General features: G+C 64.9%; 112 protein-coding genes, 1 tRNA gene and 4 pseudogenes (1 of these 117 cut by a window edge). 75 read left to right on the top strand and 42 right to left on the bottom strand.

Going from position 1 to position 110247, the window contains the following annotated elements; all coding sequences use genetic code 11:
- Nucleotides 1–574, top strand: partial view of a response regulator gene (locus tag QSJ95_RS15570; RefSeq protein WP_070065487.1) — the 3' portion only. Its footprint begins 239 nt before the window's first position; only the last 574 of its 813 coding nucleotides appear in the window; the start codon falls outside the window, past its left edge; its stop codon occupies nt 572–574.
- 18 nt (nt 575–592) lie between these two features.
- On the opposite strand, the gene QSJ95_RS15565 is transcribed toward QSJ95_RS15570, so the two are convergent.
- From QSJ95_RS15565 to QSJ95_RS15555, 3 genes are all read right to left on the bottom strand, one after another.
- Nucleotides 593–1405 (bottom strand): response regulator transcription factor, encoded by an 813-nt coding sequence (locus QSJ95_RS15565; RefSeq protein ID WP_285643504.1) that lies wholly within the window; start codon nt 1403–1405, stop codon nt 593–595.
- A gap of 74 nt (nt 1406–1479) precedes the next feature.
- On the bottom strand, nt 1480–4155 hold the full coding sequence (locus QSJ95_RS15560) for a hybrid sensor histidine kinase/response regulator (protein ID WP_285643502.1): 2676 nt from the start codon (nt 4153–4155) through the stop codon (nt 1480–1482).
- Nucleotides 4145–4936 (bottom strand): response regulator transcription factor, encoded by a 792-nt coding sequence (locus tag QSJ95_RS15555; RefSeq protein ID WP_285643500.1) that lies wholly within the window; start codon nt 4934–4936, stop codon nt 4145–4147. The genes QSJ95_RS15560 and QSJ95_RS15555 overlap by 11 nt, the downstream gene beginning before the upstream one ends.
- Nucleotides 4937–5222: 286 nt before the next feature.
- Here QSJ95_RS15555 and QSJ95_RS15550 point away from each other — a divergent pair, with 286 nt between their 5' ends.
- Entirely contained in the window at nt 5223–6497 is a 1275-nt protein-coding gene (locus tag QSJ95_RS15550; protein ID WP_069861700.1) for an HD-GYP domain-containing protein, read from the top strand.
- Nucleotides 6498–6529: 32 nt separating this feature from the next.
- Here QSJ95_RS15550 and QSJ95_RS33005 read toward each other — a convergent pair whose 3' ends face one another.
- From QSJ95_RS33005 to QSJ95_RS15525, 6 genes and pseudogenes are all read right to left on the bottom strand, one after another.
- The gene (locus QSJ95_RS33005) at nt 6530–7393 is read right to left on the bottom strand and encodes a methyl-accepting chemotaxis protein (protein ID WP_502945275.1); all 864 of its coding nucleotides are present in this window, start codon (nt 7391–7393) and stop codon (nt 6530–6532) included.
- Nucleotides 7388–8458 (bottom strand): annotated as a pseudogene (locus QSJ95_RS33000) (methyl-accepting chemotaxis protein); the annotation flags it as partial. The gene QSJ95_RS33005 and the pseudogene QSJ95_RS33000, both read right to left, overlap by 6 nt.
- Before the next feature lie 116 nt (nt 8459–8574).
- Nucleotides 8575–10143, bottom strand: coding sequence for an FAD-binding oxidoreductase (locus QSJ95_RS15540; protein WP_285643496.1), 1569 nt, complete (start codon nt 10141–10143; stop codon nt 8575–8577).
- A gap of 13 nt (nt 10144–10156) precedes the next feature.
- Nucleotides 10157–10843 (bottom strand): hypothetical protein, encoded by a 687-nt coding sequence (locus tag QSJ95_RS15535; RefSeq protein ID WP_285643495.1) that lies wholly within the window; start codon nt 10841–10843, stop codon nt 10157–10159.
- A gap of 10 nt (nt 10844–10853) precedes the next feature.
- The gene (locus QSJ95_RS15530; RefSeq protein WP_009618272.1) at nt 10854–11189 is read right to left on the bottom strand and encodes a c-type cytochrome; all 336 of its coding nucleotides are present in this window, start codon (nt 11187–11189) and stop codon (nt 10854–10856) included.
- A gap of 44 nt (nt 11190–11233) precedes the next feature.
- Entirely contained in the window at nt 11234–12709 is a 1476-nt protein-coding gene (locus tag QSJ95_RS15525; RefSeq protein WP_285643491.1) for an aldehyde dehydrogenase family protein, read from the bottom strand.
- A 529-nt stretch (nt 12710–13238) separates the two neighbouring features.
- Between QSJ95_RS15525 and QSJ95_RS15520 the strand changes: the two genes are divergently transcribed.
- A complete protein-coding gene (locus QSJ95_RS15520) occupies nt 13239–15089 on the top strand; it encodes a sigma-54-dependent Fis family transcriptional regulator (protein ID WP_285643489.1) in 1851 nt (616 codons plus the stop codon).
- A 758-nt stretch (nt 15090–15847) separates the two neighbouring features.
- Here the strand turns inward: QSJ95_RS15520 and QSJ95_RS15515 are convergent.
- Complete coding sequence (locus QSJ95_RS15515) at nt 15848–16753, bottom strand: SphA family protein (protein ID WP_285643487.1); 906 nt, start codon at nt 16751–16753, stop codon at nt 15848–15850.
- A 331-nt stretch (nt 16754–17084) separates the two neighbouring features.
- Between QSJ95_RS15515 and tatA the strand changes: the two genes are divergently transcribed.
- A complete protein-coding gene (gene tatA / locus QSJ95_RS15510) occupies nt 17085–17312 on the top strand; it encodes a twin-arginine translocase TatA/TatE family subunit (RefSeq protein WP_285643485.1) in 228 nt (75 codons plus the stop codon).
- Nucleotides 17313–17705: 393 nt separating this feature from the next.
- On the opposite strand, the gene QSJ95_RS15505 is transcribed toward tatA, so the two are convergent.
- From QSJ95_RS15505 to QSJ95_RS15490, 4 genes are all read right to left on the bottom strand, one after another.
- Complete coding sequence (locus QSJ95_RS15505; RefSeq protein WP_285643483.1) at nt 17706–18947, bottom strand: aspartate aminotransferase family protein; 1242 nt, start codon at nt 18945–18947, stop codon at nt 17706–17708.
- A 62-nt stretch (nt 18948–19009) separates the two neighbouring features.
- Complete coding sequence (locus QSJ95_RS15500; protein ID WP_285643481.1) at nt 19010–19915, bottom strand: LysR family transcriptional regulator; 906 nt, start codon at nt 19913–19915, stop codon at nt 19010–19012.
- Nucleotides 19916–19971: 56 nt separating this feature from the next.
- Entirely contained in the window at nt 19972–20508 is a 537-nt protein-coding gene (locus tag QSJ95_RS15495; RefSeq protein ID WP_249917684.1) for a 2,4'-dihydroxyacetophenone dioxygenase family protein, read from the bottom strand.
- 125 nt (nt 20509–20633) lie between these two features.
- Complete coding sequence (locus tag QSJ95_RS15490) at nt 20634–22049, bottom strand: amino acid permease (RefSeq protein WP_285643478.1); 1416 nt, start codon at nt 22047–22049, stop codon at nt 20634–20636.
- A 453-nt stretch (nt 22050–22502) separates the two neighbouring features.
- On the opposite strand from QSJ95_RS15490, the gene QSJ95_RS15485 reads away from it, so the two are divergent.
- Complete coding sequence (locus QSJ95_RS15485) at nt 22503–22754, top strand: type II toxin-antitoxin system Phd/YefM family antitoxin (protein ID WP_081884705.1); 252 nt, start codon at nt 22503–22505, stop codon at nt 22752–22754.
- Nucleotides 22755–22763: 9 nt separating this feature from the next.
- Nucleotides 22764–23111, top strand: a complete 348-nt coding sequence (locus QSJ95_RS15480; protein WP_043272446.1) for a type II toxin-antitoxin system RelE/ParE family toxin — start codon at nt 22764–22766, stop codon at nt 23109–23111.
- Nucleotides 23112–23458: 347 nt separating this feature from the next.
- Here the strand turns inward: QSJ95_RS15480 and QSJ95_RS15475 are convergent, their stop codons facing one another.
- From QSJ95_RS15475 to QSJ95_RS15460, 4 genes are all read right to left on the bottom strand, one after another.
- Entirely contained in the window at nt 23459–24313 is an 855-nt protein-coding gene (locus QSJ95_RS15475) for a hypothetical protein (RefSeq protein WP_285643474.1), read from the bottom strand.
- A 15-nt stretch (nt 24314–24328) separates the two neighbouring features.
- Nucleotides 24329–24973, bottom strand: a complete 645-nt coding sequence (locus QSJ95_RS15470) for an XRE family transcriptional regulator (protein ID WP_285643472.1) — start codon at nt 24971–24973, stop codon at nt 24329–24331.
- A 14-nt stretch (nt 24974–24987) separates the two neighbouring features.
- The gene (locus QSJ95_RS15465; protein WP_285643470.1) at nt 24988–25788 is read right to left on the bottom strand and encodes a TIGR04255 family protein; all 801 of its coding nucleotides are present in this window, start codon (nt 25786–25788) and stop codon (nt 24988–24990) included.
- A 122-nt stretch (nt 25789–25910) separates the two neighbouring features.
- Nucleotides 25911–26330, bottom strand: a complete 420-nt coding sequence (locus QSJ95_RS15460) for a helix-turn-helix domain-containing protein (protein ID WP_285643469.1) — start codon at nt 26328–26330, stop codon at nt 25911–25913.
- Nucleotides 26331–27070: 740 nt separating this feature from the next.
- Between QSJ95_RS15460 and QSJ95_RS15455 the strand changes: the two genes are divergently transcribed.
- From QSJ95_RS15455 to QSJ95_RS15395, 13 genes are all read left to right on the top strand, one after another.
- Nucleotides 27071–27832, top strand: a complete 762-nt coding sequence (locus QSJ95_RS15455; RefSeq protein WP_285643468.1) for a hypothetical protein — start codon at nt 27071–27073, stop codon at nt 27830–27832.
- A gap of 110 nt (nt 27833–27942) precedes the next feature.
- Nucleotides 27943–28161 (top strand): AlpA family transcriptional regulator, encoded by a 219-nt coding sequence (locus QSJ95_RS15450; RefSeq protein ID WP_009461157.1) that lies wholly within the window; start codon nt 27943–27945, stop codon nt 28159–28161.
- A gap of 41 nt (nt 28162–28202) precedes the next feature.
- Nucleotides 28203–29069 carry a ParA family protein gene (locus tag QSJ95_RS15445; RefSeq protein ID WP_285643460.1) on the top strand — a complete coding sequence of 289 codons (867 nt, stop codon included), beginning with the start codon at nt 28203–28205 and terminating at the stop codon, nt 29067–29069.
- Nucleotides 29053–29301: a type II toxin-antitoxin system HicA family toxin gene (locus QSJ95_RS15440; protein ID WP_285643459.1), complete on the top strand. Its 249-nt coding sequence runs from the start codon at nt 29053–29055 to the stop codon at nt 29299–29301. The genes QSJ95_RS15445 and QSJ95_RS15440 overlap by 17 nt, the downstream gene beginning before the upstream one ends.
- A complete protein-coding gene (locus QSJ95_RS15435) occupies nt 29294–30952 on the top strand; it encodes a ParB family protein (protein ID WP_285643458.1) in 1659 nt (552 codons plus the stop codon). Before QSJ95_RS15440 ends, QSJ95_RS15435 begins: the two co-directional genes overlap by 8 nt.
- Nucleotides 30953–30969: 17 nt before the next feature.
- On the top strand, nt 30970–31530 hold the full coding sequence (locus tag QSJ95_RS15430; RefSeq protein ID WP_004255086.1) for a DUF2857 domain-containing protein: 561 nt from the start codon (nt 30970–30972) through the stop codon (nt 31528–31530).
- 2 nt (nt 31531–31532) lie between these two features.
- Complete coding sequence (locus QSJ95_RS15425) at nt 31533–32726, top strand: STY4528 family pathogenicity island replication protein (RefSeq protein WP_285643448.1); 1194 nt, start codon at nt 31533–31535, stop codon at nt 32724–32726.
- Between the two features lie 127 nt (nt 32727–32853).
- Nucleotides 32854–33153, top strand: a complete 300-nt coding sequence (gene relB / locus QSJ95_RS15420) for a type II toxin-antitoxin system RelB family antitoxin (protein ID WP_032972652.1) — start codon at nt 32854–32856, stop codon at nt 33151–33153.
- Nucleotides 33140–33427 carry a type II toxin-antitoxin system RelE/ParE family toxin gene (locus tag QSJ95_RS15415; protein WP_032972650.1) on the top strand — a complete coding sequence of 96 codons (288 nt, stop codon included), beginning with the start codon at nt 33140–33142 and terminating at the stop codon, nt 33425–33427. Before relB ends, QSJ95_RS15415 begins: the two co-directional genes overlap by 14 nt.
- A gap of 28 nt (nt 33428–33455) precedes the next feature.
- Complete coding sequence (locus tag QSJ95_RS15410) at nt 33456–33647, top strand: hypothetical protein (RefSeq protein ID WP_009618207.1); 192 nt, start codon at nt 33456–33458, stop codon at nt 33645–33647.
- Between the two features lie 123 nt (nt 33648–33770).
- Nucleotides 33771–34547 carry a PFL_4669 family integrating conjugative element protein gene (locus tag QSJ95_RS15405; protein WP_032972648.1) on the top strand — a complete coding sequence of 259 codons (777 nt, stop codon included), beginning with the start codon at nt 33771–33773 and terminating at the stop codon, nt 34545–34547.
- Nucleotides 34544–35083 (top strand): DUF3158 family protein, encoded by a 540-nt coding sequence (locus QSJ95_RS15400; protein WP_032972646.1) that lies wholly within the window; start codon nt 34544–34546, stop codon nt 35081–35083. The genes QSJ95_RS15405 and QSJ95_RS15400 overlap by 4 nt, the downstream gene beginning before the upstream one ends.
- Nucleotides 35080–35481 carry a single-stranded DNA-binding protein gene (locus QSJ95_RS15395; RefSeq protein ID WP_032972645.1) on the top strand — a complete coding sequence of 134 codons (402 nt, stop codon included), beginning with the start codon at nt 35080–35082 and terminating at the stop codon, nt 35479–35481. Before QSJ95_RS15400 ends, QSJ95_RS15395 begins: the two co-directional genes overlap by 4 nt.
- A gap of 99 nt (nt 35482–35580) precedes the next feature.
- On the opposite strand, the gene QSJ95_RS15390 is transcribed toward QSJ95_RS15395, so the two are convergent.
- The 3 genes from QSJ95_RS15390 to QSJ95_RS15380 form a co-directional block, all read right to left on the bottom strand.
- Nucleotides 35581–37287, bottom strand: coding sequence for a UvrD-helicase domain-containing protein (locus QSJ95_RS15390; RefSeq protein WP_032972643.1), 1707 nt, complete (start codon nt 37285–37287; stop codon nt 35581–35583).
- The gene (locus QSJ95_RS15385) at nt 37287–39131 is read right to left on the bottom strand and encodes an ATP-dependent nuclease (RefSeq protein WP_032972641.1); all 1845 of its coding nucleotides are present in this window, start codon (nt 39129–39131) and stop codon (nt 37287–37289) included. The genes QSJ95_RS15390 and QSJ95_RS15385 overlap by 1 nt, the downstream gene beginning before the upstream one ends.
- Before the next feature lie 336 nt (nt 39132–39467).
- Nucleotides 39468–40199: a hypothetical protein gene (locus tag QSJ95_RS15380; RefSeq protein ID WP_051621580.1), complete on the bottom strand. Its 732-nt coding sequence runs from the start codon at nt 40197–40199 to the stop codon at nt 39468–39470.
- 398 nt (nt 40200–40597) lie between these two features.
- On the opposite strand from QSJ95_RS15380, the gene QSJ95_RS15375 reads away from it, so the two are divergent.
- The 31 genes and pseudogenes from QSJ95_RS15375 (at nt 40598) to QSJ95_RS15225 (ending at nt 69168) form a co-directional block, all read left to right on the top strand.
- Nucleotides 40598–42613 (top strand): DNA topoisomerase III, encoded by a 2016-nt coding sequence (locus QSJ95_RS15375; protein WP_285643440.1) that lies wholly within the window; start codon nt 40598–40600, stop codon nt 42611–42613.
- Nucleotides 42614–43395: 782 nt separating this feature from the next.
- Nucleotides 43396–43632: a hypothetical protein gene (locus tag QSJ95_RS15370; protein ID WP_080700298.1), complete on the top strand. Its 237-nt coding sequence runs from the start codon at nt 43396–43398 to the stop codon at nt 43630–43632.
- A gap of 25 nt (nt 43633–43657) precedes the next feature.
- Entirely contained in the window at nt 43658–44050 is a 393-nt protein-coding gene (locus QSJ95_RS15365) for a hypothetical protein (protein ID WP_011829941.1), read from the top strand.
- 250 nt (nt 44051–44300) lie between these two features.
- The gene (locus QSJ95_RS15360) at nt 44301–45017 is read left to right on the top strand and encodes a DUF5983 family protein (RefSeq protein ID WP_032972633.1); all 717 of its coding nucleotides are present in this window, start codon (nt 44301–44303) and stop codon (nt 45015–45017) included.
- A 343-nt stretch (nt 45018–45360) separates the two neighbouring features.
- Nucleotides 45361–45912 carry an STY4534 family ICE replication protein gene (locus QSJ95_RS15355; protein ID WP_032972631.1) on the top strand — a complete coding sequence of 184 codons (552 nt, stop codon included), beginning with the start codon at nt 45361–45363 and terminating at the stop codon, nt 45910–45912.
- A 55-nt stretch (nt 45913–45967) separates the two neighbouring features.
- Nucleotides 45968–46579 carry a DUF3275 family protein gene (locus QSJ95_RS15350; protein ID WP_032972629.1) on the top strand — a complete coding sequence of 204 codons (612 nt, stop codon included), beginning with the start codon at nt 45968–45970 and terminating at the stop codon, nt 46577–46579.
- Nucleotides 46580–46668: 89 nt separating this feature from the next.
- Nucleotides 46669–47034 carry a hypothetical protein gene (locus QSJ95_RS15345; RefSeq protein ID WP_285643430.1) on the top strand — a complete coding sequence of 122 codons (366 nt, stop codon included), beginning with the start codon at nt 46669–46671 and terminating at the stop codon, nt 47032–47034.
- Between the two features lie 84 nt (nt 47035–47118).
- Nucleotides 47119–47769 (top strand): hypothetical protein, encoded by a 651-nt coding sequence (locus QSJ95_RS15340; protein ID WP_026353029.1) that lies wholly within the window; start codon nt 47119–47121, stop codon nt 47767–47769.
- Between the two features lie 65 nt (nt 47770–47834).
- Nucleotides 47835–48944 (top strand): DUF6094 domain-containing protein, encoded by a 1110-nt coding sequence (locus QSJ95_RS15335; RefSeq protein WP_285643424.1) that lies wholly within the window; start codon nt 47835–47837, stop codon nt 48942–48944.
- A 102-nt stretch (nt 48945–49046) separates the two neighbouring features.
- Entirely contained in the window at nt 49047–49352 is a 306-nt protein-coding gene (locus QSJ95_RS15330) for a hypothetical protein (protein WP_032972617.1), read from the top strand.
- 99 nt (nt 49353–49451) lie between these two features.
- Nucleotides 49452–50645, top strand: a pseudogene (locus QSJ95_RS15325) (DEAD/DEAH box helicase); the annotation flags it as partial.
- 617 nt (nt 50646–51262) lie between these two features.
- Nucleotides 51263–52966 carry a group II intron reverse transcriptase/maturase gene (ltrA, locus tag QSJ95_RS15320; protein WP_031684031.1) on the top strand — a complete coding sequence of 568 codons (1704 nt, stop codon included), beginning with the start codon at nt 51263–51265 and terminating at the stop codon, nt 52964–52966.
- Nucleotides 52967–53048: 82 nt separating this feature from the next.
- A pseudogene (locus QSJ95_RS15315) lies at nt 53049–54128 on the top strand (helicase-related protein); the annotation flags it as partial.
- A gap of 139 nt (nt 54129–54267) precedes the next feature.
- Nucleotides 54268–54852, top strand: coding sequence for a PFGI-1 class ICE element type IV pilus protein PilL2 (gene pilL2 / locus QSJ95_RS15310; protein WP_051621578.1), 585 nt, complete (start codon nt 54268–54270; stop codon nt 54850–54852).
- Nucleotides 54849–55496, top strand: coding sequence for a hypothetical protein (locus tag QSJ95_RS15305; RefSeq protein WP_032972614.1), 648 nt, complete (start codon nt 54849–54851; stop codon nt 55494–55496). The genes pilL2 and QSJ95_RS15305 overlap by 4 nt, the downstream gene beginning before the upstream one ends.
- A gap of 14 nt (nt 55497–55510) precedes the next feature.
- Nucleotides 55511–56257, top strand: coding sequence for a TIGR03759 family integrating conjugative element protein (locus QSJ95_RS15300; RefSeq protein ID WP_032972612.1), 747 nt, complete (start codon nt 55511–55513; stop codon nt 56255–56257).
- Nucleotides 56242–56820 (top strand): lysozyme family protein, encoded by a 579-nt coding sequence (locus QSJ95_RS15295; RefSeq protein ID WP_032972610.1) that lies wholly within the window; start codon nt 56242–56244, stop codon nt 56818–56820. Before QSJ95_RS15300 ends, QSJ95_RS15295 begins: the two co-directional genes overlap by 16 nt.
- Nucleotides 56817–57368, top strand: coding sequence for an integrating conjugative element protein (locus tag QSJ95_RS15290; protein WP_032972608.1), 552 nt, complete (start codon nt 56817–56819; stop codon nt 57366–57368). Before QSJ95_RS15295 ends, QSJ95_RS15290 begins: the two co-directional genes overlap by 4 nt.
- 10 nt (nt 57369–57378) lie before the next feature.
- Nucleotides 57379–59175 (top strand): type IV conjugative transfer system coupling protein TraD, encoded by a 1797-nt coding sequence (gene traD / locus QSJ95_RS15285; protein WP_285643420.1) that lies wholly within the window; start codon nt 57379–57381, stop codon nt 59173–59175.
- Entirely contained in the window at nt 59172–59666 is a 495-nt protein-coding gene (locus QSJ95_RS15280) for a patatin-like phospholipase domain-containing protein (RefSeq protein WP_285643419.1), read from the top strand. The genes traD and QSJ95_RS15280 overlap by 4 nt, the downstream gene beginning before the upstream one ends.
- A 13-nt stretch (nt 59667–59679) precedes the next feature.
- Entirely contained in the window at nt 59680–60573 is an 894-nt protein-coding gene (locus tag QSJ95_RS15275) for an anti-phage nucleotidyltransferase (RefSeq protein ID WP_032972576.1), read from the top strand.
- A gap of 129 nt (nt 60574–60702) precedes the next feature.
- The gene (locus tag QSJ95_RS15270) at nt 60703–61065 is read left to right on the top strand and encodes an integrative conjugative element protein, RAQPRD family (RefSeq protein WP_032972574.1); all 363 of its coding nucleotides are present in this window, start codon (nt 60703–60705) and stop codon (nt 61063–61065) included.
- Nucleotides 61062–61295, top strand: coding sequence for a TIGR03758 family integrating conjugative element protein (locus QSJ95_RS15265; RefSeq protein WP_009463356.1), 234 nt, complete (start codon nt 61062–61064; stop codon nt 61293–61295). The genes QSJ95_RS15270 and QSJ95_RS15265 overlap by 4 nt, the downstream gene beginning before the upstream one ends.
- A 23-nt stretch (nt 61296–61318) precedes the next feature.
- Nucleotides 61319–61678, top strand: a complete 360-nt coding sequence (locus QSJ95_RS15260; RefSeq protein WP_032972573.1) for a TIGR03745 family integrating conjugative element membrane protein — start codon at nt 61319–61321, stop codon at nt 61676–61678.
- Nucleotides 61679–61684: 6 nt separating this feature from the next.
- Complete coding sequence (locus QSJ95_RS15255; RefSeq protein WP_020649417.1) at nt 61685–62095, top strand: TIGR03750 family conjugal transfer protein; 411 nt, start codon at nt 61685–61687, stop codon at nt 62093–62095.
- Nucleotides 62092–62781 (top strand): PFL_4703 family integrating conjugative element protein, encoded by a 690-nt coding sequence (locus tag QSJ95_RS15250; RefSeq protein ID WP_024889599.1) that lies wholly within the window; start codon nt 62092–62094, stop codon nt 62779–62781. The genes QSJ95_RS15255 and QSJ95_RS15250 overlap by 4 nt, the downstream gene beginning before the upstream one ends.
- A complete protein-coding gene (locus QSJ95_RS15245) occupies nt 62778–63665 on the top strand; it encodes a TIGR03749 family integrating conjugative element protein (protein WP_285643414.1) in 888 nt (295 codons plus the stop codon). Before QSJ95_RS15250 ends, QSJ95_RS15245 begins: the two co-directional genes overlap by 4 nt.
- Nucleotides 63655–65073 (top strand): TIGR03752 family integrating conjugative element protein, encoded by a 1419-nt coding sequence (locus QSJ95_RS15240; protein ID WP_285643412.1) that lies wholly within the window; start codon nt 63655–63657, stop codon nt 65071–65073. The genes QSJ95_RS15245 and QSJ95_RS15240 overlap by 11 nt, the downstream gene beginning before the upstream one ends.
- Nucleotides 65054–65485 (top strand): TIGR03751 family conjugal transfer lipoprotein, encoded by a 432-nt coding sequence (locus QSJ95_RS15235; protein WP_285643410.1) that lies wholly within the window; start codon nt 65054–65056, stop codon nt 65483–65485. The genes QSJ95_RS15240 and QSJ95_RS15235 overlap by 20 nt, the downstream gene beginning before the upstream one ends.
- Nucleotides 65485–68364 carry a conjugative transfer ATPase gene (locus tag QSJ95_RS15230; protein WP_032972562.1) on the top strand — a complete coding sequence of 960 codons (2880 nt, stop codon included), beginning with the start codon at nt 65485–65487 and terminating at the stop codon, nt 68362–68364. The genes QSJ95_RS15235 and QSJ95_RS15230 overlap by 1 nt, the downstream gene beginning before the upstream one ends.
- Nucleotides 68365–68376: 12 nt before the next feature.
- Entirely contained in the window at nt 68377–69168 is a 792-nt protein-coding gene (locus tag QSJ95_RS15225) for a DsbA family protein (RefSeq protein WP_285643408.1), read from the top strand.
- Nucleotides 69169–69735: 567 nt separating this feature from the next.
- On the opposite strand, the gene QSJ95_RS15220 is transcribed toward QSJ95_RS15225, so the two are convergent.
- The 3 genes from QSJ95_RS15220 to QSJ95_RS15210 all read right to left on the bottom strand — a co-directional run bounded on the left by QSJ95_RS15220 (nt 69736) and on the right by QSJ95_RS15210 (nt 71527).
- Nucleotides 69736–70638 carry a LysR family transcriptional regulator gene (locus QSJ95_RS15220; RefSeq protein ID WP_032972560.1) on the bottom strand — a complete coding sequence of 301 codons (903 nt, stop codon included), beginning with the start codon at nt 70636–70638 and terminating at the stop codon, nt 69736–69738.
- A gap of 95 nt (nt 70639–70733) precedes the next feature.
- Nucleotides 70734–71159, bottom strand: a complete 426-nt coding sequence (locus QSJ95_RS15215; protein WP_201267685.1) for a CopD family protein — start codon at nt 71157–71159, stop codon at nt 70734–70736.
- Nucleotides 71159–71527, bottom strand: coding sequence for a DUF3817 domain-containing protein (locus QSJ95_RS15210; protein WP_285643400.1), 369 nt, complete (start codon nt 71525–71527; stop codon nt 71159–71161). Before QSJ95_RS15210 ends, QSJ95_RS15215 begins: the two co-directional genes overlap by 1 nt.
- 202 nt (nt 71528–71729) lie before the next feature.
- On the opposite strand from QSJ95_RS15210, the gene QSJ95_RS15205 reads away from it, so the two are divergent.
- Both QSJ95_RS15205 and QSJ95_RS15200 read left to right on the top strand, forming a co-directional pair.
- A complete protein-coding gene (locus QSJ95_RS15205; protein WP_285643398.1) occupies nt 71730–72686 on the top strand; it encodes a GlxA family transcriptional regulator in 957 nt (318 codons plus the stop codon).
- A 387-nt stretch (nt 72687–73073) separates the two neighbouring features.
- Nucleotides 73074–73255, top strand: a pseudogene (locus QSJ95_RS15200) (IS5/IS1182 family transposase); the annotation flags it as partial.
- A gap of 105 nt (nt 73256–73360) precedes the next feature.
- Here the strand turns inward: QSJ95_RS15200 and QSJ95_RS15195 are convergent.
- Entirely contained in the window at nt 73361–73726 is a 366-nt protein-coding gene (locus QSJ95_RS15195) for a MerR family transcriptional regulator (protein ID WP_251865995.1), read from the bottom strand.
- A gap of 89 nt (nt 73727–73815) precedes the next feature.
- Here QSJ95_RS15195 and QSJ95_RS15190 point away from each other — a divergent pair, with 89 nt between their 5' ends.
- Together QSJ95_RS15190 and QSJ95_RS15185 are read left to right on the top strand one after the other, a co-directional pair.
- Nucleotides 73816–74724 carry an alpha/beta fold hydrolase gene (locus QSJ95_RS15190; RefSeq protein ID WP_285643393.1) on the top strand — a complete coding sequence of 303 codons (909 nt, stop codon included), beginning with the start codon at nt 73816–73818 and terminating at the stop codon, nt 74722–74724.
- 146 nt (nt 74725–74870) lie between these two features.
- A complete protein-coding gene (locus QSJ95_RS15185; protein ID WP_285643391.1) occupies nt 74871–75689 on the top strand; it encodes an alpha/beta fold hydrolase in 819 nt (272 codons plus the stop codon).
- Between the two features lie 306 nt (nt 75690–75995).
- Here QSJ95_RS15185 and QSJ95_RS15180 read toward each other — a convergent pair whose 3' ends face one another.
- Nucleotides 75996–76895: a LysR family transcriptional regulator gene (locus QSJ95_RS15180; protein WP_285643389.1), complete on the bottom strand. Its 900-nt coding sequence runs from the start codon at nt 76893–76895 to the stop codon at nt 75996–75998.
- A 99-nt stretch (nt 76896–76994) separates the two neighbouring features.
- Here QSJ95_RS15180 and QSJ95_RS15175 point away from each other — a divergent pair, with 99 nt between their 5' ends.
- The 3 genes from QSJ95_RS15175 to map all read left to right on the top strand — a co-directional run bounded on the left by QSJ95_RS15175 (nt 76995) and on the right by map (nt 78606).
- Complete coding sequence (locus tag QSJ95_RS15175) at nt 76995–77387, top strand: nuclear transport factor 2 family protein (RefSeq protein ID WP_001554375.1); 393 nt, start codon at nt 76995–76997, stop codon at nt 77385–77387.
- 242 nt (nt 77388–77629) lie between these two features.
- Complete coding sequence (locus QSJ95_RS15170; RefSeq protein WP_001554376.1) at nt 77630–77842, top strand: ParD-like family protein; 213 nt, start codon at nt 77630–77632, stop codon at nt 77840–77842.
- The gene (map, locus tag QSJ95_RS15165) at nt 77839–78606 is read left to right on the top strand and encodes a type I methionyl aminopeptidase (protein WP_006486504.1); all 768 of its coding nucleotides are present in this window, start codon (nt 77839–77841) and stop codon (nt 78604–78606) included. The genes QSJ95_RS15170 and map overlap by 4 nt, the downstream gene beginning before the upstream one ends.
- A 472-nt stretch (nt 78607–79078) precedes the next feature.
- Here map and QSJ95_RS15155 read toward each other — a convergent pair whose 3' ends face one another.
- Nucleotides 79079–79867 carry an alpha/beta fold hydrolase gene (locus QSJ95_RS15155; RefSeq protein WP_006486497.1) on the bottom strand — a complete coding sequence of 263 codons (789 nt, stop codon included), beginning with the start codon at nt 79865–79867 and terminating at the stop codon, nt 79079–79081.
- A 129-nt stretch (nt 79868–79996) separates the two neighbouring features.
- Here QSJ95_RS15155 and QSJ95_RS15150 point away from each other — a divergent pair, with 129 nt between their 5' ends.
- Nucleotides 79997–80923 carry a LysR family transcriptional regulator gene (locus QSJ95_RS15150; protein ID WP_006489014.1) on the top strand — a complete coding sequence of 309 codons (927 nt, stop codon included), beginning with the start codon at nt 79997–79999 and terminating at the stop codon, nt 80921–80923.
- 141 nt (nt 80924–81064) lie between these two features.
- Here QSJ95_RS15150 and QSJ95_RS15145 read toward each other — a convergent pair whose 3' ends face one another.
- The 3 genes from QSJ95_RS15145 to QSJ95_RS15135 form a co-directional block, all read right to left on the bottom strand.
- A complete protein-coding gene (locus tag QSJ95_RS15145; RefSeq protein WP_254209403.1) occupies nt 81065–81601 on the bottom strand; it encodes a TetR/AcrR family transcriptional regulator in 537 nt (178 codons plus the stop codon).
- Nucleotides 81602–81725: 124 nt separating this feature from the next.
- Nucleotides 81726–82370 carry a glutathione S-transferase gene (locus QSJ95_RS15140; protein WP_085964374.1) on the bottom strand — a complete coding sequence of 215 codons (645 nt, stop codon included), beginning with the start codon at nt 82368–82370 and terminating at the stop codon, nt 81726–81728.
- Nucleotides 82371–82940: 570 nt separating this feature from the next.
- Nucleotides 82941–83834, bottom strand: a complete 894-nt coding sequence (locus tag QSJ95_RS15135; protein ID WP_285643374.1) for a LysR family transcriptional regulator — start codon at nt 83832–83834, stop codon at nt 82941–82943.
- Between the two features lie 103 nt (nt 83835–83937).
- On the opposite strand from QSJ95_RS15135, the gene QSJ95_RS15130 reads away from it, so the two are divergent.
- Genes QSJ95_RS15130 through leuD form a run of 3 tightly spaced genes read left to right on the top strand, consistent with a single transcriptional unit; the run spans nt 83938 to nt 86951 of the window.
- Nucleotides 83938–84816 (top strand): alpha/beta fold hydrolase, encoded by an 879-nt coding sequence (locus QSJ95_RS15130; protein ID WP_012492794.1) that lies wholly within the window; start codon nt 83938–83940, stop codon nt 84814–84816.
- Nucleotides 84817–84834: 18 nt separating this feature from the next.
- Nucleotides 84835–86253, top strand: a complete 1419-nt coding sequence (gene leuC, locus QSJ95_RS15125; protein WP_285643373.1) for a 3-isopropylmalate dehydratase large subunit — start codon at nt 84835–84837, stop codon at nt 86251–86253.
- Nucleotides 86250–86951, top strand: coding sequence for a 3-isopropylmalate dehydratase small subunit (gene leuD, locus QSJ95_RS15120; RefSeq protein WP_227675704.1), 702 nt, complete (start codon nt 86250–86252; stop codon nt 86949–86951). Before leuC ends, leuD begins: the two co-directional genes overlap by 4 nt.
- A 102-nt stretch (nt 86952–87053) precedes the next feature.
- Here leuD and QSJ95_RS15115 read toward each other — a convergent pair whose 3' ends face one another.
- Nucleotides 87054–87839, bottom strand: coding sequence for an AraC family transcriptional regulator (locus tag QSJ95_RS15115; RefSeq protein WP_285643372.1), 786 nt, complete (start codon nt 87837–87839; stop codon nt 87054–87056).
- Between the two features lie 106 nt (nt 87840–87945).
- Between QSJ95_RS15115 and QSJ95_RS15110 the strand changes: the two genes are divergently transcribed.
- The 7 genes from QSJ95_RS15110 to QSJ95_RS15080 all read left to right on the top strand — a co-directional run bounded on the left by QSJ95_RS15110 (nt 87946) and on the right by QSJ95_RS15080 (nt 94024).
- Entirely contained in the window at nt 87946–88749 is an 804-nt protein-coding gene (locus QSJ95_RS15110; RefSeq protein WP_027350552.1) for a sulfite exporter TauE/SafE family protein, read from the top strand.
- Nucleotides 88750–88885: 136 nt separating this feature from the next.
- On the top strand, nt 88886–89038 hold the full coding sequence (locus QSJ95_RS15105; protein ID WP_285643371.1) for a hypothetical protein: 153 nt from the start codon (nt 88886–88888) through the stop codon (nt 89036–89038).
- A 311-nt stretch (nt 89039–89349) separates the two neighbouring features.
- Complete coding sequence (locus QSJ95_RS15100; RefSeq protein WP_285643369.1) at nt 89350–89787, top strand: TIGR03757 family integrating conjugative element protein; 438 nt, start codon at nt 89350–89352, stop codon at nt 89785–89787.
- A complete protein-coding gene (locus QSJ95_RS15095; protein ID WP_285643367.1) occupies nt 89784–90734 on the top strand; it encodes a TIGR03756 family integrating conjugative element protein in 951 nt (316 codons plus the stop codon). The genes QSJ95_RS15100 and QSJ95_RS15095 overlap by 4 nt, the downstream gene beginning before the upstream one ends.
- Before the next feature lie 11 nt (nt 90735–90745).
- Nucleotides 90746–92140 carry an integrating conjugative element protein gene (locus QSJ95_RS15090; RefSeq protein WP_502945274.1) on the top strand — a complete coding sequence of 465 codons (1395 nt, stop codon included), beginning with the start codon at nt 90746–90748 and terminating at the stop codon, nt 92138–92140.
- The gene (locus tag QSJ95_RS15085) at nt 92137–92487 is read left to right on the top strand and encodes a hypothetical protein (protein ID WP_285643363.1); all 351 of its coding nucleotides are present in this window, start codon (nt 92137–92139) and stop codon (nt 92485–92487) included. The genes QSJ95_RS15090 and QSJ95_RS15085 overlap by 4 nt, the downstream gene beginning before the upstream one ends.
- A gap of 13 nt (nt 92488–92500) precedes the next feature.
- Nucleotides 92501–94024: a conjugal transfer protein TraG N-terminal domain-containing protein gene (locus QSJ95_RS15080; RefSeq protein ID WP_285643361.1), complete on the top strand. Its 1524-nt coding sequence runs from the start codon at nt 92501–92503 to the stop codon at nt 94022–94024.
- Between the two features lie 14 nt (nt 94025–94038).
- On the opposite strand, the gene QSJ95_RS15075 is transcribed toward QSJ95_RS15080, so the two are convergent.
- From QSJ95_RS15075 to QSJ95_RS15065, 3 genes are read right to left on the bottom strand one after another with little or no spacing between them, the layout of a single operon-like run.
- Nucleotides 94039–94410, bottom strand: a complete 372-nt coding sequence (locus QSJ95_RS15075; protein WP_285643359.1) for a DUF3742 family protein — start codon at nt 94408–94410, stop codon at nt 94039–94041.
- A 56-nt stretch (nt 94411–94466) separates the two neighbouring features.
- Complete coding sequence (locus QSJ95_RS15070; RefSeq protein ID WP_285643357.1) at nt 94467–94880, bottom strand: putative toxin-antitoxin system toxin component, PIN family; 414 nt, start codon at nt 94878–94880, stop codon at nt 94467–94469.
- The gene (locus QSJ95_RS15065; RefSeq protein WP_009618101.1) at nt 94880–95098 is read right to left on the bottom strand and encodes an AbrB/MazE/SpoVT family DNA-binding domain-containing protein; all 219 of its coding nucleotides are present in this window, start codon (nt 95096–95098) and stop codon (nt 94880–94882) included. The genes QSJ95_RS15070 and QSJ95_RS15065 overlap by 1 nt, the downstream gene beginning before the upstream one ends.
- Nucleotides 95099–95431: 333 nt before the next feature.
- Here QSJ95_RS15065 and mobH point away from each other — a divergent pair, with 333 nt between their 5' ends.
- Nucleotides 95432–97228 (top strand): MobH family relaxase, encoded by a 1797-nt coding sequence (gene mobH / locus QSJ95_RS15060; RefSeq protein ID WP_285643350.1) that lies wholly within the window; start codon nt 95432–95434, stop codon nt 97226–97228.
- Between the two features lie 64 nt (nt 97229–97292).
- Here the strand turns inward: mobH and QSJ95_RS15055 are convergent, their stop codons facing one another.
- The 4 genes from QSJ95_RS15055 to QSJ95_RS15040 all read right to left on the bottom strand — a co-directional run bounded on the left by QSJ95_RS15055 (nt 97293) and on the right by QSJ95_RS15040 (nt 99597).
- Nucleotides 97293–97811 carry a class I SAM-dependent methyltransferase gene (locus QSJ95_RS15055; RefSeq protein WP_006489022.1) on the bottom strand — a complete coding sequence of 173 codons (519 nt, stop codon included), beginning with the start codon at nt 97809–97811 and terminating at the stop codon, nt 97293–97295.
- Entirely contained in the window at nt 97808–98731 is a 924-nt protein-coding gene (locus QSJ95_RS15050) for an NAD(P)/FAD-dependent oxidoreductase (RefSeq protein WP_285643347.1), read from the bottom strand. The genes QSJ95_RS15055 and QSJ95_RS15050 overlap by 4 nt, the downstream gene beginning before the upstream one ends.
- Nucleotides 98728–99177: an Rrf2 family transcriptional regulator gene (locus tag QSJ95_RS15045; protein ID WP_009618094.1), complete on the bottom strand. Its 450-nt coding sequence runs from the start codon at nt 99175–99177 to the stop codon at nt 98728–98730. Before QSJ95_RS15045 ends, QSJ95_RS15050 begins: the two co-directional genes overlap by 4 nt.
- A gap of 120 nt (nt 99178–99297) precedes the next feature.
- A complete protein-coding gene (locus tag QSJ95_RS15040; RefSeq protein ID WP_009618091.1) occupies nt 99298–99597 on the bottom strand; it encodes a helix-turn-helix domain-containing protein in 300 nt (99 codons plus the stop codon).
- A gap of 104 nt (nt 99598–99701) precedes the next feature.
- On the opposite strand from QSJ95_RS15040, the gene QSJ95_RS15035 reads away from it, so the two are divergent.
- On the top strand, nt 99702–100325 hold the full coding sequence (locus tag QSJ95_RS15035) for a LysR family substrate-binding domain-containing protein (RefSeq protein WP_006489045.1): 624 nt from the start codon (nt 99702–99704) through the stop codon (nt 100323–100325).
- A 27-nt stretch (nt 100326–100352) separates the two neighbouring features.
- On the opposite strand, the gene QSJ95_RS15030 is transcribed toward QSJ95_RS15035, so the two are convergent.
- Together QSJ95_RS15030 and QSJ95_RS15025 are read right to left on the bottom strand one after the other, a co-directional pair.
- Nucleotides 100353–102281 carry an integrase arm-type DNA-binding domain-containing protein gene (locus QSJ95_RS15030; RefSeq protein WP_024128183.1) on the bottom strand — a complete coding sequence of 643 codons (1929 nt, stop codon included), beginning with the start codon at nt 102279–102281 and terminating at the stop codon, nt 100353–100355.
- A gap of 236 nt (nt 102282–102517) precedes the next feature.
- Nucleotides 102518–102591: transfer RNA gene (locus QSJ95_RS15025), tRNA-Gly, on the bottom strand.
- Between the two features lie 162 nt (nt 102592–102753).
- Here QSJ95_RS15025 and QSJ95_RS15020 point away from each other — a divergent pair.
- The 4 genes from QSJ95_RS15020 (at nt 102754) to QSJ95_RS15005 (ending at nt 107371) form a co-directional block, all read left to right on the top strand.
- Nucleotides 102754–103317: a COG3904 family protein gene (locus QSJ95_RS15020; RefSeq protein WP_285643333.1), complete on the top strand. Its 564-nt coding sequence runs from the start codon at nt 102754–102756 to the stop codon at nt 103315–103317.
- A 214-nt stretch (nt 103318–103531) separates the two neighbouring features.
- Complete coding sequence (locus QSJ95_RS15015) at nt 103532–104632, top strand: polyamine ABC transporter substrate-binding protein (protein WP_009618079.1); 1101 nt, start codon at nt 103532–103534, stop codon at nt 104630–104632.
- A 314-nt stretch (nt 104633–104946) separates the two neighbouring features.
- Nucleotides 104947–106164, top strand: a complete 1218-nt coding sequence (locus QSJ95_RS15010) for a GGDEF domain-containing protein (protein ID WP_009618077.1) — start codon at nt 104947–104949, stop codon at nt 106162–106164.
- Nucleotides 106165–106561: 397 nt separating this feature from the next.
- Nucleotides 106562–107371 carry a gamma-glutamyl-gamma-aminobutyrate hydrolase family protein gene (locus QSJ95_RS15005; RefSeq protein ID WP_285643329.1) on the top strand — a complete coding sequence of 270 codons (810 nt, stop codon included), beginning with the start codon at nt 106562–106564 and terminating at the stop codon, nt 107369–107371.
- Nucleotides 107372–108172: 801 nt separating this feature from the next.
- Here the strand turns inward: QSJ95_RS15005 and QSJ95_RS15000 are convergent.
- Together QSJ95_RS15000 and QSJ95_RS14995 are read right to left on the bottom strand one after the other, a co-directional pair.
- On the bottom strand, nt 108173–108574 hold the full coding sequence (locus tag QSJ95_RS15000) for a hypothetical protein (RefSeq protein ID WP_009618073.1): 402 nt from the start codon (nt 108572–108574) through the stop codon (nt 108173–108175).
- A 60-nt stretch (nt 108575–108634) separates the two neighbouring features.
- Nucleotides 108635–109555, bottom strand: coding sequence for a DMT family transporter (locus tag QSJ95_RS14995; protein ID WP_061560826.1), 921 nt, complete (start codon nt 109553–109555; stop codon nt 108635–108637).
- Between the two features lie 134 nt (nt 109556–109689).
- Between QSJ95_RS14995 and QSJ95_RS14990 the strand changes: the two genes are divergently transcribed.
- The gene (locus QSJ95_RS14990; RefSeq protein WP_009618069.1) at nt 109690–110127 is read left to right on the top strand and encodes an Lrp/AsnC family transcriptional regulator; all 438 of its coding nucleotides are present in this window, start codon (nt 109690–109692) and stop codon (nt 110125–110127) included.
- The last annotated feature ends 120 nt before the right edge of the window (nt 110128–110247 follow it).

Raw genomic sequence — 110247 nt, 5'->3', positions numbered from 1 at the left:
GCTGGCCGGCAGCGAGCGGCTGTTCGAGGCCATCACCATCAGCGGGCGGGCCGGCAAGGACGAACTGATCGACGTGCTGCGCAGCGGCTTCTGCGACTTCCTCGCCAAGCCGCTGAACCCCGAGCACCTGCTGGCCGCGCTGGAGAAGCTGGCCGAAAAGCTGGAGGAACGGGCCCGCGACCGGCAGCGGGTCATCCGCGCGGAGTCGCGCCTGGACGTGCTGACCGAGAGCCTGAAGTCCCTGGCCAGCGATGCGAAGAAGGCCATCAATTACGCCAGCACCTCGTCCAGGCCCGCCAGGGGCGAGCCCTCAAAGGACGACGAGGCCCTGTTGAACACGCCGGAAGACCAGTTGGCCAACCCCTTCTTCGCCAAGCTCTCCCTGCGCCAGCTCGACGTGGTCAGGCTGATCGGCAAAGGCCTGAGCAACTACCAGATCGCCTGCAAGCTGGGCATCAGCGAGCATACGGTGAAGCTCTACGTCTCCCAGTCGCTGCGACTGACCGGGCTGAGCAACCGCACGCAGCTAGCGCTCAAGTCATCGCCCAGGCGCAAGGCGAACCACGACCTGTAGGCGCCCGCTTATTGCGGATTACCTCAGCGCCCCCCTGGCATCCAAGCCCCCCGGCGCGCCGGAGGAGGCGGCCAGCAGCATGGCCAGCTGGGTGCGGTTGCTGACCCGCAGCAGCTTGAATATCTGGGTGATGTAGAGCTTCACCGTGTTCTCGGAAATGCCCAGCTCATGGGCCACCCGGTAGTTCGAATAGCCCTTGCAGATCAACTGCGCGACTTCCTGCTGGCGCTGCGTCAGGTTGAAGAACAGCGGGCTGCTGATGTCGACCTTGTCCGGGGCGGCGTGCTCGTCATCGTCCAGGTCGAAGACGTTCGGGCCGCCGTGGACGTCCATCTTTATCGCGCTGACGTCCTGGAACAGCGAGTTCAGCGACTCCGCGATATGCTCCAGCCGGCCATTGAGGTGAAGGATCTTGCGTTGCCGGCGGATGCTCTGCAGCAGCTTGCCCTCCACCCGCTCCACCGACTCGATCAGCTCCTGCGGCGCCACCGGCTTCATCAGGAAGTCCGAGGCCCCGGCGCGCATCGCCTCGACCACCTTGTCGCTTTCGCCGTACCCGGTGAGGACGATGACTTCGAAGATGTAGTCGTCGCCCACGGCGCCTTGGATTTCCTTGATGGCGTCCAGGCCCCATTCGCTGCCCAGGTTCAGGTCGCACACCAGGATGCGCAACTTGGCGTTCTTCTTGAACAGCGCGACCGCCTCGGCGATGGAACTGCAACCGACCGAGGAGAAACCGACGCTCTCCAGCACTTCGGAAAGCTCCGATGCGACCAGCGGCTCATCGTCGATGACGAGCACCTCGAACGCCCGGCGTTGTTTGTTTTTCATTTGACTCCCCACACTCGCCCCCTAAGCCCGCAGGCCGCCAGGGCCTTTCCTTTCCAAAAATAAAACGCGGGACTTCACGGGTTGCTTCCCAGTAACCCCATCATTTCTTCCATGGAGTCCAAGTCCCCTGTTTCTGCCAGTTCTCGCAAGTACACCGCCAACTCCCCAGAGGCATCGGCGAGTGTTCGACTCCATTCGATGAGGTCGGTGATGGCGCCCGCTTCCACGAGCGCCTGAAGCTGTTGCCGCTGCCCTCGGCTCAAGGATTCCAACTGTCCGGCCAGCGCTTGCCGACGGCGGTCAGGCTTTTCGGTCACGCCGGCCAGGCCGCAGCGCAAGCGCAGCAGCTGGGCCAGGGTCACGCCCAGGTCGGCCAGGCTGATGGGCTTCACCAGGCTGGTGTCGAACGGCAGGCCGCCCGTCTGGCCGAGGGAATGCATGGTCTGCTGGGTGGCGGACATCAGCACCACCGGCAGCCCGGGCCAGCGCTCGCGCAGCGCCAGCAGGAGTTCGCCGCCGTTGCAGCGCGGCATCAGGTAGTCGGTCAGGACCAGGTCCGGCCGCTGACCGCCCGGGCCCATCAGGCGCTCCAGGCAGTCCTGCCCGTCGATGGCCGCCTCGACGCGGAAGCGGCTGGCCTCGAGCAGGTCCACCAGCATGTCGCGGATATCGGCGTTGTCCTCGACGACCCACACCAGCTGCCCCTCGCCGCGCACCGGCAGGCTCTTCATCGGCAGGTCGAACAGCTGCGGCTGGGCCATGTCCTGCTCGGTGCCGACGGCCAGGGTCAGCTCGAAGGAAACCCGGGTGCCTTCGCCGGGCGCGCTCTGCACCGTCACCCGCCCGCCCATGAGCTGGACCCAGTGCTCGACGATGGCCAGGCCGAGCCCGGCGCCTTCCACGCCGGTGGCGTCGCAGCGGAAGAACGGGGTGAAGAGCTTGGGCAGGTCCTGCTCGGGGATGCCGCAGCCGGTGTCGCTGACGCAGAAGCGCAGCTGCGCCAGGCCCGCCTTGGGCGGCTGCCCGGCGGCCTGCACCTGCAGGGCGATGCGCCCGTCGCGGGTGAACTTGGCGGCGTTGTCCAGCAGGTTGGTCAGCACCTGGCGCAGGCGCTTGGCATCCAGTTGCAGCACCGTGGGAATGTCGCCGCACAGCGTCAGGCGGAAGGCGTTGCGGTTGCGCTGGGCGAGGATGTGCGCGTCCATCGCCACCGCGTCGAGCAGGCCGTGGATGTACACCGGCTGGATGTCCAGGCGGTCGCTGGAAACGCCGCGGGCGTGGTCGATCAGGTCGTTGATCAGGGTCAGCATGTGGCCGGCGCTGCGCAGGATGACACCGGCCTTGCGAGTGCCGCGCCCGCCCTCCTCCTGCAGCAGCTGGGCGTAGCCGATGATGGAGGTCAGCGGCGAGCGCAGGTCGTGGCTGACGCGCCCGAGGAAGTCGATCTTCGCCTGGTTGGCGTCCTTGGCCTTCACCAGGGCGGCCTGCAGCTCCGCGGTGCGCCGGGATACCGCCTCTTCCAGCTGCGCCTTCTGCCGGCGCTCGCTCTGCAGGCTCTCGGTTTCCAGGCGTTGCTTGCGCATCTGCTGCTGCAGGGTGAACAGGCCGATGATGCCGATGATGATGCTCAGCCTGAGCATCACCACGTCCACGCTGAACTGCCCGCTGTAGCCCAGGTTGAGCAGGTAGCGAAGGATGAACCAGAAGCTTTCCGCCCAGCTCAGCAGGAACAGCCCCGCCAGCACCTGCCGGCAGAAGTCGCCGCGCAGCCGCAGCGGGAACAGCGACAGCGGCCAGCAGGCCAGGAGGCAGAAGCTCAGCGACAGGTTCAGCGTGCGCGCCAGGTTGTTCGGCAGCAGCGGCAGGGCGACGGCCAGCGCCAGGCAGGCGAACACGCCGGCCAGGTACAGGCGCCGCCATGCGCCCTGCCCGGCCAGGCCGAGCAGGCGCCGGGCGGCGACCAGGAAGCCGACCAGGGAAACCAGCCAGAAGGCGATGCGCATGCCCGGGCCGTGGATGAACTGCCCGCTGAACAGGTGGAAGGCCAGGTAGCCCTCCTTTTCCGCCTCCAGGGCGTAGGCCGCGCCCAGCCACACGGCGAGCATGGCGAAGCTCCAGTCCAGGCGCAGCAACAGCAGCACGGTCAGGGTGAGCACGCAGCCGAACAGCACCGCATGGGTCAGTTGCTCGACATTGTCCTGGGCCAGCACGGCGCCCATGTCCCACAGGTTCAGGGCCAGGCTCGGGCGGCTCTCGCTGCGCACCCGCAGCAGCAGCTCGCGGCTCTCCCCGGGGGCCAGCGCCACCGGCAGCAGGTTGCGCCGGCTGTGCAGCGAACGCTCGGCCAGGGGCACCGACAGGCCGATGCGCCAGTGCCCGTCGACGCGCCCGCCGGCCGCGTCCAGGCGGTACAGGTCGACCTCGCCGACGCGCCAGGGCGCCACTTCCAGCCAGCGCTCCCAGGCGCTGGCGTCGGGGTTTTCCAGCCGCAGGCGCAGCCAGAGCGTCGACTCCCGCCGCGGCGCCGCCAGGCTGCTGGCATCGGCCGGCCGCCAGTCCGCCTGGCGCCAGGCTTGCTCGGGCGTCAGCGCCTGGCCGGGGGCCTCCTCGAACACCTGGGCGCTGCGGGTCAGGTCGATGTAGGGCGCCTGCAGGTCGCCGCGGTTGAGGAACAGCGACACGCCCATGACCAGCAGCAGCGCCAGGCTCCCCAGCAGGGCCGTGAAGGCGGCGCGCGGGTCAGGGCGCATCGCCGGGCTCCAGGTCCAGGCGCGACTGGCGGAACTGGCTGGGCGACAGGCCATAGCGCTCGCGGAAGGCGGTGGAGAAGTTGGCCCCGCTGGTGAAACCCACCTCCAGCGCGATGGCCTGGATCGGCAGGCCGGTGCCGCTGAGCAGCACGCAGGCCTCCTTCATGCGTTCCTCGCGCAGGTACTCGAAGACCGTCACGCCCACGCACTGGCGGAAGGCCTCGTTCAGGCGCTTGCTGTTGGTGCCCACGGCCTCGGCCAGCTCCTGCAGTTCCGGGGTGTGCGACAGCGCCCGTAGCAGCACCTGGCGGGCCGACTGGAAGAGGATGCTGTCAAGGTTGCCGGCGTGGCTGGGCGGCATGGCCGAGGCTTGCCGGTCGGTGCCCCAGCGGCGCAGGTGGATGGCCAGGCGCAGGCGGATTTCTTCGAGGTTGAAGGGCTTGGCGATGTAGTCGACGGCGCCCACCAGCAGCCCCTGGACGCGTTCCTCGGGGGTGTTCGCCCCGCTCAGGAACACCACCGGGATATCCCGCGTATGGGTGTTCGCCTGCATCATCCGGCAGCAGGTCAGGCCGTCCCACACGGGCATCAGCACGTCCATCAGCACCAGGTCCGGGTTGATCATCTGGACTTTCTTGAAGGCGTCCTGGCCGTTGCTCGCCAGGTAGATGCGGCAGCCCTGCTGCTGCAGGTATTCGGCGAGCAGGCGACGCTCGCTCTCCAGATCATCGACGACCAGGATGCGCTGCCCCTCCAGCGCATCGGGAATAGAGCTCGGCATTCCGATGAGTTCCTACACGTCAGTCCCCGCCCGACCGTTACTTTGCCATTACAGAGGGAATTTTCCGTATACGACGAAAATATTTTCCCTGCTAGCAAAGGGCCATGACACTCCAGCAGAAGCGCTACTTCCTGGCGCCGAGATAATGGCACCGAACGAAAGAGAGGCCCCTTGGCCCGTAGGTACCCCATGCCAGCAGAGTGCGTGACTGTCTCGCCCGCCCGCCCCGGCCGGCGTTCCCCGGAGGGCTGCCGCAGCCCGGCGCCGCCGCCACGGAGCCTGCCCCATGCTTAAGCGGATTCGCACCGACCAGGTTCGCCTGGGCATGTTCATCCAGTCGCTGGAGGGCAGCTGGCTGTCCCACCCCTTCTGGAAGACCCGCTTCATGCTGGAGAACCCCGGCGACCTGCGCGCCCTGCAGAACAGCGGCGTGCAATGGCTGTGGATCGACGACGCCCGCGGCCTGGGCGTCACCGACGCCGTCGCGCCGGCGGCGCAGGACCCCGGCGCGGCGCCCGCCGCAGGCATCGCCGAGCCGGTCGTGGCGCTTGTCGGCGAGGCGCCGCCGGCCATCTACCCGAACGAGTTCTTCGAAGCCGCGCGCATTCTCGAACGCTCCAAGCTGACGCTGATGGAGCTGTTCCGCGAGGCGCGCATGGGCCGGGCGATCGACCTGGACCTGTGCCTGCCGCTGGTGGAGGACATCTGCGCCTCGCTGGCCCGCGACGCCTCGGCGCTGATCAGCCTGGCGCGGCTGAAGAACAAGGACGAATACACCTACATGCACTCGGTGACGGTGTGCGCGCTGATGGTCGCCCTGGCCCGCCAGCTCGGCCTGGACGTCGAGGCCCAGCGCGAGGCCGGGCTGGCCGGGATGCTCCACGACATCGGCAAGATGGCCATGCCGCCAGCGATCCTCAACAAGCCCGGCAAGCTCGACGAGGCCGAACTCGCCATCATGCGCACCCACCCCGAACGCGGCCACGAGATGCTGCGCCAGCACACCCGGCTGTCGCCCCAGGTGCTGGACGTCTGCCTGCACCACCACGAGCGCTACGACGGCACCGGCTACCCGCACCGCCTGGCCGGCAACCAGATCAGCCTGCTGGCGCGCATGGCGGCGATCTGCGACGTCTACGACGCCATCACCTCGGACCGCCCGTACAAGTGCGCCTGGGAAGCCGCCGGCTCCCTGGCGCGCATGGCCAGCTGGGAGGGGCATTTCGACCCGCAGCTGTTCCAGGCCTTCGTCAAGACCATCGGCATCTACCCCATCGGCAGCCTGGTGCGCCTGGAGTCCGGGCACCTCGGGGTGGTGGTCCAGCAGAACCCGGAGAACCTGACGCGCCCGCAGGTGCAGGTGTTCTTCTGCAGCCACCGGCGCCAGGCCATCGCTAAGGAACTGCGCGACCTGGCCGACGTGCGCATCTACGACCGCATCGTCCAGCGCGAGGACCCGCTGCGCTGGGGCTTCAGGAACCTGGAGCGGCTCTGGCTGCCCGACGGCCTGGTGCCGCCCGGGATGGTCCCCAGCCGGGGCCACGACGACGGGCACGGCTGAAGACGTGCCCGGGCCCCGGCGGCGTTCGGGGCTCAGACGTGGAAGCGGCCGACCAGCGCCTGCAGCTCGCCGCCCAGGCGCGCCAGCTCCACGCTGGAGGCGGCGACTTCTTCGCTGGCCGCGGCGGTCTGTTCGGACACGTCGCGCACGCTCACCACGCTGCGGCTGATTTCCTCGGCCACGGCGCTTTGTTCCTCGGCCGCGGTGGCGATCTGCTGGTTCATCGCCTGGATGTTCGACACGGTGCGGGTGATGCTGCCCAGGGATTCGCCGGCCTGGCGGCTCAGGGCCACGCTGCTGGCGGTCAGTTCGCGGCTGCCGAGCATGACGCTGGAGACCTGGCGGGTGCCGCTCTGCAGGCCGGCGACCAGGGCTTCGATCTCTTCGGTGGACTGCTGGGTGCGCTGGGCCAGGGCGCGGACTTCGTCGGCCACCACGGCGAAGCCGCGGCCGGCTTCCCCGGCGCGGGCGGCTTCGATGGCGGCGTTGAGGGCCAGCAGGTTGGTCTGCTCGGCCACCGACTTGATCACGTCCATGACCTTGCCGATCTTCTCGCTCTCCTGCTCCAGGCGCTGCATGGCGTCGGCGGAGCGTTCCACTTCCTCGGCCAGGCGCTCGATCTGTTCCACGGCCTGGTTCACCACGCGGTCGCCGTCGTGGGCTTCGCGGTCGGCGGCGGACGCGGCCTGGGAGGCCTGCTCGGCGTTGCGCGCCACTTCCTGCACGGTGGCGGACATCTCGTGCATGGCGGTGGCCACCTGGTCGGTTTCCACCTTCTGGCTGTTGGCGCCGGCGCTGGTCTGCTCGGTCACCGCCGAAAGCTCCTCGGCGGCGCTGGCGATCTGCGTCACGCCATCGCGGATGCCGCCAATCAGGTCGCGCAGGTTCCAGCTCATGCGCTGCATGCTCTGCTGCAGGCTGCCCAGCTCGTCGCGACGGCTGACCTGGATGTTCTGCGACAGGTCGCCCGAGGCGATGCGCTCGACCACCTGCATGGTCTCGTGTAGCGGCCGGGTGATGCGGCGGGTGATGAACCAGGCGGCCAGGGCGCTGGCCAGTATCGCCAGCAGGGCCACGCAGGCCTGGGCCAGGCGGCTGAAGGCCGCCACCTCGTCGCGCAGTTCGATCTGCTGGCGGGTCAGCGTCTGGGTGATTTCGCGGGTCTGCTCGGCGACCTTGACCAGCACCTGGCGGGCCTGTTCCACCGTGGCGGTGGCGGCCCGGTAGGCCTCGATGCACTTGGCGTAGCTCTGCTGGTCCGCCGCCACCGCCAACAGCTCGGCGGGGGGCTGTGCGCCGAAGACCTTGGCCTGGCGCGGGAAGTTCTCCATGGCCAGGCGCATCTGTTCGTTCAGCAGCCGCTCGGATTCCGGCCCGGGGTGGGCCACGTAGCCCGCCGCGCGGTAGCGGACCAGCAGCAGGTCCTGCATCAGCTGCGTGCCGGCCTGGTAGTAGGCGAAGCGGCGTTCGTCGTGTTCGTCCAGGCCCGCCGCCAGCGCTTGCAGGGCGCTGAGCGCCTTGAAGGCCCGCTCGGCGCGCTCGGCCATCTCGTCGCGAACGGCGCTGGCCGCATGGTTGGCGGCCTGCAGCTTGCCAAGGGCCTGGCGGTAGTCGCCGACCAGTTCGCCCTGTTGCTGCTCCAGGGCGAGCAGGTCCGCGCGGGCGAACAGCTTGCGCGCGCGCATCGCCGCCTGCTGGCGCTCGAAGTCGTCCAGCGCCGCGCCCAGGCGCTGCTCGCTGGCCGCCTTGGCGCCGTCCAGCAAATAGTCCTGCAGCGACAGGCGCAGTTCCGCCAGCGCTTCGTTGAGCGCGCCGTAGACCTCCTGGGCCCGGCTGCGCTGCAGCAGGCTCTCGCGGCTGATCCAGTCGCCCACCGCGAGCAGCGCGGTGAGGCACAGGACCAGGCCAAAGCCCAGCCCCAGCTTGTAGGTGACGCCGAGGTTGTCAAACCAGTTGCGCATGGCGCGAGTCGCTCCCGTTCCGAGGCCCCCGGCACCCGGCGTGCGCGGAACGGGCCTGTTGATCCAGCTGTGCGAAACGGCCCCGCCGGCGATTGCCGGCGGGGCCGTTGCGGTTGCTAGAAGTTGTTGGCGAGGTCGATGCCGGACTTGCCCGGCGAGAGGATGTTGTTCGGGTCCAGGGCGCGCTTGATGGCGTGTTCCACCTTGCGCTTGACCGGGCCGTAGATCTGCGCCACGCGGTCCTGGAAGGCGGTGTTCACGCGGTACACCGCGTAGCCCTCCTTGGCGAACTCATCCAGCAGCTCGGCGAAGCAGTCGTGGGCGCGCTGGGTCTCCTCGGGGTCGGTGCGGTCGTAGAGCACGTCGATCACATGGTGCATGTCGCGCCAGCCGACGATGAACTCGCCGGTGTAGTCCAGGCCGTGCTTGTTGAGGATGCGCTTGGCCAGCACCTTCTGCTTGTCGCACTCGCTGCCGCGCGCCTGGCTGACCGGGGCGAACCACATCGAGCCACCGCCGCCGCGCCAGTTGTACAGGCCGAATTCCTGCAGGTTGGGCACGCCGCTCATCAGCTCGGCGCGGTACTTGAACGGCTGGGTGTCGCCGGCCTGCTCCTGGGTGACGATGCGGCCCTTGCCGGACTTCTTCACGGTCTCGGTGACGATCTTCCAGTTCACCTCCACCTGCTCGGCGGTGCCGTACAGCGCCGCGTAGACGTTCCACTGGCCCAGGCCCTTGTCCTTGACGATCTGCTGGACCACGGAATCCGGCGTTGCGCCCTTCTCCTTGATGTAGTCCGAGCGGCGCACGCTGATGCCGCCGGCCTCCCACAGCGCGTTGGCGATCACCACCGCGTTGGGGATGATCTGGGCGATGCGCAGCGGGCGGATCATCTCGACGATGTCGGCGATGTCCGCCTCGTCGTCGTAGACGATGCTGAAGGGCTTGAACACCGGCGGCTTGGGCATCAGCCAGAAGCCCATCTTGGTGCAGATGCCGTAGTTGGCCTGGGTGAACATGCCGTCCAGGGTCGGGCCGTAGCCCCACTTGAACACCTGCCAGGCCTTGTCGCCGGGCACCCCGCCCATGCCGGTGCGGTAGACGTCGCCGTTGGCCAGCACCACTTCCATGCCGCACTGCATGAGGAAGTGCTCGCCGTAGGGGGTGTAGCCCACGCCGCGGTCCATGGTGTTGCCCACCGGGCCGGCGATGGCCGAGGGCGCGGAGAACGACAGCATCAGCGGCAGATTATTTTCCTGCAGGTAGTCGTAGAGCTGGCCGTAGGTGACGCCGGGCTCGACCAGGGCGGTGCACAGCTCCGGGTCGACGTGGATGATCCTGTTCATCTTCTTCAGGTCGAGGATGACCTGGCCGCGTTGCGCCGGGGCCGCCGAACCGTAGCCGAAGTTGCGGCCGGTGGAGATGGTCCACAGCGGGATCTTGAACTCGTTGCAGATCTTCACCACGCCCTGCACCTGTTCGAGGCTGGTGGCGGTGACGGCGGCGGAGGGCGCGTGCTCGGCGTTGTCCACCGGCATCATGATCTTGCCGTAGGGGATCAGCTGGTCGTCCTTGGCCAGGACGTTCTCCTCGCCCAGCAGCTTGCGGAACTTGGCCAGCGCCTGCTGGAAGTGGTTCGCGTCGACGCCGCGCGGGAGCACGGCCTTGTTGGTTGCGTCAGTCATGGGAGGTGCTCCTTCAAGCCTGGATCGAGAACGAAACGAAATGCCCGGCCAGCGGGCTCGGGCGGCCGGCCACCAGCGGCGCGGGCGCCGGCGGCTGCGTGCCGAGCGAGGCCAGGCCGTAGCCGAGGGTGGCGGCCCATTGCTCGGCATTGCCGGCGCTGCGGCCGGCGGCGCCCAGGCGCAGGGGCTGGCGGCTGCCCAGCGGGCATTGCTCGCGCAGGTCGAAGCCGGCGCCGCAGGCGTCCAGCTGCAGGCCCAGTTGCAGGGCGTGGCCGTGGGCGGCGTCCGCGGTGATCAGCCGGTGCCGCGAGGCGCGCGCATCGGCGCTGTGCTCACCGAGCCACTGCACGCGGGCGCCGGCGCTACGCGCCAGGTCGACCACCAGCGCGGCGCTGGCGTCGTCCAGCAGGCCGACGATGCGCTGCGGCCGTCCGGCCTCCAAGCGCTGTTGCAGCTCGCGGGCGAAAGCCAGGCTGGCATCGCTGCGCAGCAGCTCGGCCCGGGCCGCGGCCGGGTTGGCAGCGAGGCCCTGGAGGAAGGCCGAGCCGGCCACCGCAGGGCTGATGAGCACCAGCATCGGCTGTGCCGCGGCGCTGCCGGCGACGCCACGCGCCAGGGCCAGGCCGGAGCCGCCCATGGCGATGCCCGCCAGCCCGCCCAGGGCCATGCCCTTGAGCAGGGAACGACGTTCGAGATTCATGGCGCGCTCCTCAGGGCTTGGCCGCCGGCGCGGGCGCCTGCGAGATGTAGTCGGCGACCTGTTGCAGCGCCTTGTCGTCGATGAAGGAAGCCGGCCAGGCCGGCATCGCCCGCAGGCCGTTGCGCGCCACCGCGACTATGTAGGGCGACGGCAGCTGGCGCCCCTTCAGTTCCGGCCCGATGCCGGTCTCGTGGCAGCGGCCGCAGACTTTCTCGTAGACGTTGGCGCCGCCTTTCCACACGCCGTCGCCATCGGCGAAGGCGCTACCGGCCAGCACGAGCAAGGGCACGCAAAGGCAAGCAGCGAAGGTCCGTTTCACAGCCGGGCTGTCGAAGGATAAGGACATTTCGTACTCCATCTTGTTATTGGATTGGTGGGGCCGGCGGCCGCTCAGAAGGGATAGGGCCGCGGCGAGTGCTGCAGGGTGATCCAGTGGTCGGTGGTGAATTCCTCGATCGCCCAGTCGCCGTTGAAGCGGCCCAGGCCGGAGTTCTTCTCGCCGCCGAAGGGGGCGTTGGGTTCGTCGTTGACCGGCATGTCGTTGACGTGGGTCATGCCCGCGTGGATGCGCTGGGCGAACTGCACGCCGCGCTCCAGGCTCGACGTGAACACCGCGCTGGACAGGCCGTATTCGCTGCCGTTGGCCAGCTCCAGCGCATGCTCGGCGTCGCGCGCGGCCTGGATGCCCACCAGCGGGCCGAAGATCTCCTCGCGGGCGATCTCCATGCCAGCATGCACGTCGCCGAACACGTGGGGCGGCATGACGTTGCCCTGGGGCTCGCCGCCGACCAGCAGGCGCGCGCCCTCGTCCAGGGCCTTGGCGACCTTCTCGCGTAGGCCCTGCAGCTGGCGGTCGTTGATCACCGGGCCGACCACGGTTTCCGGCTTGCGCGGGTCGCCATAGGGCAGCGCCTGGACGCGCTCGACGAAGCGCCGGGTGAAGGCTTCCAGCGCCGGCTGCTCGACGATGATGCGGTTGATCGCCATGCAGATCTGCCCCTGGTGGAGGAACTTGCCCACCACCGCGGCGTTCACCGCCTGCTCGATGTCGGCGTCGGCCAGGACCACGAAGGGGCTGTTGCCGCCCAGTTCCAGGGCCACGTGCTTGAGGTGCGCGCCGCCGCTGGCGATGCGGCCGATATTGCGCCCGACCTGGGTCGAGCCGGTGAAGGAGATGAAGGCCGGCACCGGGTGCTCGACGAAGGCGTCGCCGATCTCGCTGCCGGCGCCGACCACCACGCTGAGCACGCCGGCCGGCAGCCCGGCCTCCTCGAACACACGCGCCAGCAGCAGGCCGCCGGACACCGGGGTGTCGCTGGCCGGCTTGACCACCACCGCGTTGCCCAGGGCCAGGGCCGGGGCCAGCGAACGCTGGGTGAGGTGCAGCGGGAAGTTCCACGGGCTGATCACCCCGACCACCCCGAGCGGCACGCGGTACACGCGGCTTTCCTTGCCTGGCACGTTGGAGGCGACGATGCGTCCGTGCACGCGGTTCGGCAGGCTGGCCACCTCAAGGGTGATGGCGCGCGCCGCGCCCCATTCGATCTGCGCCTTGAGCAGAGTGCTGCCGGATTCGCGGACCAGCCAGTCGATGATCTCCTCGCGGCGCGCATCGAGGATGCGCACCGCTTCGAGCATCACCCGGGCGCGCTCGGCGGGCGGGGTGGCGGCCCAGGCCACCTGGGCCTCGGCGGCCTTGGCATAGGCGGCGTCGAGGTCGGCGCGGTCGGCCAGGGCCAGGCGCAGCAGGCTCTGCCCGGTGTAGGGGTCGAGGACATTCATGTGCCGGCCGCTGCCGCCGGCGCGCCAGGCGCCGGCGATCGGCTGCAGGTCGAGGTTCTGGTAGGGCTGGGGTCTGGTGCTCATCGTTGCTGGTGCCTCTTGTCTGGACGAGGGACGGCCGCCGCCGGCCTGGGCGAAGGCCACGGAAACAGGGAAACGGGCTGGGCGAAGGTCAGTCGCCGGGGCGGGCCGGGCGGCGCCGGGCAAGGGCGGGATGGGCTAGTGCACGGGCATGGCGGAAAGCGCGGAGGATGTTCATGTCGAAATCACCGGTTTCTTGTTATGGATTTTTCAGTTGCAAGTGTTTCGGCATTAACAACTATCGTGCCAGCTGCGCTTTCTATAAAAATATCCTTTAAAAACAAATAGTTGTTATTTGATCGGAGGATTTCTGCGGCGCCTTTCGCGCTGGCGGCGCGGCGGCCGCGGAATTTTGTGCAGAGAAAATCGCGGCGCTGGAGAAAGCTCGACGGACGCGGCCAAAAACGGGATTTCGTGCGGTTATCGTACGTTTTGCGCTCGCCGCCCCTCCCCCTCGGACTGGAATCCGATTGACCGCCGTGGCCGGGCCGGCATACTCCCCAGACCAGCCTGCGTCTTCTTGAACTGCCTTATGACTATTACAAATCCGGGCAAGCACGGGCGCGCGGTGGACGAAGAGTTCTTCCGGCACATGCTCAGCCGGCAGAAACGCCTGATCGTCGACCGCGCCTGCCAATTCGATCCACGGGGCCTGCCTTCTGCCGAGCAACTGGCCGAAACCGTGGCCTTCTCTCCGCAGGACGGCAGCATCTGGCTGTGCGGCCAGCGCATGATGCTGCTGCAGGGCTCCGCCTTCGGCGCCATCCGCCGCGAACTGATCGAGGCCCAGGGGTTGGACAAGGCCCGCGGCCTGCTCACCCGCATCGGCTGGCAGGCCGGCGCGCGCGACGCGGCGCAGGTCAGCGAGCAGTGGCCCGAGGGCGACCACGCCAGCCTGTACAGCGCCGGGCCGCGCCTGCACATGCTCGAAGGGATGGTCAACGTCGAGCCGATCAACTTCGAGATCGACACCAGCATCGGCCACTTCTACTCCGAGTTCTTCTGGCACAACTCGCTGGAAGCCGACGAGCACATCGCCACCTACGGCCTGGGCAGCGAGCCCTCGTGCTGGATGGGCATCGGCTACGCCAGCGGCTATGCCTCGTCGCTGCTCGGGCGCCTGGTGGTGTTCCGCGAGGTGGAGTGCCGCGCCATGGGCCACCACGCCTGCCGCATCATCGGCAAGCCGGCGGAGGAATGGGACGACATCGACGCCGGCCTGGCCCACCTGGACGCCAGCGACTTCCTCGGCCGCAGCACCTACGGCAGCAGCCAGGCGACCACGGTCGCCACGCTGCCCAGCCCCGACGAAGACCAGCCGATGGTCGGCATCTCCGCCGCCTTCATGGCCGCCAGCCAACTGCTGCAGCGGGTGGCGCCGACCCAGGCGACGGTGCTGCTGACCGGGGAATCCGGCGTGGGCAAGGAACTCTTCGCCCGCACCCTGCACCAGGCCAGCAAGCGCAGCCAGGGGCCGCTGGTGGCGCTGAACTGCGCGACCCTGCCGGAGAACCTGGTGGAGGCCGAGCTGTTCGGCGTCGAGCGCGGGGCCTTCACCGGCGCGGAGCGCTCGCGGCCCGGGCGCTTCGAAAGGGCCAACGGCGGCACCCTGTTCCTCGACGAGATCGCCACCCTCAGCCTGGCCGCGCAGAGCAAGATCCTGCGCGTGCTGCAGGAAGGCGAGCTGGAGCGGGTCGGCGGCACCACGGCGATCCGCGTGGACGTGCGGGTGGTCGCGGCCACCAACCTCGACCTGCGCCGCGAGGTGGAGGCCGGGCGCTTCCGCGAGGACCTGTTCTACCGCCTGAACGTCTTCCCCATCCACCTGCCGCCGCTGCGCGAGCGCCGGGAAGACATCCCGCTGCTGATGAGCTACTTCCTGCGCAAGTTCAGCCTGCGCCACGGCCGGCAACTGGCGGGCTTCAGCACGCGCCTGGTCAACGCGCTGCTGACCTACCGCTTCCCGGGCAACATCCGCGAGCTGCAGAACCTCATCGAACGCGGCGTCATCGCCGCCGCCGATGGCGAGGTGATGGACGTCATCCACCTGACCGAAGGCGGCGCCGCGCCGATCGCCGCGCCCATAGGGCTGACGGCGGAAGGCCGGCTGTCCCGTCCCCTCGCCGAAGCCGGTAACGAACCGCCCGCGCAGGCGCCAGCGACGCCCGAGGCAGCGCCCGGCAAGGCCGTGGAAGAACCCGAACTGGCCAGCCTGCTCGCCTTCGTCTCCGGCCGCAACCCGACCCTCGGCATCTCCCTGGAAGACGTGGAAAGACGCCTGGTGCAAGTGGCGATGGAACGCACCGGCGGCAACATCACCGCCGCCGCGCAGATGCTCGGCATGAGCCGCGCCCAGGTCAGCTACCGGCTGAAGGGGCGCTGAGGCCGCAACTGTCTTGCGAACTGTGCCGAGGCGCTTTTCGTAGGATGGGTTGAGCTTGCGATACCCATCGGGCCATGGTGATGGGTATCGCTTCGCTCAACCCATCCTACGGGGCGTCATGTTTACCGGAGCGGACCTTGTCCGCGATTCGCGCGCAGGGCGCGCTCCTACAGGGGAATGGCGTAGGCGGGGCAGCGTAGGCGGATCTCATCCGCGAATCGCGCCGATGGTTCCGGCTATCGCAGAGAAGCTCCGCTCCTACCGCATGGGCGAGCATGGCTTTTCGTAGGATGGTGTTGAGCGAAGCGATACCCATCACCACGACCGCATGGGTATCGCAGGCTCAACCCATCCTACGGGGCGTCATGTTTACCGTAGCGGGCCCTGCCCGCGAATCGCGCGCAGGGCGCGCTCCTACAGGGGAATGGCGTAGGCGGATCTCATCCGCGAATCGCGCCGATGGTTCCGGCTATCGCAGAGAAGCCCCGCTCCTACCGCATGGGCGAGCATGGCTTTTCGTAGGATGGTGTTGAGCGAAGCGATACCCATCACCACGACCGCACGGGTATCGCAGGCTCAACCCATCCTACGGGGCGTCATGTTTACCGTAGCGGGCCCTGCCCGCGAATCGCGCGCAGGGCGCGCTCCTACAGGGGAATGGCGTAGGCGGGGCAGCGTAGCGGATCTCATCCGCGAATCGCGCCGATGGTTCCGGCTATCGCGGAGAAGCTCCGCTCCTACGAAAAGCCCTCGGGCTTTTAGAGCGGCGTAGTGAACTTGAACCAGAACGTCTGCCCATCCGGCCGGTTGCGCACGCCCGTATCGTCCTGCCACTTGGCACTGAAGAACCAGCCGTCCTTGCTCGCGTACTGCACCGCCGGGCCGATGGAGAAGGTCCGCCCGCGGGAGTCCTCGACGGTATGGCCATCGAGCTTGTCGTCGCTGATCTGCTGATAGGCGTGGCCGCCGACGCCGAGCACCCAGCCGTTGCCCATGCCCCAGCCGAGGGTGTAGTCGGCGTGCAGCTCACGGCCGGACTGGTAGTCGGTGGCGCGGTTCTCGAAGTTGTAGTCGTGCATCAGGCGGATGTCGGCGTTGGGCCCCGCCGGGTCCACATAGGTCATCGCCAGCACTGCCTGCACGGTGTAGTAGTGGGTGCCCAGGTTGATGATGTCGTCCTTGTCGTAGCTGCCGGTGGGCAGCACGAAGTCGACGCCGGTGGCCACGTGGAACTTCTCGCTCGGGTGGAAACCGATCACCGGCCCCAGGTGGGCGTCGCCGATGCCGCGCTTGTGGTCGTGAGGGCCATTCTTGATGTTCAGGCGCATGTCGGTGAGCGGCAGCAGGGCGTGGAAGCCGAGGTCGCCGCCCAGCACCTTCTGCTCGGTCACCCAGACGAAACGCGGCACCAGGGTGGAGACCCGCAGGTCGATGTCGGCGGCCTTGTGGCCGCCGTTGTCGCGCAACGTATCGGCCAGGTAGTTGCCCGCGAACAGCTGGGCGTAGGTGCCAGGCGGTGGAAGGATGCCCATCCCGTAGATCTCGATGCCCATGGGCCAGGAGGAGGTGCCGCCCTCCGTGGCGAGGGCCGAGGTGGCGGCGCCGGCCAGGAGTATGGCGCAGGCGAGGCGGGATACGCGAAGGCGAACGGATTGATCGAACATGGGAGTGCCGGCCTTTTGTTGTTATCGGATTGGCGCGCGGCCACTTGCGTGCCGCGCCGGCGACCCCCAATCAATTACCATGCCACGAGTTAAATACTTAAAAATCAATTAGTTATAAATATTCAGCGGACAATCCAAGCGAATACTCTTAAGAAAACTCCACTCTTCGCGGAAAAGTCTCCAGCCCTGCCCTCCCGCCGTAGATCGGCCACCTGAGCGATCCATGAAAAGTCCAGGTTATCTGTTGGATAGTGCCTTCTGCAGCAGAACCCACCCACCAAAAATGCAGGCGCCAATAACAACAACCGAACCGCGACCTGGAGACATGGTGATGGGCATATTCGACTGGAAACACTGGCTGGTCCTGCTGCTGGTGGCGCTGCTGGTGTTCGGCAGCAAGCGGGTGAAACACCTGGGCAGCGACCTCGGTGAAACCATCAAGGGCTTCCGCCGCTCGGTCAACGCCGAAGACGAGCCGGCGGCGACGCAGAAGCTGGCCAACGAGGAAGCCGTCACCGAACCCCGGCGACTGCAGGAAAGCGCCCGCCAGCAAGCCTGAAAGCCCACAACCTGTAGGAGCGGGCCCTGCCCGCGAAATCGCGCGCAGGGCGCGCTCCTACAGGGGAATGGCGCAGGTGGGGCAGCGTAGCGGACCTCATCCGCGAATCGCGCCGGAACCTCCGGCTATCGCGGAGAAGCTCCGCTCCTACGGGAAAAACACCACGCATTCCCGCACGGGCCCTGCCCGCGATTTCGCGCGCAGGGCGCGCTCCTACAAGGGAATGGCGCAGGTGGGGCAGCGTAGGAGCGGATCTTATCCGCGAAGCGCGCCGATACATCCGGCTATCGCGGAGAAGCTCCGCTCCTACCGTCCGCAAGGCACGGCTTTTCGTAGGAGCGAGCTTGCTCGCGAACCGCATGGCACCGCGCTTGTTCGCGAGCAAGCTCGCTCCTACAAGAGCACCTCGACCAAGCGCTCCACCGCCTGCTCGAACGCCGCCTTCATCTCCTCGACCACCGCATCGGTATGGGCGAAGGACAGGTACAACCGGCCATAGGGCGACGGCATCAGCAACAGGCCCACGCGGCGCAGTTCCAGATGCAGCGCCTTGCTGAAGCCGGGACTGGCGATGCGCACAGCTTCGTCGAAATCCCGCGGCGCCCGCTCGGCCGGCCAGAGGCCGAAGACGTTGCCGTAGCCGCTGGTGGCCAGGGGCATGCCGTGTTCGCGGAACAGCCGCTCGATCCAGCTGCGAAGCGCCTCGCCACGCGCCATCAGCGCGGCGTAGTCGGCGTCTTCGAGCTGCGCCAGCGTCGCCTGCACCGCCGCGCAGGCCATGGGGTTGCCGCTGAAGGTACCGCCGCGCAGCACCCGGCCTTCCTCGAAACCGGCCAGGATGTGCGCCTTGCCCAGCACCGCCGAGACCGGCACGCCGTTGCCGATGGCCTTGCCGACGCTGGCCAGGTCCGGGTCCAGCCCCTCGTACAGGCTGCTCAGCCCGGCGTGACGGCGAAAGCCCATCAGCACCTCGTCGCTGATCACCAGCGCGCCATGGGCGTGGGCCACGCGCTGCACGTGCGCCAGGTAGCCGGGCGCGGCCATGATGCAGCCGGCGTTGGCCAGCATGGGTTCGAGCAGCACGGCGGCGATGTCGTGGTGCTCGGCGAACAGCCGCTCGACGTCGTCGAAATCGTTGTAGCGCAGCAGCGTCAGGCGCTCGCTCGCCGGGCGCTCGCCAGGGGCGAAGGTGGCTTCGGCGGAGCCGACGTTGCCCAGGGTCACCTCGTCGAACCAGCCGTCGAAGCCGGCGGCCATCTTGGCGATGCGCGGCCGGCCGGTGTAGGCGCGCGCCGCGCGGCAGGCCAGGTGCACCGCCTCGCTGCCGGAGTTGGTGAAGATCACCTTGTCGAGCGCGCCGCCGTGGCGCGCCAGGCAGTCGGCGGCGGCATGCTCGCGCACGTGGGCCCAGGACGGCGCGGCGGCGTCCTGCAGGGCGGCGCCCACCGCCTCGATCACCGCCGGCTCGGAATGGCCGAGCAGCACCGCGCCGAAGCCCAGCGCGGTATCGATGTAGCGCCGCCCCTGGGCATCCCAGAGGTAGGCTCCCCTGCCCCGCTGGATGAACAGCTTCTCGCCGTCCAGGTCGGGAAGAATGCGCGCGGCGCTGGATACGTCACCCACCAGATGGGCCATGGTCTACTCCTGCATCGCGCCCGCCATGCGGGCGCCTCGTGAAAGGGTCGTAACGGCCTGCCCTAGGACAGGCTCCAGGGTGCCTCCCGCAGGCGCTGCTCGAGGAAGTCGCGGAAGACCTTGATCCTCGGGCTCAGGTGCTTGCGGTTGGCATAGATCAGGTACACCGGCTCGCGCAGGTCGCTGGGGTATTCCTCCAGCACCTGCACCAGGCGGCCGGCGCGGATGTCGGCGCCGATGTGGAAGTCGGCCAGGCGCACGATGCCGGCGCCGGCCAGGGCCATGTCGCGCAGCAGGTCGCCCTGGGCGAAGGTCGCCGCGGGCGTCACCGGCACGTTCAGGCGCTCCGGGCCTGCGTGGAAGCTCCAGCGGTTCCAGGGGCTGTCGAAACTGAACTGGAAGCAGCGGTGGCGCAGCAACTCCTGCGGGTGGCGGGGCGTGCCGCAGCGCGCTAGGTAGGCCGGGGCGGCGCAGGTGATCCACTGCGTCTCGCCCAGGCGCCGGGTCACCCGGCTGGAGTCCGGCAGCACGCCGCTGTGGATGGCCAGGTCCAGGCCCTGCTCGAACTGGTCGACGTACTGCGCGCCGACCTGGATCTCCACCTGCAGCGCCGGGTAGCGGTCGAGGAACTCCGGCAGCCAGGGCGCTATCTGGTGCTTGGCGAAGGTGGTCATGGTGTGGATGCGCAGGGTGCCGCTGACCCGCGTCGGCAGCGCCTCGGCCAGCGAATCCGCCTCGGCCATCGCCTCCACCACGGCGCGGGCGCTGCGCAGGTAGGCGGCGCCCTCCTCGGTCAGCGTCAGGCTCCGCGTGCCGCGCTGGAACAGGCGCACCTGCAGGCGGTCCTCCAGGCGGCTGATCAGCTTGCTGACCGCCGAAGGCGTCATCTCGTGGGCGCGCGCCGCGGCGGAGAAATTGCCGTGTTCGACCGCCCAGATGAAGGCCAGCAGTTGCGAATAGTTGTCCATGTCCGGTCCTCGTTGCGCCGTGGCGGCGAGCATAGCGCCCGCCGTGCCGGCCCGCTTCAGCGGATGAAGCGCTCGACGTAGTCCTCGCCCAGGCCGATGGACGCATAGTGCCGGCGCGCCGCCTCCAGCTTGGTGAAGACGTCCTCGTAGCCCACCGCCACGCCCTGCGGGTCGACGTAGGTGTAGCCGCCCTGGACGTGGAACCAGGTGATCATTTCCTCGACGTCCTCGGGCACGAACAGGGTGTGGGTCTCGCCCGGCGGCTCGAAGGCGAAGGAGCCCTGCTCGGCTATCCAGTCGTGCTCCAGGTACCACCAGCGGCCCTTGAGCACCAGCGCGTGCACGCCGCCGGTGTGGCGATGGCGCGACAGTACGCCGCTCTGGCGCACCCGCAGCAGGTTGATGTAGTAGCCGCCGCTCACGCTCAGCAGCAGCGGCTTGAAGGAGACGCTGGCGGTCACCGGGACCCACAGCTGGTCGTCCTCCAGCCACTGGTCCAGCACGCCGGGCAGGACCATGTCCGGCGCCATGAACGGCACCTGCGGCAGTTGGTAGGGAATCGCCAGTTCGTCCGGCTTCATCGCGATGCTCATCGATCACTCTCTATCAGGCAGTTGGGGAAGGCCACGGCGGGCTCGGCGAGCCGCGCCACGGGCAGGTTAGGTGTGCGCCGGCGGAGGAAAAACCGGGCCGCCGGCACAGGCGTTGTGAAGCGGCGTCACAGCGCCGCCAGTTTGCCGAAGCCGCCCTGTGCGCGCTGCGCGGAGAGCTGCGGCTGGCGCTTCTGCAGGTACAGGCCGATGCCCGCCAGCACGGCGCTCAGGCCCAGGGTGGTGAGCAGTTCTCCGCGGTGGCCGGGGAACACCGACATGATCGCCAGGATGCCGACGATCAGCGCGATGGTCGCCAGGGTCAGCCAGGGGAAGGCCCACATCTCCACCGCCAGGGGCTCGCCGCTGGCGCGCAGCTTGCGGCGCATGCACAGCTGGGTGATGGCGATCACCAGGTACATCAGCAGGGCGATGGCGCCGCTGGAGGCGAGCAGGAAGTCGAACACCTCCTTGGGCAGCAGGTAGTTCGCGCCCAGCGCCAGCAGGGCCGCGCCGGCTGTGCTCAGCACCGCGCCCAGCGGCACGCCGCGGCGGTTGGTGCGGCCCCAGGCGCGCGGCGCATCGCCGCGATAGGCCAGCGAGTAGGCCATGCGCGAGGCGGTGTAGATCGCCGAGTTCAGGCAACTGCTCACCGCCACCAGCACCACCACGCTCATGATCTGCGGCGCGAAGGGAATGTTCATCGCCGCCAGCACCGACTGGTAGGAACCCTGCGCCAGCCCCGGCGCGTTCCACGGCACCAGGCACACCACCACCAGCATCGAGCCGAGGTAGAACAGGCCCAGGCGCCAGACCACCGCGCGGATCGCCTTGCGGATGTTGGCGCGCGGCTCCTTGGTCTCGGCGGCGGCGATGGTCACGATCTCGCTGCCCTGGAAGCTGAACATCGCCGTGAGCATGGCCGCCACCACCGACACCGGCCCCTTGGGCATGAAGCCGCCGTCGGCATACAGGTGCTGCACGCCGGAAGTGGAAGAACCCGGCAGCCAGCCGAAGATCGCCAGCACGCCGAGGACGATGAAGCCGACGATGGAAACCACCTTGAACAACGCCAGCCAGTACTCCAGCTCGCCGAAGTTGCCGACGCTCAGGCAGTTGCACAGCGTCAGCGCCAGGGTGATGCCCAGCGCCGCCACCCAGGGCGCCACGCCCAGCCAGGGCGCGAGGATGTTGCCGGCGACTATGGCCTCGATGCTGATCACCAGCACGTAGAACCACCAGTACAGCCAGCCGATGGAAAACCCGGCCCAGCGCCCCATGGCCTGGTCGGCATAGGAGGAGAAGGAGCCGGTGTCCGGCCGCGCGGTGGCCATCTCGCCAAGCATCTGCATCACCAGCACGACGATGACCGCAGCCAGCAGATAAGCCAGCAACACCGCCGGCCCGGCGGTGGCGATGGCATTGGAGGAACCGACGAAAAGCCCGGCGCCGATCACGCCGCCGATGGAAATCATGGTCACCTGGCGACTCTTCAGGCCGTGGCCCAGGCGGTTCTTGGGTGGGTTCTCAGGCGTCGCGTTCATCGACAGCACCTCGGCACGCAGGATTGTTCTTGTGATTGTCCAGGGCCTCACGGGCCTTGGTCTGCGCAGGGTAGGGAGCCGGGGGCGGGGTGATAATCCCCGTTGGTGGCATAGGGACTGTGAACTGGGTTCACAGCTAGAGATGAGGTGGAGCCGGAGGATTCAGGCAGTCGGAGCCGCGCTGCACATTGAAGCAATCGCCATTTTGGCAGTGATGCTCGATTCAACCCGCTCATAGGCTGAACGTCACAGTGTCGGCAGAGGCAAAAAAGCGTCCGCATACGGTTCAAATTCGGTCCGAATTCAGGCTACGATACGAAACCGATCGGCAGATTCAACTGTCGACGTGTGAATCCCATCGGTTGCCTGGATATGGAGCCTGGTGGAGTTCGAACACCGTAGAACCTGAGTTCCAGGCCTTGAGTGTTCCCACAGCAATGGAGGTACCGACTCATGCGAGTCGAGACAATTAGTTATTTGAAACGCCATGCGGCCGACCTGGATTTATCCGAGCCAATGGTCGTCACACAGAACGGTGTTCCTGCCTACGTGATTGAGTCATATGCAGAACGAAAGCAACGTGACGAAGCAATTGCGTTGGTGAAGCTGCTTGCGATTGGCTCTCGTCAATACGCAGAAGGCAAACATCGCTCTGTAGATGATCTGAAAGCTCGTCTTTCCAGGAGGTTCGATCAACCAGAATAAGGAGGTTCGATGTCCAAGGTCGTCATCCGTCTCACCGATACCGCAGAACAAAGCATCGAAGACCAAGTACACCACTTGGCTCAATTCCAAGGTTCGCAGGCTGCACTCCAGTCAGTGCTGAGCCTTTTGGATGAGATTGAAGAGAAGATTTCTCTTACCCCCCAAGGTTACCCAATCAGCCAGCAGGCAAGCCTTTTGGGGGTGTTGAACTATCGCGAACTCAATACCGGCCCTTATCGCGTCTTTTACGAACTACACGAAGAGCAAGGCGAGGTCGCGGTTATCCTGGTCTTACGCCAGAAGCAGAGTGTGGAACAGCAATTGATTCGCTACTGCTTGGTGGGGCCTATCGGGTGATGGCTCTCTGCGCCCGAGTGCGTATGAGCAAGTATGCCTCGACACTTTTTCGACACCTTCCCGCTCCCCAAAAAGCAAAAACCCCGAAACGCCAGGCGTTCCGGGGGCTTTGCAAGGATTCTGGAGCGGGTGATGGGAACATCACGCCGCACTCAAATCGTTGATTGATAACAGGTTTATTCCGTTTGCGCTACGGAATTAGGCCGGATTATGTACCTGTAGCGCGCCCTCGGCAACTCGGCGTGCCCGCTGCTGCCGCATTGGCACACCCAGAGCTGTCAAACGCTGCCCTGTGCCAGATGCAAGAGCCCCCAGCCAATCCCAGGCTCATCCAGCCACCTCACGTCTCACGCAGGGGCAACGCCGTCCGGCAGGAAGCCACCATGTTCATCGTCATGCAGGCTGAGGTACTCAAGTCGCCATTGATCCACACGCCGAAGGTCGGCGAGGGTCATGTGTGTATCCGGGACTGGCTCGCAGGCGTCGAGGGCGATTTCCGTTGCCGCATCGGGAGGGCCGTACGCTTCTGTGAAAAGCTCTCGCAATTGTCGCACTACGCTTTCGGCGGACTCACGCGCACCTGGCCCACCCTCAATGGCGTCATAAGCCACCGATATGGACAACGCATAGGGTTCGCCGTCAGAAGCCTCGATGCCCCGCTGCTCGCCCAGATCGAAGAACAATCCCACCAGATGTCTGGCTTCGGGAGCGAGGATGCGGGCGATCCGGCTTTTGACGTCTCTCTTGCCGACACGCTTCGCTAGCCGGTTCTCGAAGGTGTTGGGAAATGCGGGCCGGCCATAGCGTGCCGCCAGCCATTGCTTCAGGGTGCGCTTCGATTCATCCGAAAGCGACGCTTCAAGAAACCGAGACGCGCCCCGGCCAAACTCGACTCTCGGGATGGACCTTTTCTCCGCATGCCGCAACTCCAGCACCATCGAGCCTCCATCCGCCTTGTCATACGCAAGATGCAGCCGCCGGGGGTTCTTGGCATGGGACAGTTGCGGATCCTCACGGGCATCGCCGATCAAGTCCGCCAGGATGACCTCAATGCAGGGTTCGTGCGGGTGAGGGATGTCACAGTCGTGGGAGATCACGACAGCCAAACGGCCGTCCTCCGACGATTCAATCAGCCCCAACTGTAGTGATGCATCGCTGGTCAGCAAATCTCCCTGCCGCCATGACGTTTCCCGGTCCAGCATCGCGCGATCCCCGAATCACTGCTCGGGATAGCCAGGAATGGAAGCAGCGGAACGCCAATCATCCGTTGGTGCGGCCTTGCTCTTGGCCAGTCCCGACCTTTCGTATGCCGCATCCATGGCCTGAGCCTCTGAGATCAGCGTTTGGACATGCTCCATGACAGTCTGGTTTGCAGCAATGAGATCCAGGAGAGACCTGCCGTCAAACGCCTTCATCTTCAGCATCATTGGCGCCCGTTTGACGCCTGCCTCATGAAAGGCGTCGGCCACGTGGCTGAGTGCCTGTATCCGAGCGAAGTTGTCCGCTTCTGGCGTCGACTCTCCCCCCAGCCATTTGTAGATCGCTTGCCGGGAAACACCAAAGGTCCCGGCAAGATCGGCGATTGCTGGATTGAGCACCTCACGGATGTTGGCCAGATGCTCCGAAGCGCTTCGCAGATCGGGACGAGCCGCCTCCTCGCCATCCACCTCGATTTCGACGTGAAGGGGAGTCCGCGCCTCCACCAGCCTGCGCCATTCCCCGGCCCGGGTCACATCGAACACGCTGCCAGTACCGCCAACCAACTGCGTGATCCCCATCAGGGCGAAGGCGGCCGTGGCCGCGACCCGAACGGGCACGATCGACGGCGAAGTCCTGATTGTTGGGAACGTCTCGGTGTACATGCGGGTCTCCAGTGCTACGCCCATGCCCGGCGCGCATGATCCGTGGTGGTTGCCTTGAACACGGACTTGATCGGGGCATGCAACGAGCGCAGTTGTTCTTCGAGCTTGCCGAGATCGATAGGCATGCGACCTTCGCAAAAATGGTCGGTATCGAGCACACCATGCTCACGTGGCGCGGCCATGGCGAAACGCGGATTCAGTGCCAGCCCGTTCGGCAACATATCGGGAGGAAAGCCAAGCTGTGCGGTTGCCCTGTATACCCTTGCAACCAAGGTTCCGACGGGAACGAGTGGACCGACATCGGTCGAGAATACGGATTCACTCATTGCGTGCCGGCGAACCGCGTCGAATCCCACCCCATGGACTCCACCGACAAGGTACTGCTCGACGGACTCCCCGTCTGCCGGCACCACCGCATCCAGATAGCGCAACCCAAGCCGCCCCACGTGGTCAAGGCTGACAGCCTCATGCACGGCATCCAACCCACGCAGTAATTCCGGAATGAATGTCTTGTGGGTGTCGTAATGGGTCGTATGAAACGTGATTGTCGAAGAGGACAGGATGAAGCCCGCAGATCGATCGCTCCTGGTCAGGAGCCAGGATACCGTTTGCTGGATCTTTGGTTCGGCTTGTTGTGCCTGGCCTGGCCCGGACACGACCAAGTGAGTGACCTGCTGCGGCTCGAACAAGGGGTACCCTTCACGACGCAGTCGATCTTGTATTTGGTCGACATACTTGACCATGGCCGCCACCGGATTGAAATGCGCCTGTGCCAGCGCGTAGTACACCGGCGCATTGGACATTCGTTCGCTCACAGGCCGCTCCATCTTCTCGGTTGACACTTCAGTTGCCAGTTTACACCATGGTTGACACCCATACCAGGGAGCATTGCTCAATGCGGCTGGATCAGGGGGCTCAGGCTAAGGAGCAGGCGCCGTCAAAAGCCTTCCAGTACGTCGACACCCCCGTCCGCGTCACCATCGCCGGCCCCCGACGTTGGCCGAGCCTGCTGCCATTGCCTGCGAGAAAGGCTGCGCACCCGCTGTGGCAACAACTCCCGCACCAGTTCCATGCCAAGGGCGTCCCTCTCCAGGGTCATCGCCCTTGACAGGTCATCGAGCCGACCCAGCACGTGCAGCGCGCGCAGGAAGGTGTGCAGCGCGGTGCCGGGATAGCCATCTTCCATGCGCCTGACGGTGCTCAAGGACGTGCCGATGCGCTGAGCCAGGTCTTCCTGGCTCAGGCGGCGCATGCGCCGCGCCGCCGAGATGTCCTGCCCCAAGCGGTGCAGCGCACGCGCGACGGGCTGCGGCATGGCCACCTGGGCACCGGAGCGCTTCTGACCGGAAGAGGACATTTAAGCCTCAAATATGAATCTAATTCAGCAATAAGAATTCAAATTTGAATGCATAAATATGGTCTGGTCAACAAGCCCAAGTTTGGAATCAGCAGGCCAGGAAAAAGCTGGCTGCTGTCGGTCCGTTACCCCGCTTGCAGTTCTGGGGACCGCGCTGCGCCATCGCGCTGTCCTGATCCTGCACGACGATCAGGCCACCAATGCCCAATGAGAGCCGACAGCAATCCCCTCGTCATCGCAGTCCTGTCGTCGGAACTACCGAATCGCTCCTTCCCATGAGTGCGGAACCGGACTGTCATGCTTTGTCGATCTGGAGGCAGACCGCTGGGGTCTTGCCCGAAACCTCGTCGCTCTCCGTCGGGGCGGCATCGCCACACCTGTTTCCGCCCGCACTGCGTCTGCTGATAGACCGTCGCTGTCTTGCACGCCGGTAACGCCCAGGCTCGAATGCAAGAAGACCGAATCCGTCTTTCGCCACGATGGCGTCTGTAGCAAAACCTCGTTATCGAGCCATCCTGCCATGGGCAGTCAACCGATTGAAGCATACCGCCACGCAGAGGCTCGGTGCTGGTGGACAAGCGCCATATCGACAGGCGGCTGCTCTGGTGCACATCCGTCATCCCGGCCTTACCCACAAGCCAAGCCGCCACCGTCTCGCGCCGTGAAGGCGCGTCCCGGCAGCGATTCCAATCAACGAGGGAAACAGATGTCCTGAATCTGGTTACCAGCAGGGAGCAGCCATGCGAAAGCCACCTTCATCCGGCCCCCAAGCCAAGGTCTTCTACCGTCCGATCGAGGCGGCCATCCAGTGGGCGGGGCTGTCGCGTTTCGAGCGCCGCATCCTCGATGTCGCCAAGGGAATGAACCGCTTGCCGGAGCACCCCGAACTGGCGCGCTGGCCACAGCTTCGCCTGAACGCGGAACGGATCTACGACGCACTGGTGCATCTCGACCTTCCCTACGGCAAGAATGGCATCACGAGCAACGACCCCGCCTTGCTTGATGACCCCAGCCTCACAATCCGCCACGTCGACCTGAAGGCCTGGATGATCCGCTTCTATCCCGACCAGCGACCGGCCTTCCTGTTCGACGCCTTCGAGCGCCACCTGCATCCTGCCGTCAGTGTCGAAGCCGTGCAGGCACTGGTCATGGACCGCGAGGCGCTCAAGCTCCAGCTTGCCGACAGGGTGCAAGCCTGGGATGCGCTCTATGCCCAGTTCCAGACGCTCAGCCAGGAGCACCAGGCGCGCACGGAGCGCGAGAAGCGGTCCGGGATGCCGGGCGCCCGCAGTGAGTCCACCTACCTGAACATCGTTGGAGGTCTTCTGACCCTGCTGCTGGGCAAGTCGCCCAATGGCGTTCCCTATTCGTCCTTCGAGACGCTGGAATCGGTCATCAGTGCGCTGGTTGCCCACTACGGCGACAAGTCTGGGATCAGCGAGCGAACGCTGTGGGCGAAGTTCTCGGCAGCCAAGCGTCATCTCGCCACCCAGGACCGCTGACTGCAAGTGCAGACGGCGAGCCTGCACTTGCGGTGACTGCGCGGGGACCGCGCTATTGAATACGAGGCACTTCCATCACCGCCGCTACACAGCGCCAAGGAGTGTCCCTCGTGACTGCCCAGACCATCGCCACCGCGACGCCGAACGAACACCGCATCCTGCGACGCGCGGAAGTCGAGGCCAAGACCGGCTTCAAACGCGCCCACATCTACAACCTGATCAAGGAGGGCAAGTTTCCCAAGCCCCTGCGCCTCGGGGTACGGGCCATCGGCTGGGATTCGGTGGAGATCGATCAGTGGATCACCGATCGCCTCCGGGAACGGGCGTGAGCCCGCGCTGCGCCGGAATTCCTTCCACGAGGAGTCGCGCCATGCAGGTGGTATCCATCATTTCGACCAAGGGTGGCGTCGGCAAGACGACCACCGCAGCGAACCTGGGCGGCTTCATCGCCGATGCGGGACTGCGCGTGCTGCTGCTGGATCTGGACGTACAGCCCACTTTGTCGAGCTACTTCACGCTCGGCACGCATGCGCCTGCCGGCATCTACGAGATGCTGGCCTTCAACGAGCAGCGTATCGAGCAATTGGCTTCACAGACCGCTGTGGCGGGTCTCGACCTGGTGGTGTCGAACGACCACCGTGGCGAACTGAACACACTGCTGCTACACGCGCCCGACGGCCGGCTGCGCTTGCGTCACCTGCTCCCCGCGCTGGCGTCGCACTACGACCTGCTGCTGATCGATACCCAGGGAGCGCGCAGTGTGCTGCTGGAGATGGCGGTACTGGCCTCCAGCCTGGCGCTGTCACCGGTGACACCGGAAATCCTGGCGGCCCGCGAGCTGAGGCGCGGCACGCTGCAGTTGATCGAGGACATCGCTCCGTACCGGCACCTCGGCATCGAGCCACCGCCACTGCGCTTGCTCATCAACCGTATGCATCCGGTTTCGTCGAACGCCCGTTTGATCCAGCAGGCCCTGCGACAAGTGTTCCAGGACTACGCTGGCATACAGGTCCTGAACACCGACGTCCCGGCCATCGAAGCCTACCCACGTGCCGCAACACGGGGGCTGCCAGTGCATCGCGTCGAGTACCGGCAGCCGGTGGGCCGTACTGCGCCTGCGGCGTTGGAGACGATGCGTGCGCTGGCTGGCGAGCTATTCCCGGCATGGCGGGAACGCTTCGCGTGCGTTACCGGCAGAGGCCACGCAGGGGGGGCCGGTCATGGCAAACGCGCTTGAACTGGCCCGCGGCCATAAGCGGCTGCGCGCGCTGATCGAGTTCGCGCTGGGCGAAGGCTGGCACGTGAAGCGCACGCGCGGCGGGCACCTGATGTTCACCAAGCCTGGCTGCGCCGCGATCTACACCAGTTCGACCGCGAGTGATCACCGCGCCAGCCGCAACGCTCGCGCGCAGCTTCGCCGCGCCGATCGACAGGTACCGGCGGCATCTCAGGAGAGCAGCGATGGCTGAGCCGACGCCGCAGGACATGGCCGCCAAGCTGCTGGCCACCGGCTTCGAGCGCAGCAGTCCTTCGGCTGCGGCCTTGACCGACCCCATCGCCGACACGCCGATGGTGGTGACGCTGGACGAGTTGCGCCCCTATGAACATGACCCGCGCGTGACGCGCAACCCGGCCTACGAGGAAATCAAGGCCTCGATCCGCGAGCGCGGGCTAGACGCACCGCCCGCGATCACGCGCCGGCCGGGCGAGGCGCACTACATCATTCGCAACGGCGGCAACACGCGGCTGGCGATCCTGCGCGAGTTGTGGAGCGAGACCAAGGAGGAACGCTTCTTCCGCATCGCGTGCCTGTTCCGCCCGTGGCCGGCGCGCGGCGAAATCGTGGCGCTGACTGGGCACCTGGCCGAGAACGAGCTGCGCGGCGGGCTGACCTTCATCGAGCGCGCCCTGGGCATCGAGAAGGCGCGCGAGTTCTACGAGCAGGAAAGCGGCCAGGCGCTGTCGCAGAGCGAACTCGCGCGGCGGCTGACGGCCGACGGCTATCCGGTGCCGCAGTCACACATCAGTCGCATGAACGATGCGGTGCGCTATCTGCTGCCGGCGATACCGAACCTGCTCTACGGCGGCCTGGGACGACATCAGGTGGAACGGATCGCGGTACTGCGCAAGGCGTGCGAGCGCACTTGGGAGCGGCGTGCGCCGGGCCGCACGGTGGCCGTGGACTTCGCCACGCTGTTTCAGGATGTGCTGACGCAGTTCGACACACAGCCGGATGACTTCTCGCCGCAGCGGGTGCAGGACGAACTGGTGGGCCAGATGGCCGAGTTGCTGGAGGCGGACTACGACACGCTGGCGCTGGAGATCGACGACAGCGAAAACCGCCAGCGTGCGCTGACCAGCGAACCGGCGGCGCCGAAGCCACCGGCGGCGCCTGTCGTGCCTGCTGCTCCTTCCGCACCGGTCTCCGCGCCTCAGCAGCCACCCGTGTCGTCCGTTCCGCGCGACACCACGCCAGTCTCGCCTGCGGCGCCAGCAGCGACACCGCCTGCATCGTCCGAAGCGCCGGAGGACCAGCGCCGACCACGCGACGAGCGCCTGCAAGGGCACATCGTGACACCGGCACCGACCACCGAGCGCCTGCAGTCCATCCAGCGGATGGTCGCGGACCAACTCGGCGACAAGCTGCCCGACTTCGAGACCGACGCGCTGCGTGCGATCCCCGTGCAGGCTGGGGGTCTCTTTCCCATCTCGGACGTCTGGTACATCGAGCCGGGGCTGGACGTGCCGGATCGCCTGCGCGTGCACATCGCGCAGTTCGCGCGCGAGATCGCCGAGGAAGCGGCCGTCGCCGACCACATCGAGGCCAGCATCAGTGGCATCGGCTTCGTCTGCGCGGCGCCGGCCGTCGGCCAGGCGAAGGCGCTGCCGGCATTCGCGCGGGCGGTGCTGACCCTGCTGGATGCGCTGAGTTCGGCGCCACCCGCCGCGAACGGCTTGGACCGCGCGCGGCTGGCCGATGAGTTGGCGGCGCTGCTCCATGGCCATGGCGGCTCGGCCACACGCCTGAGCGATGCTGCGCTGGTGAAGCTGTTCCGTCTGCTGCGCCTGGCGCGCCGGCTGCTGGATCTGGAAGCCGGCGTAGCGAGCCAGGATTCCTGAGCGCAGGAGGCTCCCGCATGTCGGCACCGCACCCACTCAACCAGGCCGTGATCGCTCAGGCCCTGCATGACCTGCGCAACGGCCAGTTGCGCCGCTGCAAGGCCATGGGCTTCGGCGAGGAGGAACTGGATGCGCTGAAGCACCCCGAACTCGTGAGCATGCTGGTGAATGCCACGGTGTCGTGGTGTTCGGTGTCGGTGAACCGGGAAGTGTTGAAGCGGCTGCTAAGCCAGGTGCACGACGTGGAGCGGGAGATCGCCACGGTGGACCGCATGCTGCGCCTGGGGGCGAGCACGGAGATGGTCAGCAAGTTCTACGGCCTCACGCATCAGGAAGTGGCGCTGCGCCGCGACATCCTCGGGCTGCCCAAGCGCAAGGGCCGGCATCCGGTGCTCGACGAGGCGCAGGACGTGGCCTTGTGGGAGCGCTGGAAGGCCGGCGTCGCCGAGCGCCATATCGCCCTGACCGACGACATGGCGATGCTGGCGCTGACCATGGATCTGGCCGAGGCCATGACCCTGCCCATGTCGGTGATCTGGTCGGCGATACGGAACTGGATCGACCAGGGGCTGGTGTAGCCATGACGACGGCCGGCGCACCACGGCGCGAAGGCCCCGTTGCGCTGTCGGCGTTGTTCGACGAGGCGCTGCGGCACCTTGAGCCGAAGGAACCGGCGCAGGGCACGGCGCCGAGCCAGGACGGCTTTCTCTACAGCGGCAACCGCCATGAGAGCGTGCCGCGCCGACTGTTCCTCGACCGGCGCCTGACCCCGCTGGAGCGCAACGCCTGGCAGGTGTTCCGCCTGCAGCTCAGCGACGACGGCGTGACCGCCTTTCCCACCTACGACCAATTGCGCCCCTACCTGGCCTCGATGCCCTGCGCGGCGCAAGCATCGCATGAGACCGTGGCGCGCGCCCTGACGCTGTTGCGGCTGACGCGCTGGCTGAGCCTGGTGCGACGACGGCGCGACCCGAAGACCGGCCGCATCCAGGGGAACCTCTACGTGCTGCACGACGAACCGCTGTCGCCCTTCGAGGCGATGCAGCTCGATGCCGACTACCTCGGCCTGGTCAGCCAGGCGCTGACCCATGCCGCCAAGGCGGTGCAGATCGTGGGCATGAACACGCTCAAGGAGATTGCCGAAGACCCGCTGCTCGGCGGCCGCACATTGCCGACCCGCCTGCAGGTGCTCGCGCAGCGCATGGTGCGGTATGGCTGGACGACGCCAGGTTATCCACAGGAGGGTGCGGACCACGAATCCGAAGAAGGCCAGGAAGCCCTTCTTCGGAATGGCGTGCGCCCGTCTTCGGAATCCGAAGCGGGGCTGGAACCCGCGCAGGATGGCCATCTTCGGATTCCGAAGGAGGACCGTACAGTACGTAATGATCGTATAAATGAAGTACGTACAGCACCGCGCGCGAGGGCCTTGCAGAACCTGCGACTGCCCGAGCGCTTCCTGCGCCTGAAGGACGAGCAGCAGGGCGGCGCGCTGGTGGCCCTGCAGCAGGTGGACGAGGCCCAGCGGCAGGCCGTGCTCGACGAATGGGAGGCACGCTGCCGCAACAGCGCTGTGCGCAACCCGGCCGGCTATCTGTTCGGCATCGTGCAGAAGGCGATTCGTGGGGAGTTCAAGGCGTGGGCGGGCGACGGCGCCACGGTGCCGCCTGCTTCCCGTCCACCCGCGCCGGCACCGGCGCCATCGGCACCGCCGGTATCCCCCGAAGTGGCGCGCGCCCACCTGGCACGGCTGCGGGCGGCCCTGCGCGACCCGTGACCGGCCGAGCTATCCCCAGGGGATAGCTGGGACAGGGAGCCTTCCGGCGGGTCAATCCGGCTACACCCTTGCCAAGGTCTCAATTGAGATACAAAATAGGGGCTAATGCATAACAGGAGAAGCAACGATGGCCGCACAGACTTCGATGCTGCACATCCGTGTGGACGATAAGCTCAAGGCCGATGCCGCCGAGAAGCTCGCCGGGGTCGGCCTCACCGTTTCGGACGCCGTGCGCATCCTGCTGACCCGTGTGGTCAAGGAAGGCGCGCTGCCGGCTGGCCTCACGGCCGACCCGGAGGCCTACGATGCCTGGTTCCGGGCGAAGGTCCAGGAGGCGCTGGCCGACACACAGCCGCCGGTGCCGCACCAGCAGGTCATGGACGAGGCGCAGGCCCTGATCGACAGGAAGCGGCGTGCGCGTACTTGAGTGGCGGGAAGCTGCCCGCGCCGACCTGCTGGCGATTGTTGACTACATCTCGGACGACAACCCCGATGCCGCGCAGCGGTTGAAGGACGACATCGAGGCCAAGGCCGCGAAGCTGCCGGAGCGCCCGAAGCTCTACCGGCCTGGCCGCGTGGCCGGCACGCGGGAGATGATCGTGCGTGCGAACTACGTGGTGGTCTACATGGAGGACACCCGCGCGGTGTCCATCCTGCGCGTGTTGCACGCCGCGCAGCAGTGGCCGCCGGCACGGGAGTGAAGGCGGTTTTCCTCACTGGAGATTCACCATGAATGCCAAGGAGCCTGAAGCAGCCAAACTCAAGGCGCTGCAGGAAGCAGCTTGCATGGGCTGGGCCGACATCACCGCCGGCCGCCATGCCGATGTCGCCGACGGCCAACTCGAAGGTTTCATTGCACAGTTGGGACAGCAGGCGGCGCTTGCCGTCGCTACTCGCCGCGAGGCTATCCCCAGGGGATAGCTGGGACAGCCAGCCTTCCCGGCACGGACAAACCAGGCACACGCCGATTGCGGTTTGTTGACTGACGGCCTTCCGGTCGATGCCGATGCTGGCGACTCGTTCCGTTAATGCGAGTCGTCACCCATGGCCAATGAACCCCTGCAACTGAATCTCGGCTCGCTGCGCAGCGCGATGTCGCTGACGCTGCACACTCATCACGCTTCGCGCATCTGGCACGGCCGTGCGCCGACCGAGGGACGCGCCGGCATTATCGGTCTCAACGGCTTCATCAGCGCCATGAACAAGATGAAGCGCGGCGCCGAGCAGGACGATCCGTACTCCGATTTCTGGATGCTGCGTATCGAAGACAAGCTGGAGCAGACCAAGAGCACGCTGCAGGCGCTGCGCGAGCAGGTGGACCAGGCGCTGGCCGGTGTACCCCCGGCGCTGTCGCTGGGCGAGAACATGAACGTGCAGCCGGTGAAGCTGCCGCTGTTCGTGAATGCCCAACTCGGCTTCATGGCGGTGTATCTGCTGGCCGACTACGACGACCTGGCACGCAAACTCATCCTGGCGCACCACACGGCGCTAATCGACCGCAGCACCTTGGAGCGCTGGCTCAATGACGGCGCGCACGCGCTGCGCAGCCTGTTCTCGCTGGCCCAGCAGTACCGCTACTCGGGCACGACGCGCGACGACTTCGCGGCGAAGAACGCCGCGGCGCGAGCGGCGCTGGAGAAGTTCGGCGAGTTGCCGCAGGACGTGCTGGAAGGCACGCGCCGCTCCCGCTTTGCGCCACCCATCGCGCGGCGAGCGAACCGGCCCGGTGCGTCGGCTGCGGCGCCTGCCGCCGATGCGGTGAAGCTGGCACCGAAAGATGGCGCAGCCGATGGGGCACCAGACGAGGACGCCGCGGCATGACGGCATTGACCCCTTCCGCGCGCTTCGTTCCGCTGGAACAGACGGACTTCCGGCGGCTGGAACATGCGGCCTACCTAAAAGGCCTTTTACAGCCTTTTAAGGGTAAGGGGAGTCTGGAGACCTGGGCCAGCCAGTGCGCAGCGCTGCGCGACGACGTGATTGGCCTGGCGCAGCGGCGCGTGCTGCCCCAGGCGCGCGCCTACCCCTTCAGCCTGCTCCACGTGCAACTGGCCCAGCAGGCCACTGGCGCAGGGACGACCTTCCTGCGCTGGCGCAACCTCGACCGTTCCTCCATGGGCGTGGCGTTGTGGGAGGCCCTGCTGGCCAACCCCGCGACGCCGGCCTCGCTGATCGACGAGCTGTACGCGATCGAACTGCAGCGCATCGTGCTGAACATGCAGATCAGTCTGACCCACAGCATCGCTCGCCAAGCCCTGGAATGCGCCAACAAGGCCGCCCAGGCCGAAGCGGCTTACCTGCGGCGCGTCCACGGGCATACCGCGTCCGTTCCACCCACCACCAAGGAGTCACCATGAGCACGCACTTCGTCGGCGAGGGCAACATCGGTTCTGCGCCGGACTACCGCGAATTTCCGAACGGCAACGACGAGCCGCGCCGGCTGCTTCGCCTGAACGTCTACTTCGACAACCCGATCCCGAAGAAGGACGGCGAGTACGAAGATCGCGGCGGCTTCTGGGCGCCGGTGGAGCTGTGGCACCGCGACGCCGAGCACTGGAAGACGCTGTACCAGAAAGGTATGCGGGTGCTGGTCGAGGGCCGCACCGTGCGCGACGAATGGGAGGACGCCGACGAGAACGAGCGCGTCACGTTCAAGGTCGAAGCGCGGCGCGTGGGCATTCTGCCGTATCGCATTGAGGCGGTGACGTTGGGTGCGAAGCCCTCTGCATCTGATAGTGGTGCGCCGCAATCCTGACCAGCCAAGCAGGATCCCCACGGCTGTTCCCGTTCAGCTTGATGACGAGGATGGTCGCGTCTTCGGTCGCCTTGTTCGTCAGACTGGCCACCGATCCGCTCAATCGACCAGCGGCCGGGCATTCTGCGGTCGCACGATCGCCACTAGCGTCCTAGCCCGCGTCAGGCCGACCCGCAGCAGCCGGCGGCTACGTTCAAACGGCGGCTGCTCATTCCTCTCATCGAAGAAGCTCGACTTGAAAGCGCCTTCCACGAGAACGACCCCATCGAACTCCTTTCCCTTGGCCTTGTGCATATTCATCAGGATGCAGCCTTGGGGGTCGCGCTCGGCTGCCACGAGCCGCTCCTGCTCGAGGGTACGTTTGACTAGTTCGCTCGCACCTGCATAGCTGCTCAAGGCGAGCCAACGCTCGCCGAGTCCGGAGGCCAGAGAGTCGGTCGCCCTGAACAGCCGCACTAGCCGGGCCTCGCGGAACAGCTCATTCAGCGCTGGAATATCGTGAAGCACCCAGCGCGCCGCTTTCCAGTCCGCGACAGGTTCTCCGACCAGATCGATGCCAGCCTTGTAGACCGCGACGAGGGCTTTCGCGGCATTGATGCGCGGTCCTTCGCCCGTCGCCACCTTGGCTGCCGCCTCGTCATACTTACGTGCGTGCTCCGCCGCGGCGTTGGTCGGCTCCTCCGCGTTCTTCAGCTTGTAATATCCAGCAATGACCCGGAGCGTCCGCGCAAGGGTCTCTTCGGCCGGGCCGGTCGGCCATTCTAGGATTGACGCCACGACCACCGCCGCCGCCGCGGAAAGCTCAGCATCCCAAACGACATCATGTTCGATGACGGGTAGGGTCTGCTTGTTGTAAGTGTGCGTCTCCGACAGGATCACCGAAAGGTCGGCGATGAGCGAATTGCTTCTCGACAGCACCGCCACGCTCGGATGCTCGACCCCCTTCTTCCGCAACGCGCTGAAGGTCCATATCACCGCTGCATGGACCGTTGCGGCAAACGTGTTCTGCCAGTACGAAACCTGTTTGATGTCTGGGGTGGCCGGCAGCGGACTGTGGTTGTGCAGTACTGCGTCGGCGAACTGAAGGATTCCCGCGTTTGGGCTTCTGTGGTTTTCCCCGCCCAGATCGAACTCGGTGACCTGGATATCCTCTCGGAGAATATCCAGCCGGCGCGGATCGATATCATCCCGGTAATCAAAGATCCGCTGTTCTGGATCGGCAAGGCAGAACACGTCCGTGACCTCAGCCAGAGCGCGAACGATCCGCCACTGGTTGTCGTCGGTGTCCTGGAACTCGTCGACGATGATCATCGGAAACCGATCGGCAATGAGCTCGCGCAGCGCCGCGCATCCCTCCAGTAGGTCTGCCGCGCCCGCTGCGAAGAGATCGAAGCAGTAGAGCCCTTGCTCCGATGCCAGACGTCGTCGCTCGACCATCCAATCCCCATCGAACGCCGATTTCTGAAGACGTTCCTCCCCGGGGTAGAGAAAGCGGATCGGCCGGCCGTGCAGGAGGCGGCCGTGGGCTTCCAGAATCTCCATGCAAAAGGCGTGATAGGTCTGGACGGTGACGGCCCGCCGTTCGGCTGGCGTCAGGATCTCCTTGCAGCGCAGGAGAACCTGACGGATGGCAGCGCGCGAGAAGCTGAGAAAGAGGATTCCCTGTCCTGGCTTGAGCGTCGCAGACTGGCGCTGGGCCTTCAGCAGGGCGATCGTGGTCTTGCCGGAGCCGGGCCCGCCGAGGACCAAAAGGTGTCCGCCTTGTGCGATGACCGCCTTGCGTTTTTCGCACAGCTCCAGCTTCATTAGAAGAGATCCTCCAAATCGTCCGGCGGCGGTGCTGCGACATCTTCGGAAACGGCGCTCAGCGCCTTGTGGATGGTTTCAAGGATTTCTCGGATCGTCGCCGGTAGCTGGTCGGCGTGCTGGCACTGGCTGATCATCATGGCGGCATAGCCGTAAGCGTCGCCCTTGCGCGCCTTCAGAACCTTCGTCGCCAATGCAGTTACCTCACCATCGCCCGCCGCCGGATCATAGACGCCGACACTGGGATAGTCGGGTCGATCCTTCACCTCATTGAGAAACCGCCTCACAACTGCGATGGGCGTCTCCTTTACGAGCAGCTCCTCAATGCCCTTCTCGGGGGACTCCCAAACCTGCGTATAGCTCTTCAGCTTGTCCATCGCATCCTGGTTCAGCGGGGCGTTGGGTTTGTCGTAGAAACCGAAGGCGAGCTTTCCGAGCGCCGAAAACACCGGACCATGACGCGGTACCGAGCCATCCCCGCCGGCATTGAAAATGCTGACACCAGCCAGATCGAGGTGGGTGTAGTCCTCCGGATTGAGGGACGCCTCCATAATCGACGAAGCTACCGGAAATAGGGCTGCCTCCGTCGATCCCTCCACGACCAGCACCGCCCGGCTCAGAATTGCCTCGGCGAATTGACGCCGTTCGACGCGGAACGTCTTGGACTTAACAGCCTGGCCATCGATCGGCTGGCCTGTCAGAGCGCCGGTCTCGTTGCGGTTCAGGATGACAATCTGCTCATGATCGAACTGTTCGATCACGTAGGGTGAATGCGAAGTGACAATCGATTGCCCCATTTCCGCGAGCACGAACCGCGTCACCCGGCGCTGCGTGTGTGGCGGGAGCGCAATTTCCGGCTCCTCCATCGCGAAGATCACCGATTGCTTGTCCTTCAATTCGGCAATGAAGGTCAGGAGAGCGAAGACCAGCAGGTTGATTGAACCAGTACCCAGCCGACCGAACGGTACGAGATGCTGACCTGGTTGAGCTGCGATAAACAGCCGCACGACTTCCCGGAGATGCTCGCGCGTCAGGTCCGAAGCAAAGAAGGCCGTCGCATCGTCACCAGGCGCCAAGTTGACGAAGCGTCCCATCCGGGATCGTAACTCTGAGCGGATATGCTTCAGTTGCTCGATCTCGCCGATTGCCGGGTCAAGCGCTTGTAGTCTGGCCAGAGTGTCCCGCCACATCTCGACGGCACCGGCGCCGCCCAGCTTCAATACGGAATCGAGCAACGAACCGCGCTGCAGGCTGAGAGCGCGTGAACCGGTCCGCAACGTCCGCAAAAACACAAAGCCGCAAAGGCGCTTGTGCACACGCGTGAACGGAACACGGCCCTGACCGAGCTTGACCTCGGTTTCTTCGTCGAGAGCATCGACCTCTTTGGTTGGATGGTCGAAGAATGTGTTGCCGACGAAATCGTCCTCTTCCGGGTCGTACCGACCGACAAACAGAAGTGGTAGAGCCCAGATCACTGCCGGACCATCGGCCTTTCCAAGACCATCCTGCTCCTCGTCTATGAACGTACCCGCCAAGTCGTCCCACCTGCGGAGATGGCCACCAAAGCGCCGCTGCGCCTCTTCGGAAAGATCGACCAGGATCGCCTCAATGCGAATTTCAACCGGCGCACCTTCCGCATTCAGATAGCGGCCACAATGAAAGTCATGCTCGTCAACGACAGGCCTGCGGAATATGCGCTCAGGACCGAGGACGAGATCAAGAGCCTCGCACACCGTTGACTTCCCAATGTTGTTGCCTCCGACCAGAAGTGTGTGCCCAGCAAAATCAACACTCCCTTGAGAGACGCATCGGAAGTTTTCAATCTTCAAACGCCTGACGCGCATATATCCTCCGTCCCCGCATCGATTATTCGCTATCGCGGTTATAGCGCAGTTACCTGCAACGGTCTTGTTTCCCTGGAGTCCTGGCTTGGATGCAACGAGTTCACGACTGAGGAGGAGAAAGGACTTGCTGGCGTGTTCGGCTTTCTGAGCCCAGGCGCGCATCGCCCTGTTGGCATCCCGGAAGGTCAGATGACGCGCCTTGGCCGTTCCTTCGCGCTCAACATGTGCTGGTTCCTACTCAAGAACCATCTCGTACCAAGGTAGTTATCTCGGTGTGACGAACCGCAGAACAAAGACTGGCGGCAGTTTCCACTGCCGCCGGAGCTTGTCGCTTCATCAGTTCGCCGGATTGCTGCCCAAGCTCTGCTGATACGCCCATTCGTCATCGCGATCCAGGTCACGCCAACTGTCGTCGGCTCCACTCGTTCCATCGCCCTCGATGAACACCAGCCCGGCGCGACCTGCCTTGCGGTAGATCAGCCAGCCACGGCAGTTCAGCGTGTCCCCATTGAACATGCGATCACCTTCGGGGTCGTATTCGCCCGTCATGGTGCCGTCGGCCTCGATCGTCCATTCGTCGACCGCCGCCCACAGGTCCGTCGTCGGGGGGCACTCGATGTCCATATCGGGCTCGTCGGGGAACGAGGCATTGCTCTCAGCCATCGCACCGGCCACATCATCGGCGTTGTAGATCGTTTCGGCCAATGCCTGGCGGGCATGCAAGTCGTAGAAGTCGGCCACACTGACGTACACGTCCGTGGAACCGGCGCTGGCCTTCAACGCCTCGACGCAAGCCGTGGTGACGGCCGACGGTGCCGCGCCCGCCGCTGCAAGGCCGAGTTCCGCGGCCCGCCTCTCGCCCATCGGCAGGTTGAGCACGAGGATCTCGGCATCGTCCAGGTGGTAGTCGAGCTTGGGATCCGCCTCCTCAACGGACAGTGCCGCGTGCGTGCGGTATCCCAGCAACGCGGCAATGACCTCGGAGAGGTGGGAACGCTTGACCGTCAAGCCTTGCGCAGCAAGGACCCGGGAAGCCGCGAAGGCGGCTGAACGTACATAGTTGCTCATCGGAATACTCCGCTACTGTTCGAGCGCTGGACGTTTTGTCGCTGTCGAACAGCCGGTACTCCGGATGATTGAAAGCGAGGGGTACTGCGGGGAGCTGCGAATGCCTGTTTCAAGCTGTCCAGAGCTTGGGCGGGCGCCTGACTATGGATGCTACCCCTGAAGGCCATCTCCCGCAATCCGAATGCCGACGAGGTCTGTCCGGCCACGCGATCCCCCGTCCCCCAGGAAGCGGCTGTAGCAGCCCGCACCCGCTTCCCTTGCGCCAGCGCATCTGCCGCCCGCGTTCTGCACCAGCACAACCTGGTGTCCTCCGCTTCCATTTTGTTTGCTGCCGCGCACACGTTGGCCGGGAATGCTGACGTCCATTCGATGACCGTCACGCACACCCAGGAGGCTTCATGCGCGTGTTTCTGTGCGAGAAGCCATCCCAGGGCAAGGACATCGCCCGTGTGCTGGGCGCCGGCCAACGCGGCAACGGCTGCTACAGCGGCGCGGGGGTCGTCGTGACCTGGTGCATCGGTCATCTGGTGGAGGCGGTTCCGCCCGAAGGTTACGGCGAGCAATACAAGCGCTGGGCCATCGAGCAACTGCCCATTCTTCCTGAGCGTTGGCGTGTCGAGCCCAAGGCGGCGACCGCAGCGCAATTCAAAGTCGTGCAGCAGCTCGTCGCCAAGGCGGGCGAGCTGGTGATTGCGACCGACGCCGACCGCGAGGGCGAGATGATCGCCCGCGAGATCATCGACCTATGCGGCTACCGCGGGCCGATTCAGCGCCTGTGGCTGTCGGCGCTCAACGATGCGTCGATCCGCAAGGCGCTGGGTGCGCTCAAGCCGTCCGCCGAGACGCTGCCGCTGTATTTCTCCGCACTCGCCCGATCGCGCGCCGACTGGCTGATCGGGATGAACCTGAGCCGCTTGTTCACACTGCTGGGGCGCCAGGCCGGCTATGCCGGCGTGCTGTCGGTGGGGCGCGTGCAGACGCCGACGCTGAAGTTGGTCGTGGACCGCGATCGCGAGATCGCGCGCTTCGTCTGCGTACCGTTTTGGGCCATCGAGGTTGCGCTATCGCATGCAGGCCAGTCCTTCGTTGCAAGCTGGACGCCGCCGCAAGGCAGCACCGACGATGCGGGCCGCTGCCTGCAACAGCCGGTGGCGCAGCAGGCCGCCGAGCGCCTGCGCACGGCCGGCTCCGCCCAGGTGCTGTCGGTAGAAACCGAGCGCGTTCGCGAAGGGCCGCCGCTGCCGTTCGACCTGGGCACGCTGCAGGAGGTGTGCTCCAAGCAGTTGGGCCTCGACGTGCAGAAGACGCTGGACATTGCCCAGGCGCTGTACGAGACGCACAAGGCGACAACGTATCCGCGCTCGGATTCGGGCTACCTGCCCGAGAGCATGCTGGCTGAGGTACCGACCGTACTCGACAGCCTGGTCAAGACCGACCCCAACCTGCGGCCGCTGATCGAGCGCCTGGATCGCCAACTGCGCTCGCGTGCATGGAACGACGGCAAGGTGTCGGCTCACCACGGCATCATCCCGACGCTGGAGCCCGCCAACCTGTCGGCCATGAACGAGAAGGAACTGGCCGTCTACCGGCTGATCCGCGCTCATTACCTCGCGCAGTTCCTCCCGCACCATGAGTTCGACCGGACGGTGGCGCAGTTCTCGTGCGGCAGTCAGTCGCTGGCGGCCGTGGGCAAGCAGATCGCCGTCATCGGCTGGCGCGAGGTGCTGGCAACGCCGGGGCCGGACGATGCCGATGGCGAGGATGCGCAGCGCAGCCAGGTGCTGCCCGCCCTGCATGCGGGCCTGTCCTGCCCGGTCGGAAAGGTGGATCTCAAGGCGCTGAAGACGCTGCCGCCCAAACCCTACACGCAGGGCGAGCTGATCAAGGCCATGAAGACCGTCGCCAAGTTCGTGACTGACCCGCGGCTGAAACAGAAGCTGCGAGATACCACCGGCATCGGCACCGAGGCGACACGCGCCAACATCATCAACGGTCTGATCGGTCGCGGCTACCTGGTCAAGAAAGGCCGCGCCGTGCGCGCTTCCGACGCGGCATTCACGCTCATCGACGCGGTGCCCTCGGCCATCGCCGACCCCGGCACCACGGCGGTGTGGGAGCAGGCGCTCGACATGATCGAGGCCGGCCAGATGGCGCTGGACACCTTCATCGAGAAGCAGTCCGTGTGGGTCGGTCAGCTCGTGCAGCAATACCGCGGCGCGACGCTCTCGCTCAAGCTGCCGCCGGCGCCGGCCTGCCCGCAGTGCGGCGCGCCGATGCAGCAGCGCACGGGCAAAAGCGGCGCGTTCTGGTCCTGCTCGCGCTACCCGGACTGCAAGGGCACGCTGCCGATCGAGTCCCCGACGGGCCGGCGCAGCGCACCGCGCAAGCGGCGCGCTGCCTCCAAGGCGTCCTGATCCTCGCTTTCCCCCTGCCGCGCCGGCCACTTCACTGGCGGCGAGGCAAACGTCCCGCACCGCGCGGGACTCCAAAGCGCGCGTCTCCTTCTGCAACGGTGTGCGCGCCCCGTCTGCCCGGCATCGGGCGACGGGGCGAGAAGGTCATTGCTCCACGAATCGCGCCAGCCGCCATTCCCTTGATCGGTGTGCCTTGCCTCGGCCACGAGGGGCTTCCTGACGCCTTGCCGCCGCGCGAGCCGTGAGGATGCCACTTGGGCCGAGGGTATTCCGTGCCGGTGCCCGCCGGCGGAACAACGGGCTCCCTTTGTGTGTGGATGCACGCCAGAGGTTTCCGGCCCCAGCCACGAAACGGGCCGGGTGCGATTGCTGACGCAGCGAACGGCTTTGACGACGGCCTGCGCTGACGCAGCCCACAGGTGGTTTTCCTTCCTCTCCAGCCGAAGGCCCGCGTGGCCTTCGGCGCCCTGGTCTTTGCCTTGTCCCGTGACGCCGGCCATTGCCCTAAAGCGGGCCGTCCGCGATTCGGTTTTCCCTGCGACGGCAGCCATGCTTCGCGCCCATCCTCACGCCATGCGTTGCTGACAGTCGTCAGCGGCATGCCCTGGCAGTCTCGGTCTTCAAGACTGCAACGCGGTTCGCCGCGTTGACCGAACCAGTCCGCTTTGCATCGCCCACCGCGGACGCTCGCCGGCCTGGCGACGATGCACTTTTCTCAACCACCCGAGGGGAACCCCATCCCCTGCGGGATGCGTGCTCCCCGACCCACCAAGGAGCACGGCATGTCTGAACCTTCCGCATCTTCCTCTGCAACCGCAGTGCGCAGTGGTGCGCTGGCGCTGACCTGGACCGGCAAGCGTTTGCCGCTACAGGTGCTGCGCAGCGCGGCCGGCCACTACATCGGCACACAAGACGACGAAGGCCCGGTATCGCGGGAGTCCGTCGAGTATTTCCCGAACCACCTCGCAGCACAGCGCGCCCTGGATACCCATGCCTGGACACAGCGCGCTCACCCCTGATTCCCACCCTTCAAGGAGTTCTCTCATGAATCTGTCTTTACCCGAAGACGTGCTCGATCAGATGGCGCTGGAACAGGCGCACTTCGACGCTGCACCGCAGGCCTTCTTCGAGGCCTGGAAGCGCGGCGCGCAGATCGCCGGTCACGAGTGGTTCGGCGACGGCACACGCGAAGGTCTGCAGCGTGCCACCACCAAGTGGGACCTGCGGCCCAACATGCTGATGCTCAACGACGCCTTGGGCGTGCTGAGCAGCGGTCAACGCATGTTCCTGTCCGCGATGGTGAGCTTCTACAACGCCCGCGAGGGCGGCGCGATGCTCAAGCGTTGCGGCTTCGAGGGGCTGTCCGACTTCGGTGGCCTCGATCTGGAACGGCGCCAGGTCATCGCCGACCTCACGCTGCACTACAACGGCTGGTGAGCCGCGCCTGGCAACCCGCCGTCTTTTCATCCCACCCCACGAGGGACATGCGTCCCCGTTCGGGGCCATGTCCCTCCTTCCTTTCGCAGGAGCGGCCATGTCCCGAATCAGCATCTTCCACTGACCTGCACCGCCCGCCACCAGGGCGGCCCGACGCCGCGGCCGGCTGACCGGCTGCCACTTCATCCACTCGCTGGGGTTCAATCCCCGGCAGGGGATTGCCTCGGCCATCCTCTGCTGGAGGAATCCCATGTCTCATTCCCAAAAACCCTTCGTCCGCGGCTACGATGGCCTGTCCGTGCAGCGGCTGCTGGCGATTTCCTACGACGACGACTGCCCGCTGAGCTATCTGCCGCTGCACGTCTCGCAGTCGCACCTGCCGGACAGCCAGGTCGAGCGCCATGCCTGCGTCTTCTGCGACGACTTCGCGCTGATCACCGAGGGCCAGAACGTGCCGCCCGAGCTGGACGCGCAGTGCCCCAGCCACGGTATCGCCCGAAACCTCGTCTACGCCGTCATGGCCGAAGAAGCCGGCCAGCCGCTGCACGTCGGCGATACCTACTCCGAGGAAGCGGCGCGCGAGGTGGTGCGGCGCCTGCGCTTCGAGACCGGCTTCTACAGCCGTGCCTGGGAAATCAGTTCGGCGCACATCACCGAGGAGGCCGGCCGCTATCTGGCCAACCTGGCCGACATCGCCACGCCGAGCGGTTTTCTGTTCGTGGCCTTCCGCATTCCCTACAGCCCGGCGGTCGGCGTGAAGCTGATCGCCACCCCCTGGACGGATGCGAACCTGCAGCATGTCGAGGGCATCACCGCCGAAGAACTGCGGCAGGAGCACCGGGCCAAGGGCATGCCGGAGTCCCTCGTCGAGGTGCTCCACCTGGCCGCGCTCGCCGACGTGCGTCTGCTGATCTTCGATGCCGACGCGCCCGTGCTGGACGGGCTGACGCTCTACGACGACGACTAACCCGCAACCCATTCGAGCCCCCATGTCGGGGCTCTTCTTTTTCGCGGAACGCGGTGCCGGCGCATTGCCGATTCCCGGCGGACGGCGGCCGCCATGTGCCGCACGCTGACCGCATGTTCGCTGGCGTTGCCGGCAGCATGCCCAGGCAGCCACGATCTTCAAGGCTGCGACGCGGTTCCGACCGCGTTGATCACACCAGTTCGCACCGGCATCCATGCGCGAACGGCCATCGGTTCTCGATGGCGATGCCACCAAGCTGTTCCATCAACCCACGCGGGGGTTCCACACCTTCCCCGCCTTGGGTCGGGTGTGTCTCCGCCTCATTGTTCTCAGGAGATTCACCATGACCACTTCCACCGAAAAGTCCTACTTCGATCTGCACATCACCGGCCTCGGGTATCTCAATCGCATCCGCGAAGTGAAGCCCAAGAAAGGCGATGCGTTCCTGGCCTGCGACATCGCAGCCCTGAACGGTCCCAGCGATGACGTCTCGTATGTGCGTTTCGACACGCGCGTATCGGGATCGGAAGCGCAGCACCTGGTGCGCCGCTGCATTCAGGCGGTCGACGCCGAGAAGAAGGTGATGATCGGCTTCCGCCTGGGCGACCTGTGGACCGACACCTTCACCTACTCCAAGGGCAAGCGTGCCGGCGAGCAGGGTGTGAGCCTCAAGGCCCGCCTGCTGTTCGTCAGCTGGATCAAGGTCGACGGCAAGCTCGTCTACAAGGCCGAGCCCAAGCCGACCGAGACCGGCGAGCGCGACCCGGAAGTACCTGTGACGTCCGACGCGCCCGCCGCGCAGCAGGCCTCGGCACCGGAGCCTTCCGAGCCCGACGCCGATGCTGCCGACGACGCTGCCGATGCCCTTGCATTGGCCGTTGCCGAGTCGTTTTGACCCGCAAGGCCCCATCCCCGGGGCCTTGTCTTCTCTTCGTCAGCAGGAGACCTTCATGATCACCATCCCCGGCCAACTGGCCATCAAGACCATCCACGGCAGGAACGGCGACTTCAACGTCGGCCGCCTGGCGACCTCGATCGGCGAGTTCGTCGTGAAGAACGCCGAACTCGATCAGTACCGCGAGGGCAAGTACGACGGTGATTTCGCCATCGTCGAGATTCGCCCCTCCACGTACAACGCCAACGGCCGCATGGTCATCGAGATCCGTGCCCATCTGGGCGGGATGACGCTGTCCAACATCGACGCCCTGAGCCGCGACGAGGCCCGCCGGCTGAGTCCGCAGGAAGTCGATCCGATCGACGAGGAGGCGCAGGCGCCCGCGCCGGCAACGCCCCCGGCCAAGCTGAAGGCGAAGCCACGCAGTCCGCGCGATCCCCTGGTCGATACCACGCCGTTCGGCAGCGAACCGGCTCCCGTGTCCGCTGCGGCCTCGGCCGAGGCAGACGACGGGGCGCTGTTTGGTGCCTTGTGGCCGCTGGGCGAGACCGTGAAGCTCGATGCGACCGTGGATCGTCGTGTGCTGCGTCAGCAGCGCGACCGTCTCGACAAGCTCGGCTACGAGTTCGCTCCGTTGTCCCAGGACTGGCACCTCAAAGCTGCCTGATTCATCCGCCGCCTTGCGCGGCATACCGCCACCCGCCGGGGTTCTCCCCCGACGGGGAGGGCTCCGGCCATTTCTTCAAGGAGACCCTCATGGGCTGGACCTTCGTTCGTCAGACGCGCGATCAGTTGATCCGCGAGCTGCTCGCTCCGCAGGCGCCCGAACGCGCCTGCTGCGAAGTCATCGACCACACGCTGGACGGCGACGTTCTGTGGACCGTGGTTCGCGTCACCGCCAGGCAGGCGGGCGTCATGGGCCTCGCGGCCGGTGAGTCCGTCTGCTACATCGGCTGCCATCTGCTGGAAAGTTCGGGCGGCGATTGGGGCTACAAGTCCCTCGATGAGTCCGTGCATCCGTACTACTACTCGTGCCCGCTGCGCTATCTCGACATGGCGCCGGTGCAAAGCTCCGAGTGGCGCGAGCGGGTTCACCGCTTCCACGCGGGACGCGCTGTCTAGCGGCACGCATCTTCCTTCACCCAACCGGGGCGAGCACGGCCCCGCGGGCTGTGGTTGCTCCTTCTTTTCCAAGAGGACATCACCATGCCTGCACCTTCTTCCGCGAAACCGCTGTACCGCATCGACGAATGCCCCGACCTCATGGCCGACGCTTGCGTCGGTGACGAGCAGGGCAATCTCGTCTTTCTCTCGATCTGGGCGCGCGACACCGCCGTTCAGGAGTTCCTCGCCCGCCTGACCCTCGGCCGGGATGAACAGGGGCTGGACCAGTTCCACGTCATCACCGAGCAGGGCGCATCCATCCCGGTCTTCGTCGGCAACGTCGAGAACCTGGAAAAGCGCATCACCCGTGCCTATCGGCGAACGCTGTTCGGTTCGCTGACGAATGTGTGGCTGTTCGATCGTCGCTGCGTGAAGCCAGACAAGGCCAACGCCAGCGCGCTGGCGCTTCTGCCCAGGGATTCCGCTCACCGGCTCGACCGGCTGTGGACGCTGGTGCAGGACACCTGCCCGCTGCCACTGCTCGACCACTGGCGCGACACCGTGCTGGCGCTGTTGCAGACACGGCGGATGCTGACCGGTCTTCCCTTGGCCCTCGGGCCGCTGGAAGGCCATCGGCTGGCCCTCGATGTCCCGGCGCTGACGAAGGCATTGGGCGAACTGATCCGCAACGGCACCCTCGGCGCCACGCAGTACGAACTGGCCGCGAACGCACCGCTTCGGCGTGTGGCGTGAGCCATCCCCACGGGCATGCGCGCCGCGCGTGCCCGCCTTCCCTCATCCATCACCAGGAGAAATCCATGGCACTCATGTTTCCGCGCCTCGCGCGCAATTTCATCCGTAACGGCTACTTCCCCACCGACGAGCCGACGCTGGAGCGGGCCTTGTCCGCACTGGCCCCGTCTCCCGGCGCCATGTCCATCCTCGATCCCTGCGCCGGCGAAGGCGTGGCGATCGCCGAAGCCGCCCACGCCCTCGGGCGCGAGCAGGTCATGGCCTTCGCCGTCGAGTACGACGCCGAGCGAGCCCGCCACGCACGGCAACTGGTCGATCACTGCATCCACGGCGACCTGATGGACACACTGATCTCGCGCCAGTCCTTCGGGCTGCTGTGGCTGAACCCGCCGTATGGCGACCTGAGCAAGGACGTGAACGGCAACATCGGCTATCAGGGCCAGGGCCGTGCGCGGCTGGAAAAGCTGTTCTATCAGCGCGCGCTGCCGCTGCTGCAGTACGGCGGCGTGCTGGTTTTCATCGTGCCGTCCTACGTGCTCGACCCCGAGTTGGTCGGATGGCTGACGCGCCACTTCGCCGACCTGCGCATCTACCGTGCGGTGGAAACGCAGTTCAAGCAGGTGGTGATCTTCGGTCGCCGGGTTCGCCAGCGCGACCAGGCGTCGGAGTCGGCCAATGCCGTGCGCGGTCTGCTGCTGCAGATCGGACAGGGCGACGCCGAAGCCGAGGAACTGCCGCTCGAATGGCCGTTCCTGCCGTACACCGTCCCTGCCAGCCCGGCCGAGCCGGAGCACTTCTATCGCGTGACGATGGAGCCCGAGCAGTTCGCCGATGAAGTCGGCCGGCTGCAAGGACTCTGGCCGGCGCTCGATACCCACCTGGGCGCCGCGCAGCAGTCGCTGCGTCCGCCCGCGCGGGCCTTGTCGCACTGGCATCTCGCCCTGGCCCTGGCCGCAGGCGCGATCTCCGGCGTGGTGACGTCCAAGACCGGTCGCGTGCTCGTCGTCAAAGGTGACACCCACAAGGAGAAGACGCTCCAGACGGAATACACCGAGCGCGACGACGGCTCCGTGGCCGAGACGCGCATCCTCACCGACAAGTTCGTGCCGGTCATTCGTGCATGGGACTTGACGCTGGGCTCGCCCACGTGGGGCGAAGTGCTGACCATCCGCTGATCGCTGTTCCCTGACGGTTCGCCGTCGCCTTCATCCACCCACCGGGGTCACGTTGCCCCCGATGGGGTGCCGTGGCCCCTTCTTCCGGAAGGAGAAACCACCATGGCACTCGCAATCCTCAACCTCGCGTCGCAAGCACGCTTTTCGCCCGGGCAGGTGGTCATGACCGCCGGCGTCGACGAGCTGGTCCGACAGGGCCGGCTCAATCCCAGCGCGTACCTGCGCCGCCATCTTCATGGCGACTGGGGCGACCTGAGCGACGACGATCGGCGATTGAACGACGCCGCGCTGAAGTCCGGCGAGGATCGTCTGTTCTCGTCCTACCAGGTCACGCACGACCTGAAGCTCTGGATCATCACCGAATGGGATCGCAGCGTCACCACGCTGCTGTTGCCCAGCGAATACTGATCCGCATCCAGCGGCCTCGCACCGCTTCTTTCTTCCCACCCAGGGGCATGTCACCGCCCCGTGGGGGAGGTGCATGCCCCATCTCCTTGGAGCATCACCATGTCCCTCGATCTCGAAACCGTTCCCGAAACCGCTGTGCAGGGCGACCTGCTCGAAGCGGCCGCTTCACCTCTCACGCTCAGCCTGCAGGACTTCGTATCGGAGTTCGGCGACGAGCTGCTCGACTCGCTCAACCGCGCCAATCCACCGGTCTACACCGGCCAGGTGCGGGTGCATCGGCAACTGATCCTCGCCGCGCTCAAGCGCAAGCTGTTCCCGGCGCAAGCCGATGTGGTCCACGCCGTCACCGAGCTGTTGGTCGATCGCGGCGAACGCGCCGCGATCGTCAATGGCGAGATGGGCTGCGGCAAGACGACGGTGGGTATTGCCACCGCCGCCGTGCTCAACGCCGAAGGCTACCGCCGTACCCTGGTTCTGTCTCCGCCGCATCTGGTCTACAAGTGGCGGCGCGAGATCCAGGAGACGGTGGCCGGTGCCAAGGTCTGGGTGCTCAATGGCCCGGACACGCTGGTCAAGCTGCTGAAACTGCGCGAGCAGTTGGGCGTGCCGGCCCAGGGCCAGGAGTTCTTCGTCCTGGGCCGCGTGCGGATGCGGATGGGGTTCCACTGGAAGCCTGTCCTCGTTCGGCGGCGCACGCCTCACGGCGACGTGGGGGCCTGCCCGGATTGCGGGCATGTCATCACCGACCTCGACGGCGAGCCGATCAACCCGGTCGAGCTGGAAGCCGCGGAGTACCGCCGCAAGTGCAGCCACTGCCGTGCACCGCTGTGGTCGTTGATCCGTCCCAGAGGCCTGTCCGCCAGCGACCAGTCCTCGACCGTGCTCAAGGCACTGAAGCGTATTCCAACCATCGGGGAAGTCACCGCGCAGAAGCTGATGCAGAAGTTCGGCGACGCCTTCCTCGCGTCGATGCTCGGGGACAACATCCACGAGTTCATCAACCTGATGGATGGCAACGGCGAGCTGGTCTTCTCGGATCGGCAAGCCCACCGGATGGAACGTGCGATGGCCAACATGGAGTTCGGCTTCGGCGAAGGCGGCTACCAGCCGTCCGAGTTCATCAAGAGACAGCTTCCCCAAGGCACGTTCGACCTGCTCATCGCCGACGAGGCGCACGAGTACAAGAACGGCGGCTCCGCACAGGGCCAGGCCATGGGGGTGTTGGCGGCCAAGGCGCGCAAGACGCTGCTGCTCACCGGCACACTGATGGGCGGCTACGGCGACGACCTGTTCGTGCGACGTGAAGTCGCTTGATTCATTGCTTCACCGCTTCGGCGGCAGGAAGCCTGATGTTCCGTCATCAGTAGCCTATCGGTGCATGCGTGGTTGGTAACGACTGCGTGTGAAGCCACCGAGACAATGTAGACCGGCGCAAGCCAAGGGAAGGCCGCGAGGCTGACCCTGCTACTGCGAGCATCAACGCGGTTGGGTCGCTAGGCTGGTTGGTATGGTTAACGCAAGTGAAGTGCTGATAAACGTCGTCACGTCTGATAGAGCCAAAGATGCTGACAGGCTCTTTCCCAAAATGGGGCTGTAGCTGGACATCCCTTTGAATAGTGGGGATGCACGGACATTCATAGCTACCGGCGAAAAGGCACAACCTAATCCGACCTTGTGAATCAAGTGAAACACGGTAAGCCCGTATCTCTGCCCCTCGGGGCAGGCAGACCGCAAGGAATGCTGTTGGAGGTGCGGGTAGAGGAATGTGGAGAAAGCGAATGCCGCTCTGTAATGGGGCGGATAGGGATTGAGCCGCAAGGCGACATCATCCCGCGCGAAAGCGAGCAGACTTCCACTTGGTCTTTCTCTACGAGAAAACTTGTCCAACCTTCTTCAAGAGGGAATTGCAGATGACTACGCAAGAAATTGCTTGCGCGGGTGCGCCCTCACGCGAATCGGTCACATGGCACAGCATCGACTGGGCCAAGTGTCACCGTGAAGTGCGAAGGCTCCAAGCGCGTATCGTAAAGGCAACGCGGGAAGGGAAACACGGCAGGGTGAAAGCCTTGCAGTGGATTCTGACCCACTCGTTCAGCGGCAAAGCTTTGGCCGTCAGACGAGTCACCGAGAACCAAGGCAAAAGAACTCCGGGCGTGGATGGCATCACGTGGTCCACACCGGAGGCCAAGTCTCAAGCGGTCCAATCGCTGCGGCGGCACGGTTACAAGCCAATGCCGTTGAGGCGAATCTACATCCCAAAGTCGAATGGCAAATTGCGGCCACTCGGGATTCCGACGATGAAGGATCGGGCAATGCAGGCGCTGCACTTGCTTGCGCTCGAACCGGTCTCGGAAACGACGGGCGACCTGAACTCCTATGGGTTCCGTCCCGCTCGTTCCACGGCGGATGCGATCGAGCAATGCTTCGCTTTGCTGGCAAAGAAAGATCGTGCTCAGTGGGTCTTTGAGGCAGACATCAAAGGCTGCTTCGACAACATCAGTCACGACTGGCTGTCCGAGAACGTCTCGATGGACTCGGCAGTGTTACGGAAGTGGCTGAAAGCGGGATACCTCGAAAGCAACGCTCTTTATCGAACGGAAGCGGGAACACCGCAAGGTGGCATCATCTCGCCAACGCTGGCAAACCTGGCCCTCGATGGGCTTGAACCGATGCTTCTTCGGCGGTACTTGAAGAAGAATTGGAACAAGCAGAAGGTCAACATCGTCCGGTACGCAGACGACTTCATCATCACCGGCGCAACGAAAGAAGTGCTGGAGAACGAGGTCCGTCCAATGGTCGAGGAATTCCTGGCTGCACGGGGGCTCACGCTCTCGCCAGAGAAGACCAAGATCACGCACATCGACGATGGGTTTGATTTCCTCGGATTTAACGTACGCAAGTACGACGGCAAGCTTCTCATCAAGCCATCCAAGAAGAACGTCTCGGCGTTCCTTGGCAAAGTCCGGGAGTTCGTAAAGGGCAATAAGGCACTCCGCCAAGACAAACTGGTGAAGGCGCTCAACCCGATGATTCAGGGGTGGGCGAATTACCATCGGCACGTCGTGGCACGCCGCACTTTCGAGCGCGTCAGGATGGAGATTTGGCAATGTTTGTGGCAGTGGGCAAGACGACGCCACCCGAACAAGGGAGCGCAGTGGGTACGGAAGAAGTATTTCCAGACCGACGGCTTCCGCGGATGGGTGTTCGCGATGGACACCGGGGAACGGCTCAGCAATGGGAAACCAAAGCTGACCGCACTTCGGGACATTTGCGATACGAAGATTCGTCGGCACCGCAAGATCAAGGCTGATGCCAATCCGTTCGACCCGCAGTGGGAAACCTACTTTGAGCAGAGGTTCGGCTTCAAGTTAAAGGACTCGCTGCAAGGGCGGAAGAAGCTCATTCGGCTTTGGATGGAACAGGGCGGTAGGTGCCCGGTTTGTAGTCAACCCATCACCGAAATCAGCGGGTGGCATGTCCATCATCTGGTCAGGCGGGTAGACGGCGGACCGGACATCAACTCCAACCTGGTCATGGTGCATCCGAACTGTCATAACCAGATTCACGTCAATGGTCTCAAGGTGGTGAAGCCGGTTCGCGAAAGCGGGCTTTGAAAGGCTTGAGCCGTATGAGGGGAAACTCTCACGTACGGTTCTTAGGGGGGGATGGGCCAGCAATGGCCTGTCCCTACCCGACCACCTGCTGTTCCGAGCCCTTCCGGGGCGGATGATCGAAGACGGCTACCGGCCGACGAAGAGCGGCAGCATGACGTCGGCCGCGATGGCGTTCATGCGCGACCACGGTGTCTTGAAGGACATCTATTCCGAGAGCACCGGCACGGCGCACAAGACGGCCAAGGGCACCAAGGTATCGGTGCGCACGGTCAAGGCGCCGGGCTTCGGCCCGAAGGGCGTGCTGCGTTGCGTTCTGCCGTTCACGGTCTTCCTCAAGTTGAAGGACATCGGCGGCAATGTGCTGCCGCCCTACGACGAGGAGTTCCGCGAAGTCGCGATGGACACGGCGCAGGCCGCGGCCTACCGCGATCTGGCGGGTCGCCTGACCCAGGAGCTGAAACAGGCCCTGGCGAAGCGCGACACGACGCTGCTCGGTGTGGTCCTCAACGTGCTGCTGGCCTGGCCGGACTGCTGCTTCCGGTCGGAAACGGTGGTGCATCCGCGCACGCGCAACACCTTGGCGTTCGTGCCGGCTCAGTTCAACGAGCTGGAGGTGATGCCCAAGGAGCGCGAGCTGATCGAGATCTGCAAGCAGGAGAAGGCGGAAGGACGCAAGACCCTGGTCTATTCGGTCTACACCGGCACGCGCGACACCACGTCGCGTTTGAAGGTGCTGCTGGAGCAGGAAGGCTTCAAGGTGGCGGTGCTGCGCGCGAGCGTGGATGCCTCCCGCCGCGAGGACTGGATCGCCGAGCAGTTGGACCGTGGCATCGACGTGCTCATCACCAATCCCGAACTGGTGAAAACCGGCCTGGATCTGCTGGAGTTCCCGACCATCGTGTTCCTTCAGAGCGGGTACAACGTGTATTCGCTGCAGCAGGCCGCCCGGCGCTCCTGGCGCATCGGCCAGAAGCAGCCGGTGCGCGTGATCTACCTCGGCTACGCCAACTCCTCGCAGATGACCTGCCTGGGGTTGATGGCCCGGAAGATCATGGTGTCGCAAAGCACGTCGGGCGACGTGCCGGAGTCCGGGCTCGATGTCCTGAACCAGGACGGTGATTCCGTCGAGGTGGCATTGGCACGACAGCTCGTGGCGGCATGATCCATGCGTTGCATGCCGGCGGCCCTATGGTCGCCGGCATTTTTCCTGGCAAATCGGGAGCCGATGGATTCGCTTTGTTTGCTGCGGCAGAGGGCCGGCGCGGCGATGGTGATGGCTCGTTGTTTCAGGACACCGATCCATGTGCCCATCCCGCCAGCCCTTCCGTATCGCCGGACGCAGCCATCTGATCCGTTTGCCCGGCTTGCTCCTGGCCGCCATGGCCAGCGGCTGCGCGATGACGAACGCCATGCCACCGACGCCCGCATCCGAAGCCATCGACATCGCGCCCGAAGCCGTGACGGAGTTCGTGCCGGTGACACGATATGGCCGCTATACCCTGGTCGAACTCGCGCCGACGGCGGCCCAGCACGACCTGTTGCTGCAAGTGGTGGATGTGGTTATCCCCGGCACGCTGGGCGCCACCGTCGGGGATGCCCTCCGGCACCTCGTCCTGCGTTCCGGCTACCGGCTGTGCGATGAGCAGTCCGCCGATCTGTTGGCCTTGCCGCTGCCGGCGGCTCACTACCGGCTCGGCCCGCTCCTGCTGCGCGATGCGCTCTTGACCCTGGCCGGCCCCGCCTGGGATCTGCAGGTCGACGACGGTGAGCGGAAGGTGTGCTTCATCCGCAGCCTCAGGGAAGCTCGTACGCCGCACGAGCCCAAGCCACCGGAAATCAACCGTTCGGCTGAGCCCGCTCCGCTGATCCAGGAGGTTGCGCCATGACCATCCGGGACTCGGCGACGGGCCAGCGCACGATGCTGCTGCGGGTCGCGGCCGCAACCTGGTTGTTGCTCGTCAGCGCGGTGGTGCTGGTGGATCACATGGCCTTGTCCGGGCTGGCTGAACGGACCCAGGCCTTCGCGCCCACCGCGCAGGTGTCCCTGCTCGAATCCCGACTGGACGGCCTCTCGCATCGGATCGAACAACGCCATACTCAGCCCGCTGCCTTGCCGCAGGCGCGCTACGAAGAGGACACCAAGGCATTGGACCAGCGGCTGGCGGCGATCGAGCTGGCGCAGGCCCATTACGCCGCCACCGATGCGCTGCACGCATTGGAAACCCGCGTCACGCGACTGGAAGCCCGCCCGGTCTCGCGCCAGCCCAAGCTGCCCGCACCACGGCCATCCCAACCTGTGGCGGTCCAACCCAAGCCTGTTGAGCCTTCATTCCGCCTGATCGGAGTGGAACTGCGTGCGGGAGAACAGTTCGTGTCGGTGATGCCTGCCGATGGCACCGGGCTGGCCGATGTCCGCCTGCTGCGCGCCGGCGAGTCGGAGGGCGGCTGGCGGCTGGACGGCATCGAGCGCGATGGCGCCGTCTTCCGGCAGGGTGACGAGATCCGCAGGCTGCCCATCCCTCCCCGATAAGGAGGCCCACACCGATGGTCCCGCGCCACTTGACCCCGCCGTTGCTGGCCGCGTTGCTGGCCGCCTCCGCCATGCAGGCGGCGCTCGCGCAGCCCACCGGCGCAACCACCGTGGCCAGGACGGCGCCGAGCCGCGAAGCGCCTGCGGCCATCGCTCGCAGCGACGAACAGCGGGCGCAGGACTGGGGGCTGCGCACGGACGAATGGACGCGCTATCGCGAGTTGATGCAGGGGCCGCTGGGCGTCTACTCGCCCAGCCTCGACCCGCTCACGGCCCTCGGCATCGAGGCACGTTCCGACGAGGAGCGCCGCCGCTACGCGGAACTGCAGGTTCGGGCCGAAGCCCGGCGGGTCGAGAAGACGCTGGCCTACCAGCGTGCCTACGACGCCGCCTGGCAACGGATCGCGCCGGGCATGGCGCGGGTCAACCTGCCCGGTGCCAAGCCGACCGGCGCGGGCACCACCATCGCATCGGGCACCGACCGAACCGCCGTCTTCGTGAAGGACGGCTGTACCGCCTGCGACCAGGCCGTGCAGCGGCTGCAAGCGTCGGGCGTCGAGTTCGATGTCTATGTCGTCGGCAGTCGCACCGACGACGCGCGCATTCGTGAATGGGCACGCCGGGCCCGTATCGACCCGGCGAAGGTGCGCGCACGGCACATCACCCTCAACCACGACGGTGGCCGCTGGCTGTCCCTCGGCCTGCAGGGCGAACTGCCCGCCGTCGTGCGCCAGGTCGGCGGCCAATGGCAGCGGCAGTAGGCCTCGCGCGTCTCGCGCTCCTGCTGCTGGCTTGCTGGCCACTCGGCCAGGCGAAGGCCGGGGAGGTTCCGCCGCCGGCCTACCAGTTCGCGGCACAGCGTGCGGGCATTCCGGCGGCGGTGTTGTACGCGGTGGCTTTGCAGGAGAGTGGCACCCGGTACCACGACCGCCTCGTGCCCTGGCCCTGGACGCTCAACGTGGCCGGGGCATCGCATCGGTTCGCCACCCGTACCGAGGCCTGCGCCGGCCTGCACCAGGCATTGCGCGACGTGCCGCGCACCCGCATCGACGCCGGCCTGGGCCAGATCAACCTGGGCTACCAGCGTCACCGCTACGACCACCCCTGCGAACTGCTCGATCCCTATCGGAACCTGGCGCTGGCCGCGCAGATCCTGCGCGAGCAGCACGTGCCTGGCCAGGACTGGCTGATCACGATCGGCCGCTACCACCGTCCCGCTGGTGGCGCACCCGCTGCGCGCTACCGCCAAAGCGTTGGACGCCACCTGGCCCGCGTACTGGGCGAGCCAGCGCGGGGCGCGGATACCCGGAGAACCCTGCCATGAAGCCTCGAATCTTCCGTCCGGTTGTGCGGTGGCTGATCGGCTTGCTGCCGCTCGTGTCCGTACCAGCCGCCTTCGCACAATCGCCGCCCTTGATCGTCGTCGAGGATCGCGGCGGTGCCTCCGCGCTGCCTTACTACCAGGCCTTGGACCTGCAACCGCGCACCGGAAGCAGGCCATCTTCCAGGATCGAGATGCCACGCCTGCCCGAAGGGCCTTCTGGCGAGGCGGCCATGCTGCCGGTGCGCTCGGCCCATTTGACCCCTGGCGATGTGGCTCCCCGAGCGATCCAGGCGCCGGGGCTCACGCCGATGTTCCTGGTTGGTGATGACCCGCGCTCCCATGCCTGGCTGCGCCAGCGTGCCCCGGCGCTGCGCGAGTTCGGAGCCGTGGGGTTGGTGGTCCAGGTCGAGTCACCGCAGGCACTTGCGGCACTGCGTGCCCTGGCGCCCGGGCTGATGCTGGCGCCGGCGTCCGGGGACGAACTGGCCGGGCGCCTGGGGCTGCGCCACTACCCGGTACTGGTGACCGCCACCGGCATCGAACAGTGAGAACTGCCCGATGGCCCAGCCGCACGCCGTCGAAGTCCTGCTGCGGCCAGCGGTGGAGCTATACACCGTTGCCGTATGCGCAGGCGCCGCGATGGTGTGCGTGGTGGCACCGTGGTCGCTCGCGTTGAATCCGGTACTCGGCCTCGGCAGCGCGCTGGCCTTCCTGGCCTTCGGCGCGATTCGCCTGCGCGACGCCTGGGCCATCCTGCGCTATCGCCGCCACATCCGTCGTCTGCCACGCTACGTGATGACGAGTCGCGACGTACCAGTGAGCCAGTACCGCTTGTTCGTTGGGCGTGGCTTCCGCTGGGAACAACGACACACCCATCGGCTGACGCAGACCTACAAGCCCGAGTTCCGGCGCTACGCCGAACCGACGACGTTCTACCGCCTGGCGCGCCGCCTGGAGGAGCGGCTGGAGTTCGCGCCGCCGCCGCTGCCCAGGCTGGCGCGGGCATTGGCCTGGGACAGCCCGCTCAACCCGGTCCGGCCGCTGCCGCCAGTGGGTGGCATGCCGCGCCTGCATGGCATAGAGCCGCACGAAACCGACGTCACCCTGCCGCTGGGCGAGCGTGTGGGCCACACCCTGGTGCTCGGTACCACGCGCGTGGGCAAGACGCGCCTGGCCGAACTGTTCATCACCCAGGACATCCGCCGCAAGGTCCATGGCGAGCACGAGGTGGTGATCGTCTTCGACCCCAAGGGCGATGCCGACCTGCTCAAGCGCATGTATGTCGAGGCCAGGCGCGCCGGACGCGAGGGCGAGATGTACGTGTTCCACCTGGGCTGGCCCGACATCTCGGCACGCTACAACGCCGTGGGCCGGTTCGGGCGCATCTCGGAAGTCGCCACCCGCATTGCGGGGCAGCTTTCCGGCGAAGGCAACAGCGCCGCGTTCCGCGAGTTCGCCTGGCGCTTCGTCAACATCATCGCGCGCGCCCTGGTGGAACTGGGGCAGCGGCCAGACTACCTGCTGATCCAGCGCCACGTCGTCAACATCGACGCGCTGTTCATCGAGTACGCCCAGCACTTCTTCGCCCGAACCGAGCCCAAGGCCTGGGAGGTGATCGTCCAACTCGAAGGACGACTCAACGACAAGACCATCCCGCGCCACATGGTCGGGCGAGAGAAGCGGGTGGTGGCACTGGAGCAGTACCTGTCGCAGACGCGAACCTACGACGCGGTGCTCGACGGCCTGCGCTCCGCGGTGCGCTACGACCGCACCTACTTCGACAAGATCGTCGCTTCGCTGTTGCCGCTGCTGGAGAAGCTCACCACCGGCAAGATCGCGCAACTGCTCGCGCCGAACTATTCCGACCTGTCCGACCCGCGCCCGATCTTCGACTGGATGCAGGTCATCAGGAAGCGGGCCGTGGTCTATGTGGGGCTGGATGCGCTGTCCGACGCCGAAGTGGCGGCGGCCGTCGGCAACAGCATGTTCAGCGACCTGGTGTCCGTGGCGGGGCACATCTACAAGCACGGCATCGACGATGGCCTGCCAGGGGCATCGGCCAATGCCAAGGTCGCCATCAACGTTCATGCGGATGAGTTCAACGAACTGATGGGCGATGAGTTCATCCCGCTCATCAACAAGGGTGGCGGTGCGGGCATGCAGGTCACGGCCTATACGCAGACGCTCTCGGACATCGAGGCGCGCATCGGCAATCGCGCCAAGGCCGGCCAGGTCATCGGCAACTTCAACAACCTGTTCATGCTGCGGGTGCGCGAGACCGCCACCGCCGAACTGCTGACACGACAACTGCCGAAGGTGGCCGAGTCGGTACGTTCGTCCCGGGCTTTGGTGTGAGCATCGCAGCCGCTGTCAAGGCATCGTGCTCGGCCTACCCGTTCTTCGAGCGAACGATCGTCAGGACCTCAATGGGTGAGGACATTGAGCTGATCGACGGGGGGTATTGCGCAAACAACCCGACGCTGTACGCGATCGCCGATGCGGTCCAGGCGCTTCGGAGAGATCGCAAGGACATCCGGCTTGTGAGCGTTGGCGTGGGCATGTACCCCGACCCGAAGCCGAGCCTGTTGATGTGGCTGGCGAAAAGGTATCTCGTCAGCGTCCAGTTGCTGCAGAAGACCCTGGAGATCAACACGCAGTCGATGGACCAGCTGCGGCAGGTTCTGTTCCATGACGTACCGACCATCCGGATCAACGACTCCTACGTCACGCCTGAAATGGCGACCGATCTGCTAGAGCACGACCTCAAGAAGCTGGGTGTCTTGTTTCAGCGAGGACGGGAGTCGTTCGCGTCGCGGGAGAAGCAGCTTCGCGAGTATTTGATATAGCCGGGGGAAGAAGATGCCGATTCCAGAATCGCAGCTCGAAACGTGGTCCCACCAGGGATCGATCACCCAGTCGAGCAGCACTTACAACACGATCAAGAGCGTCCTGGAGGACAGCACCACGCCGTATGCTGGCAGGAACTTCAAAGTGTTCCTTCAAGGCTCGTACGGTAACGACACGAATATCTACGCCGAGAGCGACGTGGATATCGTCATACGGCTCGACGACTGCTTTCACAGCGATCTCGAATCTCTGTCCGATGACGAAAAATCGGCCTACAAGCAGGCATTCAGCGACGCGACCTACACACATGCCGACTTCAAGCGGGACGTACTGTCGGTGCTTGAGGGGCAATACGGCTCGGCCGTGAAAGCCGGCGACAAGGCGATCGCCATCGACGCGAGCGGCTCGCGGCGCAAGTCGGACGTGATTGTTGCGACGCAATTCCGGCGCTACTTCAAGTTCCGGTCAGCGAGTGACTCTGAGTACGTCGAAGGCATTTGCTTTTTCAACTCTGCCGGCGAGCGAATCGCGAACTACCCAAAGCAGCACTCGGCGAACCTGACGGCGAAACATCAGGCCTCTTCGCAGTGGCTCAAACCTATGGCCCGGGTGTTCAAGAACATGCGCAGCCGGATGGTCGAAGACGGCCTGATTAAGGCCGGTATCGCGCCTTCGTACTACATCGAAGGCTTGCTGTACAACGTGCCGAACGAGAAGCTCACCACCAGCTATCAGGACTGCGTGGTCAACACCTTGAATTGGTATCGGCAGGAGGCCTCGAAAACCGACCTCGTGTGTGCCAACGAGCAGTACTACCTGCTGCGAGATGGTTACCACACGTGCTGGCGACAGGCGGCCTGTGATGCGTTCATCGAGGCGGCGGTAAAGCTTTGGAACGACTGGTAGTCAAAGGATTGGCTTAACAGGCAAGCATCACATCTGAAATACGGTTGACCACCGGTTCCGTTTGATTGCGGCGCGAGCCGAGCAAGGGACACAGCATCAAGGCCATTCGCTTCACTTGGGAATGGCACGATGGGACAGACCAACCGCCGCACATCCGCATGGCCTTCGCTGGCCGTGCTGTTGGCCGTGTTGCTTTCGGCCGGGCAACCCGCCACCGCGGCAGGCGATGCCATCGAACGCGAGCAGCTTGCGGCCTTGGTTCGCCAGATCGACCTGATTGACCGCCAGGCCGAGCACGCCGCCCATACCGCTTCGCAGCAGCGCGCCCGCTGCCACTTCGACCATGCCCGCCTGCGCGAGGACCTCCAGCGCGTTCGGACGGGCATCCAGGACTACCTGACGCCGCCGCGAGCCCAGCCGCGCGATCCGGTCGAGCTGTCCGGTGACTACCGCCAGTCCAGCCCGCTCTCCGACCAGGAGGCACCCCAATGAACGCCGCCCAGGTCAGTGCCTTCCAGGCCAATGGCGGCTTCGCCCCCGCCGCCGTGGCCACGGTGGTGCTCGGCCTCGTGTTCGCCGTCCTGCTCCTGTGGGGCGTGTGGGCCATGCGTACCGCCTACACCGGGTGGGCCGAGCAGCGCCTGTCCCAGCGCCAGTTCCTGGGTGTCGTCGTGCGCTTCGTTGCGATGTACCTGGTGCTGACCTATTTCCTCCTGTCCTGACCACCACGAAAGGCCCTACCGCCATGAAGACCCATCCGACTCCCCATCGCGTTGCCACCACCATCCTCGCGCCATTGATGCTGATGGGCTTGCCATTGGCGGCCCGGGCGCAGGGCCTGCCGACCATCGAGGACCCCTCGCGCGGCCAGGGCAGCGGCATCATGCAGACGCTGCAGAACTACGGCTACGACATCGTGCTGCTGATCGCGCTCCTCGTGGTCGCCTCGATGTTCGTCGGTGTGTGCTACCACGCCTATACGCGCTACTCGGAAATCCATACCGGTCGCGCCACCTGGGGCCAGTTCGGTCTCACCGTGGCCGTGGGTGCGATCCTGCTGGTGGTCGGCATCTGGCTGCTGACCAAGGCCACCGGCGTGCTCTGAGCGGCGATGGCTGCCTTGAACGATATCGCGCGTGACGGGTTGGTGACCTTCCTGCCGCACAGGCTGAACCGCCAGCCCGTGGTGGTGAGGGGCCTGACCGCCGACGAACTTTGGATCTGCGCCGGTCTGTCCGCGGTGGCGGGGTTCATCGCCGGCGTGCCGCTGGCTTGGGCCACGCACAGCGTCGCCATGGTGCCGACCCTGATCGTGGCCGGCGTGGCGGCTGGCGTGTTCGGTGGTGGCGGCTTCCTGCGCCGGCAGAAGCGCGGCCGCCCGGACATCTGGCTGTACCGGCAACTGCAGTGGCGCCTGGCGCTGCGCCATCCGCTGGCAGCGTCCTGGCTCGGTGGGCACCGTCTCATCACGCGGTCTGGGTACTGGACCACCCGGCGCTCACGCGGAGCTGCCGCCTCATGAGCCGTTTCAGGAATGAAGTCCATCACCTGCAGGCCCATGTGCGCACGCTGCGCCTGGGCGCCGGTGCGTTGTTCGTGGTGGCGCTGCTGCTCGGTTTCGGCTGGTGGAGTGCGCCGAGGCAACTGACGATCCACGTGCCCCCCGATCTGCGCTCGGGCAGCACCCGCGCCTGGTGGGATGTGCCGCCCGAGAATGTCTATGCGTTCGCCTTCTACGTCTGGCAGCAGGTACAACGTTGGCCGACGGATGGCGAACAGGACTACCCGCGCAACCTCCACGCGCTGTCGGCCTATTTCACACCGGCCTGCCAGGCCTTCCTGCGCCAGGACTACGAGCACCGGCGCAGCAGTGGCGAACTGCGCCAGCGGGTGCGCGGCATCTACGAGATTCCGGGGCGCGGCTTTGGCGACAACCCCACGATGCGGGTAAAGACGGTTTCCAGCCGCGACTGGATCGTCACACTCGATGTCAGCGCGGACGAGTACTACGGCGCCGAGCAGGTCAAGCGGGCCTTGGTGCGCTATCCGCTGAAAGTGGTGCGGCTGGACGTCGATCCCCAGCACAACCCCTTCGGCCTTGCGCTGGACTGCTATGACGGCGCGCCGCAGCGCATCGAGGCACCGTCGCCGGCAGTGCCTCCGTCTGGCACGCCCGACGGCGGCCTTTCGCAGGGAAGCAACCCATGAAACACCACGTCTTCACCATCGTGGCGAGCCTGGCCCTTGGCTTCGGCCTGGTGCCGGACAGCCATGCCATCGAGATCCTGCGCTGGCAGCGGCTGCCGCTGGCCGTCCCGCTGGTCGTCGGCCAGGAGCGCGTGATGTTCATCGACCGCAACGTGCGTGTCGGCCTGCCCCCGAGCCTGGGCGAGCGGCTGCGCGTGCAGAGCGCGGGTGGAGCCATCTACCTGCGCGCCAGCGAGGCCATCGCGCCGACGCGGCTGCAACTGCAGGACGTGGAATCCGGCGCCATCGTGCTGGTCGACATCGCAGCCACGGACGCCGGGAAAGGCGAGCCGCCGCTGGAGCCTGTACGCATCGTCCTGCAGGACGCCGCCGAGGATGCCAGCGGTGACACTGCCGCCGGTCCGACCCAAGCAGCGCAACCCGGCAGGCGTCGGCAGACGCCGATAACCGTTGTCCTGACGCGCTACGCGGCGCAGAACCTTTACGCACCGCTGCGCACCGTCGAGCCCGTGGCCGACATCGGGCGCGTGCCGCTGCGGCGCCCGCTCGCGCTGGACACACTGCTGCCAACGCTGCCGCTCAAGGCGCGGGCACTGGCGGCCTGGCGACTCGAAGACCAGTGGGTCACCGCCGTGCGCCTGACCAACACCTCGCCTCACCGTATCGATCTCGATCCAAGGGCGCTGCAAGGCGACTTCGTGGCCGCGACCTTCCAGCATCCCGACCTGGGGCCTGCGGGCGCTTCGACCGACACCACGGTGGTCTATCTGGTCACGCGCGGCCGTGGCCTGGCCGAGTCCCTGATGCCGGTGCTCGGCCCCATCGATGCCGGCACGAACTTGCCGCCGGCCGCCGCTGCGGGGAGGACGTCAGATGAGGAGTAATCCCCTGTTGAAGTGGCTGCTGATTCCGATGGCATTGTTGCTGGTGTTCGTCGGTGCCAGGCTGTTCTCAGGCAGTGACGCTGCACCTGGCAAGCAGGATGTCCCGGGGCAGCTCACTCCCGAGGAAATGAAGGCGCTCGGCATCGCGGGCGACACCCCGCGCGATACCGTCGCCACCCTGGTCGCGCAGGTCAAGCAGCTCCGCACCGAGCTGCAGACCGCGCTGAGCGACAACCGCCAGCACAAGGCCGAGAACGAGCGCCTGCGTACCCGCGAGGGTGCGATCGACCAGCGCATCCAGAACGCCCTCGACAGCGAACGCCGCCGCCTGGAACAGGAGCGAACCCAGGCCGCCAGCGACCGGCAGCACACGCAAGGGCTGATGCAGGAATTGCAGCGCCGCCTGGACGGGTTGTCCGGCAAGGGCGATGTCGCCGACCTGCCGATCGGCCTTGGGCTGGACGGGCATGACGGCGGACCGCTCAAGGATGGCAGCATGCGCTGGATCGAACCGGCTGACGCCCGGCCCGATCCGAAGGGCGGTTCGAGCAGCCTGCGCTTGCCCGCCTTTCCCTCCAGCTTCGGCCCGGCCTCGCCGGAGCTGTCGGCTGCGGCGCAGGCCGTCAGCGACAGGACTGCGCAAGCCGTTGGCGGCACCGCCCAGGCGGTCTATACGGTGCCCGCCAATGCCACGCTGATGGGCTCGGTCGCCATGACCGCGCTGATCGGTCGCATTCCCATCGACGGCACCATCAACGACCCGTTTCCCTTCAAGGTGCTGATCGGGGCCGACAACCTGGCGGCCAACGGCATCGAGATTCCCGACGTGGCCGGTGCGGTGGTGAGCGGTACGGCCTCCGGCGACTGGACGCTCTCGTGCGTGCGTGGGCAGGTCCGTTCCATCACCTTCGTGTTCAGCGACGGCACCATCCGCACGGTGCCGGAGGACGACGGCAAGCGCAGTCGAAGCCAGAACAGCACCAGCCTGCTGGATGGCCTGGGCTGGATCAGCGATCCCTACGGCATCCCGTGCGTCTCGGGCGAGCGGCGCAGCAATGCCCAGCAGTACCTGGGATCGCAGGCGTTGATCACCGCGGCCGGCGCGGGCGCCGCCTCGCTCATCAAGTCCGACAACGGCAGCGTGGCCGTGGTCGCCAACAACAGCGGTTCGCTGGGCACGGTCGGCATTTCGGGCAACGAGGCCATGGGCCGCATCCTGGCCGGTGGCGTGCGCGACATGGCCAACTGGGTCAACAAACTCTACGGCCAGGCCTTCGCTGCGGTCTACGTGCAGCCGGGCGCCAGGGTGGCCGTGCACCTGGAGCAGCCGATCGCCATCGACCACGACGCCAAGGGGCGCCGGGTGAATCACCTCATGGGAGAAGCACATGCGTCGGACCTGGATTGACCGCCCCCTTGTCCTGCTCGCCGCCGCCGTTCTCGCAGGTTGTGCCACCAGCTCGGAAAAGCTGCTGCCCCGGGGCGAGCACACCATGCTGGACATCTGGCAGCACGAGACTGGCGGCTATAGCGGCGGCCAGGCCGGCCGCCTGCTGCTCGACGCACGCCAGGACCTGCACCGTCCGCTGACCGACGCTGACACCCTCGCGGCGCCCGCCCGGAACGCGGCCTACACCCGCACCGCAGCGAACGAGATCCAGCGACAGTTCCATCGACTGCCAAACCCCGATCTGGTCATGTACGTCTTTCCGCACCTGGCCGGTACCGACCCGGTACCGGTGCCCGGCTACAGCACCGTCTTCCCGCTCTACCAGCGCGTGCAGTACGCGATGCCCGGCGAGCGGCTGGAGGACTACTGATGGGCTGGCGACTGCCGTGGCCGCGTCGTCCGGCCCCCAGGCCAGGCCAGGCCGACACCGAGCCGGACGCCTGGACGCGACATGTCGCCCGCCTTGCCGCGCACGGCATTGAGGCACCTGGAGCCGCCCCTGGGCGGCATCATCGGCGACCCGCGACGCAGGCCGACCACGCGGCGCTCTACGACGTGGCGCCGTCCTTCGCCGACCTGCTGCCCTGGGTCGAGTACCTGCCAGCCACGAGGTGCATGCTGCTCGAAGATGGCCAATCGGTGGCGGCGTTCTTCGAGTTGCAGCCGATCGGTACCGAAGGGCGCGAGACCGCCTGGCTGTGGCAGGCCCGCGATGCCCTGGAGAACGCGCTGCAGGACTCCTTCGACGAACTGGACGAGAACCCGTGGGTGGTGCAGCTCTATGCGCAGGACGAAGCCTATTGGGACCACTACCTGCGCACGCTGGGGGCGTACCTGCATCCACGCGCGCAGGGCAGCGCGTTCAGTGAGTTCTATCTGCGCTTCTTCGGTCACCACCTGCGCGCGATCGCCAAGCCGGGCGGCCTGTTCGAGGACACCACGGTCACTCGCCTGCCGTGGCGCGGCCAGACCCGGCGCGTGCGCATGGTGGTTTATCGGCGCACCCCGGACGCAGCATCGGCCCGGCGGGGGCAATCGCCCGAGCAGGCCCTGGCGACGATTTGCGACCGCCTGGTCGGCGGCCTGGCGAATGCCGGCGTCAAGGCCCGGCGCCTTGGCGCGGCGGACATTCACGACTGGCTGCTGCGCTGGTTCAACCCGAATCCCGGCGCGCTGGGCAGCACGGCCGAAGACCGGGAACGCTTCTACGCGCTCGCCCGCTACCCGGAGGAACAGGAAGAGGGCGAGATCGAACTGGCCAGCGGCGACTTCGCGCAACGCCTGTTCTTCGGCCAGCCGCGCTCGGATGTCGCCCGCGGCCTGTGGTTCTTCGACGGCATGCCGCACCGGGCCATCGTCATGGATCGTCTGCGCTCGCCGCCCGCGACCGGACACGTGACCGGCGAGACGCGCAAGGGCGGCGATGCGATGAACGCGCTGTTCGACCAGATGCCCGAGGACACGGTGATGTGCCTGACCCTGGTCGCCACGCCGCAGGACGTGCTGGAGGCGCACCTCAACCACCTGGCCCGCAAGGCGGTCGGCGAGACGCTCGCCAGCGAGCAGGCGCGCCAAGACGTGCAGCAGGCCCGCGGCCTCATCGGCAGTGCGCACAAGCTGTACCGGGGTACGCTGGCGTTCTACCTGCGCGGCCGCGACATGGCGCAGCTCGACGCCCGCGGCCTGCAACTGGTCAATGTCATGCTCAATGCGGGCCTGCAGCCGGTGCGCGAAGAGGATGAGGTGGCGCCGCTCAACACCTACCTCCGCTGGCTGCCTTGTCTGTTCGACCCGGCGGCGGACAAGCGGCAGTGGTACACGCAACTGATGTTCGCGCAGCACGCGGCCAATCTGGCGCCGGTGTGGGGGCGCAGCCAGGGCACCGGCCATCCGGGCATTACCTTCTTCAACCGGGGCGGCGGCACGATCACCTTCGACCCACTGAACCGGCTCGACCGGCAGATGAACGCCCACCTGTTCCTCTTCGGTCCCACCGGTTCCGGCAAGAGCGCCACGCTGAACAACATCCTCAACCAGGTCACGGCGATCTACCGGCCCAGGTTGTTCATCGTCGAGGCCGGCAACAGCTTTGGCCTGTTCGGTGACTTCGCCGCTCGGCTGGGCCTGAGCGTGCATCGCGTGAAGCTGGCACCCGGCGCGGGCGTGAGCCTGGCGCCATTCGCCGATGCCTGGCGACTGGTCGATACACCGGGCCAGGTGCAGACGCTGGATGCCGACGCCCTGGACGAGGACGGCGACACCCATCAGGCCGACGACGGGGATGACCAGCGGGACGTGCTCGGCGAACTCGAAATCACCGCCCGGCTGATGATCACCGGCGGCGAGGACAAGGAGGAAGCGCGCATGACGCGCGCCGACCGCAGCCTGATTCGCCAGTGCATCCTGGGCGCCGCCCAGCGCTGCGTGGCACAGGCGCGCACGGTGCTGACCCGCGACGTGCGCGACGCGCTGCGCGAACGCGCCCGCGACGCCAACCTGCCGGATGCCCGGCGCGCGCGGCTGCTGGAGATGGCCGATGCGATGGACATGCTCTGCCAGGGCGCAGACGGCGAGATGTTCGACCGTCCGGGCACGCCCTGGCCCGAGGCGGACATCACCATCGTGGACCTGGCCACCTTCGCGCGCGAGGGCTACAACGCGCAGCTCTCCATCGCCTACATCTCGCTGATCAACACGGTGAACAACATCGCCGAGCGCGACCAGTTCCTGGGCCGGCCGATCATCAACGTCACCGACGAAGGCCACATCATCACCAGGAACCCGCTGCTCGCGCCCTACGTGGTCAAGATCACCAAGATGTGGCGCAAGCTCGGTGCGTGGTACTGGCTGGCGACGCAGAACATCGACGACCTGCCCAAGGCCGCCGAGCCCATGCTCAACATGATCGAGTGGTGGATCTGCCTGTCGATGCCGCCCGACGAGGTGGAGAAGATCGCCCGGTTCCGCGAACTGTCGCCCGCGCAGAAGGCGCTGATGCTGTCCGCGCGCAAGGAGGCGGGCAAGTTCAGCGAGGGCGTCATCCTGTCCAAGTCGATGGAAGTGCTGTTCCGCGCCGTGCCGCCCAGCCTCTATCTGGCCCTTGCGCAGACCGAACCGGAAGAGAAGGCCGAGCGCTACCAGCTCATGCGCCAGTACGGCATCGGCGAACTGGATGCCGCCTTCAAGGTGGCCGAGAAGATCGACCAGGCGCGTGGCATCGCATCGCCGCCGCTGTCCCTGCCGAAATGACCGGAGCGCGTCATGTCCTCGAAACGAACCACCTTGCCGGGCCGGGTCCAGGCCCTTCGCAAGCGCGCCGGGCGCCTGCCACGGCTGCACTGGATGGTGGCTGGCATCCTGGTTGCGGGCCTGCTGGGATGGCTCCTGTACCGCACGCCCGGTGCGCCGGCACCGCGCACGGAGCCCGAGGTCGCGCAGGCGTCTCCAGCCGGCCCGCCCTGGCGCCGCGGCCCTGCCGATGCGCGCTTCACGCTGACGCTGTACGCCGACCTGGAATGTCCATTCTGCAAGGCCTATTACCCGACCCTGATGGCCTGGATCGATGCCCATCCCGACGCCAGCCTGCGGTGGCATCACCTGCCGCTGGCGATGCACGATCCCGAGGCGAGTCGGCTGGCCCGCATGGCCGAGTGCGCAGGCGAAGCACAGGGCCACGAGGCCTTCTTTGGTGCCATCGCATGGCTCTACCAAAATACCCGCGGCGATGGCCAGGGGCTGCCGGCTGACCTGACCTGGCCAGGCCTGACGACCGCCATCCAGGCATGCCTGGACAGCGATCGTTCCGCAGCTATCGTTCGCGCGCAGGCCGACGAGGCCCTGCGCAGCGGTATCAACGCCACGCCCACCGTGCGGCTGGAAGACAGCCTGACGGGAGGATCACTGCTGCTGCATGGGCCGATCGACGGTGATGCGCTTCTGTCGGCACTCGATCTGGTCGCCAGCGATGCATCGCGCGCTCCAGGACCCACCCATGCCGCCGACGCGGCACTGAGCGGAGACACCCGCACCCCCGCAATAACGACCATCCCGTGATGTCGTCACCCGTACCCGAGTTCGCGGCCTGTCCAGGCCTTGCCATGGGTCCGCGCGAGAAGGTCGCTTAGCGAGGGGGCGGCCGATCGCCAACAGCCGATTCGCACTGCCTGAAACCTCGCTTGACCTCAAGTTGACCTGAGGTTTAACCCTGATGCTGGAAGATTGATACCTCACAACCGTTGCGGGAGACGGCCGCCCCAGATCGGCCATTCGGCTTCTGGAAGGCTGCCGCCTTCCAGTGGGGCAATCCCAAGGCGTGCCACCATGGCCATCGGGGCCATTGCCACCTACTCAGCCACCGAGGGCGGCGCGCTGGAGGTGATGGCCATCGCGGCCCTCTACGCCGTTGTCAACGGACCGGCGCCGCCTGCGCATCTTCAACATCGCGATGGCCGTGCTGCTCGTGATGTCCCTGTATCCGCTGCTGTCGGGACACTCACAGGCTTGATCAGCGCACCCATCATGGCCTCTTTCCATGCTCCGCATTGGGGTCGCCACTACATGAAGACAAGTGAACAAGCTTGCCGTCTTGTCCCGGACCTCGTCCTACTCCCTCGCACCTACCTACGCATTTTCGAGGTTAGGCATCGTGGTTTCTCGCAATCGTTCGACGAAGCTCCGCAACTGCACCGAGTCTTCGGCATCCCGGCGCAACAGGTAGGTCGTCAACGGGGGGACTTCACCGGCCAACGGACGCGAGACGACATCCGGGTGCCGCCACAGGGACAGATGCGTGCGGGTGGTGATCCCGAGGCCGTAGCCCGCCGCCACCAGCGCCATCAGCAGGTCATGGGATGCCACCCTTTCGGCAATCCTGACCTCGCATTCCGCGGCACGCAACAGCCTGTCGAGTTGCCGGCTGCATCCTGCGCACGCGTTCGGGTCACACAGCACCAGTGGATGGGAAAGCAGCTCCATCAGGGAAAGCTCGGGATGGATCAAGGCGGGATGCCGCGCCGGCACCGCGACGACCAGAGGCTCGCTCCACGCCGGCGTGGCCAGCAATCCTTCCCCCGGATGCTCCGCCTTCGCGAACCCCGCGTCGTAGTCGCCCTCTCTCAGGCCTTTCAGCTGCTGTGCGAGTGTCACTTCGAAGAGGCTAATCTCGACCTCGGGCGACTCTTCGCGGCAGCGAGCCAGCAGGTTGCTCAAGTGCGATGGCGAGATGCCGTCGGACAGCGCGATTCTCAGGAGCCCGCGGTATCCGGTCGCGGCGGCCCTTGCGCCGGCACGGGCCTGCTCGACCGCTGCCAGCACGCGCCGTGCCTCCTCGAGGAAGACTTGTCCAGCCCAGGTGAGCCGGGTGCCATGGCTGTTACGCTCGAAGAGCCGGACGCCCAGATCATCCTCCAATTGGCGGATGGATCGCGACAGAGGCGACTGTTCGATGTGAAGTCGCTCCGCAGCACGGGTAAAGTTGAGTTCCTCCGCCACGGCGATGAAATACCGGATATGGCGCATCAGCATCGTTGCGCTCCGGAATCTCGCCCCGCGTCCTGCTGGCCCGTGCCGGCAGACAGGTTCGCCACGTCCGGGGACATGAAGGACTCTCCGCTATCGTGCTAGACCGGCTTCACAAATGCCAACACAGCTATGGTTAGCATCGCAATCACGATGCCGAGGTCAGCACCGGGAATTCTTCTTATAGCTGCTCCAGTTCGGATGCAATGACGTATTCGCCCGGAACGGAACCCATGCAAAGCCGAGAGCGCGACGACGAAAACCAGCTTGACCAGCAACCATCGTGATGACAGCCATCCTGCGCTGAGCGCCAGTGATAACCCGAAGATCCAGGTCAACAACAATGCAGGCGTGGTGACAAGGAGATCAAAGCGCTGCAGTGCAGCCAGCATCCCTGCTTGTTCTTCCGGTGGGGACTGCGAAATGGCATTTACTATCCTTTCTTGCGCAAGCAAGCCGCCTACCAGAAACACCACCGCTGTCACGTGCGTCGCCACCAAATAGGGATAGAGCGCCGCAATCATCATCAGGCCTGTCCGATATCGTTGAATATTCTCGCCCGTTCACGTAGCCACCGGATATTGAGATAGCCGCCGAATGGCAGGAACGCAAATGCGAACAATCGAAGCATTTCACGTTTATGCCAGCCGCCGCCGGCTACAGTTTGTAAGGCAGTCCATAGGTACGCTAAGAATGCGATCCCATGTATTGGTCCAAGTAGCTTCGAGCCATACGGCCAATCCCCGAAATGCCGGAGAGGTGCCGCAACGAACACTAGCAGGATCAGAGTTGTCGCCTCGACGATCGACGCCTTCTCCAGGCGCCTCAGTTGTTTGGATTCAATACTTCTGATTTGATCGAGTGAGTTCTTTTCTGCCTGTGCGCTTGTGGTCATGACTCATCCGCTGGGTGGCTCAATATGTCAGGGCAATCCAGGCGCCTGATGGATGCAGGCATGCCTCGACCTTGCTCAATGGTTATGTCTTCAGCGACTTTCCTCTCGCCGGAAGCACAAGTATGTCGACATGTCGGAAGTTCGCCAATTGGCTAGAATGCCATCTATCGAAGGATTCTTGCCAATCAAGGGAGCGAGTTCTGTGAAGCAAAGTACAGCACACAGGGTAGCCATCCTGGCGTTTGATGGCGTTGTGCCGTTTGACCTGACGATGGCCTGCGAGATGTTCGGGCGCGTGCCCCTCCCGCCGGGGAAGATCCCATACGAGGTTCTCGTATGCGCCCAGTCGAATCGTATTCGAACAAAGTTGTTCGACATGCGTATCCGCTGGGGCTTGAGCCATGCCGTGAATGCCCAGACTGTCATCATTCCGGGGCTCGACGATGTCCTTTCCCCTATCCCCAACACCCTGCTGGAAGCCATCCGAGCAGCGGAAAAGAATGGTGCGAGGATCGCATCGTTGTGCAGTGGCGCCTTCATCCTGGCACGCACGGGGCTGCTAGATGGCTTGCGTGCCACCACCCACTGGCGTGGTGTACAACTTCTGGCAGATCTCTTCCCACAGGTCACAGTCGACCCCAATGTTCTTTTCGTGGACAACGGTCGGATACTCACCTCTGCAGGCGCGTGCGCCGGAATGGATCTGTGCCTACACATGATTCGACAAGACTGCGGCAATGCCGTTGCAGCGGACACAGCGCGATGTGCCGTCATGCCTCTTGCGCGAGAAGGCGGGCAGGCGCAGTTCATCGCCTACGATCCCCCTGGCGCACCTTCCAATCTCAGCCCATTGCTGCAATGGATCGAAGAACGGCTAGATCAGGAACTAACCCTGAAAGACATGGCTGGGCAGGCTGCGATGAGCAGCCGCACCTTGAGTCGACGGTTTCAGGAACAACTGAACACTAGCCCTCTCAAGTGGCTTCTAAGAGCGCGTGTCAGGCGTGCGCAGACTTTGCTAGAAACGACAAACCTACCCATTGAGCACATCGCTAGTGCAGTGGGCTTTGGAAGCCCCACCTCCCTGCGGGAACATTTCAGCCGGATCGTGGGAGTCAGCCCAACGGCCTATCGAAGATCCTTTAATCCTGTGCGCTGAACTGCCTGGACGAGTTCTCGACTGAACTCCTCGTTATGACTGCTCCGCTTGACTGCTCCGCTAGGGTCTATCAACAGTCGCAGCAACGGACTTCCACCACGATTTCTTAACCGGAAACGCCCAGACATCAGATGAGCAGCTTGCTGCAGCGTGCTCTTGCTCATGCCAAGCAGATCTGACATACCAACTAGATGCACCTCCCGTCCACGATGGCGATGGATAATAGATAGGACAGCGGTCAATCAGTTGAGAACGCGATACTGACGGGACCCACCAACCGCTCGCCATGATCCAGTGTGACGATGGCTGCCACATCGGTGCCTAGGTCCGTTATCAATTGCCCAGATAGGCGATGCTAGACGCCCCCCTTCATTTGCCCGCGCAGCCATGGCATTCCGTTACGCCCTACGAGACGATCAATGGGATCGCATCCACGGCCTGCTTCCCAGTCGAGCCGGTCATGTCGGGGTGACCGCCAAGGACAATCGACGGTTTGTCGGAACCGCCCTCTACCGCTACCAGGCGAGCATTCCAGGATGGGGCTGCCTGAACGGTTCGGAGATTTCCAAGTGATCAATGAACAATTGCTCCACGAAGATGGCTGTTCCGCACACTCGAGATTCCTGCCACTGATGTCGGTCGACGATCGAGGATGGGGGTACTTCAGCAGCCTGCTAGGCCTCTTCTACCAGCATCTGGCGCAGCCGTGCGCGTCGCTGTTCAAGGTCCGCGATCTGCCGCTCTATGGAAGCGAGCCGTCGGCGTTGCACTTCACTCGTTTCAGGACACGCTGCAGCGCCTTCGATCATGCGCATGCAATCGGGAAATCCGCGGATTTCCGCCAAGCTGAAGCCTGTGGCGATCAACCTCTGGATCTGACGGACCTGAGTGACGGCGACGGGGAGAAACATCCGATAGCCGTTTTCCGCGCGTACGGAAGCTAGCAGTCCGTTGTCGTCGTAATGCCGGATCGAGCGCCGGCTTGCTCCTGTCTTGTGGGCGAGATCGCCAATGGTCATGGGGCTTTGAGGCTTGGACATGGGCCCACTGTACCATTTCCCCGCTTGACACTCACATCAATGTGAGGCTTGAGACTAGGCGTGTTCTAGGAACCGAGGAGTACGTGTCTATGTCTTTGTCGAAGCTTCGTGGTGCACTCGGCGCACTGATAGCGACATTCGCGCTACTAGCCGCCGCACCGGCTACGTTCGCCGCAACCCGGGATTACACCGTCACTGCCCCCGATGGAGTGGTGCTGGCCGTCCAGGAAGCTGGTGATCCCGAGGGTTCTCCCATCATTTTCATTCATGGCCTGCTGGGTAGCCGGCTGAACTGGACTAAGCAATTACAGGACCCTCGACTCCAGCATTACCGATTGATCACTTACGACCTGCGCGGGCACGGCCTGTCGGGCAAGCCGGCCGAGGCCAGCTCCTACACCGACGGACGCCGCTGGGCCGATGACCTGGCCGCGATCATCGAATCGACACACGCGCGCAAGCCGGTGCTCGTGGGATGGTCGCTGGGCGGTGCCGTGATATCGAACTACCTGGCGGCCTATGGCGACAAAGGTATCGCCGGCGCCGTCTATGTCGACGGAGTGATCGAACTGAAGCCCGACCAGATCGTGGCGCACCCAGAAGTCTATCGCGACATGATCGCTTCGGACTTGCAAACCCACTTGGACGGCGAGCGCGCTTTCCTGAGGCTGTGCTTCCACCGCCAGCCCGACGCGACCACGTTCTCCTTGCTGCTGGCCAACGCCGCGCTGGCATCGTGGGACATGCAACGTGCCGTGCGGTCGATGACGGTCGAGGCAGCCAAAGGATTGAGCAAGGCCGAGGTTCCGCTCCTGCTGCTCTACGGCGCCCAGGACGCGCTCGTGAAGGCCAAGCCCAGTATCGCCAGGGCCAAGAGCCTCAACCCACGAATCCGCAGCGAGCTGTATGCCGATTCGGGACACGCGCCATTCCTCGAAGAACCGGAGCGCTTCAACCGGGACCTGTCGGATTTCGTTCGCATGGCTCTTTCACGCTAGCGATCCATACCGTACGGAGTTGATGATGTCGGGTATCGACGGCATTGCATCGTGGAACTCATTTGCTGGATTCTCAGAGTTGCACATCGAGGCGGGCGGCGTGGCGTTCCGCGGCGTCACTGGCTGGCGGCTCCGGAGGACCGCCCGTGCTGCTGCTACACGGCTACCCACAAACCCATCTTGCATGGCGTCATGTCGCGCCACGGCTGGCACAGTCGTTTACGGTCGTGGCGCCGGACCTGCCCGGCTACGGTAGCAGTCGGGCTGACTCGGATCGGCCGCGCTGGACCAAGCGCCGCGTGGCCAACGCCTTGATTGCCTTGATGGCCAAACTTGGACACCGCCGGTTTGCCGTTGTGGGACACGACCGGGGGGCACGCGCCGGATACCGCCTTGCGCTCGATTACCCGGGGCATGTGACGCACTTCGCCTCGCTGGCCGTGATTCCGACCCTGGATGCATGGGATCTGGTGGACGAACGATTTGGACGCACCAATTTCCATTGGTTCTTCCTGGCCCAGCCATTCGGGCTCCCGGAAAAGCTGCTGTCCGCCGACCCGCAGGCATTCATCGATGCTGCGCTGGCCCGTATGGCGGGCGGGCTGGGCAATGTCGAGCCGTTCGCTCTCGAGGCCTATCGGCGTGCGTTCCAAGATCCCGATGTTCGGCACGCCATCTGCGAGGACTATCGGGCAGCAGCGCAGGAGGACCGCGCCTGCGATGCGGCCGACCGTGCCGTAGGCAGGAAGCTGTCCTGCCCCGTGCTTGTGCTTTGGCCACAAGGGTGGGAAGGCCCGTCCCCCATCGACATCTGGTGCCGATGGGCCAACAACGTCCAAGGCGTACCCATCCGGGGCGGCCACCTTCAACCGGAGGAGTCGCCAGAAGAGGTATTGGCAGCGATGCTTCCATTTCTTATGGGCACAGGGGCTTCCGGCATGCCGATCGCAGACTCGTCAGCCTAAGAATTCGACTAACTTGCACGCGACTGCCTCCGGCTATTATTCCGGCAAGAATTGACTGCGGTGGACGTAGTTGCGCCCATGAGAAGCATCCGCTCCAGCCAATGGGACGATGCCCTGCATGGAACTCAACAGCCCTCCGTTGGAACGGCTCGATCACACTCGCCAGCAGCTTCCACGGCACAATTTCCTGCATACGCCCCAGGAATGCTTTCCATCGGGTCACGGTTTCCTGCCTGCAAACTCGGCCGATGCGAAACTCAACTACCCGTGGGCTTCGAGCCCCTTGAGTACCCGTCATTTCATGCGTTAGAAGGGCCTCACCGCAATCAGCTGTTCACGCAGCCACTGATGTCCTAAATCTTCGTCAAAGCGCGGATGCCAACCGACCTGCAGCTGGAACGGATCGAATGCGAATGGGAGGTCGAAGCGGTCGATCATGTGATCAAAGCGGTGTAGGAAGCGCTCAGGCAACGTCGCCAGGCAGTTCGTGCGCTCAAGTATCGGTGGCACCGCTGTGTAGTACTGCACGGATACCGTGGTGTGTCGATAATGCCCCAGCTCTGCAAGAAAATCATCGATCCCACTGTGATAACTGCCATTGGTAGACACCAGCACATGCTCATAAGCGCAGTATTGCTCCAGCGTCATTGCAGCCGTGCCGCGAGGATGCCCTTTGCGTTGGGCCACCTGAAACCTGTCGTCGACCAGATCATGGGTGCGCAAACCAGGGGGCATGAAGGCTCGGGTGCCGATCACCAGGTCGATGCGGCCGCGAACTGCAAGATCCAGGACCTCATCCCGGGGGATCTGGAGCATGGCCAATCTAATGCCTGCATACGACTGCTTCCGAATGCACTCGATGAGATCCAGTCCAATCGTCATCGCGGCATTGTCATTGAGGGCGATCGTGAAATCGCGCTTGGCCGTGCTGGGATCGAAAGCGTAGGGCGCCTCGACAAGATCCTCAAGCCGTGTCAGCAACTCATGCAGGGGTGATTTCAGCTGCGCTGCACGTGGCGTCAACCGCATACCTCGGCCGCGCTCGGCCGGCACCAGCAAAGGATCATCAAGCACCTGCCGCAAGCGGGCCAGTTGGGCTGAGAGTGCAGGCTGGCTGATGGCTAAGCGTCGTGCTGCACGAGTGACGTTGGCCTCTTCAAGCAGAACATCCAACGACACCAGTAGACCCATGTCGTGCTTCTTCATAACTTTAATCTATTGCTAGCTACTATCAAATATCAATTTTACAGATCCATTCCTGGCGCTGTCTAATCTCGCTGTACACCCTGCTACAGGAGAATAGTCATGCATACCTACGAAACAAAGCTTGCTTTGGCCAAGCAGTTTCATGCCGCACTGACCCGCCGCGACTGGCAGGCGATCCGTAAGCTTCTTACCGACGATGCCACCTGGGTTCTGCCCGGAGACAATCAGATCTCTGGTCCAGCGGTCGGTGCGGAAGCAGTCGTTGCCAGAGCTGAGCTAATTGCCAGCTTCGGCCTGAATTTCGAGCTCAAGCACATTCTGGTAAGCCGGGATAATGTCGCGCTCTCGCTGCATAACACTGCACGCCGGAATGACCTCGTACTGGACGAGCATCTGGCTACGGTCTGCACCTTGCGCGATGGCAAGATCGCTGCTATCGAGACCTACCTGTCCGACCTGCCGGGCATGAATGCCTTTTTTGCCAGGGACTGAAGGTTCGAGGTCAAGGCGACGCCCTCGGTCGAGAGTGGAGCTTGGCCGAGCTTGCCGATGCCCATGCCGTCATAGCCCGATCGGCGAACTCGGCCCGCCATTGCTATCGCGCCGAGTCAGGCCTGCGCTACCGGCTCCTAGGAAACCATCATGGCGTCGACTTGGTCACGTCAGCGCAGTTCACTTGCGCTACGGCCAAGACGACTATATGATTCGTATATGTCTCATATACGACTAGATACATGGGCATCGTGAACATCGACGACGATCTGCATGACCAACTGCGCAAGGCCAGCGCAGTATCGTGCCGGTCGATCAACGCACAGGCAGCCTTCTGGATCAGGATCGGCATGCTGTGTGAAATGAATCCAACGCAAAGCTTCAACGATATCGTTGCTCGTGAACTGCGGGCCGCGGGCGTTGTGGCGCAACCCATCAAGATGGGGGCGTCATGACCAAACGGCCAGAAGAAATCGCGCTGATGGCGGAGTCAGGCCAGCTTTTGGCACAGGTGTTCAGCCATCTTGATCGGCTGAATCTGATTGGCATGTCCACGATGCAGGTCAATGATCTGGTCGATGACCTCATCGTCCATGAATTCAACGCACGCCCGGCCAGCAAAGGGCAATACGGTTACGCCTACGCGCTAAACGCCTCCCGCAACCATGTGGTCTGCCACGGCGTTCCTTCCGCCGAGGACATCCTGCAGGACGGGGACATCGTCAATTTCGACATCACGCTGGAGAAGAATGGCTACATCGCCGATTCCAGCAAGACCTATCTGGTGGGCCAGGTGTCGCAGCCGGCACGGCGGCTCGTGCAAGTGGCTTATGAAGCGATGTGGAAAGGCATCCAGGCTGTCCGCCCAGGTGCCACGCTCGGCGACGTGGGCCACGCCATCGAGCGGCATGCCCGCAGGAATGGCTATTCAATCGTTAGGGAATACTGCGGGCACGGCATCGGCCGGGAGATGCACGAGCCGCCGCAGGTGTTGCATTGGGGCAAGCCGCGAACGGGGCTAGTACTGCGCGAAGGCATGGTTTTCACCATAGAGCCGATGGTGAACCAAGGACGACGTGCCATTCGAACTGAGGACGACGGCTGGACGGTCGTCACGCGCGACGGGCAACTGTCGGCTCAGTTCGAGCATACCGTTGCCGTCACCGGGAGCGGCGTGCGTGTCTTGACACTGCGCCCGGGCGAAAAAGCGTTGCACTGATCCAGTGTGGTAGCGATACGGACTTTCGCTCAGGACCTGACTTTGCCTTCGGATAAGAACACGCCGTTGCCGGCGTGCTCTCGGTGCGTGTCAAGGTAGTTGTCGCCTGATCTCATGCAGCTAATCGGTTACTTTCATGCTGTCGGCTTTGCCTCGGCGCGCCCGCATCGCGGTCGGGATTGAGGGTGACGGCGCCAACGCGGCTCCAGTTGCGGGTCGGTCCGGTCCAGCGCTGCGGATGGCGCTGGCGGGCAAGCTCGTATACCTATCTGCGTGCCTGCAACTGGACCTCATCCTGACCGGCATGGCGAACGGCCGGGGCCACGAAGCGCAGCCCGCTGTGCAGGTGCTCGTGGTTGTACCAGTGCACGAACTGCGCCGCCCATGTCCGTGCAACGCCCTTCGGGGGGCGAGCTTTTCGCCGCGTATTAGCTGCGAGGCGCTTCGATTGCGCACCGCCGCGATGTCCGCTTCACCCCTTCCCAGGCAGTGAACGGCAGAAATTCTCAATCAATGGAGTCAATGCATCCGGTGTTTCTAACATAGGCAAATGCCCTGCACCTGGTACTACGGTCATGACGGCTTGCGATACGCGAGGAAGTAATTCTTTCCTCAGTACCTCGGGCGAATCCACGCGATCCCGCTCGCCCGCAATAACAAGCGTAGGTACGTCGATGGCACCTACCTGTCCAGTGATGTCTTCCAAGCTGGTCGCTCTGGGCCAAGCTAGCTTAGCCGCTGGCGCGCCACGCAAGCTGTCCGCGATCACTTGTTCGCGATCCTCCGCTGACAGTGGGAGGGCCGTCAGCACGTTGTCGATAGTCGCCTCCACTGTTTCGCGATTTGCGTAGGCTCCTGCCATCATTTCGCGTGCCTCTTTCGGCAAGATCATTGGCGATGGCGGTGAAGGAGCGACGAGAACCAGCCCGGCCAGTCCGACAGGCCGCCGCGACGCCATAAGCTGAGCAACCTTGCCTCCCATAGAGTGACCGATCAGAACGTAGCGCTTCGGGTGCAGCGCTGCGATCACGCCCTCCGCATCGGCTGCAAGGTCTGCCAGCCCGTAGCCCATCGAAGGCGCGTCGGATCGACCCCAGCCGCGATGATCGAGAGCAAGCGTATGGAAGTTCGGCGCCAGCCCGGAGCAGACGTGCTTCCAAGTGCGGGACGAGCCGCCCCAGTAATGCAGAAAAACGAGTGACGGATCGCCTTGCCCTTGTTCCTCGACATGGATCTCTATGCCGTTCGATTCGACCTTCATTGGAACATCCTTTTGCTAAAGCCCACCGGGGATCGGCTGGCTACAGTGCTAGGCTAGACCCATTCCGTTCGGCCGATAATTGGCCTAGATTTATTACCACCTGATAATCAGGATATCGAATGAGGTGGTATGGATAGATTGCTCAGCATGGCGGTGTTCGTCTCCGCAGTCGAAGAAGGTAGCTTGGTAAGCGCCGCTCGACGGTTTGGCCTGTCACCCTCGATGGCGGGCAAGCACGTTTCCGCGATCGAGGAGCAGTTGAAAGTTCGGTTGCTTCAACGCAGTACGCGCAAGTTGACGCTAACGGATGTAGGAAGGTCCTACTACACGCGATGCAAGCGCTTACTGGAAGAATACGAGGACGCGAACCGCGAAGCCCAGGACGCGCAACAGAGTGTGCATGGTATTTTGCGCGTGGCTGCGCCGACAACCTTTGGGGCACTGCATCTTGGTCGTGTTGTATCGAGTTATCTGGCTGAATACCCCGATGTCTCGATCGAGACCACGCTGAGCGATCGCTATGTCGATCTACTGGCAGATGGCATCGACGTTGCTATCCGCATCGGCCGTCTGCAAGACTCCGACCTCGTTGCTCGGCGGCTCGCCTCGTGTCGCATGATGTTCTGCGCAGCGCCATCTTTTTTGGCACGACATGGCGAGCCGAAAACCGTCGAACAGCTCCGCCAGGCACCTCGGCTCGCTTTCTCCCAGGCAGTTTCAGCCGGAGACTGGAGCGTCACGGATGCTAACGGCCAGACCCATCACATTGATGGTGCGATCCGGCTCGCTGCAAACAACATGCAGATGCTGCTAGCGGCAGCGCTGACAGGGGCGGGAGTGGTCTACGGCCCCAGCTTCGTGTTCGAGCAGTCCATCGCCAGCGGTGCGCTTCGTGTCCTGCTGCCCGACCACAAAACAACTGATTTGGCGATTCATGCCATCTATCCGAGCAAGCGGCATGTGTCGTTGAAAGTTCGCCGCTTCATCGAGCATCTGAGCATGAGCTTCGGCGACATGCAGCCATGGGATCTCATGCATAGGAGCACTACGGCTTGAGGTTGCCCCTGAGCCCTGGAATGCATAGCCCCAGCCCTGAGAATGCCGGGCGTTGGACGCGCCCCAAACGTAACGTGGCAGTTGCCTTGCTCAAACAGCAGTCGAGCGCTTGTCTTCGTGGTGCATCCGCCGGCCTTGCCTCTATGCCGGCAGAAGCCCGGTTGCCCTGTAGCTCGTGATCAACGTATCGAAAAGACTTAAGTCGAAACGCCCACGTGCCATCAGCTGCGCTCCTGTGATTGCAGCATAGATGGCCTGCGCGCGTTCTTTCGCGATATTCGGATTGACAATCCCGGCGCTCGCCAAAACCTTAGCCAGCCATGTGATATGCACATCAGAGAATGTTCGAACTTCTTGCCTCACATTCTCGGGAAGGTCATCGTATTCAGCCGTCATGAAACTGCACAGGCAGATGCGGTTGTCGTTCTCCAGCGCCTTCCTGAACATATCGGGATATCTGCGCAAGCAATCTGTGGGGTCCGGAAACCGATTCAACAGTTCTTCCAATTGCGTCGCCGAATTGTTCCAGTATCGTCTGGCAACTGCAGCAGCAAGAGCCGCCTTGCTCGGGAAATGATGGTAAAGACTTGCAGGTTTGACACCGACTTCTTCGGCCAAGCGGCGAACGCTCAAGCCACCGTAACCGTGCGCCTGGGCGATTCGTGTTGCAATGGACAAGATCTTGTCACTGGAGTTCGTGTTTCTCTGACTCTCCACAGCCGTTGCCTTCGATTTGTTTGAGGATGTTCCGCGGCGGCATTTTTATTATTCAAACACCCGGTTGCAATGATCGTCGAACGGCCTATCTGCGAGCAAATGCGGGTTGGCTCTTTACGCTGGGGCGCATTTTCATCCTTTCGTACCATGCCAAGAGTGCCGTGCATTCGGCTGGTACTGTCAAGTCGACAATATCAGCGAATACCAGTCCGGCGATGACCGTAATGTCGGCCATGGAGAACGCGTCGCCGGCAACATAAGCTTGCTTGCGAAGCAAGTCGTCGAAATAATGCATGCCACGCAAGGCCTTGTCACGCTGCCTGAACCCCCATTCCGGGTTCTGGTATCGCTCCACCAGCGGACCCAGGCCCGGCGTCCCATGGTGGAAGTAAACACTGATGGCGTCGAGCAACTCGAGTTCGGCACGTTTGCTCATCATGTGAATCATCCCCTTCTCAAGCGCAGTGGAGCCCGTCAAGACAGGCTCCCCGACGAGCGTATCGAGATACTCTGTGATGGCAGTGCACTCGGCAATGCAAGTTCCATCCGCAAGCTCAAGTACCGGAACCGTGCCAGAGTAGTTTTTCCCCGCAATGAATTCTGGATCCTTGTGTTCCCCTTTACGCAGATCGACCATCACGAATTCCACGCGCGACTGGAGGCTCTTTTCCGCCAGAGCGATCCGGACACGGGTCGGATAGGGTCCTTTGGGGAAGTCATAGATCTTCATTGCTGGCTCACCATCAACCGCCATTGCAACAGTATTCATTTAAGGGCTCTCCACGCGACGATTTCGTATCAATGAGGTAGCAATTTCATGCTACCTAACGATCGTTAGGTGGAATGCTATTGGGTAGCAATGCCAATGTCAACTGTGCTTTGCCGTCGCAACTGCCGCTCAAGCCATGCAATCGTTTGCGCTCCTCCGTGATACCTCATTCGCTTCCGACCGCTGGGTTGCATGCTTGCGTGACCACGCGTACCAGGATGAGGGAGCGTCAACAAGATTGTGCGCATCACAAACGAAGCCTTGAAGTCCGTTGCCGCGGCTGTTGCTGGACTCTGGCGGCGCACCCTTGGCGAGGAGGGCTCAAGCGCGATCTCATCCAGCGCAGTCTGCTGCCGGAGATGGTGGAGTCGGCGTTGGCGATGGGGCATTGCAACAACGTCGATGTGTTAACTGCCGGCATCGGCCCCTGGATGACGACTGCATCCACATCGGCAACGCCGATTGAGCGCGTAATCGCCCTTGGCGTCACGATGACTCCCATAATGCTTATTGCTACCTTTTGATAGCGTTTCAACTCATCGTCAAATATTCTGCTATGAAATCAAGGAACGCGCGCACTTTGGCGGACGACACCTCGCTGCGCTCCAGGTAGGTCGCGTAGATGTCAGCGTTGGGTAGCTTCCAGTCACCCAGCAATGGGATCAGTTCGCCCCGGGCCAGGTAGGGCGCGATTTCCCACGCTGAGCGGATGGCGATGCCATGGCCGTCCAGCGTCCAGCGCAGCACGGCGTTGCCATCGTTGCTCGATAGCACACTGTCGACTTTGACCGTCTCCGTGGACTTTCCGCGACGGAAATGCCAAGCGCCGTAGGCCGCATCGTTTTCCCGAACGATCAAGCAGGCGTGACGCACCAAATCATGCGGAACGGCCGGTCTGCCGTTCCGGGCGACATAGGCCGGCGAGGCGCATACAAGGCGGTGATTGCGCTGCAGCAACCTTGCGTTGATCCGGGTGCTGGGAGGATCGCCGAAGCGGATGCCGATGTCATAGCCGTGTTCGCGCAGGTTCAAGGGCTGGTCGGTCAATTGCAGTTGCACCCGTATGGCGGGATAGCGGGCAACGAACGCCGAAATGGCCGGTGCCACCCGTACACGACCGAAACCGTATGAGGCATTGACACGGAGCAGTCCGGCCGGTTCGGCATGGCCGCGGATCAGCACTTGCTCAAGTTCCTGCAATTCCCCGAGCAGGCGTGATCCCTCGGCCAGGTAGCGTTCGCCCTCCGGCGTGAGTGTCAGGCGTCGTGTCGTGCGATGGGTCAGGCGCACGCCGAGCCGCTTTTCCAAATGCGCCAGGCGCTTGCTGACCGCTGGCGGGGTGACGCCAAGTTCGCGCGCGGCCGCAGCCAAGCTGCGATGGCGCGCCACTAGGGTGAAAAGGCGGATGTCGGAGAACTCGGACATGATGCTCCAATTCGTTCTTATAAGTTATTAATTGAATAAATATAATTCAATAACGCCGTTCTGATGCAGGAATAGAATGGCCGTCGGAACATGGAGGCAAGGGATGTTCGAAGGCTTTTCCGACGTATCCGCCACGGTCGATGGCATCAAGATTCATGCGTTGATGGCCGGCGCCGGGCCGGCGCTGCTTCTGCTGCATGGACACCCTCAGACACACGCGATCTGGCACAAGGTGGCTCCGACGCTGGCGCGGCAATTCACGATTGTCGTTGCGGACCTGCGCGGCTATGGCGACAGCGGGAAGCCGCCAGGCGAGCCAGACCACGCCAACTATGCCAAGCGTCGGATGGCCTTGGACCAAGTGCGATTAATGCAGGCGCTGGGCCTGCCGACGTTCGCGGTGATCGGTCATGACCGGGGTGGTCGGGTCGCGGCGCGGATGGCGCTGGATCATCCAGATGTGGTATCCCGCCTGGTCACGCTGGATGTGGCACCCACGCTGGCGATGTACCAGCAGACCTCATTCGAATTCGCGCGCGCCTACTGGCACTGGTTCTTCCTCGTGCGACCGTCGCCTTTCCCAGAGACGTTGATCCGGGCCGACCCGGATCTCTACCTGAAGCAGACCATGGGAGCCCGCAGTGCCGGCCTGAAGCCTTTCGCGCCGGAGGCCTATGCTGCCTATCTGCGTTGCCTGTCCGATCCGGCAACCGCACATGGCATCTGCGAGGACTACCGTGCCTCGGTAGGTATCGACCTCGAACACGATCAGGCCGATCTTGCCGCGGGCAAGCAGATCCAATGTCCCTTCCTGGCATTGTGGGGACGCGATGGCGTGATCGAACGGTGCTTCGACCCTCTGGCCGAGTGGCGCCGCTGGAATCCCGGCGTAAAGGGTATGGCGCTGCCCTGCGGCCACTACATCCCGGAGGAAGCACCCGAGGTGTTGCTCGATCACGTCCTCGCCTTCCTGCCTTCATGAATGTCCTCGAGCCTGCCCATGCCAGCGACGACGCTTTACCGAAAACTGGTCGATTCGCACACCGTCGAACGCCTGGATGTCGACAACGTGCTGCTATATGTCGACCTGCACATCATGAACGAATACACCAGCCCACAAGCTTTTGCAGGACTGGCGCAACGTGGATTGCGGGTGCGGCGCCCACACCAGCAAATGGGCGTGGTCGATCACGTCATCCCCACGCGCCCGGTGCCGATCGCGGCGCGTACGATCGACATCGCCCCCGCCGCACGGCAAGCGGCGAACTTTGCCGCCAACTGCGCTGAGCAGGGGATCGAGCTGTTCGACGTGCGTGATCCGATGCAAGGAATCGAGCATGTCGTCGCGCCGGAACTTGGCCTGATCCGTCCCGGCATGGTCGTGTTGTGCGGCGACAGCCATACCACGACCTACGGTGCCCTCGGGGCACTCGGGTTCGGGATCGGCACGTCGGAAGTGGAGCATGTGCTTGCCACGCAGACTCTGGTGTATCGCGTGGCCAAGGACATGCGAATCCAAGTCGATGGTCGACTGCCTCTGGGGACGACGTCCAAGGACCTGATCTTGCACATCATCGCCAAGATCGGAGCACAAGGCGCGCGTGGCTATGCGGTCGAGTATGTCGGCGAAGCTATCGCCGCACTGTCCGCCGAGGCGCGCATGACCTTGTGCAACATGACCGTGGAAGCCGGTGCCCGCGCGGCGCTGATCGCGCCTGACGCGATCACATCCGACTACGTGTCCGAGCGGATCTGCGATATGGACGACGCTGCGCTGGCGGCCGCGCACACGGCATGGAAGCAACTCCGCACGGACGCATCGGCGCGTTTCGATGCCGAGCATCGATTCGATGCTTCCGAGGTCGCTCCCTATGTCACCTGGGGTACCAGTCCCGACCAGGCGGTGCCGGTAGACGGCACCGTGCCGCCGTTGAGCGATGCCGCGGGTGACATCGAGAGGGCGACTTGGCGTAAGGCACTGGATTACATCGGCTTGGCGCCCGGCACGCCGATCGAAGGTATTCCGATCGACCGCGTGTTCATCGGTTCGTGTACCAACGCCCGCATCGAAGACCTGCGCGAGGCAGCTCGGGTGGTGCGGGGGCGCAAGGTTGCCCCGGGCGTGCGGGCGATGGTGGTGCCTGGCTCCGGGCTGGTCCGTGACCAGGCCGAACGCGAAGGGACCGCACAGGTGCTGGTCGAGGCGGGATTCGAATGGCGGCAACCGGGCTGTTCGATGTGCCTGGCGATGAACGACGACGTACTCGCGCCGGGCGAGCGGTGCGCCTCCACGACCAATCGCAACTTCGAGGGCCGTCAGGGCCGCGGCAGCCGCACGCATCTGATGAGTCCGGCCATGGCTGCCGCTGCCGCGATTGCCGGACGCATCGTGGACATTCGCAAGGAGTCCCGCGCATGAGCGAAACGCACCGCATCGCAGGCGTGGCGGCGCCATTGCCAATCGGCAACCTGGACACCGATCAGATCATGCCCAAGCAGTTCCTGCTGGGGATCGACAAGAGCGGACTGGCAGACGGACTGCTACATGACCTGCGTTTCGACGCCGAAGGGCGGCTTCGCCCGGACTTCGTGCTCAACCGTCCGGAATATCGCGGCGCGCGCATTCTGTTGGGCGGGGCGAACTTCGGCTGCGGATCGAGCCGGGAGCACGCGGTATGGGGATTGCAGCAGGCCGGGTTTGATGCGGTCGTCGCGCCGAGTTACGGAGAGATCTTCTATTTCAATGCGATGAACAATCGCCTGCTGCTTGTCACCTTGCCGCCGGAGCAGGTCCAGGTGTTGATGGACAGCGTGGCGCATGGCCAGGACAAGCGCTTGACCATCGACTTGGGGGAGCAAATCGTTTCCACTCCGCAGGGCGATGAATATCCCTTCGATTTGCAACCCAGGCAGAAGCGGATGCTGATCGATGGATTGGACATGATCGCCATGACCTTGCGCGATGCAGCAGCCATCGACCGGTTCGAAGCTGAGCATTGGCAGGTACGTCCCTGGTGCCGTGTCGATATCGCCAGGACGCGGGCAAGAAAACGCGGTGCGGGCTTGAATTCCGTACGCAGCCAAGGACAGGCCTTGTCCTCCGAAAAGGAAAGGTAGCGATGAACATGGCGATCATGGGGAACGGATGGTTAACGTTCAGCCACTGCCTGCTTGCGGCGGCTGGGCGATGTGTATTTCACGACAGGGACACGGAACCCCCTACCGAGATGCGGCCGTGTCGGATTCGCTGATGAAGTTCATCGGCGTCTTGCCGAGCCGCCGTTTGAACATGGTGGAAAACGCGCTGGGGCTGTCGTAGCCCAGATCCAGCGCCACCTGCGTGACGGACTGCCCAGCCGATAGCCGGGGCAGCGCCGCCAGCAGGCAGGCTTGCTGCCGCCATGCCCCGAAACTCATGCCCGTCTGCTGGTGAAAGAACCGGGTGAAAGTGCGCAGGCTCTTGTGCAGCCGTTGCGCCCACATCTGCGGCGTGGCCTGAATGCTGGGCGACTTCAGGAACGCCTTGCACAGCCGTGCAAGCTGGCGGTCTTGGGGGATCGGCGCGAACAGGGGCATCGTCTGCGTCTGGCGCACTTCGTGCAGCAGCAACTGCGCCAGCGCACCGTCGCGCCCGTCCTCGTCGTACAGCGCGGGCATGTCCGCCGAGGCCAGCAGCAACTGGTGCAGCAGAGGGGAGATGACCAGCGCCTCGCAGTGATCTGCCGGGCGCGGCGCGGCAGCCGGCTCGATGTAGAGGCTGCGCGTACTCACACCCTGCATCCGCACGCGGTGGGGTTTGCCGGCGGGAATCCACACGCCGCTGTACGGTGGAATGGTCCATGCGCCATCGTCCGTTTCCACTTCCATCACCCCGCTCATGCCGTACAGCACCTGGGCGCGCCGGTGCGTATGGGTGTCGAGCAAGGTGCCCGGCGGGTAATCGGTGCCGATGGCCAGCACGGGGCGCGCCACGGCATCCACGGAGTCCAGCGGTATGTTGCGCATGGCAATGGATGGCCTAAACAAAAGGATTATTGACCAATCAGCGAGAGACAGCCAATTCGGCGCACCCTATCGTGAAGTTTCGTCCTCTCACGATGCGGTTTCCGCCATGTACTTCCTGCTTTTGTTCTTTGGTTTCCTCGCCGGGATAACGACCGTGCTGTTCGGCTTCGGCGGTGGCTTCGTCGTCGTGCCCGTGCTGTATTCCGTGCTCCTGGCTACGCATGGCGGCAGCGCCGTGGGCGACGCCGCCATGCACGTGGCCGTTGCCACGTCCACCTGCGTGATGATCTTCGGTGCGGGGCTGGCGACGATGCGCCATCACAAAGCTGGCACGGTGCCGTGGGATCAGGTGCGCCCGCTACTGGGCTACATCGCCGTGGGCGCAATACCGGGCGCGGCTGCCGCATTGGCATTGAGCGGGGACTGGGTACGCTGGGCCTTCATCTTCTACCTGGGGTTGACGATCCTCGACAGCATCCTGCGGCCGGGCTTCACCCAGGAAACGGCCGCGCGGATTCGTCCATGGGGACGGTGGATGACCGCTGCCGCAGGCACGGCGATTGGTGCGATCGCCGCCTTCCTGGGCGTGGGCGGCAGCGTGATGACCGTGCCGCTGATGCGCCGCCGCGGCGCCAGCATGACCGCTGCGACAGCAGCGGCCAACCCACTGTCGCTGCCAATGGCCGTGGTCGGCTCGGCGACTTATGCGCTGCTGGCGTGGAACGATGCACCGCTGGGTGCATGGCACGCGGGTTACATCGACTTGCGCGCTTGCGCGGTCTTGGCGGTTGGTTCATGGCTGGGTATCCGGGCCACATCGAGGTGGATTGGCCGGATTCCCGATACCATTCACGCCAAGGCATACATCACGCTGCTGTGCGTCGTTCTGCTGGTGATGCTGGTGGCTTAGTCTTCTCTGCCTCTAGCTGTGATCTCTCAGTAGGTTGTTCATCCGGGGCATCTCTGGAAGATGGGGGTTACGAAGCCAAACCAGCCCCCAGGAGCCCCGGATGAACAACCTACTGAGAGATCACAACTAGTCCACAATGCAGGTCAACGATCTGATCGTTGGCCTCATCGCCCACGAGCTCAAAGCGTTCCCGGCCAGCAAAGGGCAGTACGGGTACGTCTATGCGCTCAACGCCTCCCGCAACCGTGTGGTCTGCCGCGGCATTCCTTCCGCCGAGGACATCCAGTAGGACTGGGGACATCGTCTAGGCTCAAGTCGCAACAACCAGATACGTGGCCGTTGTCATCGCCGATATCAATCTCGGCCAGCAATCAAGCCACATCGGCGTCCGATGTGAACAGCTTGGGCCACGGGGCCGGATCGGCCCATACCCATCCACTGCACACAGTCAGCTCATGGCACGCGCGTAGGTCCGGATCAGCGAGTCGGGGCAGACAAGGATGGTGAAAACGGGGCGAGGTGGTCTCCGCTTTGTTTGTCGCGTCGAGGACTGGTTTCGGTTCGACTGCCACCGGATTGGCTTCCCTCCGGTGTTGTCCCATGGACTCTTGCGCTGTTCCTCATGCCGCTCGCGCTCGCCCAGCATGGATTGCTACGGCCATCGCCATTCTGGCGTTGGCCACTCGCGCCGCCGCTTCGGAAGTCTGGGTCGTTACCGACTCGCATCATCCGGTCCTTGGCCAGGCTGACCGACACCTCATCCTGGACGCGGCCGCGGTGCTCGAAGCGGAGCTGGCCGCCAACCTGCCCACCGATCCTGAGCGCGCCAGCGCCATCGTCCAGCAACGCCTGAAATTGGGCGGTACAGACCTGCAGCGAAGGATCGGCACCGCCTACCAGGGTATTGCCGATGCCTGGAGCCTTGGCGTCACCAAGATTCCCGCCATCGTGGTGGATCGCCGATACGTGGTCTATGGCGAGACGGACGTGGCCCGTGCGGTAGCCCGCATCGACCAATACCGGAGGACGCAGCCATGACGAGGCGTCCGTTCGCGCCATCCCGGCGCCAGCGGCTCGCCGTCGCAGCGCTGCTGCTGGGGTGTTCCGCATCGTCCTTTGCACTGAACACCGCCACCATCGTGGCCTCCACCCTGTCGCCGGATTGCCTGGAATACCGCGTCACCGGCATCTGCTATTGGCTCTATTGCACCTGGACGGGATGCACCGTACGCACCTCGGTCAAGGTGCGCCACTACATCCCGGATGCCGTGGTGTCGAGCTACTCGAACACCGGCGAGAACCCTTGGGTCGAGGTGCGGGCGATGAGCCTGCCGAACCCGACCGCGAAGGCCGGTGGCGACGGCACCACCAACGAGGATCACGAGAACAACCTGGCGAAGTTCAAGAACGCCGACGTCATCGGCCATCCCGGTGGCCATGTGTTCAGCCAGTTCGCCAGCGCCTTCGGCTACACCTGCGAGGGCGCCGGCACCGCCTTCATGCCCTATCTGCTGAGCACGCTCGACACGCTGGCATGGCGCTACAACATCCCCGAGGCGCTGTATCCGGAAGCACTGATTCCCGGGCGGCGCGAGATCGGCACGCGCACGGGCCTGAATCTCTGGGGCAACGTCTATCCGCGCGGCGGCTTCCTGCACCAGGTGGATGACCACAAGGCCGCGGCCGTGGTTGCCCAGCGCGCGGGTGACATCGTGACGCGCCGCAACCAGATTCACGTGTACCAGCCCTTGCTCGCCAGTTCGCGCGATGGCTACTGGCCGGCCGCCGCCCTGATGGAAACCGATGCCGCCACGGGCAAGTGGCAGGAGCTGACCCCCACACTGTCCAGCAGTTGCGCGGTATTCCCCCACGGCAATGCCAAGGCGCAGGCCCGGCAAGGCGACTACGCCTGGGCATTGTGGCGTCCCTATAGCTGCTGCCAGCGCCGCGGCCAGGTGTTCCTCGGCAGCGTCGATTTCCTGTGAGGCCCGATGCCATGACGACTCCACCGCCGAGCGCCCGTCGATTTCTTTGCGTCGCATTGGCCGTTGCGGCAATGTGCTGCTCCGGCGCCGGGGCGCAGACCAGCGTCAACGAGTACGGCGTCCAGCATCAGGGCAGCGTGATCGGCGACGACGTGCTCTACAGCATTGGGGGCGGCCGCGCGGTATCCATGAGCGGTGCGGCCAACATGCACTCCATCGGTGTTGGCGTCGGCTGGAACAGCAACCTGATCTGTGGCGACATGAGCATCACCACCACGCTGCAGAACCAGTTGAACGGCATCACCAACGGCTTCCAGGCCATCATGTCCTCGGTGATCCAGAACGCCACCGCTGCCGTGGCGTCGCTGCCCGCCTTGATCATCCAGCGCGCCGATCCAGGGCTGTACAACCTGCTGACGAATGGGGTGCTGCAAGCCAGGCTGGATTTCGATCGCAGCAAGCTGACCTGCCGCGCCATCGCCAACCGCATGGCCGACATGGCAGGTGGGCAACTCGGCTGGGACCAGCTCGCCGAAGGCATGGCGCTGAAGCAGACCGTCGCGAGCACCGATGCGGTCTCGGCCATCGACGACGCCGAGGCGAACCGTGGCAACAATGGCGTTCCGTGGGTCGGCGGAGACAACGCCGGTGGTGCGGGCCAACCTCCGGTGCGTGTGGTCGGCGACGTGACCCGCGCCGGCTACAACCTGCTCAATGGCCGTGGCGTCGGCGATGCCAGTTCGATTCCGCAAGCCAGTTGCGGCGGCAACCTGGCCTGCCAGACCTGGAGTTCGCCCGATGCCGCCGCGGCCTGGGCCATTCGCGTGCTAGGCGAGCAGGAACAGCGCACCTGCGATGCATGCACCAAGACCGTCACCACGTCGGGCGTTGGCCTGACCCCGCTGATCCAGGAGGAATACGAGGACAAGCTGCAGGCCCTGCAGGAACTGGTCGCCGGCAGCCGTCCAACCACGGCGCAGAACCTGCTGGCTGCGAGCAGCGCGTCGCTGCCCATCACCCGTGGCGTGGTCGAGGCGCTGCGCGACGAGACGGACCAGGACATCCTGGCTCGGCGCCTGGCCTCGGAGGTCGCGCTGGCCAGCGTGCTGGAGAAGGCGCTGCTGCTGCAACGCACGCTGCTGACCGGGCGCAAGGAGCCCAACGTGGCCGCCAACGAACTGGCCCAGAAGGCCGTCACCCACGAAAGCGACATCCTCGACCGCGAGATTCACAACCTGAAGACCGAACTGGAACTGCGCCGCGAACTGGCCAGCAACTCGCCGATGGCGATCATCCAGCGCCACAGCACCCGCGCCGCCGGTGCGCGTGGCATCTACGAGGGCGACCCGGTACGCAATCGGGTCGATGAACTGCAGCGGCCGCCGTCCGGCGGAAGCCATCCATGAATGCCGTGGTGCGGTGCCTGCGCTGGCTGTCCCGCCGGCGTGCCATCCTGGTGCTGGCATGGGCGGTGTCGCTGCTCATCGCCGCAACCGCCGTCAATGTGGTCGGCATCCGCATCGCGGGTGGCGTCGAGGGCTGGCAGCGATGGATGGCGGCGCAATCCGGGGCCTTCCTGGCCTGGCGCTTGTTGCTCTACGCCGTCACCGCCTGGGGTTGGCTCTGGATGCGCCGTCGCCTGCGCGCGCGGGAACCGGAGCGCGCTGCCGGGCAGCGGCTGTTGCGCGCGGAGGTTGCGGCCATCGTCGCCGTGATCGTGCTGGAAGCCAGCCTGCTGATGCAGGCACGGTAGCGCGGGGTTCGCCATGACGCTGTTCACGACCGACTACCTGGAGTATTACCTGACGCTGGTGTCCTGGGTGGTCCACAACGGCATCTGGTCGGTGCTGGTCGCCAGCGGCATGTTCGCCGTCCCGTTCCTGGCGATCGTCATCCAGGAATGGTTGAAAGCCCGCGCGGAAGGCGCGGACGAGGGCAACAAGGGGGTGCTGTCCTCGGCCCGCATCGAGAACCGCGTCTTCGTCGCCATCGTGGTGATCCTGTTCGCGGGCGTTCCCTTCATCGACGTCGATCTCAATACCATCAAGTACGACCGTTCGCGTTCGACCCAATGCCAAGTGAATGTCCCGGAGCCGACCGATACGGGCTGGTTGCAATCGTTCAGCACGATCAACAACCAGTCGGCCAAGGTGCCGGTGTGGTGGTTCGCCATGCACGCGATCTCGCGCGCGATCACCGGCGCCTCGGTCGCGGCCATTCCCTGCGGCACCGACCTGCGGCAGATCCGCATGGACATCGACGCGACCCGCATCGACGACCCGATGCTGGCCCAGGAGGTCAGCGACTTCACCCGCGACTGCTACGGTCCCGCCCGCGCCAAGCTGTTCATGACCCGGCCCAGCCTGAGCGAGGAGCAGATGCACGACGTCACCTGGATCGGCTCCAGCTACTTCGTCGACACCGCCGGCTTCTACGACAGCTACCGCTCCAGGACACCGCGCAATGCCTGGCCGTTCGACGCCACGCGCGACGCCGGCCTGGCCCAGGTGCCCGGCGGAGGCGGCTACCCGACCTGCCGGCAGTGGTGGTCCGACGGCGGCCACGGCCTGCGGGCACGACTGCTGGCCCAGGTCGACCCCAACCTGCTGGCGCGACTGGCCGGCTGGGCGGGCTTCCTGAGCCAGGCCGAGGTCAACGACTCGGTGATCCGCGCCGTCGCCAGCCCTCGCCAGCAGAAGCTTAACCAGGGGGTGGTCTACACGGACTACGGTGGCCAGATCGACATGACGCTGCCCAACATCGTCACCCGCGCCGCCAGCGACGTGGGGCTGACCGTCGGATCACTGGGCTATTTCCCGGCGATGGACGTGGTGCGGCAGGCACTGCCGATGGTGCTGTCCCTGCTCAAGATGGCGCTGGTCATCTGCATCCCGCTGGTGCTGCTGATCGGCACCTATGACCTCAAGACGGTGGTCACGGTGAGCGTGGTGCAGTTCGCGCTGTTCTTCACCGACTTCTGGTTTCAGCTCGCCCGCTGGATCGACTCGACGATCCTGGATGCGCTCTACGGCTGGGGGTGGGGCTGGAACCGGCCGCACACGAACTTCGATCCGCTGGTGGGCCTCAACAACACCTTCGGCGACATGCTGCTGAACTTCGTGATGGCCACGATGTTTTTGATCTTGCCCACGTTCTGGGTGGCGGCATTGGCCTGGGCTGGTATCCGTGCAGGCAACGTGGTTCAAGGATTGAGTACTGGCACGCGGGATGCCGGACAAGCCGGTGGCAGGGGCGGCGGCTTGATGATCGGTGCGGCCAAGCAGAAATAGCTCCAACCGCCGGTTCAATCGTCTTCGAATCGTGGATCTGGGTCATCGCTGTAGTTGATGGGGTCGTAGGCAAGGCTTTCGCGATGATCCAGCTCTTCGGCCTTGCGTCCGAGGAAATCATCGTCACCTTGCGGCGCTTGCTCCGCCATCCTGGCTGCCACAAAGAGAGCGACCAGCATCAGCGCCACCCAGAATGCGACGTACAGCAACACCCCGAGGATCGCCAGCTTGACCACCCAGATCAGCACCCTTGCACCGCCTGCCGGCAGTCCCTGCGCCATCAGCCATCGATGCACTCGACGCTCCGCGCGCAGGTAACCACCCCATACGCTGCCCAGCCAGCGGCCGAGTCGCGCTGCGGTGGTCATGCCTGCGGTGTGCTTCATGGTTGGCTACCTCATGGTCGTTCCACGGTCGTTGGGCAAGGCCGTGCCGGTTTCCTTCATGCCTGCCGCGCCGCGAATGCTTCGGCGGTCATGATCAGGCCGGGAAAGTCCTCTCGCATGGCGAGAATGTCCGCATCGCCCGTGATCAATGCATCCGCCTTGCCGACATGCGCGAGCACCAGGAACACCTGGTCCTTCTCGTCGCGGCAGACCGGCAGGTCTGGCCATGGCGCTGGCAGTTCCACCACATCGGCGTAGGGCAGGAAGTCCGCCATCAACTCCTGCTGTTCCAAGTTCGACAGCTTGAACTTGGGATAGGCCAGAACGCGCAGCAGTTCACTGGCCGTCTCCCGGCAGACTAGCGGCTGCAACTGCTGTTGCTGCCAGGCATGGCGTATCCAGGCAAGGCGTCCTGCATTGAAGATCAACGCCGACAGCACGATGTTGGTATCGAGCACGACCCTGCGCATCAGCGCCGCGCCCAGGCCACGGCATCCTCGACGTCCTGCTCGGTGATCCCGAGTTGCTCCAGCTTTTCGCGCACGGCCTGGGCCTTCTGGACCCGCACCGGCGTCAGGATGATCCGGCCGCCCTCGACAGTCACGTCGAAGTACTCCGCTGCATCCACGCCGGATACGGCCGCCTTGGGCAGCGTGATCTGGTTTTTCGAAGTGAGCTTGGCAAGCATGGGATGCCTCCGTCAGTTACAAAGGAAATCTTACTTCCTTACTTCATTCTCGACAAGCATGCCGTCGGGCGCAGGGGTTTCAGGGCCTGCTGCGCTTTCAGCGCCGGTTGAAGCGGCCTGATCCGGTGAAAACACAGTGCCTGTTCCGATCCCGATCCTGGAGCGCATGGGCTCCGCATTGATTGCGGCATACGAAGCCAACTGCCCCTATACCGAAGGGCTTGTCGAAGGCCAAAGGGCTGGGGAAGGGGCAAGGGAATGGCCTCAACGGGAAAGGCCCCTACCCGAAAGGCCAAAAGGCTCCTCCGGCCAGCCCATCACCAGGATGTCGCCATGCTTTCGCTGTTCCAGCGCAAACGGGTGCCGCTGGCCACCGCTGCCGCGCCGCCTCCCGCCGAGCCTGCCAAAGGGCTGACCCGGCCGCAGTCGGCCGCATCGTTGCTGGCAGAGCCACGCCGGCAGCGACTGCTGGAACACATCTGGCAGCGCACCTCGCTGTCGCGTCGGCAGTTCCGCTTGCTGTACCTGGCGCCGCTGGAGCGCTACGCCGAGCTGGTCCAGCAGTTCCCGGCCTCGGAGGCGCATCACCATGCCTGGCCGGGCGGCATGCTGGACCACGGCCTGGAGATCGTGGCCTACGCGCTCAAGCTGAGGCAGTCCCACTTGCTCCCGGCCGGAGCCCCGCCCGAGGTCCAGGCCTCGCAAGCCGAGGCTTGGACCGCCGGGACCGCCTACGCCGCGCTGCTGCACGACATTGGCAAGATCGCGGTCGACCTGCACGTCGAGCAGGCCGATGGCGTGGTCTGGCACCCCTGGCATGGGCCGCTGCGGCAGCCGTACCGCTTTCGTTACCGGACGGATCGCGAGTACCGGCTGCATGGCGCCGCCACGGGGCTGCTCTACACCCGTGTGCTCGATGCCGGCATCCTCGACTGGCTGAGCGACTACCAAGACCTATGGTCGGCGCTGCTGTACGTGCTGGCGGGCCAGTACGAGCATGCCGGCACGCTGGGCGAGTTGGTCGTCAAGGCCGACCAGGCATCGGTGGCGCTGGCGCTCGGCGGTGATCCGGCCAGGGCGATGGCGGCGCCGAAGCATGCGTTGCAGCGCAAGCTGCTGGATGGCCTGCGCTACCTGCTGCGCGAGGAATTCAAGCTGAACCAGCCCGGCGGCCCGTCGGATGGATGGCTGACCCAGGACGCACTCTGGCTCGTCAGCAAGACGGTCAGCGACAAGCTGCGCGCGCACCTCCTGTCGCAGGGCATCGAAGGCATTCCATCGAACAACACTGCCGTCTTCACGGTACTCCAGGACCATGGCATCGTGCAGCCCGCCCCGGATGGGAAGGCGATCTGGCGGGCGACCGTCACGAGCGGCACAGGCTGGTCGCACAGCTTTACCTTCCTGCGCCTGTCGCCGGCCTTGATCTGGGAGTCGGGAGAGCGTCCCACATCGTTCGCTGGCACGGTCACGACGGAAGAGCCCCTCCCTGGCGAAGATGACGCGTCGACCCCCTCCGGTATCCCGGCCACCTCACCGTCCCCTGGGGTAGCGGATTGCCCGGCAGGGATCGCGGACCCGGTCTCCGATCTGCTGTCGATGCTCGATGCGTCCGACGCAGCCACCACCAGTGCATCGTCCGCCAGCGCGGAACCGCCATCACCATCCACCGCCGCACCTGCGACAGTGACCCATTTGGCGCCGACCAGTCCTGCCACCATGCCGGCTCCCGCGAAGGCCACGCCGTTCGGGGAAGCCTTCATCGCCTGGCTCAGGCAAGGCATCGAGTCGCGCAAGCTCATCATCAACGACGCGAAGGCACTGGTGCATACCGTCGATGGCACGGCGTACCTGGTCAGCCCCGGTGTTTTCCAGCGCTACGCGCAGGAACATCCGGAGATCCAGGTGCTGGCCCGGCAGGACAATCTGCACGACTGGCAATGGGTGCAGAAGCGCTTCGAGAAGCTGGGACTGCACCGCAAACAGGACAGCGGCCTGAACATCTGGACCTGCGAAGTCACCGGGCCGCGCAAGTCGCGGCGGTTGCACGGCTATCTGTTGATGGCGCCTTCGGCATTGTTCGCGGAAGTCCCGCCGGACAACCCCTACCTGTCCCTGGTGCGTGGCTAAGAGTCTCCTCGCTACACACGGGCAACGCACCTGCCGACCCTATGTCTTGCATCGTCGATCCCCCTCATGCTCGATGGGCGACCCAACCCTTGAAGGTGAACGCGCAATAGAAAAGGTCGATGTCCGTGAATCCAGCCTCGCGGAGCAGATCGACATCCTGCGCGGGCGAAAGCACGGGCAGCCGTTCCTTGATCGCCGCGATGCTGCCTTCGGCTTGACGCACTGGTACGCCGGAAGCAGCCGCAAACGCCGCATTGCGCGAGAGCCATCTGTCCCTGACGGGATCGTCGCCGGGAAAACTGTGATGCGTGACGACAAGGGACGCACCGGGCTTGAGTCGCAGGTGTATTTGCTGCAGCGTCTTCAGCCGCTCGGCTGGCGGCAGGAAATGCAGTGTCAGCAGGCAGGTCGCGCCATCGAAGGGCCCCTTGGGGGCGCTGTCGATATAGATGCGCGCGTCGGCCGGCGCGCGTTCGGCCAGCAGCACGCCCGCCATCCGGTGCAGGTCGCGCAGGCCCGGCACGATCCTCGCGGTTCTTTCCGCATAACCCGATACCGCCGTCGGGTCGGAGAACGACGTCATCGAGCGCGGCCTTCCGCTTGCGCTGGCTCGATCGTCTCGGGCCAAAGCAGTGATCGGTGAATCTGGGCGCCGGTCATGGCACCGTTGCCCACGGCCAGCGACACCGAATGCGGTGCCCCCGCGACATCGCCGCAGGCAAAGATCCCAGGCACCGAGGTCTTGCTCTCGGCATCCGTGCGGATCTGGATGCCCATGGGCGTTTCTTCCAGTGCACAGCCGATTGTCCTGGCCAAAGGGTCGGAGGGAACGGTTCGCGTTGCAACAAACAGGCCCGCAAAGCTCAGTCGCCTTCCGTCCACCAATGTCACGTCGGCATGCCCCTCGATTTTGTCGATGCGCGCCTCTTCGATGACCACGCCTCGGCGTTCCAAAGTGGACCTGATTTCCTCATTGAGTTCCAATGCACCGTTGACGAACAAGGTGACATCCCCCCAATCCGTGAGCAGTTCAGCCTGATGGATGGACATCGGGCTGGCACCGACGATGCCGATGCGGCCTTGTCCAAGTTCATAGCCATGGCAGTACGGGCAGTGAAAAACCGTCTTCCCCCAGCGTTGCGCGAGCCCGTCGATGGCTGGAAGCTGGTCGGTCACCCCCGTCGCCAACAGAATGCGTCGCCCCAGGTGCGACTCGCCATCAGCCGTCGTGACGGTGAATTCATCCGCCTGCCCGGCGACAGCTTCCACCCGACCTTCAAGCCAGGTCAGCGTTGGATAGGCTTGAAGCTGGCGGCGTGCGTTTGCAGCGATTTCACCTGGCGGCACACCATCCTGACCGAGAAATCCGTGTGAATGGCTGGCGAAGCGGTTGCGCCGCTGGCCCGCATCGATCACCAGCACTGACCTGCGTGCGCGCACCAGTTGCAGGGTCGCGGCCATTCCTGAGTAGCTTCCGCCGACGACGATCACATCGTGATTCATGATTGATTCCTTGAATGTCGTAAAGCCGCATGCCGGCGTGCGAAGTCAGAGGCCAGATCGGCAAGGGTGATTTCCGAGAACCGCTTCAGCAGCAGCGCCTCGGCTTCGGCAAACGTGCCTTCGAGTGCCGCATTGACCGTCTGCTCGACCAGACACTCCGGTGTCTCGTTGCGGTTGCCGATGGCAAACGTCGCCGGCTCGCCCAGGGCTTCGTGCAACTGACGCAGGGTGACGCTGCCAAGGTCGGCGTGGATACGCCATCCTCCTGAGTGACCTCGTTCGGAGGTGACGATCCCCGCTTGCCGCAGGTATCCCATCGTGCGCCGAACGACGACCGGGTTGGTTCCCAGGCATAGCGCCAAGGTTTCTGAGGTAACGGGTCCATCCTGCTCGGCCATGTGCAGCAGCGCATGCAGGACAGACGAGAGGCGGCTGTCTCTTTTCATGAAACAAATGATGTTACGAAAAAGGTCGCGTGTCAAATGCGAGGTGGCAATGAACGCCTGGCAAGTCACAACCTTGACGTACAAGAACGTTGTTGACGCCTCACCGCCATGACGGCATGGCTATTCGGCGTCGTTCTCTTCCTCGGACAGTTGCGCCTCGGTCGCGGCCATCAGTGCCGCGGCCGAGCACCCCAGCCCCTTCGCGATCCGCAGGATCAACACCAGCGTGGGCATGTGCTCGCCGCGCTCGATCTTGCCCATGTGCGACCGGGCGATGCCCGCCTGTTCCGCGAGCACCTCCTGGGCCAGCCCCTGCGCGGTCCGTGCCTCGCGCACGGCAACGCCGAAAGCGCGCGCTGGCTCGCTTTCATAGGTTCTTGTCCCTGCGGGTCTGCCGCGTTGCACCGATCGCTTCTGCATCGACAGAAGCGTCACGCGCCAAGCGAATTTAAACCACGTTAAACTTATCTCATCAACCGGTCGCGCCCGGTTTTTTCCAGTGTCGGCGTTGTACAGGTGACACGATGATCGCTTCCGAGCCCTTGAACATTGCCCTGTCGGACTGCCTGGCCTATCCCCGGTTGTCGGTGCCGATGGCGGAACATCGCCGGCGCCATCCGGACCACCCCATTCGCCTTCATAAAGAACGCCTGGAGGACCTGCATCGAGGACTGCTCGCGGGGGCTTTCGAGGCGGGCCTCTGCCAGTCGCCCGCAGCCCCTGAAGGCATCGATGTCCGCCCCGTCTGGCGCGATGCGCTGGCACTGGCCGTGTCTGCCCATCACCCCTTGCTGGCCTTCGCGTCAGTGTCCCTGGAGCAGGCCGCCGACCACCCTTGGATCGCCCTGGATGCCCGCGACTGTGTGGGCTACTGCGGGCAGATCGACACGCTGCTGACGGCGGCCGGCGTTTTCCCCTCGGACGTCACGACGGCCACATCGTTCGGGTTGATGATGACCCTGGTGGCCGCCGGCTACGGCGTCTGCCTGGCACCCGCCGCCCGCATCGAGGGCCATCGTTCCCTTGGCGTTGTCCAGCGTCCCTTGCAAGAGGGCGCGCTGACGCTCACCACCTACTTCCTGAGCCGTCGAAATACGGACAGCACCCACCTGGAGCGGTTCTTCCAATCGCTCCAGGCAAGCGCCTGACCGAACTTCGGCGCGACCCTGGCTTGATCAGTCTCCGGGCGTCGCTTCGGCGACATCGGCAGCGACTGCTTCGCGCACCAGCCGCTGCACGCTTTGCCGGACCTGCTCAGGAAACTCGGTCGTCACGACTGGCTCGCTCGCCTGCATGCACTGTGCGGCCACCAGCCGCGCGGCAAGGTGCAGGTTCGTTGGGTTGACGGCTTCGATGGCCGGCCGTGTCCCGAGGGCCTCATATGAGCGCAGGAGAGCGTGGTAGATGTCCCAGGTGTCGATGCCCCGTGGCAGTTGCTTCAGGACGGACTGGACCAGCCTGCGCTTGAGCGGATCGAGTTGCCAGTCTGGCACTCGCTGCCCGCGATGCCCCATGTGGATCGACAGCAGGTTGCCGGCCTGGATCTCGTAGGTGATCCAGCGGCGCGACTTGCCCGCGAGCCTGGCGTAGTCCGCCACCGAGAGGTTGTGCGGCGCCTCGAAGATCTCCAGCACCTGCAGGCGTTCACGCTGCGCGTCCGACAGGCGCGGCCGTGCGTACTCGGGCATGCGCACGGCCGACAGCCGCTGCACCGATGCCGGCGCTTCGGGTTTGTCGGGCGCCGGCGCGGTCACGATCAGCTGCGGCGCGGTGAGGTCGAGCACCGGCGGCTGCACCGTCGCCTGGCCGGCAATGGTCGGCAGGCCCTGAAGCGTGATGGTCAGATGCCGGCTGGCAACCTCGACCTCATTCTGCTCAAACAGGTCCAGGCGATCGGCCCAGTCCTGCATCATGACGCGGCGCTGCTCGACGTATTCGGCATGGTTGTAGGTCGCGCTGATCCTGTCTGGATCGGCATGCGAAAGCTGGGCGTCCACCCATTTCTTCGGGTAGCCGAGTTCGTTCAACGCCGTCGAGATAGTTGCCCGGATGCCGTGCCCCGTGAGTTGGTCCTCGTAGCCCATGCGCTTGAGCGCGGCGTTGAGCGTGTTCTCGCTGATCGGGTTCTTCAGGCACCAGTCGCCGGGAATGAGATGAACCTGGGCCGGCTTGAAGTTGTCGAGCAGGTGGCGAACGATCTCCTGCGCCTGCACCGACAGCGGCACGATGTAGGGCGGGATGTCGATGATGCGCTTGCGCTTCTTCCTGGTGAGCAGCTTTCGCTGCTTGAGCCTGGCCACGGGGATGATCCACAGGCCCCGGTCGAGGTCGAACTGATCGGGCGTGGCGAAGCGCAGTTCGCCAGTGCGCACACCGGTGAGCATCAACAGCCGCAAGCCCAACTGCGTGTTCAGGCGCCCGCGGTACTTGCGCAGCGTCTGCAGCATGGCCGGCAGCTCGTGCATGCGCAGGAACGGGTTGTGTTCGACCGGCGGCAAAGGCAACGCGACCACTTCCAGGTCCCTGGACGGGTTCTCGCCCATGTTGGGGATCGCCACCGTGGCGTAGGTGAACAACTGGGTGAACCAGGTCCGCAGCTTCTCGGCCACCGACAGCGAGCCGCGCTTTTCCACCTTGCCGATGATGTCCAGCAGGTGCGCACGGGTGATCTCGTAGATGGTCAGGTGCCGCAGCGACGGAAACACGTCCTTCTTGAAGACGCGCCCGATCTGCTCCAGGCTGGTCTGCCGTCCTTCCTCCAGCGAGAGACGGCGATGAGCCAACCATTGCTCGTAGACGGCCATGAAGGTGTGTTCGCCGGCCAGGACGATCGCGTGCCGCTTGCGCTTGCGTTCGCTGTGGGGATTGACGCCCTTGGCGAGCAGCGAGCGGGCTTCATCGCGAAGTGCGCGGGCGTCCTTCAGCGAGAGCGCTGGATACGTGCCGAAGGACATGCGGTCGCGCTTGCCGCCCCACGAGAAGCGGAAGTGCCACGCCTTTGCACCGGTGGCTGAAACAAAGAGCGAAAGGCCGTCTGCGTCGGCCAGGGTGTACGGCTTGCCGGTCGCCTTGGCCTGGCGAACCGTGAGGTCCGAAAGCATGATCCCAACTCCTTGAAAGCGAGTTGAGTGCCATGTTTCCCATTGGGCCCCGGCTCCCCCAGCAACAATGCGGAACTGGGAAGCTCCGCATTGCGATGTACCACCTAATGTACCGGTTTTGACCGACTGTCAGTGGATTTCGCTGGACGTCACTGGATCGAAGATTCCGAAAAAATCGAACCGTGACAATGACTTGCAACACTCCATGGACGTCCTTGGAACACCATGGAAAGCTGAAGTGGAGCGGGCGAAGGGAATCGAACCCTCGTCATGAGCTTGGGAAGCTCAGGTAATGCCATTATACGACGCCCGCTTGGGGGTGCCTTTTTACCAGAAGGCGCGGGCGGAGTGAAGCCTTGGGGCTGCACTTCGGGGCATTCGCCGATTCGGCTGTGCCGGGGGATGCCAAATGCCAGCATCGGCGGTATCTTCCGCTCCCATCGATTTCCCGCTGGGTTCAAGGCGAGGCAGGTTCATGGGCAATACCCTGGTGCGCGTGGCCGTGTTCGGCCTTTCGGTGCTGTGTTCGACGGCGGCGTTCGCGCGGGTCGAGGTTGCGCCGGTGCAGAACAAGTCGCTGGGGCTCACCCTGGCGGTGCGCGTCACCGAGGACATCGCGCCGGGGGACTACGAGCGCCTGCTGCAGGGGCTGAAGCGCAACCCCGGCAAGTTCGCCCGCAAGATCGCCCTGCTCGATTCCATCGGCGGCAGCCTGGGCGAGGCCATCAAGATGGGCCGGCTGCTGCGCGAGGCCGGGTTCGATACCTGGGTGCCGCGCAACAGCGTGTGCCAGGGCACCTGCGTCTACCTGCTGGCCGCCGGGCATGCGCGCCGGGTGCGCGGCTATGTCGGCCTGCACCGTCCCTACTTCCCCGGCGGCGATTCCTGGCTGGCCGATGGCGCCAGCCGCTACAGCCCTGCCGCCTATCTGCGCGAGATGGATGTGCCCGTCGCCCTGCTGGAGGACATGGCGGCCATCGAGCCGGGGCGCATGCGCGTGCTTTCCGCGCAGGACCTCGCGCGTTACCGGCTCGATTGAGCCACCTGGCACGACGGTACGCCTTGTAACAGCCCGCGCCGGGATTCCGTCGCCGCGCCCGCCTGCCCTCCTCCCGCCCCTTGGCGCCAGGCTAGAGCCGCCGGGGCCTGCGCCCCGGGAATGGCCGGGCGCCATTATCGGGAATGGTTCTTGCTGTCGATCCGTGCGGAAGACCCAACTTACGCACGGATAGAAGAAAATCGGAGCAACCTGCATGTTCAAGACCTTCGGCAAGACCCTGCTCGCCGTGACTCTGGCGGGCGCTGTGGCTGGTATGGCGCAGGCGGACAATAAAGTGCTGCACGTTTACAACTGGTCCGACTACATCGCCCCTGACACGGTCGACAAGTTCACCAAGGCCACCGGCATCAAGGTCGTCTACGACGTCTACGACAGCAACGAAGTGCTGGAAGCCAAGCTGCTGGCCGGCAAGTCCGGCTACGACGTGGTGGTGCCGTCGAACAACTTCCTCGCCAAGCAGATCAAGGCCGGCGTCTACATGCCGCTGGACAGGTCCAAGCTGCCGAACTGGAAGAACCTCAACCCGGACCTGATGAAGACCCTCGAGATCAGCGACCCGGGCAACAAGTTCGCCATCCCCTACATGTGGGGCACCATCGGCCTGGGCTACAACCCGGACAAGGTCAAGGCCGTGCTCGGCGACAACGCCCCGGTGGATTCCTGGGACCTGGTGTTCAAGCCCGAGAACATCCAGAAGCTCAAGCAGTGCGGCGTGAGCTTCCTCGACTCGCCCACCGAGATGCTGCCGGCGGCCCTGCACTACCTGGGCTACAAGCCCGACAGCAATGATCCGAAGGAGATCAAGGCGGCCACCGCGCTGTACCAGAAGATCCGTCCGTACATCACCTACTTCCATTCCTCCAAGTACATCTCGGACCTGGCCAACGGCAACATCTGCGTCGCCGTCGGCTACTCGGGCGACGTCTACCAGGCCAAGGCCCGCGCCGCGGAAGCGAAGAACAACGTCCACGTGCTCTACAACATTCCGAAGGAAGGCGCCGGCGCCTTCTTCGACACCGTGGCCATTCCGAAGGACGCCGAGAACCCCGAAGGCGCGCTGCAGTGGGTCAACTTCCTGCTCGAGCCGCAGGTGATCGCCGAGATCAGCAACGTCACCTCCTTCCCCAACGGCAACGCTGCCGCCACCGCGCTGGTGAACGAGGAAATCCGCAACGACCCGGGCATCTATCCGAAGGAAGAGGTGATGAAGAAGCTGTACGCCTTCCCGGACCTGCCGGCCAACACCCAGCGCCTGATGACCCGCAGCTGGACCACCATCAAGACCGGCAAGTAAGCCGCACCCGGGAGATAACGCACCAGGACGGTGCAATGGCAAGAAAAACGCCCCCTTTTCGCCCAGCGAGAGGGGGCGTCTCGCTTTCCGCTTCCCGCCCGGCGGCGCTGCCTTCCGTCGTCCGCGGGCTCGAATTCCCATCGTACTCCAGGCATGATGGCGTCGAGACATCACTGCATTTTCCCGCGCAACGGAAGCCATCGGTCGGGCCGGGCAACCGCACCGCCATGGACCGAGGCGCCAGCGCGCCGGGCCGGCGCGTGCCTGCGCCCGCCCCCGCCGCACCGTCCCGGGGCGCACCCAGGAGCCCAGGCATGACCGCCTACCCCGACACCAACCCGCCACCGCTGCCCGAGCGCCCCGCCGAGGACTACCTGGCCGAGCGCGTCGCCACGCTGTTCTCCACCAGCCCGTCCACCGCGGTGGGCAACGTGTTCTCCGGCACCATGGTGTTCGGCGTCTACCATGCCAGCGCGCCCCTGCTCGGGCGCTGCCTTTGGCTCGCCGTGCTGGTGCTGCTGATGAGCGTGCGCCTGGGCCTGGTGTACGCCTGGCGGCGCAACCCGCAGCGCCTGGCGCCGCAGACCTGGGCGCGCCTGACCATGCTGCAGTGCGGCGCCGTGGGGCTGGCCTGGGGCATCGGCGCCATCTGGCTGATGAGCTACGGCACGCCCTACGAGGACGTGATCTACGGCTGCATCGCCCTGGCCTCGGTGATGGTGGCCATGAGCAACGTGTCCTACTGGCCGGCGCACCTGGCCTTCCACGTGCCCATGTTCTTCTTCCTGGGCATCGCCTATTTCCGCGACCCCGAGCCCCAGGCGACCTTCCTGGCGGTCTCCGCCTGGGTGGTCTGCCCGTTCATCGCGGAAATGGGCCGGCGCCTGCAGATCCGCTTCAACGAGGCGCTCAAGCTGGCCTGGGAACACCAGGTGCTGGCGCACAAGTACGCGCTGGCCAACCAGGAGCTGGCGGTGCTCAGCCGCACCGACGACCTCACCCGCATCGCCAACAAGCGCCACCTGGACGAGACGCTCAAGCGCGAATGGCACCGCTGCGCGCGGCACGCCGAGCCGCTTAGCGTGCTGATGCTGGATATCGACCACTTCAAGCTCTACAACGATGGCTACGGCCACCTCGCCGGCGACGTCGGCATCCGCCGCGTGGCCGAGGCCATCCGCGACAACGTGCGCGAGCACTGCGACTTCGTCGCGCGCTTCGGCGGCGAGGAGTTCACCGTGGTCATGCCCGGCGCCGACCTGGCCAGCGCCTGCGCCATCGGCGAGCGCATCCGCGCCGCCGTCGAGGCCCTGCAACTGCCCCACGCCTGGGCCGCCCGCGGCCACCTGACGGTGAGCATCGGCGTGGCCTCCACCGCCCAGGGCCCGGTGGCCAGCCAGGAAGCCCTGGTGGGCAACGCCGACGTGGCCCTGTACGCCGCCAAGCACGGCGGGCGCAACCGGGTGGAAGCCTTCAGCGGCGACCCGGCCAAGGCGCCGCTGCCGCCCGGCAAGGTCGAACTGCCCGGCTGACCGGCCGGGCCGCCCCCGCAGGAAAGCTTTAGACGCGGCGCCCGCTCAAGGGCGCGGCCGGCGCGTGCCCGGCGATCTTCCGTGAAAATGTTCAGTATAATTTTCACGAAAAGGCCTGATCCGTAAAAAATAATGGACCGATATTTATCGAATTAAATAAAAAACCATTTAAATACAGAGACTTGAAAACGAAATCGCCATGAATTTCGGCCATTATTTTTAACGATCGAAAGCGAAATTGTTTGACATATTTTACGGCTCTGGCAGGCTGGTGGGCAGGCTTCGACCGTTTGCGGGCGCTTCCAGCCCCGCTACGGCAGTGCTCGGAGCCCCAGGTAGCGCCCTCCCGGCCGCGCCTGCACATAAACGACAGGCCGAGCCTGTCCCAAGGTGACATATGTCCAACAGCAACATTGGCAATAACAATCAGAAACTCCGCAAGCCCGTCGTCCTGATGTCCATGGGCGCCCAGGAACGCAAGGGCCACGACTATCAGGTGATGACCCACAAGTACATCACCCCGATCAGCGACATCGCCGGTTGCGTGCCGGTCCTGGTGCCGACCTGCTGCGGTACCGACGATCTCGAGCAGTACCTCGACATGGCCGACGGCGTCTACCTCACCGGCGCCGGCAGCAACATCGATCCGGCCCTCTACGGCCAGGAAAACGAAACCCCCGGCAAGGCCCAGGACAAGCAGCGCGACCTCTTCGACCTGCCCCTGATCAAGGCCGCCATCGCCCGTGGCCTGCCGATCTTCGGCATCTGCCGCGGCATGCAGGAAATCAACGTGGCGCTGGGCGGCGACATTTACCAGAAGGTCTACGCCGAGCCCGGCTTCAACGACCACCGGGAAAACCCCGAAGACCCGGTCGAGGTGCAATACGCCCCGGCGCACAGCGTGCGCGTGGCGCAGAACACCTGGCTGCACAAGCTGCTGCAGACCGACTCGATCCAGGTCAACTCGCTGCACGGCCAGGGCCTGAAGAACCTCGGCAAGGGCCTGGAGCCCATCGCCCACGCCGAAGACGGCCTGGTCGAGGCGATCCACGCGCCGAGCCTGTCGCCCTTCCTCTTCGCGGTGCAGTGGCACCCGGAATGGCAGGCGCTGAAGAACCCCGATTCGGTGAAGATCTTCCAGGCCTTCGGCGACGCGTGCCGCCAGCAGGTCAAGAAGAAACAGGCCCGCTACGGCAACGCTGCCTGAGCGGGTGCCGAAAGGCGCTGATGAAAAAGCCGCTCCTCCTCATGGGGGAGCGGCTTTTTCGTTTGTGCGGCGTTCGGGCCACTGCAGAGGCTGGCAGTTGCCTGCGCGTCCGCGATAGCCGGTGATATCGGCGTGATTCGCGGATGAGCGAGCATGGCTTTTCGTAGGATGGTGTTGAGCGAAGCGATACCCATCACCACCGCATGGGTTTCGCCAAGGCTCAACCCATCCGTTGAGGCGCGCTTCGGCGCAGCCGCCAAGACAGTTGCGCCTACGTTGCAGGCGAGCGCGGCTTTTCGTAGGAGCGAGGGGGCGCCTGGTCCTTGCTCGCGAATGGAGTTTGCCGGTGGCGTGAAGTGCCAGGCTCAAGAACACCCTCTCCCCAACCCTCTCCCGCAAGCGGGAGAGGGGGCTGTCCTGAGCGGCCTGGAGGTCAGGCACCATCCTTCCCCTTCGCCACTCTCGCGAACGCTGGGATAGACAGGCGTTTCAGGCTGACTCTGGATTCACCACTCACGCCGAACGGCCCCCTCTCCCTCCGGGAGAGGACTGGGGTGAGGGAACGGAGTCAACCGATACACCGCAGTCGCAAGGCACCCTTCGCGAGCAAGCTCGCTCCTACCCTCACCATTCCCGCGAACGCTGGGATAGACAGGCATTTCAGGCTGACTCTGGATTCACCACTCACGCCAAACGGCCCCCTCTCCCTCCGGGAGAGGGCTGGGGTGAGGGAACGGAGGCAACCGATACACCGCAACCGCCAGGAGGTTCGCGAGCAAGCTCGCTCCTACACTCCCATCATCACTGCGACGTCCCCGCCGCCGGGAACACCCGCTGAATCCGGTCGGCCAGCGCCAACGCCCGCTCGCTCTTGGTGAACAGCAACAGATAGTCATGATCGGACTTGGCCGCCGGGGCGATGCGGTACTCCAGCGGCCCCTGCACCACCTGCTGGCCCACCGGCACGCGGAAGGTGGCCACGCATTCGAGCACGCCGCTGTCCGGGTCCTTCTCGAGGATGGCCGCGTCGCGCAGCTCCACGTCCTTGAGCAGGTCGCCGCGGCCGGACAGCGGGCCGTCGGTGAACACCTTCACCAACTGGTCGCGCATGTCCTTGCTGGCGCACACTTCCGCTTCCTTGCCGCCGCAGGCGCCGAGCAGCACCGCGACACCGATCATTGGCAACAGCTTGTAGTTCATCATTCACCCATGGCGTGACTTGGTGGGAGTTTGAGTCAGCGCTAAGGGAAAAATTCCCATACCTCAGCGCTTTCCGTAATCCGTCCCACGCAGCGCGAAGCGCGCAGCCAGCCGCCGCGGCAGCCCCCAGTCGCGCTGCATACCCGCCGCGGCCAGGAGGATGGCCGCCACGCCCAGCCACTGCGCGAGGCCCAGGCGGTGGCCGAACACCACCCAGTCCACCAGGATCGCCGCCACCGGGTAGATGAACGACAGCGCGCCGGTCAGCGCCGTCGGCAGTTTCTGAATGGCGCCGTAGAGCAGCACGTACATCAGCCCGGTGTGGACGATGCCGAGGGTGGCCAGGCAGGCCCAGGCCGACGGCTGCTGCGGCAGCGCCGAGAGGTTGGCCAGGGGCGCCAGCAGCAACACGCCGCTGCATACCTGCACCAGCGCGATCAGGTGCGGCGGCACCGCCTGCAGGCGCTTGACGATCAGCGCGGCGAAGGCATACAGCAGCGCCGCGCCCAGGGCCAGGGCGATGCCGCCCAGGTAGTCGCTGCCCGGCCCGCCGCTGCCATGGGCGCTGACGATGGCCAGCATGCCGGCGAAGGACAGCGCCAGCCAGCCGAGCTTGCGCGCGCTGAGCTTCTCGCCGAGGAACACCGCGGCCAGCAGCACCAGCATGAAGGGCTGGGTGTTGTACACCGCGGTGCCAATGGCGATGGACGCCCGCGAATAGGAGGCGAACAGCAGCACCCAGTTGCCGACGATGGCCACCCCGCTGAGCAGCGCCAGGCCGAAGGCGGCAAGGCTCAGCACGCCCGGGCGCAGCAGGCCGAGCAGGGCGCAGGCCAGCAGCAAGGTGGCGGCGCCGAACACGCAGCGCCAGAACACCACGTCCAGCACCGGCTGGCCGGACACCAGCACCAGCCAACCGATGGTGCCGCAGATCAGCATGGCCGCGGTCATCTCCAGGGTGCCGCGTTGAAGGGACTTGTCCATGGGGCTTCCTCCTGCAAGGTGTGCCTACAGCATGACAAGGCGCCACCCTGTCCTTCCATCGCAAACGCAAGGCACTCTCGAAATACTGCCTTTACTATCAAGGCATCTGCCCACAATCACCTAACGAGCCGAAGATGACCGACGAAATCGACCAGTTGCTGATCGCCGCCCTGATGGAAGACTCGCGCCTGTCGCTCAAGGCCCTGGCCCAGGTCAGCGGCCTCTCCGCGCCCAGCGTCGGCGAACGCCTGCGCAAGCTGGAGGACCGCGGGGTGATCCGCGGCTACACCCTGGAGGTGGACCCGAAGGCCTTCGGCTACCTGCTCCAGGCCATCGTCCGCGTGCGCCCGCTGCCCGGCCGGCTGCACGAGGTGGAACGGCAGATCCAGGCCATCCCCGAGTTCACCGAGTGCGACAAGATCACCGGCGACGACTGCTTCGTCGCCCGCCTGTGCGTGCGCGACATGGAGCAGCTGGACACCCTGCTCGACCGCCTCAACGCCTACGCCGAGACCAGCACCGCCATCGTCAAGAAGACCCCGGTCAAGCGCCGCCTGCCGCCCATGGCCTGAGGCGGGCGCCAGCAGCAATAGGCAAGAATGCGGCAGCATCGAGCGCCGTCCTTCCAGGGCGCGGCGCCCATACTGGTGGCGTCCGCCGTTGCGCGAGGCAGCGGCGCCTTCCCTGCCCCC

Source organism: Pseudomonas sp. NBRC 100443, from assembly GCF_030268185.1.
Lineage (GTDB): Bacteria > Pseudomonadota > Gammaproteobacteria > Pseudomonadales > Pseudomonadaceae > Pseudomonas > Pseudomonas citronellolis.
Note: the sequence above shows the minus strand (reverse complement) of the source record. Positions and strands in the feature narration are given on the sequence as shown.

Excerpts from the sequence above, each read along its gene's own strand:
- QSJ95_RS15565 (WP_285643504.1), bottom strand. The coding sequence starts at position 1,405 with ATGAAAAACAAACAACGCCGGGCGTTCGAGGTGCTCGTCATCGACGAT.
- QSJ95_RS15560 (WP_285643502.1), bottom strand. The coding sequence starts at position 4,155 with ATGCGCCCTGACCCGCGCGCCGCCTTCACGGCCCTGCTGGGGAGCCTG.
- QSJ95_RS15555 (WP_285643500.1), bottom strand. The coding sequence starts at position 4,936 with ATGCCGAGCTCTATTCCCGATGCGCTGGAGGGGCAGCGCATCCTGGTC.
- QSJ95_RS15550 (WP_069861700.1), top strand. The coding sequence starts at position 5,223 with ATGCTTAAGCGGATTCGCACCGACCAGGTTCGCCTGGGCATGTTCATC.
- QSJ95_RS33005 (WP_502945275.1), bottom strand. The coding sequence starts at position 7,393 with ATGAGCTGGAACCTGCGCGACCTGATTGGCGGCATCCGCGATGGCGTG.
- QSJ95_RS15540 (WP_285643496.1), bottom strand. The coding sequence starts at position 10,143 with ATGACTGACGCAACCAACAAGGCCGTGCTCCCGCGCGGCGTCGACGCG.
- QSJ95_RS15535 (WP_285643495.1), bottom strand. The coding sequence starts at position 10,843 with ATGAATCTCGAACGTCGTTCCCTGCTCAAGGGCATGGCCCTGGGCGGG.
- QSJ95_RS15530 (WP_009618272.1), bottom strand. The coding sequence starts at position 11,189 with ATGTCCTTATCCTTCGACAGCCCGGCTGTGAAACGGACCTTCGCTGCT.
- QSJ95_RS15525 (WP_285643491.1), bottom strand. The coding sequence starts at position 12,709 with ATGAGCACCAGACCCCAGCCCTACCAGAACCTCGACCTGCAGCCGATC.
- QSJ95_RS15520 (WP_285643489.1), top strand. The coding sequence starts at position 13,239 with ATGACTATTACAAATCCGGGCAAGCACGGGCGCGCGGTGGACGAAGAG.
- QSJ95_RS15515 (WP_285643487.1), bottom strand. The coding sequence starts at position 16,753 with ATGTTCGATCAATCCGTTCGCCTTCGCGTATCCCGCCTCGCCTGCGCC.
- tatA (WP_285643485.1), top strand. The coding sequence starts at position 17,085 with ATGGGCATATTCGACTGGAAACACTGGCTGGTCCTGCTGCTGGTGGCG.
- QSJ95_RS15505 (WP_285643483.1), bottom strand. The coding sequence starts at position 18,947 with ATGGCCCATCTGGTGGGTGACGTATCCAGCGCCGCGCGCATTCTTCCC.
- QSJ95_RS15500 (WP_285643481.1), bottom strand. The coding sequence starts at position 19,915 with ATGGACAACTATTCGCAACTGCTGGCCTTCATCTGGGCGGTCGAACAC.
- QSJ95_RS15495 (WP_249917684.1), bottom strand. The coding sequence starts at position 20,508 with ATGAGCATCGCGATGAAGCCGGACGAACTGGCGATTCCCTACCAACTG.
- QSJ95_RS15490 (WP_285643478.1), bottom strand. The coding sequence starts at position 22,049 with ATGAACGCGACGCCTGAGAACCCACCCAAGAACCGCCTGGGCCACGGC.
- QSJ95_RS15485 (WP_081884705.1), top strand. The coding sequence starts at position 22,503 with ATGCGAGTCGAGACAATTAGTTATTTGAAACGCCATGCGGCCGACCTG.
- QSJ95_RS15480 (WP_043272446.1), top strand. The coding sequence starts at position 22,764 with ATGTCCAAGGTCGTCATCCGTCTCACCGATACCGCAGAACAAAGCATC.
- QSJ95_RS15475 (WP_285643474.1), bottom strand. The coding sequence starts at position 24,313 with ATGCTGGACCGGGAAACGTCATGGCGGCAGGGAGATTTGCTGACCAGC.
- QSJ95_RS15470 (WP_285643472.1), bottom strand. The coding sequence starts at position 24,973 with ATGTACACCGAGACGTTCCCAACAATCAGGACTTCGCCGTCGATCGTG.
- QSJ95_RS15460 (WP_285643469.1), bottom strand. The coding sequence starts at position 26,330 with ATGTCCTCTTCCGGTCAGAAGCGCTCCGGTGCCCAGGTGGCCATGCCG.
- QSJ95_RS15455 (WP_285643468.1), top strand. The coding sequence starts at position 27,071 with ATGCGAAAGCCACCTTCATCCGGCCCCCAAGCCAAGGTCTTCTACCGT.
- QSJ95_RS15445 (WP_285643460.1), top strand. The coding sequence starts at position 28,203 with ATGCAGGTGGTATCCATCATTTCGACCAAGGGTGGCGTCGGCAAGACG.
- QSJ95_RS15440 (WP_285643459.1), top strand. The coding sequence starts at position 29,053 with ATGGCAAACGCGCTTGAACTGGCCCGCGGCCATAAGCGGCTGCGCGCG.
- QSJ95_RS15435 (WP_285643458.1), top strand. The coding sequence starts at position 29,294 with ATGGCTGAGCCGACGCCGCAGGACATGGCCGCCAAGCTGCTGGCCACC.
- QSJ95_RS15430 (WP_004255086.1), top strand. The coding sequence starts at position 30,970 with ATGTCGGCACCGCACCCACTCAACCAGGCCGTGATCGCTCAGGCCCTG.
- QSJ95_RS15425 (WP_285643448.1), top strand. The coding sequence starts at position 31,533 with ATGACGACGGCCGGCGCACCACGGCGCGAAGGCCCCGTTGCGCTGTCG.
- relB (WP_032972652.1), top strand. The coding sequence starts at position 32,854 with ATGGCCGCACAGACTTCGATGCTGCACATCCGTGTGGACGATAAGCTC.
- QSJ95_RS15410 (WP_009618207.1), top strand. The coding sequence starts at position 33,456 with ATGAATGCCAAGGAGCCTGAAGCAGCCAAACTCAAGGCGCTGCAGGAA.
- QSJ95_RS15405 (WP_032972648.1), top strand. The coding sequence starts at position 33,771 with ATGGCCAATGAACCCCTGCAACTGAATCTCGGCTCGCTGCGCAGCGCG.
- QSJ95_RS15400 (WP_032972646.1), top strand. The coding sequence starts at position 34,544 with ATGACGGCATTGACCCCTTCCGCGCGCTTCGTTCCGCTGGAACAGACG.
- QSJ95_RS15395 (WP_032972645.1), top strand. The coding sequence starts at position 35,080 with ATGAGCACGCACTTCGTCGGCGAGGGCAACATCGGTTCTGCGCCGGAC.
- QSJ95_RS15390 (WP_032972643.1), bottom strand. The coding sequence starts at position 37,287 with ATGAAGCTGGAGCTGTGCGAAAAACGCAAGGCGGTCATCGCACAAGGC.
- QSJ95_RS15385 (WP_032972641.1), bottom strand. The coding sequence starts at position 39,131 with ATGCGCGTCAGGCGTTTGAAGATTGAAAACTTCCGATGCGTCTCTCAA.
- QSJ95_RS15380 (WP_051621580.1), bottom strand. The coding sequence starts at position 40,199 with ATGAGCAACTATGTACGTTCAGCCGCCTTCGCGGCTTCCCGGGTCCTT.
- QSJ95_RS15375 (WP_285643440.1), top strand. The coding sequence starts at position 40,598 with ATGCGCGTGTTTCTGTGCGAGAAGCCATCCCAGGGCAAGGACATCGCC.
- QSJ95_RS15370 (WP_080700298.1), top strand. The coding sequence starts at position 43,396 with ATGTCTGAACCTTCCGCATCTTCCTCTGCAACCGCAGTGCGCAGTGGT.
- QSJ95_RS15365 (WP_011829941.1), top strand. The coding sequence starts at position 43,658 with ATGAATCTGTCTTTACCCGAAGACGTGCTCGATCAGATGGCGCTGGAA.
- QSJ95_RS15360 (WP_032972633.1), top strand. The coding sequence starts at position 44,301 with ATGTCTCATTCCCAAAAACCCTTCGTCCGCGGCTACGATGGCCTGTCC.
- QSJ95_RS15355 (WP_032972631.1), top strand. The coding sequence starts at position 45,361 with ATGACCACTTCCACCGAAAAGTCCTACTTCGATCTGCACATCACCGGC.
- QSJ95_RS15350 (WP_032972629.1), top strand. The coding sequence starts at position 45,968 with ATGATCACCATCCCCGGCCAACTGGCCATCAAGACCATCCACGGCAGG.
- QSJ95_RS15345 (WP_285643430.1), top strand. The coding sequence starts at position 46,669 with ATGGGCTGGACCTTCGTTCGTCAGACGCGCGATCAGTTGATCCGCGAG.
- QSJ95_RS15340 (WP_026353029.1), top strand. The coding sequence starts at position 47,119 with ATGCCTGCACCTTCTTCCGCGAAACCGCTGTACCGCATCGACGAATGC.
- QSJ95_RS15335 (WP_285643424.1), top strand. The coding sequence starts at position 47,835 with ATGGCACTCATGTTTCCGCGCCTCGCGCGCAATTTCATCCGTAACGGC.
- QSJ95_RS15330 (WP_032972617.1), top strand. The coding sequence starts at position 49,047 with ATGGCACTCGCAATCCTCAACCTCGCGTCGCAAGCACGCTTTTCGCCC.
- ltrA (WP_031684031.1), top strand. The coding sequence starts at position 51,263 with ATGACTACGCAAGAAATTGCTTGCGCGGGTGCGCCCTCACGCGAATCG.
- pilL2 (WP_051621578.1), top strand. The coding sequence starts at position 54,268 with ATGTGCCCATCCCGCCAGCCCTTCCGTATCGCCGGACGCAGCCATCTG.
- QSJ95_RS15305 (WP_032972614.1), top strand. The coding sequence starts at position 54,849 with ATGACCATCCGGGACTCGGCGACGGGCCAGCGCACGATGCTGCTGCGG.
- QSJ95_RS15300 (WP_032972612.1), top strand. The coding sequence starts at position 55,511 with ATGGTCCCGCGCCACTTGACCCCGCCGTTGCTGGCCGCGTTGCTGGCC.
- QSJ95_RS15295 (WP_032972610.1), top strand. The coding sequence starts at position 56,242 with ATGGCAGCGGCAGTAGGCCTCGCGCGTCTCGCGCTCCTGCTGCTGGCT.
- QSJ95_RS15290 (WP_032972608.1), top strand. The coding sequence starts at position 56,817 with ATGAAGCCTCGAATCTTCCGTCCGGTTGTGCGGTGGCTGATCGGCTTG.
- traD (WP_285643420.1), top strand. The coding sequence starts at position 57,379 with ATGGCCCAGCCGCACGCCGTCGAAGTCCTGCTGCGGCCAGCGGTGGAG.
- QSJ95_RS15275 (WP_032972576.1), top strand. The coding sequence starts at position 59,680 with ATGCCGATTCCAGAATCGCAGCTCGAAACGTGGTCCCACCAGGGATCG.
- QSJ95_RS15270 (WP_032972574.1), top strand. The coding sequence starts at position 60,703 with ATGGGACAGACCAACCGCCGCACATCCGCATGGCCTTCGCTGGCCGTG.
- QSJ95_RS15265 (WP_009463356.1), top strand. The coding sequence starts at position 61,062 with ATGAACGCCGCCCAGGTCAGTGCCTTCCAGGCCAATGGCGGCTTCGCC.
- QSJ95_RS15260 (WP_032972573.1), top strand. The coding sequence starts at position 61,319 with ATGAAGACCCATCCGACTCCCCATCGCGTTGCCACCACCATCCTCGCG.
- QSJ95_RS15255 (WP_020649417.1), top strand. The coding sequence starts at position 61,685 with ATGGCTGCCTTGAACGATATCGCGCGTGACGGGTTGGTGACCTTCCTG.
- QSJ95_RS15250 (WP_024889599.1), top strand. The coding sequence starts at position 62,092 with ATGAGCCGTTTCAGGAATGAAGTCCATCACCTGCAGGCCCATGTGCGC.
- QSJ95_RS15245 (WP_285643414.1), top strand. The coding sequence starts at position 62,778 with ATGAAACACCACGTCTTCACCATCGTGGCGAGCCTGGCCCTTGGCTTC.
- QSJ95_RS15240 (WP_285643412.1), top strand. The coding sequence starts at position 63,655 with ATGAGGAGTAATCCCCTGTTGAAGTGGCTGCTGATTCCGATGGCATTG.
- QSJ95_RS15235 (WP_285643410.1), top strand. The coding sequence starts at position 65,054 with ATGCGTCGGACCTGGATTGACCGCCCCCTTGTCCTGCTCGCCGCCGCC.
- QSJ95_RS15230 (WP_032972562.1), top strand. The coding sequence starts at position 65,485 with ATGGGCTGGCGACTGCCGTGGCCGCGTCGTCCGGCCCCCAGGCCAGGC.
- QSJ95_RS15225 (WP_285643408.1), top strand. The coding sequence starts at position 68,377 with ATGTCCTCGAAACGAACCACCTTGCCGGGCCGGGTCCAGGCCCTTCGC.
- QSJ95_RS15220 (WP_032972560.1), bottom strand. The coding sequence starts at position 70,638 with ATGCTGATGCGCCATATCCGGTATTTCATCGCCGTGGCGGAGGAACTC.
- QSJ95_RS15215 (WP_201267685.1), bottom strand. The coding sequence starts at position 71,159 with ATGATGATTGCGGCGCTCTATCCCTATTTGGTGGCGACGCACGTGACA.
- QSJ95_RS15210 (WP_285643400.1), bottom strand. The coding sequence starts at position 71,527 with ATGACCACAAGCGCACAGGCAGAAAAGAACTCACTCGATCAAATCAGA.
- QSJ95_RS15195 (WP_251865995.1), bottom strand. The coding sequence starts at position 73,726 with ATGTCCAAGCCTCAAAGCCCCATGACCATTGGCGATCTCGCCCACAAG.
- QSJ95_RS15190 (WP_285643393.1), top strand. The coding sequence starts at position 73,816 with ATGTCTTTGTCGAAGCTTCGTGGTGCACTCGGCGCACTGATAGCGACA.
- QSJ95_RS15180 (WP_285643389.1), bottom strand. The coding sequence starts at position 76,895 with ATGAAGAAGCACGACATGGGTCTACTGGTGTCGTTGGATGTTCTGCTT.
- QSJ95_RS15175 (WP_001554375.1), top strand. The coding sequence starts at position 76,995 with ATGCATACCTACGAAACAAAGCTTGCTTTGGCCAAGCAGTTTCATGCC.
- QSJ95_RS15170 (WP_001554376.1), top strand. The coding sequence starts at position 77,630 with ATGGGCATCGTGAACATCGACGACGATCTGCATGACCAACTGCGCAAG.
- map (WP_006486504.1), top strand. The coding sequence starts at position 77,839 with ATGACCAAACGGCCAGAAGAAATCGCGCTGATGGCGGAGTCAGGCCAG.
- QSJ95_RS15155 (WP_006486497.1), bottom strand. The coding sequence starts at position 79,867 with ATGAAGGTCGAATCGAACGGCATAGAGATCCATGTCGAGGAACAAGGG.
- QSJ95_RS15150 (WP_006489014.1), top strand. The coding sequence starts at position 79,997 with ATGGATAGATTGCTCAGCATGGCGGTGTTCGTCTCCGCAGTCGAAGAA.
- QSJ95_RS15140 (WP_085964374.1), bottom strand. The coding sequence starts at position 82,370 with ATGAAGATCTATGACTTCCCCAAAGGACCCTATCCGACCCGTGTCCGG.
- QSJ95_RS15135 (WP_285643374.1), bottom strand. The coding sequence starts at position 83,834 with ATGTCCGAGTTCTCCGACATCCGCCTTTTCACCCTAGTGGCGCGCCAT.
- QSJ95_RS15130 (WP_012492794.1), top strand. The coding sequence starts at position 83,938 with ATGTTCGAAGGCTTTTCCGACGTATCCGCCACGGTCGATGGCATCAAG.
- leuC (WP_285643373.1), top strand. The coding sequence starts at position 84,835 with ATGCCAGCGACGACGCTTTACCGAAAACTGGTCGATTCGCACACCGTC.
- leuD (WP_227675704.1), top strand. The coding sequence starts at position 86,250 with ATGAGCGAAACGCACCGCATCGCAGGCGTGGCGGCGCCATTGCCAATC.
- QSJ95_RS15115 (WP_285643372.1), bottom strand. The coding sequence starts at position 87,839 with ATGCGCAACATACCGCTGGACTCCGTGGATGCCGTGGCGCGCCCCGTG.
- QSJ95_RS15110 (WP_027350552.1), top strand. The coding sequence starts at position 87,946 with ATGTACTTCCTGCTTTTGTTCTTTGGTTTCCTCGCCGGGATAACGACC.
- QSJ95_RS15105 (WP_285643371.1), top strand. The coding sequence starts at position 88,886 with ATGCAGGTCAACGATCTGATCGTTGGCCTCATCGCCCACGAGCTCAAA.
- QSJ95_RS15100 (WP_285643369.1), top strand. The coding sequence starts at position 89,350 with ATGGACTCTTGCGCTGTTCCTCATGCCGCTCGCGCTCGCCCAGCATGG.
- QSJ95_RS15095 (WP_285643367.1), top strand. The coding sequence starts at position 89,784 with ATGACGAGGCGTCCGTTCGCGCCATCCCGGCGCCAGCGGCTCGCCGTC.
- QSJ95_RS15090 (WP_502945274.1), top strand. The coding sequence starts at position 90,746 with ATGACGACTCCACCGCCGAGCGCCCGTCGATTTCTTTGCGTCGCATTG.
- QSJ95_RS15085 (WP_285643363.1), top strand. The coding sequence starts at position 92,137 with ATGAATGCCGTGGTGCGGTGCCTGCGCTGGCTGTCCCGCCGGCGTGCC.
- QSJ95_RS15080 (WP_285643361.1), top strand. The coding sequence starts at position 92,501 with ATGACGCTGTTCACGACCGACTACCTGGAGTATTACCTGACGCTGGTG.
- QSJ95_RS15075 (WP_285643359.1), bottom strand. The coding sequence starts at position 94,410 with ATGAAGCACACCGCAGGCATGACCACCGCAGCGCGACTCGGCCGCTGG.
- QSJ95_RS15070 (WP_285643357.1), bottom strand. The coding sequence starts at position 94,880 with ATGCGCAGGGTCGTGCTCGATACCAACATCGTGCTGTCGGCGTTGATC.
- QSJ95_RS15065 (WP_009618101.1), bottom strand. The coding sequence starts at position 95,098 with ATGCTTGCCAAGCTCACTTCGAAAAACCAGATCACGCTGCCCAAGGCG.
- mobH (WP_285643350.1), top strand. The coding sequence starts at position 95,432 with ATGCTTTCGCTGTTCCAGCGCAAACGGGTGCCGCTGGCCACCGCTGCC.
- QSJ95_RS15055 (WP_006489022.1), bottom strand. The coding sequence starts at position 97,811 with ATGACGTCGTTCTCCGACCCGACGGCGGTATCGGGTTATGCGGAAAGA.
- QSJ95_RS15050 (WP_285643347.1), bottom strand. The coding sequence starts at position 98,731 with ATGAATCACGATGTGATCGTCGTCGGCGGAAGCTACTCAGGAATGGCC.
- QSJ95_RS15045 (WP_009618094.1), bottom strand. The coding sequence starts at position 99,177 with ATGAAAAGAGACAGCCGCCTCTCGTCTGTCCTGCATGCGCTGCTGCAC.
- QSJ95_RS15040 (WP_009618091.1), bottom strand. The coding sequence starts at position 99,597 with ATGCAGAAGCGATCGGTGCAACGCGGCAGACCCGCAGGGACAAGAACC.
- QSJ95_RS15035 (WP_006489045.1), top strand. The coding sequence starts at position 99,702 with ATGATCGCTTCCGAGCCCTTGAACATTGCCCTGTCGGACTGCCTGGCC.
- QSJ95_RS15020 (WP_285643333.1), top strand. The coding sequence starts at position 102,754 with ATGGGCAATACCCTGGTGCGCGTGGCCGTGTTCGGCCTTTCGGTGCTG.
- QSJ95_RS15015 (WP_009618079.1), top strand. The coding sequence starts at position 103,532 with ATGTTCAAGACCTTCGGCAAGACCCTGCTCGCCGTGACTCTGGCGGGC.
- QSJ95_RS15010 (WP_009618077.1), top strand. The coding sequence starts at position 104,947 with ATGACCGCCTACCCCGACACCAACCCGCCACCGCTGCCCGAGCGCCCC.
- QSJ95_RS15005 (WP_285643329.1), top strand. The coding sequence starts at position 106,562 with ATGTCCAACAGCAACATTGGCAATAACAATCAGAAACTCCGCAAGCCC.
- QSJ95_RS15000 (WP_009618073.1), bottom strand. The coding sequence starts at position 108,574 with ATGATGAACTACAAGCTGTTGCCAATGATCGGTGTCGCGGTGCTGCTC.
- QSJ95_RS14995 (WP_061560826.1), bottom strand. The coding sequence starts at position 109,555 with ATGGACAAGTCCCTTCAACGCGGCACCCTGGAGATGACCGCGGCCATG.
- QSJ95_RS14990 (WP_009618069.1), top strand. The coding sequence starts at position 109,690 with ATGACCGACGAAATCGACCAGTTGCTGATCGCCGCCCTGATGGAAGAC.